Raw genomic sequence first — 115,343 nt, 5'->3', positions numbered from 1 at the left:
TTGCAAAACCAGCAGACTACGAAAAATAAGTACTAGATTCACCCCAAAGTTAAGACAGCCGCATCCTATGACTTGAAAAATAAAGTTTTAGACTGCGGCTGCTTTATTGAGCTAACAATCTCCGTTAGCTTAATTCCGAAATCCCTCGGGCAGACCGAGGGACGATAGCCCCAATGTTTGAATATGGTGTTATCTGATGGATACGCCATCTAGGAAACACTAACATTTCTTTTACTTAATTTCTTAAAAACCGAGTATTCCTTATTGGACTTAATAAAACTTAATATCTTTTCGGCACATTCTATTGGGTTCATCTCTTCCGTATTTACTTCGAGGTCATATTCATCAAAGCAATATATTTTGCTAAACTGTGAAGCTACTAGTCCAATCTGTCTATCCCCTCTTGTTTGCTCTCTTTTTATGAGTTCTTCTTCCGAGCATATTACACCTATAAATAACGTAGGCTGATCGAAAAATTGATCAAGAAACTCATTAAACCTCTTGTCATTGTCGATTATGGTATCTGCTATTACATTAAAACCTAATTCTAATAATAATTTAATTGTCGAATGGTACACTGAGAATATGGAATCATCAAGTATTTGTGAGACAACTTGATGATCTATTTCTTTTGGAGGATCATCTGGAAATTTATTGTTAATAAAATCATAGTAATTATTAAAAAAATCATCAATTGATAAATGATAAAAAAGGATCTCTTTCTGATTTATGAGTTCAGTCGATATGGAGGTCTTTCCAGAACTTGAAGTTCCATTTAGAAAAACTAATATCCCTTGCTTCAATTTAATCATCCCTTCAAAAAATAATTATTTCGTATTTTTCAGATAACGTTATTTTCACAAAGTTCATTAAATTATCCAACTCAGAAAATACGAGAAACGATTGAACTATCCTGTCAGTTAGTTCAATAAAAAGAACGCTCCCGCGCCTTCGCTTGGGCTACGTCCTCCTCATTATATTCCATTTCCAATCACCTATTAAAGAACGTACGCGGGTAGCATGTAGTGCTTAAACAGGGGACTTATCTTAACCTAAGCACTAAGAAAATACTATATTTTCTACGATCAATATTTATTAGAGATAAATTTAGAATATAGAGTGATTACTCTACTTAAATTCCCCAACATCGGACAAATCCGTTCATAAGCTTAATCATCATAAGCAAAATAACTTCAGTGTGGAGCTAGATGTGCTGCTGCATTATTTGGAAATTTAATAGGCGTTTTGGGTGTAAACTATCCCCCCTTAATTTAATCAAGCGGAAATATGTGGATATTAAAAACAAAAAAGCCTAGACATGAATCATCTAAGCCGCAGTGTGTACGTAGTGTACACATGATTATTATGAGAATGCTCTTTCAATTGCTGTAATCATTTCTTGTTCATCTAGTTTAGAATAGCGGCGCGTTACATTTACATCTTTATGCCCAGCCATTTCAGCCACAACTGCAATATCATTCCCTGATTTAACAAGGGTACGCACAAAGGTATGTCTGAGTGCATGGGGATGTGTTCCATACTTACTTAGCATATGCTGTACTGTTCGAACTGAAATACGTTTACGTTCATTACTGATAAACAAGGCTTCGTTTTCATCCGTCCTTGAGTCAAGGTATTTACTGATATGATATCGCACGTCAACAGCTAGCGGTAGAGAACGCGACTCGCCACCTTTACTTTCGCGTACAATCAATTTCCCTCCACGTTCTGACAAAGTTACATCACTACGGTTGAGTGAGCATAGTTCAGATACACGTAATCCACATTGCATCAAAACATACATGATAGCAATATCTCGTAAAATCCCGTCCTTTTCAACTTCACGAAGTATACGTTTACGTTCTAAGTCGCTTAGTGACTTTGGGGCTGTTTGTGTTTGTCTTTGAGGTCGAGTACGCTTAATCCGATCAACAATATCAGGTCGAGAGATGAAACGAGCATACACACTCAAACAAGCAAACACTTTATCTACTGTTGATGCGCTCTTTCCATCCTGTTCTAAATACTTTATGTAGGCTTGCACATCATATCTCGTTAAGTCATTCACTTCTCCTCCATTGGGTTCAATCCAGCTTACAAAAGCATTCATTATTCTCATATATGTACGGACAGTATTCTCACTCTTACCAAGCGCTTCTTGTTCTTTTAGGAATGACAGTACTTCTACGCAACATTTTTCCATACTTAGCTCCTCCATATCAATTACTTCTACGACACATTATAACCCGATTATTGCGTGGAAGTCAACTTCTACGACATATTCGTTTATACAAGTTTATCATTTTACGCAGCGTACAACCCTATGTACAACTTAGAAAATATCGAACTCGTGTGATTTATAGATGTACATCCAGTCAATGTTCACGCTGTGTCAACCATTATAGGGGTATTGCCAACTCTGAGCGCACTATAGAAAAAGACCTGTATCGACACCCTTATCGAAGCTCAATCGTCAAAATTGATAATATAATGATAAAACACTTACTCCATATGGCTTTTTGAGTCATTGTGGTTCAAAATTGTACCATAATATATTTACATCGTTACCGTATCGAAAAAATAGCTAAAATGCAGATAAATAAAGGGATTTATGAAGAATTGCTTTGCATCGTGACTTCAATCGTAGGTATCGAGAAATAATGTGCAAAAAAGCTTGATGCATCAAGGGAAATTTCGATTTTTATAAATAAAGTTGTGTAAAATACAAATTCGAAATATCCTTTATTTATCTATGTTTTTGAAAACAGCAAAAACGAATCGTGAATCGTAACACGAATAGCGGAGTGGAAGTGTTATTTTCATGTTCTTTCACTCTATCAAGCTGGTTCTATATAATAGAAGAAACTCAACTTAACCTCACGCACAGTCATTTCATCCAACGTCTTCTGTTCACCAGTTGAAGGGATAGTGTGTTCCTGATCAATAAACTCCAGACGGTCAATTGATTCAGGTAGAGAGAGCATTTCGAATACTTGCTATTTGCCAAAAGCGACGACGTCGTCGCATTTCCAAACTGTTCAAAAGCTTTTATTATTCTTTGGGCGTTCTGGGAGTAAAATCAACAGTCTTTAGCCACTTCTCCCACTCACCATGCACCAAATCATTCTCTTTCACATGTTTCAATCGCTTTCTAATTCCGTCAAAGTTAGTACTCAAGTGCCTTGAGCATTAGATTAAAAATAACCACTATATAATAAATAAAAAAGACCGCCTAAGCGATCTTGGTCAAATTAATCTTTTATAAGAAATTACTAATTAATTCTATACTTTGGGCTGTTGTTTCTTTCTTATCTCATATTGCCCCAAAAATTTGAGACCATCTTTTGTTGTTTGTATTCTTTCGTATTGTACTCCAGCAACCTTAACTTTTTCCATTAAACCAAATTGCATAAGTTTAGGTGCAACATGATAAAATATAAAGATTTCGAAATCTTTTGAAAGAGTTGCACTATTTGTTACACCTATAGAAAGAGTATCAGATTCAACTGTAAAAAAATTAAGAAGACTTATTTCGCTTTCATCCTCATCAAACTCTTTCGGTAATTTAATACTCATGTTTTCTAAAACAGACTCCATATCTTCATATTGCATACCATTTATAAATGTGTTTTGAATCACATTAAGATTTAATTTTTCGCACTCTCTTGCTAGCCTAGCATTTTCTTTTATTAATTCTGCATTCTCCAAGAGTATTTTTTCCATACTCTGAAGATTATCAGATTTAATCCATCCCACTAAACTCTTATCGAATTCATACTCCTTTAATGACTCCATAACTGTTAGCTTTATATCCTTAGTATCTTCATAAAACTTGGATATGTTTCCAAGCACTTCTCTCTTGAATTCTTGATAATGTGAGTAATGTTCCCTTTCTAAATAATCAGGGTTTTTTCTGGCCTTGTCCATTAATTTTTCCTCTGTAATAACAACAGCAAATCTTCTCTTCCCTTGTTCTCCTGCGTAGTCATATTCCCAATGCGTATAACTTTTCCCACTTTCGGGATCTAAGCTGCCATAACGCCCACCTAAAATCAACATATATACATCTGATTCATCAATCCACCGCTTGATTGTCTCTTTTTGGCTCTGATCTCCTGACTTAAACAACTCCATCCCCGCAGGAATATGTCCTGCATTTAAAACTGCTGTTACTGCTGCCTGTCGTTCTTCAATCATATCTATGTAAGTAGACGAAATAAATACTTGAAGTTTCTTCTTCATAAACAAACGACTCCCTCATGTATAATATTCCCTATTATACACCAGAAGCCGTCATATCCGAAAAATATTCTTCTTTATCTGACAGTAAAATCAGACTTTTATATATTAATTTATTTAAGCTTTAGCTAGCTCATTTCTTACTGTGTTTTGTTTAATTCCCCTTAAAAATGAATAGCTGGAGCATATGCTTTTCTCATAATGTGAAAACCCTTGATACCATTGCGTTTAACACTGCGTTAAACTATTGGACACTGCGTCCAACTTTGGGGTGACACCTCATGTCACCAAGTGACACCATTGTTGGGATATCCCAAAACGGGAATGCTGAAAACTAAATCGTGGTTAACCTTTGAACGTCCTAAGCTTAACTTAGTAGCCTGATACTGAAATTGTTAAAGTATTCAGTTAGGACAACAATAAGGTTCCCCAAAATTACCCTAGAAGCTTCCTCAAGCTAAATCCACATTCTACTATGATTCTTGTCTTCTCTATATAGGATTATTACACCTATACAAATCACTGTAATTAATCCTGCTACTATCATATGTAATGGATCAACAATGTAATTCTGTATCTTATTCATTGCACTATATCCATATACGGGAACATTACCGTCAATCAAATAAACGCTACTCTTCACGCGATAGCCAGTTAATTTAAGAATCATTGCAGCAATTGTAAATATGCCAGCTATATACCCAATTGCATGTAAAATATTTATTACACCTTTCTCTAATTGCCTATCCAAGTTTGTGACCTCCTTTAGTTTTAAAACTGACCAATAGAAATATATAGATTGATACATACTTGTATAGGAATAATATACCATGTATCAGTATGCTTATTCCAATTCACATAGTTGTGATTGTTGTATCTTGAGAATTACTCCGGGCAAAATTTTGTCCAATGTTGATTTCAGTTGCAGATTAACCTTTGCCAAAATTTTTGCGGCCTTTCTGTATCGGTATAGCATCATTACATCGTGGAAAACAATCCACAATGTTCGTTCGTTTTCACCAATTGACTCAGCCACATCTTTCATTGACCGCTGGCCCAATGGTCCAGCGCTTTGATCGCCATTATTCCAGATGGACATTTTGACCATCTGCTTCTCTATATCAAGATACAATCCAATGTAAAGTCTATATTGAGAATGCGACAGATTGCGAACGTTTAGACGTTGGGACATTTGGATACAAAAAAATCCAGTCACCGTCAATATAGGGGCAACTGGACAGTCTCTGAGGTCGTCTACGTAAAGGTTAATTTTATTTGCCATTATACACCTCATTCAATAAATATTTTAATCGAAACCTTGCACTTCAATTGCAACCAATCTGTCATAGTCATCTCTAAATCTGATAATCAATGTTCCAATATCATGTTCAATTGAATCCAACTTTTCCTTCGTAATAATTTCTCTTGTGATCAGTCTATCTAATGGGCCATCTTTTTTTATAAACAATTCTATAGCATCAAGACGGAATTCAGCTTTCACTATAATATAATTACTTAGATTACTATTCGACTGAATATACTTAAGTTTTTTTAAATGGAAATTGTTTATTTGTCCAACAAGACAGTCAAATTTGCGTTTCGCTTTCTTTTTAAGAAGAAGCACATAAAGAACAGATCCCCCACATATTAAAAAAAGATATATAAAGGCTGCCCAGAGTGAGCCACTTCCAAGGACAATTCCAATTGACGGAACGATCAAAAAGACAAACACTAGTCCTTCATTCGCACTTATATTTACAGGCCCTCCACCAAATCGACCAATCATAGCCCTCTCACCCTTCAGAAAATCTTCGTGATAAACACATTTTTTATCGAATATTTTTAACTTTAATCGACTGTTGTACACCATCAACATTTAGTCTATCTCCGCTTTGTGAGGCATAAATAATTACATTTGGTCTATAAGCATAGTGGTATAAATAGTTATACTCATCTTGCTGCCAAATTTGGCCGTTTGTTAATTCAAACTTAGTATCTCCTGACCAACCCTCAAAAATATTATTTATTTGACACTCTATTACGTCATTTACTCTTTTAACAGCTATTCGATCATTCATGCCTTCAACTTCAAGATAATATACATTGTTTTCCTCTACTACTCTTGCTTTGGGACGATATGCATATTTGTATCTGTATGCATAACTCGACTGAATCCAATAGTGATTAGCCCCAATTTAAATAGTGTTTCCCCGTTCCATCCATAAAATGCACCATTAATATAACTATCTACAATAACATTAATCGTAATCGCCTCCTTTTTAAGATAGCCATTTTATATGAAATTCGCTCTTGTTAGAGTGTTTTCCAATCGTCATAATATGCATCCATTGTAATTGGCATTACGAACTTATCTCCCTGAGTCTTTGATCTAATTTGTTCCTCTCTATTAACTAATAAAGATAGCAAAATAATTGCCTCACGAGAGTATTTCATCAATTCCAATGTCGCGGATTTAAAATCTATAAGATGTACTGACTGGGCAAGGGTATCTTTGAAACTGTCGGTTCTGTGAATAAACGGATCGTGGATTTTAAGGTAGCGATGTTCCAAAGCATTTCTTATTCCAGATAAAACCTCGATAGATGGGTCTAGATATTTATGTTTAACCTGCTTTTTTGCAATATCTTTACACAACCAATAAAACCCAATTCCCGGAAAATTATAAGTATCCTGGTCAGTTATTCGCTTTTTTAAATCAATCTTAAAATCATATCCCTGCCGTCCAAATTTTTTATTCTGCCAAATTGATTTATAAGATACATCTTGTTCTTTTATCCCTATATCAAAGTAATCATTAATAAAATAAGCTATTCTATCAAATATTGAGTATAGACTCCTATATCCAAATTTTATTTTCTCAATTCCAATACCATAAATAGGATAATCCAATGTGTTATATATAAAAACTTCTTTATCTGAAAAATGCGGGGTATTATCATTAATTCCTTCATAAATCATAAATCTTGCAGATACATATTCTTGTTTTAACTGATTAAACAATCCATGATATTTAGGGCCTATATTTATGTCTGTTACAATATCGGGGAGATGGAGGCAGTCACATGCAACCATTGATACATTGAAATAATCGTTTAATGTATTCAAAAATAAATTATTATCTAGACACCATTTTCTATAATCTTGTTCTTGCTCAGTTGTGCCTAGTGAAAATTCATCAAAAATATTCTGGCTTACCCAATCTCTTATGCGCTCAACTTCAATATTGAAGGATCTTCGTGCATGATCATCTAAATCGGGACTATCCAGAGCCTTGAGTAGTAACTGCTGTGCTTCATTAAGGAGAACTTGTTTATGTCCATCATCATACTCATTTCGAGCATATGTTATTAACTTTAACCCCATATTTCCTATAGCCATTGGAAAACCTTGTGAAACTCCGAACTTTAGTTGATCAATTGATTTAATCAAACGTCCACTGCGATGTAATTCATTGGCATAGTTTGTAGTGGTCATTAACAAATAGCCAGAATAATAATACTCATCTTCCCTTGTTGCAGAATCCCGATGTTTCTTATCATTTTTATACTTATTAAAAAGCTCTAAAGATATCCGAAATAAATACAAACTTAACTCAAACTCTTCTTCATTGTTTTTCTCATCTGAATATTCCAGTAGTCCATTATAAATTAGATCAATTTTGTTTCCTTGAGATGTTGCTCCATGATAAGCAAATATAGCCTTCTCAAGGTCATTATATTCAGATAAATTTACATGTCCAAGACATTCTTCTACTATCGTTTCTAGTGTTTGGATATCTTGATCATCAAACGCTTTATCTGCTCTAATAGCAATGCTAAGCACATTTGGATTCATTTACGAACATCCCTCCTCTTATACCATTTCTAATAAAACATCATTTTACAGCTATTTTCTCAAATCTTTTTCAGTATAATATTTAAAACCGCCACCATTTTCTAACTTCACAGTGTACCAGTAATCACGATACTCATATATCATTCCTTTTCCATCCGGTGTAATAACAACTTCCCCCACCACATATCTGTTCACTATTTAACCTCCTTCGATTTTAGATCAAATGAAATAGTTATTTCAATTGATCTCATACCTTAAAAAGAGCTTACTAAAAAAATCAAGTACCATTTTATCTACACTGTTTTCATTTATAAATTCAAATCCTCCGAATCTGAAAACTTCATACCCCAAAAGTCTAAGATCTCTATCAGCTTTCATCATCTCAGCATATTTCTTAGGGTTTGGTTTATTATCCTCAGAAGAATAGTGTTGTTTACCATCAATCTCGATTACGATTCGAACGTTATTTGGTAATAGCAATAAAAAGTCCATTCGTTGTCTCACTAAGCGTGTTTCATCCGGTACTATTTTAGTAACATAGGGGTCATAATGAAGATATACCTGAGGTATCAAAGCAGGTAAACTATTACCCATTCTTTCTCTAAAGTGCTTGAAATAAAATTTAAAAAAGTTTCTTTCTGGCCCTTTATCTAATGACCTAATTAAACGCTTGTACATCGCTCGTTCAACATTTATTCCTTCCTCCTCAGATTGCTTATCTCCCCACCAAGTTACTAATTCTCTCCACAATAATCCTTCCAAAATTGGCAGATCATATACTAGACAAAACTCTTGATTTTTAACTATAGCTATCTCATTGTTAATCGAATCGCTTATAACAATTTCAGGTTTAGGGCCATCTGCAGCGAATATAAGATTTTTAAATTCTCCTTTAACACCTTTAGTAGTTTTTATAATGGTGTATAATGGATAACCTGATATCTGTGAGGTCACTTGCATTTTGTATCCATCTTTAACTAAATGATAATTCAATTTTTCAATAAATTGAGGATCAACCTCGCTTCTGACACGCGGATGGACAATTTGTTCTGTGAAACGAATGAATTTTTCATCTTTAATATTATAAATCTCAAGAACATCTTCAAATAATTCTTGAAATGACCAATCATCATTTGCTATCATGTGCTGAGTTATGTCCCCAGTTGCATTAAAAAACCTCGAATCTGTTGAAGGCATGGAATCTAAATCCCATGTTCTCTTCAGAAAGTCAATTAAATTCATATCACCTTCAATGTACCCTAGCGACAATATTTCTTTCACAATGTTTTTTCTTGTTATCTGTGTGATATTAAATATTCCCCTTGGAGAGATCGTATTTAGCATTCTATTTAAATCAACAGAATTATAATCTTTTGCCACTCTCTTGGCTAAATCAATTAGAAATAATTGATCTTTACCTCTTAGTCTACGTTCTACATATTTAGACTTCCCCGCAAAGGCTTCGCTTTCTTCACCATCGTCTAAGCCGTAACTAGAACAGATGTCTGGTATATCGTATGATTTCACCTCAGATGCTAGAAAAGATGCTATATGTTGAACTAACTCTATATGATTCATTTTTCACCTCGAAATCTGAATAATGATGAAATAAATCTTTAATAATAGGAACAATATACCATATATCAGCACACGTTCGAGTATAAATTTTTTGATTCCTTACACTTTACAATGATATACTCCTTAGAGGCTCTCACGTTCGTTCTAAAGTTGTTATTCACGTTATTAATATAGAACTCAAAATTCCAGTAACTCTCACCTGTGTTGTCTTAACGTTCTCTATTGAGCTTATCTCATTCACTATGCCCTCCTGCTGATATTCGTAATCTTTTAAGGTCATTTCGCAATTCACAGTTGTAGTTCTTTTCTCCATAATAAACTTTCCAAAGCCATTCTTACGAAGAATGCTGTAGCATACAATCATTTTGCCCTTATACAAATATTTTCTTTTTAAAAGATTTTTATGGATCAACTCAAATATCCGTTTGAGCAGACCTCACAGGAATAGGATGCACAGTCACATGCTTGTCCCCCTTCAAAAGGTCACAAATGCGATCACAAAATTCAGTCATTTATAAGATTTTAATAGAATGAATCAGTACAGATCAGTAAATTGAAAATTGCTATGAAAGCTTGTCCCGCTTGACTTTACGGCTTAAACAGCGAAAAATTTTATTACCCCAAATTCGGTACATCTTAGACGCACCACACATGATGTAGCCACGGGAGTTAGAAATCGTTAACAGCGTTGTTTTAGGCAGTCTGACCTCGACTCCGATAAATGTATGCTCACCCACTTGAATGGCTTCCATGTGTATCATGGTTATTACATGCACCTCCTCTTTATTCATCCGGGATATTTTATGCGGCATTTGCGGGTAAGTGTGGACACTCGTGGATACGTTCAAAATATTAGGAGGGGAATGTATGTACAGCAAAATAGACGATATCAAAAAGACCAGACGAATTTTTTCTCATCTAGTCTCGGTGATCATCGTTAACGGTCTGGGTTACGCTTTATTCAAACTTTTTTAAGTACTGTGGCGGCACAAGGTCGGCAAGCCAAACACCGTGGTTGGCTTTATAAAACTTCACTTGATTAGCCAATGCCTTTTCTGTATCTACTTCAAGGATCACCAGTTCCCCACGTCTTTTACCTGCCAGAATTGCAAACTCAAGGGCTTCAGACAGATGTACATACTTTCTGCCCATTGGCTTAATTCCTTCATTGAAAATATTATGGATTACCTTTGTGTTTGTACCGTGATAGAGAATGGTTGGTGGAGTAGCTTCCTTATAATCTAACCTGTCTGTACTGTGACCATAATTAGCTCTTATGTACCCATTAACCATCTCATATCTTTGTTTTGGACAATGGCTTACTACTTGCTTGATATCCGACTTGCTTATATCAGACCATCTATTCTCTGATCTTATTCCTTGAATCAGTTCTTGAATGTCACAATAACCCTCATGGTCTAGCTCAAGACCAAACTGTTCTGGTGTATGCCTAAGAATCTTACTCATAAATTTACTAAGGCTCTCTTCTTGTTTTGACGTTAACATGATATGCTCCTTCTAAAATCGTCTCTTAATTCTAGGGTGGATAAAAATTTTCCTCTTTAATCAGATAGATTGCAATGAAAAAAGCTTACTCTCATTTTATTATCAATGGAGCAAGCTCGGTTCGTATTCCTGAAGCTACTTTATGATTCAAATGTCATCTTGTCAGGAAATATACCACCTTCTTTAACGAAGCAACGTGCCATCCGCTGTGCAGCCCTATCAAAATAAAATTTGTTTGAATGATTCGAATCTGGTAAAGGTTCAATTTCAGAGAACAGCTTAGTATCCTTGTTTAATTGAATTTTCCCCATAGTGTGTTCGTTTGGACCATATTTATAAATAACTACTGTATCATCTTCATGTTCTTTAAAAAGTAAAACAAATGCTCCCATTATAAAATCTCCTCTATTCTATTTCCCATGGACGACCCGACCTTACCGCAGCGTTATGAGCAGTCTCATAGTCTGTTTTAAATATACCCTCAAATCTAGATTCAAACAATTCATGGTTAAGCAAATCCATATCTTTTTCTGTTTGTATCCCTTTTTGTAATCTATCCCATGCTTGAGCTATTTCGTAATCAGAATGAAATCTGCCATAACCACTTGATTTTATGTGTTCTTTTATGAAAACGTGTTCTTTGATTCTTTGAATCCTACTTTCCTTCATTCCAGAATTCTCAGCTATTGCTCTTACATCACTATCTGAAGCTCTGATTTGATCATACATCTCATCTGCTTCAGCTTCTCTACGAAAATATTCATCAATTGAAAGATCGTTTCTCCCACCTGTTTGTACTTCTGTTTTAGATTCAGATTCTATTGAATTCCGTAAGCTGGAACTCGTATTATTCTTCGGAATCTCATACTGAATAGATGGTTTCAAACCAATTTTAGGCTTAATAACTGAGCTGACTCCTCCAAACAATCCTGCTGTACCAATCATATTAGCCCAATGTTCCTTTGACCACGCATTGGTAGGATTAAATGCGCCCTGAATCATACCCGTTATTCCAAATGTACTGAAATTGAGCATGTCATTCCACGAATCGTTTTGTTTAGCTGCTCGTTCCATGTACCCTTGATACATTCCTTTTGGAATACCATACGACATATAATCTAAGAAGCTCCAAACCGAATCAAACTTTTTCTCATAACGTACTGAATTAGCATCTACAAAATCCTGACCTAGTTCAGTTAAGCTATCTACCGATTTCTGGAATGCATTTCGTGTATCTGGAGCAGGAACAGCACATGAATTCGGTGGAGGTGGTAAACAACTTGCATCAATGTTACCTGTTTCCATCAGATCTGCTAATCTGAATTTATCTGCATGGTGACGTAACTCCCTAGCAATAGAATCCATCAGGGTAACAAAGTCAAGAGGTCTGGAAGGAATAGTAAAAGTGCTCTTTAGTCAGTCCTTCCCACAATTGTCCCATAGATGAAATTTGTTTTACTAAATTGCTATTCACTTGAGTTGCCGTTTGCTGTGCTAACTCAAACTGCTTGGAGATAGTCATAAGTTGCTCAGGCGTCACTTTAATAGTTGTCATAGGTTAGTTACCTCTAGTCATGAATTCGTTATGACATAGTAACACTATTCCGATTTATGGAAAATGAACTTAATTCCTAATTGTTATATGAAGGATTAACCTTTCTACCTACGTCTAAAGACTTAAAACGTGCCATGATCTTCAACCATATCTTGCAACCCAGGGATAAGCGTAAGGAGTTTTTTGTAGTTTCTTAGTTGCTGAGTTGTTATATTTAACTCATGTGCAATATCAGCCTGTGTTTTTTGCTGACCAAAATTATTTTGCTCAGCACTTTCATATGTATGCTGATTATTCCCTTCTAGATTGGCGCTCCCATCCCTCACTCCAGATTCTTTCCAACTCAACACAAATCAAAAAGGCTAGACGGAATATCCATCTAGCCACCTACAACACTTCATTATCTGAGTTGAATTTAAATAGATAATTCCAGCCCGCCAAGCCGTCTAATTATATCAAAACTATTACACAGTTTATTGTATACAAGATTAATCTATAACTTTTTTCTTCTTTTAATTACGAAAAAAATGCCACCAATAATTGCTAACCCTGCAATAGAAAATAGTGACACTTTTTCTGTGCTGATTTTGCTTGTAATGAGCTGCGAAGTAGTCGAGTTTAGATTAGATGGACTCCCCCCAGAGATCAGTTCATCTGAATCATTTTTTTCAGAAGCTTCTTGCCGAGCCTTCTCATTGGCAGATAGAAACTCTACAAACTCCTGTAAATTGTATACTTTCAATGGCTTAAATTCCATGTATACGCTCTCTCTAAGAGGAACCACAACTTCCTTCCCATCTATATCAGAAATTAGAGCAACCGTAGCCAGTCGATCATCATATATCAGTTTGCTGCTTTCATCGTAGCCAATCAATTTCTTTGCTTCTTCGAATTGACTCGGAAACTCAAGATCACTATAAGCTGATCGTATTCTTTTCCCATCTTCTGAAAAAACAATACCATTATTTTGTTGTCCACTTTTTATGGAAAATAAGTACCTTTTAGATTTTAAAATGTCATTAGCTCTATCTGTATTCCCTGATCTAACAGCTTTAGAATTAACAGTGTAAACCTTAAAACCTTCATCAAGAGTTAAATTTTCCGCTTCTTTAGTAGTTGTTATTTTAAATCCTGTATTCTTTCTAATATCATCTTTGAAATTCCCCAAATCCTTTTCAATAGATTGCTCAACTTCTTTCGGAACCTCATTTGCCGCTAAGACGGTTATAGGAAACAATAAGATACAAGAAAACGCAATACCAATTATTTTTTTATACATTTTATCAGTCCTCCTTAGTCTCGTTTTAATTAACATAAATTTCGTTTATAGTGCTGTACCAACTAAAATCTCTATTATTAACAAATCCATCATAGTAATCTATTTTATCCATCTTCTCACCAACGGCAGGGTCTTTGTAATATACTTTTTGAAATCCTAAATTTGTATTATCGGAATATCCATTTATTAGATACATATGTCCAAGATCAGAGTCGTCCTTCCACACGATATGTGCTAATTGCGGTTGATTTCTTTTTATTTGAGAGATAATAGTTCCAAAGGGTATCGGCTCTTTATCAATTGTAGAGTTCAACCCCCCATATGCTAACGCGCTTTTTACTTCCTTATCCGTGCCTCCCTTATTTACGAGGCTACCTTTAATATATTTTACGATTTGAGATTGAGTTTTATTTCCACCTAAATGTTCTATAGCCATCTGTGAAGTAGCAGCCCAGCACCAATTAGATTTCTCTTGTTTATGCGAAGGCACAGGAAGAGATTTGTAATCTATGTAACTAGGTGTGATTTTGTCTGAATTGATCTCTTGGGCTGATGTTAATGGAGCGATAGCACTAAGTGCTAATACCCCCATAAGCACAAATGCTGTCATTTTTATTTTTTTCATGTAATGACACTTTCTTTTTTCTTATTTGGAATACAATATAATAATAATACAGAAAATACAATAATATAACATTTCATTCAACATTATTGCAAAAATAGTAAGTCGGCACTATATTAATCATTTTCCTGTAAGTGTTAAAATATCAACAATTTTAATAAAACAGTATCCTGCTACTTCCTTAATTACGCACAACGTTGAAGGTATCCCATCCTTTGACGTAAACCGTCGTCCCTTTTCATAATGCACCTCCTTCTTCAAACCCTCGTCTTGGTTAATAATGGATTAGTTCACAAAAAAAAGTTTTAACAAATCATAAAGAAGACCTACTTTAGTTGTAGGTCTTGGAATAGAACATTATTTTATAATAGAATTTTTGAGGTTCCCCTGCGTTGGCCTATTGGGTTCCGTAATTAAACCTATTTCAGGGGTGCAGTTTTAACGAATTTTCAAATCAATTCGTATTTAAGCTCCTCCATGTGTTGCAAAGACTTGAAATCCTCCATCATGACTATCCAGATAAATAGGTACAGCTAAGGTGAACAAAAAGCTACTAACAACGATCAACATTACCACTTTTTTCAACATTGTTTAACCACACCTTTTCAATGAGATTGTAAAACTCTGTTTTGGTTTCAGATACCGCATGGGCTTTGAAACGCACAAACAACCCCATACAATTTATAAAATATGTCTCATTATTTAGTATATGCGCTTTTACCATTGCACAAAACAAATGATTAAAGCCATCATTGTGCATCCCATGATCTAAATAATAATAAGCCAATTCATATCCACAAAGTGCAGAGTATTCCGGTATTACTTGCTGGGTATACATATCATCTGATGATGGTCGCTGAGATAAAGACGCAATCTCTGTTTCAAATCGTTTAAGTATATCGTTTAAATCAAGCTCATAACGGTTAGCCGCCGTCATTATGTTAAGTAGTTGAGTTACCCTATCTTCTTGAATCGTATCTGATGAGTCATCAATAAAGTTTAGATATTCATGAAGCACACTCACATCACCAGATAAAAGCCTATATGCAAGTATGTTAGCTTGTGACCAATGTTTAAACAAGCCAATCCAGTGCTGGGTATCCTCATCGGTCTCTCTAACCCAATCTAAATTGGAGTAGGCATATGTATAGTGTAATGCCTGCTCATAATTACCCTGCTCTTCACATGCATTAGCACAGAGCAAGTCTGCATAAGCAATGTACACAAACAAGGGACGACTTAGCTTGTCGCTAGATTCGATCTGTTCTCGGCTGTTCTGTTGATGGTTCAGTGTACATTGTATTTCGGCTTTAGCTCTCATTTTCCTCGCCATCTCATCAACCTTATCCCATTTACGCAATGATCTGTACACGTTAGCCAAATCCTTCAATGCGTCAAGCTGGTCTATTTCATCTAGTCTTTCGACAAAAGCTTCAAATACGGCTGCCGCCCCAACATTTTGATTTTGATCGTCATTAATCTGAATTTTAAAAATACGATATTGGCAGATTGCCAGGCGTTCAGAATGTTGATATCTCTCCGCTTCAGCTACCCCCTCATAAAGTATCAATGCCGCTTCTAGTCGTCCCTGCGACAACAATTCTTCCGCTATTTCAAATAGCTTGGGTGAATAGAGTAGATTGTCCATGATGGCTCCCACTACTCGACGGATCGCATCCAACTTGTCCAACTCCGCACAGCGATACAAAAACGGCTCGATTCGCCTCATATTTGGAGGATGATCAATGATGTAATTTTCTATAAACAATTCATAAAAGTGACCCTCTGGTAAGCCCATAGCTTCAGTAATACGATCGAGCTGGTTAATAGACATAGATTTATTACCTGTTACAATGCTACTTATTATTCCCCTATTCATCCCTGTAATTTGTCCAAATTCCGATAGGTTTAAGCCTTCTTGTTTAAGATATTGTTCCAATTCTGCTCTAATCGTGGGTGTAATTTTCATCGATAAACCACCCTTTCAATGTAGACTCACAATACGATGCATAGTAAAAATTATTATGTAGTTGTGAAACAAGTAGTAAAATGCTCTAACGATCTTGATTGTACCATCTTTTGGTATAAAATCATATACCTTTCATATAGTACTCAAGATACCTTTTGGGATAGTTACGTATGATTTCATGATTAAGGATATCGTCTTTATGTTGATGTATAGTTTATTTAAAAAATTAGAACACAACTCATCCAATACAAAGTACCAGATTAATAGTCAGGTTCGCATTCCCTTGTGTTTTAATCTATGAATTGAGCCTTGATTGGATGTATGGCATACAAGCAACCTTAATGATATTAGGGACGGTATCGAGTCAAAAAATAACTTGAGTGTGAAAGTGAATGTGTTAGGGGCAATTTTGGAAATTAAATAGACGTTTATGATGTAAAATACCCCCCGTCCTTTTTATTGTACCTGCTAGTATTTGATCAGCAGACATAACAAAGAAACCTAGACATAATCATCTAGGCTCCATACACATGAACAATTTATCCTACTTGTTTCTGTTGCTCATATTCCTTAACCCTGCGATAGAACGTGTTAGGCTTCATTTCTACGCGCTTCATTGCTTCGACTGCTGTTATTCCACCTTGCTTCCATTCCTCATATGCTGTAATAAACTCATCACTTATTGCCTTTTTAGGCCGACCAAATACCACACCATTATTTTTGGCTGCTGCTATATCTTCAGATTGTCTACCGTTTATCTTCTCACGTTCACGTTCTGCCATGTAGCTGAGTAATTCAAGCACGATACTAGATATAACCTTTTCCAAACCATTTTGATATTGTCTAGTGTCAAGGATAGGCATACAAGGATAACAATGTGTGCACCTATCTCATACGTTATATCTTGCCATTCACGTTTGATTTCTTTAGCATTCCGTCCAAGTCTGTCAAGTTCCTTAATGAACAGAATGTCTCCGTGTCTAAGTACGCTCTTTAATGTTTGATATTGTGGTCTGTCAAAATTCTTGCCACTTTGCTTATCAATGAAGTAATCACGTTCCATAATACCTAAGTCCTTCATCGATTCTAATTGTCTAGCTTCATTCTGATCTTTACTCGATACTCTTATGTAACCATAGCGTCTAATCTCACTCATATGGATCATCCTCTACTATGTCATTAATTGTATTTAGCAAAGTATGTCAAAATGTATACTATATGACAAAGTGTTGGAAAAAGACTTGGCTAAATTGAGCATAATAAAAAGGGCAACCGAAGTCGCCCTAGATATTCCATTATACAACTTAACTTTTCAAATACTTTAGTACACAAATCTATTTACTGTCTTCTTCCTTGATGTAAATAGCGTCATATTGAATGATTGCTTTAGTTTCATCAGTAGTCTTTGAAACGTCGTAGACTACTTCATCTTGACTGAACTTATCTTCATCATGGAGAGATTGCGGTTTTTTTATAAATAACCCATCTTTAGTATAAATTTTATCAGGATGATTAAGTTCTTCTAATACACTGTCAGGGACTATTGCTTTTGTAACGCCCTTCATTTCTTCAGAAGTATCGTCACTAGCAAAAACATTATTACCAATAACTACAGCAAACGTAACAGTAAGGGCAGCCAACCCCAAAAATTTCAATTTAGCCTTCACTTCTTCCCTAACCCTTCATTAATTAATTTGCATATCCATTCTCAGAAATTTTAATCGGGTAACCAGACCCATCATTTCCGGAATGATTTCCAATTAGCAAATAAACTGGATTGAACTCAAAAGATGCATCGTCGCCTGTTATACCTAAGTTAGTGTGCGAAAATTTGATCGTGGTGACTATTGATAATAGTGTAAAAAAATTAACTCGATTTTCCTAACTGTGAAAACGCCATCTTATAAGCCACAAACGTAATAATTGCGTAGATAAAACCATATAGAAGCCAAGCATCTATATTAACTGCAATGGTTTCTAAATTGGTGGCAATAAATATAAGAGGCAGTAGCAAGGCTAGTATTAATCCTAAGTAGATGTTTCCTTTGAAATAGGCGAAACATACTCCGATCAAGATTGCCAGAATGGGGCAAAATATAAAAGTAGGGAAGAGGGGATTAAGTTTTGGAAATAACCAGTAAATCATAATAATCACTCCTTAAAGTTAATTAGTCAGAAAAAAACGAATCATTTCCTTGTTTGATTTAAATGCTAGAGGAATGACATGTAATTCTTTGCCTGTCAATAAGTCATATTCTCTTATTTCCCTTATTCTATCAACAGGAGAATTTTTGACATAATCATATAGGACAAAAACAGATCCTGCAAAATACTGTACTCCAGATATTACTCCTTTCTCATTTTGTATTTTTTCGGAGACGGAATTGCTTTGTTTTAATCTCAACTTTTTAGGCTTTTTGTTGAGGTCATTGAAAATAGTATAATTTAAGTCTTCAGAGAGAATATATAATTTATCGTTGTAAATTTGGCTGTCATAAAACAAAAATGAAGTATCTGACAAAGATGTTTCATTTTCCAACTTACCATTTTTAGGGTCAATTATCTGCATTATAGGATGAAATTGTGTATCAGATGTATTGCCATCAAGAAATACAATAAGCTTGCCTTTAAATATTTGTAGTGATGCTCCATTTTGGCCTACCGGAAAGTATTCTTTTAAACCATGTAAACGATTTTCTATAGTGAATTGTTTGATCTTCTTTGATGTTTTTAAATCAATGACATAAATACCTACAGAATTATCATTATTGTTCACATATAAAGTGTATGCCATATTATTGTATTCAACGGTTGATAATAAATATCCATTCAAAAGAATATTTCTATATTTCAAATTTTTTTTATCGAAATAAACCAATTCATTGGTGTACTGTGTGGGAGAATAACTCGGATTAATACCCACGTTCATGGAGAAAAATAGATGATTGTCGCTTTCTTTCAAAAATGAAGTTCCGATATTCCTATCTTTTCCATATTTATTAGGTCCAAAAAATGGTTGAAGAATTCCATTTTGATTAAGTATGTAATGTCTATTTTTTCGTTCAGACATTAAATAATAGTCATTCTTTACTTTGGCAAAATAATAAAGTGACTGGGCATTAACTAAGTTTTTTTTGTCTAAAATCTCGCCTTTATTACTGTATTTCACAATTTCTGCACCGTCATCCATTGCATTTGAATAAACAACAGTAAATGTCTCGGATTTTGTTATATTTTTCAATGAATGATGTGTTGTAGTAAACCAAAACGTTGAAACTGCCAATCCAAGTAAAAATAAAGTTGCAAAAATAATTCTTATTCTTTTTTTAAAGAGCATAATGTCCCCCCTTAGTGAAATCACTCACAGGAAAAAATATATATTCCTGTGAGTGATTAGGTTTGTTAGTTACTATAGTAAATTGAAGTATTACCGGATTTAGCTATTTCCATTGGGGTAACAATAGGATCAATTGTTATATAATCAACATCAATCCCCTGAGTTTTCCAAGCCTTCCACACCAATTGTGAACAATAAAATTTAGCTTCTGTCCATGGATTAACAAAATTCCAGTTATAGGGTTTTCCAATTTGATTAGCTGCATATTGTGCAGCTGCCCTATATTGGGAACCCGAAGCCCCTTTAACGCTCATTCCATAAACATTTGAGCGACCTCTCCAATCATTTGTGTGATATTGAACTCCATCAGCTGGGAACGATTCTACTGTTTTACCACTTAGTAAGGAAACAATAGCAGCATGTCCTGGATATCCGAAATCAATACCCCACGAACTTGCGTTATAGGCAACCAAAATATCACCGACTGTTCCTAAACTTGATGCTGCTAGCCTAGGATTCTCCGAGCTATCAGTGAGCGATTGGCTAGTTTTTTGGTCATTCAATGCCTTCTCTTCCAATTCCCCGCTTTTTAGGATCTGAAGATCATTTTCATTATGTTTACGGAGTAACTCAATATCATTATCACTCATTCCAGCATCTTTCATTTTCTGATAAGAATTGTCATTAATACTGAAAGAAGGCGATATTTCATCGGCGGCATAAATGTTTGCACTGGGAAGAAGAAGGATACTTAGAGCAAGACTAGCGGAAAAAGCCAAACTAAGAACATTTTTCATGATTATACCTCCAAATGGGATTTAATTGATATAAGAGAGTACTTGTTCAAAGTTTGTCTACATGTTTATCCATACTTCATTTTTTGTCCCTCCATATAACAAAGTCTCGTATGTCTATTTTTTGGAGGATGATGTATGTTAAATTTAGTTAGTTAGCTCCATAAGTCAAATAGAAATACGAGCTTACGCAATCACCTTCTAAGTAAGAAGTAGCAATTGCGAATATATTGTTTATGTCCGGCAGGATAACCGTCCAATAACAATCAATTTTTTTAAACAGAGATTTATGTAAAAAAGTATGTACCAGTAAATATAGATTTGGGCGATCTATACATGTGCTATAATCTCTAATTTTGATTAAAAATGTATATTCTAAGCTACTGGATAAAAATTCCTATCCAATATATTCAAATTATATACATAGATTCAATAAAAGTAAAATTGATCAACATTTTTTAAGCTATTTGTAATCATAGTTTGAAAGTAATATTTTGATGTTCTCAGTAAAGTGGATAGGAAGTTGACGCTGTGTCAACCATATGAGGGTATCACCAATTTTGGAGGCACTGTAGAGATAGTCTGTAACTACACCCGTATCGAAGCTCAATCGTAAAAATTGATCTTATGTGCATAAAACACTTATTTCATATGGTTTTTTGAGTCATTGTGGTTCAAAATTGTGCCAGAATATATTTAAATTGTTGCCGTATCGAAAAATAGCTAAAACATAGATAAATAAAGGGATTTGTGAAGAATTGCTTTACATCGTGGTTTCAATCGTAGGTATCGAGGAATAATGTGTAAAAAAGCTTGATGCATCAAGTGAATTTTAAGTTATTATAAATTAAATTGTGCGAAATCAAAAATTAGAAAATCCTTTATTTATCTACATTTTAAACACAGCAAACACGTATCGTAAATCGTAACAAGAATCGCGGAGTGGGAGTGTTATAATAGTCATTCCGATATTATCAATAAGAAAATCGATTCAAACACTCTATCATACTTACTCAACTCATATGTAATAGCTGAAGCCTAAGACAAATTGTCTCAGCGTTGAATCATACCGCAGCTCACGCACAGTCATTTCATCCACTGTTTTCTGTTCACCAGTTGAGGGGATGGTGTGTTCCTGATCAATAAACTCTAAGCGGTCTACAGATTCAGGCAAAGATAGCATTTCAAATATTTTACTGTTTGCCAAAAGCGACGACGTCGTCGCATTTCCGAATTGTTCAAATGCTTTAATCATTCTTTGTGCTGTTCTGGGAGTAAAATCGACTGTCTTTAGCCACTTCTCCCACTCACCATGAACTAAGTCATTCTCTTTCACATGCTTCAATTGTCGTGCCCAATCTCAAATAGCGACTGTCCAGCTATTTGTTTCTCGTGAATTGCGATTAAGCCTCCTATTTTAAATGTAATCATTATGTTAACCACGCTTCCACTTTAATAATACAAAAAGCCTTCCCAATAAAGGAAGGCTTAATATCTTTGGACACATTGTAGTTATTGAGCAGGAACATGCAGATTATTAATCGCCCATAAGTTAAAAAGGAAAAAGACGATAAAAATTGCTAAAACGACTCCGATAATGATAAAAATAGTTTTCTTTTTCATAGGCTTTAGTTGAATACCCAACTATCAAGCTGACCCTTGACATTTCCATATATTTTTTTTATTCCAAACTTTGCTATTGTTATAGAGTTTGATTATACTTTAGCCACTATTAGAATTGCGTGTTTCTAGCGAGGAGGGATCAAATTCCAATGAATTTAGCCGTCAAGTTGATGCAAAAATTCAAAGACCGCGATACTCAGAATAAGCTGAAAGGCTATCGGGACAAAGCGGAGCTCATTAGGAAACGGAATTTGGAAGCATGGGACGATCAGCGGCTGAAAGCGGAATCTCTCCGGCTGAAAAAGGAAGCAGAATCGGGTACGCCTTTGGACGAACTGCTTGTCGATGCCTATGCGCTAGTCTGCGAGGCAGCGAAGCGAAAGCTCGGATTACAGCCTTACGATGTTCAGATTATGGCTGCCATCGCTCTGCACGAGAGATTTGTGATCGAGCAACATACCGGCGAAGGAAAAACGCTCTCTGCTGTTATGCCTGCTTATCTAAATGCGCTGACCGGCGAAGGCGTTCATGTGCTCACTTTTAACGATTATTTGGCAAATCGGGATGCGGAGTGGATGGGTCCGATCTATCGTTTCCTCGGGTTAACGGTAAAATCGGTTCAAGCGGGCATGAGCTTGTCCGAGAAACGAGAAGCGTACGCCGCGGATATAACCTATGTGACGGCCAAAGAAGCGGGATTCGATTATTTGCGCGACACGATCACACTAAGCGAAGCCGATACCGTGCATCGTCCTTTCCACTACGTCATCGTCGACGAAGCGGATTCACTGCTTCTCGACGAAGCTCGGGTGCCGCTAGTCATCGCTGGCGAGCCGGATTCTTCCGGCAACGACGTAATTCGTTTCGCAGATGTGACTAGGCAGCTCGAGCAAGATAAGTATTACGACTTCGACGAGTTCAAGCGGAACGTTTATTTGAATGAGGCGGGCGCTGCGAAAGCGGAGGCGCTGCTGGGGTGCGGCAATTTGTACGAAAGCCATAATAGTCATTTGTTGTCGTCGTTAAATTGCGCGTTGTATGCGGAAACGTTATTGAAAAAAGACGTCGATTACATCGTCCGGGACGGGAAAATCGAGCTGATCGACGAATATACCGGCCGCGTGGCGGAGAATAGGCATTTGCCAGAAGGACTGCAAGCCGCGCTTGCAGCCAAAGAAGGGCTGCACTCGAAAGTCGGCGGGAAAATTCTCGGGACGATCACCCTTCAACACTTCATTAGCCTGTATCCAAAAATTTGCGGAATGACGGCTACCGCGTACGCTTCCGCCATGGAATTCAAAGAGATTTATGCACTGCAGGTCGTGCAAATTCCGCCGAACCGGCCAAACATACGGATCGACCATCCGCACCGAATTTATACACATAAAGAAGCCAAGCTTAAGGCGCTTGTACAAGAAATCTCGTCCGTACATGCGACGGGACGCCCAATTCTCATTGGTACGTCAAGCGTGGAGGAGTCGGACATGCTGGCAAAGGCGCTAGCGGTTGCCGACGTACCTTGCCATATCCTGAATGCGAAAAACGACGCAGAAGAAGCCGAGGTCATTGCCAAAGCGGGAGAAATCGGCGCCGTGACGGTGTCTACGAATATGGCGGGACGCGGCGTCGACATTCGGCTCGGCGGTGGCAACCCTACGCAAGCAGAAGTTGTCGCCAAGCTGGGAGGGTTATACGTGATTGGTACGCATGTAAACGAAAGCGTGCGGATCGACGACCAACTGCGCGGGCGTTCTGGCCGCCAAGGCGACCCTGGAGCTTCCGTATTTTTCGTAAGCTTGGAGGACGAGTTGTTACTTCGGTTCGGCATCCATAAAGCGATTCGCGCCCACAGGCAGGATGAGGCTCTCGAAGACCCGGCGCTACACAGCAAAATCGCGCATATTCAACGTGTTATTATGGGCCAAAACTTCGATATCCAGCAGGAACTGAACTGTTATTCGGATATGGTGGAGGATCAGAGGCGAATTCTATACGAGGAGCGGCTCGCAATTTTAAAAGGCAAGAAGCTGATGAGTCCTTTGGAGCAACGCGTACGGCTTTTTTATATCGACAAGTTCTGGGCCGACCATCTAGCATACGTTTCTTACCTTCGTGAAGGCATCCACTTGGAAAGCCTTGTCAGCGGCAATCCGATCGACGAATTTCATGCACAAATCACCCAAGCATACGAACAAATTCCAGCTAAAGTAAATAGCGAGTCGGCGAATATGCTTGTAAGGCTCGGAGGTTCGAATGATCCGGCGGAGTGGGAAGAGTTCGGTCTGAAGAGCCCTACTTCCACTCGGACTTATATAATCAACGATCAATACATCCAGAATATGCGCAGCTCATGGACCGCTATGACTGTATTTGCTTTTGGGATTCGCAAGATTTTGAGGCCTATATTCAAACTGTCAAAGTTTTGATGCAGCGTAGCTTTTTCGAGGATGAGCATTGACTCCGTGTTGACTTCGGACGTCCGCTTGGATTCCTCAATTTTATAATCGGTATAAACATACCTACCAATCACGGCCGCCAAAGCTATGGCGGCTTTTTTGCACTCATTTTGAGGAGGGATTTATATGCCAATGGCAACAAGCGTATCCGCTATAGCGCAGCCATTCTATAGAATGTAACCGCCATCGGATGTTGGGCTAATAGTCAAGCCTGATTTTGAGATTGATCCGTTATTCTTCTCTTTTTCTCAGCAATAAGTAAACCTAGCAGTACATATCCTCTGTACACTAATCCAATTAAAAGCACTCCGCCAGCAATAGAAAGGAGGATAACTAAAATGTTAAGTATAAATAGAAATAACTCCAAAAAGACACCTCCAAAGTAAATTAGTCTTTTTTATCTTATAGTAAAAGTCGTGTCGAAGTATCATAAAGCTTGTCATAAAACAAAATAAGAAAGCAGTTGAATGAAAGAACTAAGTTATTCAAAAAGGCTAATGGTCAGAGTAAAAGACTATATATACGCAACTTTTTTTCGTTTTTCTGGTATATATGATAAAAAAATGAAACTGGGTGTTTATTCAATGAGACGAATTTTTGTTTCTCTACTTGTATCTTCCTGCCTTCTTATTTCTGGCCTGCTTCTAGCGCCTCTGAGTTATGCGGAGAATTCAAATTCCAATCTTCCCGTTGTAGTAGAGGATGCGGCTGTGTTCTATCTGGTTCCGCACCAACTGACTGCCGAATTAAACAAATCTTCTTTATCGCTGGATTCCGTCTCCATAAAGACCGCTCCCCTGCTGAAGAAAAATAATCACTTGTATTTCCCGTTCAAATGGCTGGAAACAGCTCACTTGGCAACCACCAAGTGGGATGCAAAGACAGGCAGCACGTGGGCGGAGTTTGACACTGAGAACTCGGTACCTTTTTCCTCATTTCGGTTGATGCCTAACCAAGCAAAGATTTTCAGATACGAAGACGGAACCATGACAGCGCTGGATGAGCCAATCCCTAAAACGTTTATGAAAAACGATCAATTGTATATTCCAGCGTCACTTCTGCCTAAGATGGGAATAAATTATACATGGAGTAATGGAGTCATGCACTGGGTCTGGAACGACAAAGTAGTTAAAGCGCTTCATCCAACGTATACAACGGATAAGGAAAAAATCACTTTTAGTGCATTAGTACAAAAAGAGTTCGGGCATGCTTATCTTATGGTAAATACAGGGCACGGTGGCATGACAAGTTCCATTGGAGGTAGCATTAGCACGTTTAAGAGAAAAGAAAAAAGCATTGGAAAGCCGATTATAATAAATGGGCAAACATTTCGGCGGATTGAATATTCAGTTGAGCTTCGTCCCGGTCCAAATCCGTTGGAAATTACCACTAATGATAAAGGATCTGTTAAGATTATGGTGCATCGCAAAGTATTAAACCCGTCCTCCGTCCCTATTAGATACAACCATCCCGAGAACGAGCATGACATCCGCTTCACCAAGCCGACACAGGGGTACCTCCGTGTACAGGCTGGAGACCCAATAGCAATTGCTGGAGTCGTGACAGCTACGTATCTGGAAAGCAATGAAGTTTCTTTTGGAGTGGCAGCATTTCAGAACGGTGATTTTGTTGAAGTTGAAAAAAAGACCGTTATCCCCCTCAAACAGGATAAATTCTTTAGCGGTTCTGTCGTTATTCAAAAACCTGGCACTTATCTGGTCAATATTCTAAGTCCAGATGTATTTGTGGGAGGTAGTTCACCGTACGGCTCTGTCAAATGGGCTGAGATAGCAGTCGAAGTGTTGCCTAAAACCAAGAAAAACCCATAATTCTTCTCTTCCAGATCTAATACCAGCTAAATGGTAACAATAATCTTCAAACTTTGTTTTTCATTCATGTAACATTCCTCTCAATGAACAGATTTCAACTAACGTTTCCCGTTAGCTTAACAAAGACTTTTTTTAATACTAGGCTTTTCCTATACTAATTTGAATGGCTTCATAGTACAAGAATTCTACTTTTCCAAAAACATTATTGGAGGCTCACAAATGAGTAAATTTGAAAAAAATCTAATTAAGTATTTGTCTTACGGTTTTATTGTAGGAATATACTATTCCTTTATTAAAGGGCCAACAACAACGAGTACTCCGATCAACGGTATGTTTGAATTTTATACGGTACCCACTTCTACTTTTATTTTTAGAACATTATCAACCTCGTTTCTACTAAGCCTCTTTGCTGGAGTAGTGTATACAATTACTTTTTTGTGTATAAGAGGAAATAAGTAGATTCTTTGAATAACTCCAAAGCAAAAGAAGCTGTCCAAATCGCAACGGCTCCTTTTCTTAAGTAACGGTTCGAAGCAAATATTACGTCATTGGTAGCGCCACTTTAGCTTGCTCCAACAAAGGAGATAGTTATGAGAAAATATGGAATAGCAATCTTTATAGTAATGATATTCGCAAGCGTTTGGATGCTTAGTAGTTACGCTAAAAGTGATACTCAAAATAAAGTATTCGATTATCTTGTAAAAATTCAAGGATACAAACCATCTGAAATTTATTCAGTTAAAACTCAAATAGGTAAAGCTCCCTTAGTTAGTACACAAGTTATTTTTAAGGACGAAACCAATGCAAGGTATTTTAAAAGAGCAAGATAAAATTATTCAGCGTAGCTAAGCCCCCATTAAAGGAGTAGATGATGGGGCGTATAATTATTCTTTGAAGGATTATAACGGAAATGCAATGCACAGTCACATGCTTGTCCTCCTCCAAGAGGTCACAAAATTCAGTCATTTATAAGATTTCAATAGAATGAATCAGTAAAGATCAGTAAATTGAAAACTGCTATGAAAGCTTGTCCTGCTTGACTTTAAGGCTTAAATAAAGAAAATTTTATATCCCCTGAAATAGCCGCATCTTAGACGCACCACACATGATGTAACCACGGGAGTTAGAGATCGTTAACAGCGTTGTTTTAGGCAGTTTGACCTCGACTCCGATAAATGTATGCTCACCCACTTGAATAGGTTCCATGTGTATCATGGTGATTTCATGCACCTCCTCTTTGTTTATGCTATAAGCCTCCAATATTTTTGCAAGTCCCAGCCCACAATGAAAATAACCGAAAATACTTCTTATCAAATCCATGATAAAAAATTTTCCGATTCTTAAATCCCTCCTCTCTAATAGTTGTCCGATGAAAATAAAGATTTAGACTGGATTTGTTGGTCCTAAGCTGATTCTGAATTGCTAAATCGTCAGACTTGGAATAATAAGTTTTAGACTGACCCAAATATAAAACCAGCGGCAGTCAAGGACCTGAAAATAAAGTCCTAGACTGCCGCTGGTTTATTGAACTAACGTTCTCTGTTAGCGTAACAAGTGGTGCTAAATTATTTCATGCGATATATCTACAACCGTTTCGGTGCTGCCGATCGGCTTACCGTCAGTAAGAAACACCGAGGCGATAAATTCTCCCTGAATCGCTAGGCTTCCAATCGCCTTAAATCGTTCTACCTCTATTGGTTTTGCCGAAATAATCGGCTGGATCAACGTCTTCCATCAGTCCCCATTCGACCATATCTGGCGTACGGGTCAGCACTTTCCGATGCGACTGTCGAGAATCCTCTCTATCGCTGGATATTCCTCGAATCTTCGTTCAATGAAATGTTGAATAACCACCCCGTAAAGGGGCGGTTTTCTTATGCTTGCATGAATGCTTCTAACGGCTCCAGAGTCGCGAACGTCTTCTTTGCATCCTTCTTCCGTTGCTCATCATAGAGTTTGGTCAACTCTTCGAATGATTTAGCTTTAATCTTCGTATAACTCGATTTGGTGTATCTGATTATGTACGTCTTTACCCCTTCCTCTTCACTCCACTCGTAAACGACATCATATTTGTCCCTCAAATTCTTTAAATGAAGTGACCGGCGCAACACTGCAAAGTGTTCTTTAATGGCTTCATCACATTCCTCCATAATCTTCTCGTATGTGCAGCCAACTCGCATCAGAATCTCCAATGCCCGTTCATCGCCGTATCTCGCGAGAAATTCCTTCAACGAAACCAGCGCATATAGCATTATTTGTTCCTTGTCATTCGGATTCCTGTATTCATAACAGCCTACAACCAAATTGCGGTCGGTCATTTCCTCCTTACTGAATTGCATATTAAACAAATACTCGAGTGTCTTTTGCTTCATAACGGTTTCCAACATCTGTTCTTTATCAATCCTGATGCCCGTTGTCACCCACGGAAACGGTAGTTGGCCGTTACTTTCACGCGGTATGCTACCCCTAAGATTCAAAATCGGCATACCCGTAGCCATTGCGTACGACCTGTTATATCCGTCGCCCGCGAATATTTCCTGTTCTTCTTGCATGTGTCCTGCCCCTCCTTTTAGTACCAAGTTCCATTCGGCGCGTAGTGCCACCAGTTGTCTGCGAAGTGAATCTCCACTCGATTCCAGCGAATTACGATCCAAATTACCCTCCGCATTTTCCAGTAATTTCTTGGTTAAGCTATAGTTCTCCGTTCGTATTATGAGCTGTGACCTACGCTTACGGGCTTTGCCACTTCACTTCCGCTCTTCCAATCCCGCTCTGTCCATTGTCAGACAACACTTTTATTTCCATCTCTCCAGGCACTTCATGAATCACCGTTACAATCGGTTCAGACGAACCGAGAATAAGATCCTATAGTAGACTATTGCATATCCATAAACTACCACTTTTTTTGTGTTGGTCTCCTATTAGTTCATCACCGCTGCTTTTCATTAACCCTCGAAGATACTTCTGGGATAAATTGTATCAAATGAGAACCATAAGTCCATCTGATGGTTGCGTTATCCTGCCCGTTGGCTAATGCCGGCTGCCAGTCTACAACTTTATTTTTCACGGTCTAATGCTTTGTTTTTCAGTCTAACACTTTATTTTCACAGAACAATAGTCTCATTAGACTATTTTGTTCTTCCCATAATTTTAAGAATGTATCATACTTCATAACATTCACGCACCTTCCGTATACTTTACCCATATCGCTAAGTTAGTAGCCTGATTGGAGACTCTCCTGTTTAAACCCACCTCTTAATTCTTAGGTGCATGCAAATTATCTTCTTTTTCAGATAAATTACTATGAAAAAAGCTTGCTCCCATTTTATTGTTAAAGGAGCAAGCTTATAGATATTCATTAATCGTTGTGAATTATATTGATTTAGGATTTTTATAGCACCAGTTTGGATCATAGGGCAGAGATCTGAACTTCTGCATATCTTCCCAACTGTAGACCCAATCGTAATCAGGAATCCAAAAATAGTCAGTAGGATTTAGCTTGAGATATTCATATATAAATCGAAAAATCAGCTCTTCAACACCATAAACATCTTCAATACATCCTACTTGATACAAGGACAAGCTTGAATCTAATCCACTAATATCCTCATCATGCTCATAATTAATTTCGTAATTATAAATTCCATCAATATAGAATATAAACTGCTGGTTATTTTCAGCACCTAGTGGGTTATAAGATATATTTAGAGTTGTTGAAAAAAACTGTTCGTTCTTATATTTTTTATCATTGTCAAAATATAATCCAGCATCTGCATGAAAGGCAGCTACGATTGCATCTCCTAGTAATTTCTCAGGTGTATATTTTTCTCGTTCTATTAAAATAAAAGCCGAACTCCCCATCACTTAACCACCTTTCTTAATTCCTCCAAGGAATTTACAACAGTTACTCCTAGCTTCTTGATATTATCTAATTTTTCTATATTACTTTGAGATAGATTGCCCAAAGGCTTATCAATATAAAGTATAACTTTCTTCTGTTCTGGATTAAAATAAAGCTTATCAGTAGTAATTGTCATTTTCTCAAGTTGTCCTTCTTTAACTGCTTTGATCGAAGCCTTTACCTCAATTAATTCATTTTTTGTAACCACATCTAAATCACCTGCAAATTGACCATCTTTCTTTAATATTTTTTGCCCAAAACCAGTGACTTCACGTTCTTCTTTTAAAAAGCCAGCTACTTTTGCTTCAGTTGCCTTTCCTACATCTGAGCTATTCATAAAGTTTTCAATATCACGGTTAATATTTTTGGGATGTTGATCAACCCATGTCAGTTCATTGCCAGCAGGGTTTGTATATTTCGTCTTATTTCCTTCCTTAATTATGCTACCCCTATTGTAATTGTGGGTTCCCTCGACGACATGCGGTGCCTTTTCTGCCTTAGCTCCCGAAGAAGGAGTGGATTTTGATGAGCCTCCACCTTCTCCTTTCGCCATCTGCCACAATTCTGCTGAGCTTTCCCCTGCTCCTTTTGCACTTTTAACCGCAGTTGTAGCTCCATGCGCCGCCAAAGCTGCCGATCCAATTAATCCGGGTACCCCAATGATACTCCCTACACCTGTAGATGAAACAGCAACGGATAATCCTTCTCCACCTATTCCAGCTACTACCTCACCTGCCCCTTGCAATGTTGTAGCTACATTTCCGAGAATTTCTCCTACTTTAGCTGCCATGGGATGATCATAATTCCGTTCTTTATCAGGCCATATCCCCACTGTCAAATTCCCCTGAATAGCTCCTTTTGCTCCCTGTGCAGTATCCCAAAGGATTTCTCCTTGAAGTTTGCTAGCTTCCATTTGAGCCTCAGCCTTAGTGATCTCAGCTTGTCCAATCTGTTCAAAAATTTTATGTAACCAACCTTCACCTGTGGATGCTTTTTTAACAGGGGCTCCGAGCCACGGCACATCCAGTACGATTTTTTCCCCGTCCACCTTTGCAAAGTTTTTTGAAATAAAAATAAGTTCTTGTGCTACTGTCGATAGTCGTTCAATCGTCACACTCATGGATTGTCGAGAAACCTGAAACTCCTGAAAAAATCTCTCTTGGGTAGCCCCAGACCAGCCTTGTTGGACAAAATCAATTCGTCCACTCAAAAAATTCAGCATACGTTCCATTTCATGCTTTCTGTGTAAGAACTGATCAGCCACTTCCATCAATTTGTCAGGTGGAACTAATATTCTCCCCATTCTACCACGCCCACTTTAATTTTGATGGAAATAATCTTATCAGAAGGGGTGATTTAGGGAAATCCATCTGCTATCCTGTTATTTCCTTTTAATCCATGTGACATTTGAACTGAAATAAACAGATTTATTATGTCTAAAGTAGTGTATAACGCTGTTAGATGATGCCTAAGTCAGTTTTAGCTGTTCTATCCATATGATAGTGATCAAGTATTGATTATATCATTATTACTTTTTTTGATTTATAATAATATAATTGACATAATATCAATAAACATCCTTACTATATAATTCTAGGACGCTATATTTAAAGGCTTTTCCTATATAACTTTGAATGGCTTCATAGTACAAATTTCACCTTTTCCATAAACATTATTGGAGGCTAGTAAATGAGTAAATTTGAAAAAAATCTAATTAAGTATTTGTCTTACGGTTTTTGTGTAGGAATTTATTATTCCTTTATTAAAGGGCCAACAACAATGAGTTCTTCAATCAACGGTATGTTTGAATTTTATACAGTACCCACTTCTACTTTTATTTTCAGAACTTTATCAATCTCGTTTATACTAAGCCTCATTGCTGGAGTGGTGTATACAATCGTTTTTTTATGTATAAAAGGAAATAAGTAGATTTCCCAGAAAAATCCCAAAACAAAAGAAGCCAACCCATCGCAATAGCTCCTTTTCTTTATCGACCCTTTATTTAATTGACTAACTATGCAAAAAAGCTTGCTCCCATTTTATTGTTAAAGGAGCAAGCTTATAAAATATTAATCATACTCAATGAACACATTGCCGTTTCCATTGACGGCTTTCTGTAACAATATAATTATATCGTTCTTAAGATCAGGAAGTACAGGTAATATATTAGTCAAACTTTTCGCTTCTTCCTCGGTCAAATATTTAATATCAAATGAATCAAACAATTGTAGGGTCTCTCTAATATTTTCCACTTCCCATGGACTTTCCTCATACCAGCCTTCGTGAGCATAATATTCACTTAGTATATTACTTTGTGCAGATTCTAGTTGAACCAAACAATCCAATAATGTATCAAAGTATCCATTCCATATCTTCAATACATAGCTTTTATCTGAATTTGTATAAATCAATCTTATTTCTGGTTCTCCTTCAAATCCAGCATAGTAGGTATCATTTATTTTATCTGTCTTCATACTCTTACTCCTTCTAATGGCTGTGATTTTGAACTTGAGAGCATTTTATTCTCAGACTGCCACGTGGTGACCCGTTGGTCCGTAATTCGAGCCATTCTCTCAATGCTTAATAGGAGGTGCCTTCACTGGCTACTAACATAAAACTGGAATGGTGGGATCAGCTTACTCTTCCTCTTCGTTAACCGCTTTAATCAGATCTCCGTAGACTTCCTTCGTGTGAGCAGATGCATGTTCTTTAAAATGTGTAAACAACCTCATACATCTAATTGCTTGTATTTTGTTATTAACTTCAGCGGACCTTTCCAAACAGCTGAGCAAAAATGTAAAACCGTCTGAAAACTTCCCTTTACGCAAAAGATAGATTGCTAATTCCCTCGAGAAATCAGTATATCGCTCCGTTATGAAGCGTTGAGTATACAACCCTTCCACTTTTTCCCGCTCCAGAAAGGAGATAATTTCTCCTTCAAATTGTATTAAAATATCATCTACATCAAAATGATATCGATTTGCCGCTTCAAGCATATTATCAAGCGCGGGAAGAACTTCCTCTTTTCTTGAAGAAATATAATTTACATAATTAAGAAGAACGCCCTTATCACCAGAAAGAAGCTTATTTGCATACGTATTTACTACTGCCCAGTCTTCATATTGCCTCTTCCACTTCAAAGCAGTTTCATCTGTAGCATTCACCCAACTCAAATCGGCGTAAGCATAAGTATGCTGAAGTGCTTGCTCATAGTCTTTCCTTCCTTCACAAGCTTCTGCCCGAAGCAAATGCGAGAATGCCCAATACGCAAACAAAGGAAATTTGGGTTTCTTCGAATTGTCTTTATTCATATGATGCCGTTTTTGTTCCAAATTGTATTGAATCTTAGCCTTATCTCCAAGTGCTTTAGCGAATAATTCTAATTTGTCCCATTTTCGTAACGAGCGGTATGTATTCGCCAATTCTTTTAATGCCTCTAACTGATCTGTCTCATCTAACCGTTCAATGTAAGACTCAAATTGAATGGCTGCATCATAGTCTTTCTCTTGATCGTCTCCAATACGAATCGTAAACAATCGATACTGGCAAACGGCTAATCGTTCTGAATACTGATACTTTTCCCCTTCTGCTACATTTTCATAAAGGAACGCCGCTGCTTCAGTATAACCTTTTTTAAAAGAATCCTCGGCTACTTCAAAAAGTGAAGGAAGATAAACAGGATTATCTAGCAACATACCTACAACTCTTCGCAAGCAATCAAGTCGCCCTAACTCCACGCAGCGGTACAAAAAAGGGCTGATTCTTCGCCAGTTGAGCGGTTCTTCCTCAATACATTCTTCAATATAACGTTCATAAAAATAATCTGGTGGTAAATTCATTCCCATAGTGATGCGATCTAGCTGGTGAACTGAAATTGATCGGTTGCCCGTCACAATGCCACTAACTGTCCCTACATTCAAATCAATCATGTGACCAAACTCGGTCATGGTTAAGCTTTTCCGTATCAGATAGGTTTGAACTTCTGCTCTAATCGTAGGTGTGATCTCCATAGATAAACCACCCTTTCAACATAAACTCGACATATAATACATAATTAAACCATGTAATGAGAAACAGTTAGTAAAAATTACTTTATCCCATCATTGTCTTTTGGAACAAAGTCATATACCCTTCGTTGTTTACAACAGCACACATTACATTTTTGCACTTTTTACATATATTCCTCAAAAGAGGATTTCCTCATTTTGCTTATATACAGCAAAACACGCAATAAAAAGGCTAGACGGATCATTCCATCTAACCTGTTCCATTATCCATTTGGTTTTATACTCTATACCTTATTAAGTACTTTAAATATCATGCATCTTTTTCCTGTTAAGAATAATTACATTTCGCCATGGTGACTCGGTTGATAGCCATGTTCTTGATCATGAAAAAGTAAAGGGACAGTAACTATTGCTATTAACATAAAGCTGGTTGCTAAAAAGGTCAGAATTATTTTACGCTTCATCTTGATCCACCTCATTAATCAAGTTTCTGTAGGCTGTCTTCGTCTCAAATGATGAATGCTCCTGATAAGATTCAAAAAGCCTCATACATTTAATTATATATGATTTATTATTGATTAATGTAGATTTTTCCAAACAATTTAATAAAAATTTAAAACCATCAGAAAATCTTCCTTTAGTCAAAAAGTAGACTGATAATTCCTTAGAAAAATGTATAAAACGCTCTGTTATGAATCTTTGAGTATAAAAGCCTTCGATTTTTTGTTGTTCTAAATAAGATGAAATGTCCTCCTTGAATTGCTCTAAAATATCATCTACATCAAATTGGTATCGATTAGCTGCCTCGATGATATTATCAAGTGCGGGAAGAACCTCATCTTTCCTTGAAGAAATATAAGCTACATACTCGGGAAGTACGCTCTCTTCGCCTGAAAGAAGCTTATTTACATAAGTATTTACTACCGCCCAATCCTCATATTTATTTTTCCATTTCAATGTTTCTTCATCTGTATCCAAAACCCAGCTTAAATCAGCATATTTTTTGATATGATGAAGTCCCATTTCATAGTCTTTCCTCTCGTCATATGCTTGTGCACGAAGTAAATGCGAAAAAGCCCAATAAGCAAACAGAGGAAAGCTTGGTTTCTTTACATTTTCTCTTTTGGAAGGATGCCGTTGTTGCTCCATGTTATATTGAATTTTTGCCTTGTCTCCCAAAGCTTTAGCGAATAATTCTACTTTGTCCCATTTTCGTAACGAACGGTATGTATTCGCCAGATCTTTTAATGCATCTAACTGTTCTATCTCATCTAGTCGATCAACGTATATTTCAAATTGAACGGCTGCTTCATAGTTTTTCTCTTGATTATCTCCTTGCCTTGTATGGAACAAACGGTACTGACACATAGCCAGACGTTCTGAATATTGCTTTTTCTCACTTAGAGCCACATTCTCATATAGAATAGTTGCCGCTTCGTAAAGCCCTTCTCTAAAAAGTTCTTCGGCAAGCTCAAATAAAGATTCTGAATAGCCTAACTTATCCATCAATAAATTAACCACATCATGAATGCAGTCCAATTTATTTAATTTCGCACAATTATGTATAAAAGGACTCATTCGACGCCAATTCGGATTAGCCTCTGTTAAATACTCAGACACATACCGTTCGTAGTAATAGCCAACGGGAAGCCCCATTGCTTTTGTAATTCGATCTAACTGATCGACTGAAAGTGTGCGGTTCCCATTAATAATACTGCTCATGGTGCCCGGATTCATTTCTGCTTTTCTAGCTAAATCACTTAGGATTAAATCATGATCTTTCATATGTTTTGTTATCTCTGTGAGTATCGTGGTTGTTGTGTTGTACAAAGTAACCACCCCTTGTCAGGAACTTAGTAGGATATCAACTCATTAAAAAAGGACTATTGCAATCCAATGATTGTATAGCCTTTCCGCAATTCATTGTACCATCTTTTGGCACAATATCATATACCTTTCAGAACCTTACTTAAGATACCTTTGAAGGGTTTGTAAAGAAAATTAAGCTCTATAAATCCTGAGACATACGAATCATATCTCTACACTGTATGCCATTCTCATAAATTTCTTCTAGATAGTTATGTCTGATAAAGAAATCTAGATCTACACCTACAATTCTAAACCCGCATTTTTGGTAGAGGGCTAACTGCCCAATGCTAGAGTTTCCTGTGCCCATTTCCATCGTTTTATAACCTTGTGCCCTAGCTGTTTCAATGGCATGTGTCACTAATAGTCTGCCTATTCCTTTACCATGCATATCTTCTGATACTGCTATATTCACTAACTCAACTGTTTCAGGTCTTGTAGGTAAAAGAACATAGACTCCAACAATATGATTGTCAATTTCTGCTACATAACACTGCCCTCTTTTCAAATATTCCTCAACAAGTTGGCGCGAAGGATCAGCTAGTAGCAAGAGATCTATTGGATATTTTTCATTTGAATTAAGTAGTCTAATATTCATATATTCTCTCCTGAATGTATTATGGCCCCCGGGTTTCCCCCCTTATCGTAAGCTTTATTCCAGAAATCCGGGGGTGATGGCGATGAGATGAAGCCTTAACTCAGGTTGACCTCAATTCATACAAACCATTATGCAGTGAAAGACGGGCAGAGTATGGACCTTCAAACAAGACACTGGTATTAAATACGGCCGGAAGCCTATCATCAGGAAACCAAGGCCGTTGCTTGTCTATGACTATAAATGATCCTTCTACATTCCCTAGCGGCGCGAACTTTTGTCCAGCCCCTCCCCATGGATCAAGTTGGAACGTTTCGGTGATTATCCTAGATACTTCAGGGACATCATCGACAGGAAGACCGATCTCGCTTATATGAAGTAGAGAGTTGGGCCCGAAAGCTTCAGTGACTGCATTGTCGAGTGTATGGTGAGCGATGAACTCGACAAGGTTATGATCCGGATCATAGAAGTAAAGCGCTGTTGCATTCCAGTTTTCGAAAAAAAACTCATCTTCTTGGGGTCTTGAAATCAATGAAATTCCACGGTCGATTACCCACTGTTTTGCTTCTATGAATTTATTCGTTGGGATCGTAACCGCAATATGATAAAACTCATTTTCCATATGGGAGGATTCCTGAAAAGCAAGAACCGATTCCCCTACTTGAAACGACAGCCGCGAAGAGCTTTCCTCCACAACCTGCAAATCCAAGAGAGAGCCGTAAAAAGCTTTTATCGCTTCGAAACTATGGGTGGCTAAGAGCACTTCTTTTAATTTCAATGCATTGGTCCTCCCCACAAATAATTTTGAAACCCATTGTCCGTCTAATCCATATCAGCATTTTATCTCAGACTATATGAGGTCATTACAATGTTTGTTTATTATCCTTTAAGTCGCTTAAAAATTTGGCGTTCACATCTAACGCCGCAAATTGAAGTAGTATATCCTGTTCATCTAGAGCTTTACTTTTTGCTATTTCGAGATAAAGCTCGGGCTGGTCCCGAAACGCTCTTGCCCTCCCAATCGAGTATGCCTTCTGGAGATATTCATGAGCTAATACAGGCTTGCTCTGATGAAGAAGTGTTTCCGCCATCTGAATATAAGGTTCAGCATGTATAATGCGGTACCCTGTACCTTCCAAATCTAAAATCTCCTCATTTAAAAGCTCTACTGATCGCTGAGTATGCCCGTTATAATTGAGAATTTGAACGTATTGATGCAAGGTTACACCTGTGATGCCCCATTTATGCTTAGGCTCGGGTATTAGATCCCAAGCCTTCTGTGCTTTTTCCACAGCCAAGTTGCTATCTAATGGGAGTGTATGAGCTGCATCCTCTCCAAGCTCCCAAATCTCTTCTTCCAATTGAGCCTCCAGATCGTGGTACATTCGAATATTCATCTATTCCTCCCAATTGGATAATATAAGTTCAACACATAGAGATGTCTACTCCTCATTGCGTTTAGCGAAAGCGCTTGATTAAGGATATCACTCCCCAGATGAGCAACGCCAAGATCCCGCTAACGATTACGAATGTCATTAAGATCGAAGTCCATACGATATGCAATCAACATCACCCCATGCATCATTTTATGGTCATCTTGTAGAGTACTCTTCTAATGTCTCTCCATATTTTAACGCACGTTGGCTTCCGCTGCATTCGAATTGAATATTTTTATTTTTATAATCATAGATAAGAATGCTAGCAGTGCAAACATCAGTCCGCTCCAGATGAGCTGGTGTATTCCCAAGTGAGAGATAAACCACCCGCCCGTAGCAGCCCCCATCGTAATACCTAGATTAGAAAATGAGACAAACAGGCTATTACCAAACTCTGGGGCTTCTTTCGCTTCCGTGGTTAACCATGTTTGACTAATAATAAGCCCCCCAGAATGCACGGCCCCCCAAATGAGCACAACCACAATCATCGGTAGGAAAGAAGCACCCAGAGCATAGGTGAATACGTAAATGACCATATATAGCAATGGGAACATAATTACGGTCTTAGTCAGATTTTTATGTAATAATCCCCCGAATAAAAAATTTCCAAAAATCATGACGATTCCAAAGACCATCAACATCATGCTGATCCATGACCCGTTCATCAGAGTTACTTCTCCAAGATATTCGGCAAAATAGCTATACACCGAAAACATAGCTGCAAAGATAAAAATAACAGTCACAATGTTGAACCACAATTGAGGTTTACGTAATATACCAAGCTGTTTGCCATAAGACATCTTTTCCTGAACGGGCAGGGAAGGAAGCCATACGAGTATTCCCACAAATGCAATCATGCTTACGACAGCTCCAAATAAGAAAGCAGCTTCTAACGATATCTTTTCAGCAAGATAGGAAGTTAAAGGCACGCCAAACGCAAATCCTACCGTAATTCCAGCGAAAACCTTGGTGACGGCTTTACTACTCTTTTCACGGGGGACAAGATGAGCTGCAGTCACGAGGGCGACCGAAAAAAAGACAGGATGAAAAATAGCGGGAAGAACACGAAAAATGAGCATGACCTCAAAATGAGTGGTATAGGCATAGACAATATTGGAAATGACAAAACTGAATACAGCGATTAATAGAATGATTTTACGATTCATACCGGAAACGAGTAAGGTCAAAAATGGACCTGAAATGGCAACAACTAAAGAAAAAATACTGACGAGCCAACCCGCCTGGGCAGCTGATACATTGAATTTTTGGGTTACTTGAGGGAGAACGCCTATAATTCCCATTTCCGTTGTAATAATGCCGAATACGCCTAAAGCCAGAATGATAATAAGTAACGGGTTAACCTTTTTCATTTTAAATATAAGCCTCCTAATTAATTATATATATAGATTTGTAGATATATTACGTGAAAAAAAACCTCCTTTCTATTTATAGTTCCTTTTGAACGTACTCGGCAAATTCCCGGATTATTTTTTCATTCCGACGATAGTACGTCCACTTCCCAATACGCTCAGACTCTAACAAACCGGATTTTTGCATCGTTAATAAATAACTTGAAATCACAGACTGCGCAAGTCCCGCTTTAGCCTGAATATCTCCCACACATACACCAATTTGAAAATTAAGCCCTTGCTTCAGATAAGCCTGTTCATCAAAAAACTCTTCTGGTTTTTTTAACCACAGCATAATTAGACGACGAGTTTCGTTTGACAATGCTTTATAAATCAATGACGGTTCCATATAAAACATTATATCTATTTTATTAGATTTGTAAATATAAACTCTAATGATTACGTAGAAAAATAAATAATAAAGGCTGCTTCCCCACGGGAAATCCGTTGGGAAACAGCCTGTTCAAGTACATATTCAACTACACTGACTTACTCTTATTGGAGCGATACATCAAGTACAGGAAATACGGTGCACCGATCAGTGCGATCAGTAATCCGGAAGGAATTTCAGTCGGCGCAAGCACTGTCCGTCCAATCGTATCAGCCAGCACCAGCATTACCGCTCCCAAGATGCTAGACAGAACGATAGAGCGACGTACATGGTGCCCAATCAACGTACGCACGATATGCGGAGCAATCAGCCCGATGAAGCCAACTGTACCTACACAGGCTACCGCTCCGCCCGCCAGCAGCACCCCCACTGCCATCGCCAGCAACCGGGTGCGGCGCACCGGAAGTCCCAGTCCCATAGCGCTGCTGTCGTCAAACACCAAAAGATCGAAGCGGCGAGCTAGCCACCAGGCTATTGGCAACAACACGAGCAGAAAAGCCAAAATCGTCGCCACCTGCCCCCAGTTTCGAGCGTAGGTACTACCCGTCAGCCAAATATAGCCTGTGCTGCCCCAAAGCGAACCTTGGATAATCAGTATCTGAATGCCAGCTGCTCCGATCGCTGATACAGCAATCCCAAGTAGGATGACCACAGACGGGTTTAGGTGCTTGTTCCATGATAAAAAGAAGATCACCGCCGCCGACACCGTCGCTCCGGCAATCGCCGCGATAGGCAGCATATAAACAGGCAGCCCAGGCCAAACGATAATCACTGCAAGCGCGCCAAAGCCAGCCCCTGAAGAAACACCAATGATCGAGGCATCCGCTAAGGGATTACGAACGGCTAATTGGATCAAGACACCGCTGACCGCAAGCGCGATACCAGCCCCGGCTGCCACCAGCGTGCGCGGAATTCTAAACTGCAGCAGGGCCGAATTTGCGTTCTCACCGCCAAATAGGCCAGATAGCAAATCGCCAACCGGAATTCGCATCCCTCCAAACATCAGGCTGAATACGGTCAACAGCACGGCACCGCACCCAAGCAACGTGACCAGCCTGCCATAGGGTAATTTCCGAGAGCGCACACCTATGTTCATTGAAGATTGTCCATTAATACCAGAAGGCAGCTTCATCTTCCACAGAATCAACCAAATTAGCCAAGGAGCCCCAATCAAGGCCATCATTGCTCCGGTCGGCAGATCCATGCTTGATTGGTGGACCATCTTCGCCAGCACGTCAGCGCCTGTCAACAGTAATGCTCCCCACAGAAAGGAACCAGGCAGCACCCAGCGATGCATTTTTAGGCCGCTTAAGCGCACCAAATGTGGAGCTACCAAACCCACAAAACCAATAGGTCCAATGACGCTAACTGTAATGGTCGACAGCAGGACAGCTAATACAATACCCACCGCCCGGGTCAAACTAACCTTTTGTCCAAGTGACGTGGATGTGGACTCATCCAGATCCAGGACATCAAATTGTCTTGACAGCAGAAAGGCAATGACCGAGAGTCCTACGACCCAGGGCCAGGCGTAAGTCGTCCCGCTCCAGTCGTTTTGCACAAGCGAGCCAGAACCCCAGAGAAACAGTCCCTGCGTTTCAAATGAATAAAAGATATGCAAAGCTCCGGTAAACGAACCGAGAACCATGGATACAATCAAGCCGGCAAGCGCCAACCGAATCGGACTTCCCGCTCGTCCCCCGCCCATGAAGTAAGCGAGTACCGCTGCCAGCAGGCCGCCGACAGCGGCAAATAGAAACGGCGCCTGATGCAGCAGTCCGGGAAACATCACCGCGCCAAGGACAACCACAAAGTAGGCACCAGCGTTAATTCCTAGTGTATCAGAAGCCGCCAGCGGATTTTTGGTGATGGCCTGAAGCAAAGCACCAGCGATGGCAAGCGCACCACCAGCCAGGATTCCGATGACCGTACGCGGCATCCGGAGATCCCACACCATGTTATGTTCAAGCGTATCCTGACGCTGGGTCAACGCCTCAATTACCGTGTGAAGCGGGATCGAAGCCTCTCCATAACACAAGCTTACAAAAAAAAGCACGATGAGGACGATCAATCCGCCCCCAAAGATGCTTCCTACACGCCAAGTCTTCGATAAACCCGTTGTGTCTGTTCGGGTCATTTCGTCAGGGCTCCGACTACCTGATCAACCAGTACTTTGGATGAGATTGGGCCGCCGAACGTCCATGTTGTGCCGTCCAGTGGGTAGGTCCGTTTTTCTTTGACAAAGTTTAGTCCGTTCCATACCGAGTTGTTCTTCATCGCGGCTCCAAATACATCGTCCGTCTTTTGCGTAATATAGATAAAATTGCTGTCCTGCACAGCTGGAAGAGCTTCAATGCCAACGGTGCTAAACCCATATTTCTCGGTCTTGTCCGACTTCCAGTCGTTCACCATGCCAATTTTCGCGAGCGTTCCCACTACAACCGAATTTTCCTTGAACATTCGCAGACTGGCAGCATTTTGAGCTGTGAAGGCCTGTGTCAGCGCATAGTGAAAGTCTGCTTTGCCCGCTTTCTCTAATGTAGCCTTTGCCTCTACGTAGTGCTGGTCAAGTTCGCTTAGGACCTTATCAGCCTGTTCCGTTTTTCCAGTAGCCACAGCGACTTGCTTGAAAATCTCGACCATACGGTCGTAATCATAGCCGTTCCCCTTGTAAGGATCGAATTCTATCGTTGGTGCAATCCCCTTAAGTTGTGCATAGATCGCTGCATTGTTATCGGCGTTAGTGATAATAAGATCCGGCTTAAGCGCCGCAATCGCTTCTAGATTCGGTTCGCCCCGTGTGCCGATATCAGTTACGGTATCAGCCAGCTTCGCCTCCGGTGTTACCCACAGCTTGTAGTTTTCATTGTCCGCATTACCGACAGGCTGTACGCCAAGTGCAATGAGGTCCTCGGTAAACGTCCATTCGAGTACAACTACACGTTCCGCTGGCTTGTCCAGCTTGACTTCCCCATGGTCATCCTTAACCGTAACCGGACCAGCCGTTGTGGATGTCTGCTCAGACCCTGCAGTACCTTCCGTCTTCGAGCTATCCCCAGCCGCACCGCAGCCCGCCAATACAATAGTAAAAACTACAAATAATAATAGGCTATTCAACATCTTTTTCATTTCTCTCAATCACCCCTGTATGTATATTGCATTGGAAAATGATAATCATTATCAGTAAAAGATTATAGGGCTTAGTGACTTTTGTCAATACAGATAAATCTAAAATTGAATCGCAAACAGGTTCCGTATATGATAGCTTTATCATTGTTTAAGGGAGGCTTCATTTACGTGGCGGTATTAATCAACGAGCAAATTAAAGCTGACGAAGTGGTACTCACTGGACTCGCAGGGGAGAAGCTCGGCGTTGTATCCAAGTCAGAAGCCTTGGCTATGGCCCGATCCAAAGGGGTGGACCTGGTCTGCACCTCATTGATGAGCAGTCCACCACCCTGTAGCTTGGTCGCGAAGGGTAAAGGAAAAGCGCTGGCGCAAAAAGAAGCCGCAGCAAGCAAAAATGTCGGCCGAGCCGCAAAAAACAGCGGCAAAGAAAAGATCAAGGAGCTTCGCTTCACTGCTCATATTGAGGAACATGATTACGACACGAAGCTGCGTCAGGCAGACAAACATCTGCGTTCCGGCAAACCGGTGCAGCTGGTCGTTAAAGCGTCTGGTGCAAAAGAAGCGCCTGTCGCCAAAGCGGTACTAGAGCGGCTACTAATCGATTTGAAGGAAGCCGGAGTGAAGGATACTGGAATCCAGACGGGCGGCAAGGGCTCACAAGTGAAATTAAACCCTCGCTGAATGGCGAATCAGTAAATTGGACCAGTCACTTAGACCGTAGGAAACAGAGGGCCCATTCGGCCCTCTCAGATTGTCGAGAAACCCCGTCATTTTGAGACGTGGGTTTCTTTTTTACATCATAATGCTTTGGTCTCTGGAGAAGCAGGGGGGGTTACCCCTGTTTCTCCAGGCGATCTAGGTGGATCGCCATCTTCTTCATGTTCTGCACGGCTGCCGTCATAAGGGCTTGTTCCCTGACGTTTGGAAGACCGCGCAAACGGCAATAGCGAAACCCATGGAGCTCTTTGGCATCCGCGAAGCTTCGCTCAATCGTCTCTTTTCGTTTGCGGTACAGCTTTTTACCAGATGGGCTCAGCCGGTTGCTCCGTACCCACTCTTTGCTGTCTTCCCAGACATGCCGAGTCACCACTTTGCGGTGGTTTCGAGACTGGGTACACTGACTTAGCAGTGGGCAATGCTGGCACTGAGCTGGGTCAGAGGCATACTGCCGGTATCCCTTACGGTCCGTCGTTCGGTAGGGCAGTTCCTGTTGGGCTGGGCATCTATACGCATTGCGTTTGGCATCGTATTCAAACTTCCATTTCGGAAACAGTCCTTGTCTGGGATGGAATCTTCGGTGAGCAATCACGGCAAAAATCTTTCGGTTCTGCAAACCTCGGCAAATCGGCGTTGTTAAATAACCTGAATCTAGTGCAACAGCTTCTACTTGAAAACCAAAACGTTCTCTTTGGCGATCCAAACGGGACAAATAGGGGACAGAATCATGTACATTCCCTGGTGTCACATGCACGTCCGTAATCAGATTGTACTTCATATCCACCGTGCGGTGGTCCAGATAGAAGAAGCCTTCGGGCTTGCCATCACGGATCATATAGCCGCTGTCCGGGTCTGTTTTGCTCACTTTAATTTCTTTTTCTTCGTTCACTTCCTCTCGGGATTTTAAGGCTTTTTTCCGTGGTTTCTCCGGTCATCCTTCACCGCTTCGTTCAGCTCGTCCATATAGTCTTTAGTATTCTGCAACACTTGTTCTTTGGTGTACTGGTGCCTGTTAGCATTGGCTTTGACGTGTGTGGAATCGGTGACGAGAACACGCCCACCCACCATTCGGTGAGAGATCGCCTGCAGCACAATTTCATCGAAGATATCTTGAAAGATCGTGGTGTCTTTAAAGCGAGTGCGACGATTCCAGCTAATCGTCGTATGGTCCGGAACTTTATCCGTTAAGCCCAACCCCAGAAACCAACGATAAGCTAGGTTCGTCTGAATTTCTCGCTCGAGTTGCCGTTCTGAGCGAATGCCATAGAAATAACCGAGAAAGATCATTTTAAACAATACGGTAGGATCAATGGCAGGACGCCCGTTGTCTGCACAATACAGTGGTCGAACTTTATCATCGATAAACGAAAAATCGATATACTTATCTACTTTGCGGAGCAAGTGATCTTGAGGAACCAGATCTTCGATGGAAACAAATTCGTAGGATTGTTGTTTTTCGCGGTTGGAGCGTAGCATATCAACACCATCCGTTCTACAATAGTTACCTATATTATACAACATTAACGCGGTGTCGTCTTAAACAAAATTAACATAAAATAGGCTGGCGAGACTTTCTCGACAGCCTGAGAGGGCCGATTCGGCCCTCTGTTATAAATTCCTTGGTTACAGGGTATGATTCAGGCTCTTTCTTGTCATAGCTACTTTGCACCAAGGGAGCATACCAAAAACGCTTCTCATCCATCAACCTCGATACATACCCGCTTGCTTATTTCAGGATGACGCCGTTCGTTCCCGTTTGCGGTATGACAAACGACCAATCGGCATCCTTGTACAAATGGTTGACGACCTTTCGTTTTAGCGTGAGCTGTTTCGGCATTTGATTTAGCCCATCAACGAAATATCCGGCATCCTCCTGCAGCTCGATTACACCTGAACGATCTGTTGTGTAGCCTCCGCCAAAAAACATCGAATACTCCTTATTATTTTCGTCAACGGCAACCCAAATGTCTTGCGTGAAGTTAGGACTACTGAAGATACCGCCTATCGGAATGGTCGCATACATTTTGCCCGAATTAGAACTGTTGGAACGAAGTTTGAGCCCCTTGAACAGATAAGCATCACCCGAGTCTTCGAATTTAACGGGATGCACAGCTGAAGTTTGAGCCGGGTCGAGCACGACCGACGCCTCGCTTCTCTCTCGAATTATATAGCCGTCCAATACGAATCGAATTTGCTGCTTATCATAGGCAAAATCATTAAACTGGTAGAACCAGTGCGTCTTGCCACTCCAACGGTCCAATCCAGATCGACGTCCGAATTCAGGGTCTCTGTTATCCCCAAGCCATTTCCCGTGTGCATCTTCCAGATGATACTTAAGCTCGTGGAACCCGCTTTGTCCGTTCAGCGCTCGGTCTGCGGCTTCTGGGGTCAACTCTGTAGTATATTCCAATGATCCGCCGCTCGGCGTCCGGGTAGCTCCCTGCATGTGAATACGTAAGCCGCTTGGCGTCTCATACGTTTTATCAATCGGAGTCAGCAACGTTTGCGCTTTGGCTTTGGTTAGATCTGCCTCCACATCCAGTCTCCAATCTCCTTTTACCGTTTTAATAGGAGCTTCCACATTAAGTTTGTCCGCATACAGCCTCAATTCACGGATATGTGCACTAAGCTGCAGCTTGTCGGTCAGTACCGGCCGCATAAAGTCGAACTCAATCCTACTAATATTCTCGTTGCCCCCTGTGCTTACTTCAAAAGGAACAGCGCCAACATCACCTCTCTGGTTATCAAAGAGGCTGAAATCGACATCTTGAATACTAAAATCCCCGGTTACAGCATTTCCTTCAACATCGAAAACTTCGATTCCGATAATCATTCTAGTCGAATCGGCGATAAGTTCGTTGACTTTCAGAGTGTAACCCTGATCTTTAGCACTGGCACCCGAAATCTGTACCAGTCCTGCTTCACGGACCTTCTTCATGCCATTATCCACATAGCTGTCTTTCGCAAACAGCGACCTCACCATATCTGCAAGAGTCGGCTGCGTATACAGCAGTGTGCTAACCACAAATACAACGACGGCGACCACCAAACTCCATACTTTAAACTGTGAAGTGCGTCTGGCAGCGCGGTAATGTTTCACCTGGGCGACGATGGACGTGTCATCGTACGCGGCTGCGTTCTGTTGCCGATTCCTGTATTCAGTCGGTCCCGTCAAGATCTGTGCCTCCGTTTCCGCTGGTTGCTCGCTCGGAGAGTATCTGGATACATCATGATCGCTCGCGTCGGCTCTGTCAGCTGGTTCGATCTCGATTCCTTCCAGCGCCAGCATCACCTGGTCGGTAAACTCATTAGATAGCCTTTCGTGAAACAACAAAATTTCCCAGTTTCTGTCTTCTATCGTCGATTTGCCGTCCTCTGTTTCAAGATTGGCTTTTTTCGTTGTTGTACGATCCCAGACTCTCATAACGTTGCCCCTCCTTGGCTTCTACGGTTTTGCGCAGACTGATTTTAGCACGGTGGACGGCGTTGTTAACCTGCCGAACCGACATGCCAGTAATACCAGCGATCTCCTTGTGACTCAGTTGGTTGGTGTAGCGCAGAATCAACACAAGTCGATAATGCTCGGGCAGCGTCTCTAACAAGCAATCCAATTCGAAACGCAGTTCCTTTTGCAGCAACTTCGATTCAGGTGTTTCACGTTCATATGTATCTTCCTGTGTCAGAGACTTTGGATCTTTTCGGCGTCCACGGTCCTTCTGCAAATTGACAGCAATTGTATACATCCAACCGGCAAAACTCTGCGTCGGGTTATGCGCTCCCAGTTTACGATAGGCTTTAAGTAGTGTCTCCTGAGTCAGATCCTGAGCATCCGCTTCGGAAGACCCCATCTTGCGGAACAATCCGTAAAGCTTATTCTGATAGCGCCGGACAATGCCCGCGTACGCTTGTTTATTGCCTTTTAGTACAGCTTCAATAATTGAATGATCGTCTGTCAGCTCCACGCGTTCCCCTCCTTTTAGGTCTGGCTTTTGTTTGTCTTGCTTCTAAGACTCCTAATCTGCATTTTTTCTCTCACTCGATCCATATAAAAAAGACCTTGAGTTTTTGTTGCCCTCGAGGTCTGAACATATGACTCATTCCTCTATGCCTAGTTCAGCTATGAGAAGATCAGCCTGTCCCGTTTTCATCTGTTTCTTTCTGGGCTAGTCCCATCCAAGTGCTATAGCGTAGGGCACAAGTATTGGGTTTACGAAGATTGATTCGAGAAAAGAAAATTATTGACCATAATTTTTCTAGTTCCCTTAAAAAATAACTTCTTCAGATCATCGCTTTACTCATAAAATATATGCATTAAACTTGCCGCTATTTTCCACAGCTCTCCAGCAACAATTTTCAGCTATGGATTCACCCTAATAAAACAGAGGAGGATACTAATGAACATGAATGGACCTGTCAACATTTCTCAAAGTGAGAGACTTCAGACTTGCCACGATATAGCTGCGAGGTTAAATGAAGTATATAGAGACAAAATTCTGGCTATAGGGGTCTATGGATCTGTTGCCAAAGGTACTGACGGCCCTTTCTCGGACATTGAAATGTTTTGTGTACTAAGTGAATCAAACGGCCCCGTAGAATTTAGCCATGAATGGTCAGCGGGACCCTGAAAAGCGGAGGTGAACGTCTGTAGTTCAGACGTTCTTCTTAAAATTGCCTCTACTGTTGAGGGCGAATGGCCGTTGACACATGGCCCCTTCTTTTCCCCACTTCGTCTGTATGATCCTGAAGACTTTTTTTCTATATTAAAGGAAGCTGCCGAATCCCCCACAAAGGAAGATTTCAGGCATGCCATCAACGAAGTGCTTGTAGGTGAAATGTACGAGTTTATAGGAAAGCTTAGGAATGTCCGTGTAAATGGTCCTCATACCTACTTGCCATACTTGGTAATGCAGTTTGCCCAATATGGGGCTATGTTAGTTGGGTTACACAATCAGAAGCTCTTCTCAACGGGTTCAATGGTTCTACCGGAGGCCCTGGAACTGCCGAGTCGTCCAGAAGGACTTGATCATGTAGTTAAGTTGGTTATGTCCGGAGATTTAGCTGAACCAGCGAAGATCATTTCAGCCTGTGAAGATTTCTGGAGTGGTCTTGTGAATTGGGCAGTCGAACATGACTACCTTATTCGATCACAACGGATCCCCTTTTGATCGAAAATAAAATTCGCTTTAATTTCACTTACTATAATATACCATGTTAATATATCATGTTTTTTATATGCCCAGTCCCCCTTTCGTTAAGGGGGAATTTTACTTTTCTTCTGGATGAATAGTACTTCTCCGTTATGTTTTTCCACTGTAATATATTTAAAATTTAAACTACTTGATTTCACCCACTACCTCCTTTATTCTCTGTATATGTAACTCTGTCTTTGCTTATCTATATCCGATGCTCACATACTTTCCTCATTCGTATACACATGCAAAAAATGTACAATTCCAGTGTACTCCATTAAAATTTTACACATAAAGCTTTATATAGATTTTATTTTTGTTAATATCCAACAACAGGGCCTTAGGCACTATGATAGATTACATTTTAATGATATATTGATAGGTACCATAAAAGACTAATTACCCATGGCTTGGGCTGGAGGATGTATGAAAAAGGAATCAAATCAAGACGAAACCAGTTATTTATTTAATGTAGATGTATTAGTTAAAGGCCGTTCGAATGTAGAGGCCCTTCAGTTCCTGCTTAATCTCTTGAGCCAAAACGAACACATTGCGGATAGCCGGATTCAATCCGGTATCGAACTTGGCAATTTAATTGAAGCTGCACTGTACCTAAAAAAACAGTCAGCCGTGAATAGCCCATCTGATGCAGCCGCTACGCTCGCGGAAAAATTTTCTAAAAAGAAATCAGCCGCAATTACGAACAAGCCGCCAGTCGTTCAAGAGATCAAACAATCCCACGTACAGCCAAAGCCTGCAACACAACAAGACCTTAGTACGTATGAATGGATCAAACGCTATATACATGATAATACGCTTGTACGGTTAATCGTAAACCGCTATGGTGGACAACGCAGCATTCCTTGCCGCATCCTCAATCTGGACCATGATAATAGCCTGCTGAGTGTGTATCATGTAGATGAGAAACAAGTGTACTCCTTTAAAATGAATGAGATCGATGAAATCACATCGTAAATGTAAATACTTCACCAAAAAACGAAGCATGAAAAAAGAGAACGGTCAGGAAAAACATGATGTCTTTCTTGTCCATTCTCTTTTTTTGTATTATCCGAAAAGAACTTTAATCCTCTTTCTTCAGACCCATGGCAGCCCATGCCAGCAATATCCATCCTGCTATAAAACACACGCCTCCTAGAGGGGTGATAGCTCCCAGCACACGGATTCCGGTCAGACTTAGCACATACAAGCTACCAGAAAACAAAATGATACCCGTCAATAACAGACGAGCTGCCCATCTTAGACGGTTGGAAGGTCCCCACTGTCCAGCAGCCAACGCAATGATCAGCAAACCGACAGCGTGAATCATATGATATTTCACACCTGTTTCATATACGGCCAAAGCATCCGCGTCGATCCGGGCTTTCACAATATGTGCCCCGAACGCTCCAATGGCTACCGCCAACATCATCATTATAGATCCCGTAAATATCCATTTTCGTTGCATGTTTGTGTACTCCTTTTCATCTCATCCTTTTAGCCGAATGTTCTTCTTATTTTATCGAAACCGTATGAAGTTTACCAGCCAGCGTGTGTGAACAGACCGCATACAGAATTGGATGATTAGACCCTGTCTTTTGAAGGGTAATGTGTAGGGTGGCTTGCTTTTTTGTTTATTTTGTGGAAAATTAGTACCTGTTCGGACTATGTTCAAGGAGTGGAAAAAATGAGTAACCAAGATCCTAATTTGCAAAAGCCTGCTGCGTCTGAGGAGCACCCTGTTTTTTCAGAATCTCCTGTGTTCCAGCCTCCGGTCAAGCTCAAACATTCCGGTCCCGGAATTGCTTCTTTTATTATGTCGCTTGTCAGTCTGATCGGATATATTATTCTGGCTATTATGGTTATTAATCTACTGGCTCATTTCGGCCAATACCAGACGATGAACCCGGAAATCGCTCTGCAGCAAACCGGAACGGTATTGCTTCCTTTTATTTTTTTAGGCAGCCTGTTGCTGAATTGTAGCGGACTTGTCGTTGGTATCATTGGAATTGCGTTAAAAAATCGTAAGAAAACCTTTGCTATTACAGGCTTAATCATTAATGCACTTATTATTGTAGGCTTTATTGCACTTCTTGCCATCGGTCTTTCCGTTCCGAATAGCACAGCGGATATCTATCCTTCCTCCGTGCAATCTTTATAATTTTTCTGCATCACACAGAGAGGATTCAATGTATGAACAAAATTAAAATTTTTGCCGACAGTACCAGTGATATTCCTACTCACTGGCGGCAACAGTACGAGATTAGCATTGTACCTTTGTATACGGTATTTGGTGATGAAGCATTGCAGGACGGGGTGAACATTCACCCGGAACAATTATTTCAACGTGTAAGTCGCGAGGGACATTTACCACGTACCGCCGCACCTTCTCCGTCGGATTTTATTCAAGCCTTTGCTCCTTACATAGAACAAGGGGACGACATTTTATATATCAGTCTGTCTTCCGAGCTATCATCAACGTACCAGAATGCGCTACTCGCTGCCTCTGAATTTCCGGAAGGCCGCGTTACGGTTTTTGATTCCTTGAATTTGTCGTGTGGCTTTGGCCTGCTTGTGATAAAAGCTGCTCGTGCGGCAACCAACGGCAATACGATAGAGCAGATTGTAGACATGTTGACGAAAACCAGGCCGCTAATAGATACGGAATTTGTCATTGATACACTTGAATACCTGTATAAAGGCGGAAGATGCTCAGGCATGCAAAATCTGATCGGCAGTCTTCTCAAAATTCGTCCGGTGATCAAAGTAATTGACGGAAAAATGACGCCAGCCTACAAAGTCCGCGGCAAACGTGAAAAAGCACTGGATCAGATGCTGCAAAACGCTCTGAATCAACGAGATCAGATGGATAACGATATCATTATTGTCGTGCACGCTTTGGCCGAGGAAGATGCGCTGATGCTGCAAGCTCGCTTGAAAGAAGAAACGAACGCACATGAGGTACTGCTAACTACAGCAGGCTGTGTTATTTCCAGTCATTGTGGTCCACAGACTATCGGTATTATGTATGCCAAAAAGGCATAGTTTATCCAATATCAGACCCGTTGCCGCATAGGTAGCGGGTTTTTTGGTATTTTTCCAGCAATTTAGCAATGAATAACTTTCCTCTTTTTGATAGTATTATTCGTCGAGTAACGAACTATGAATCTACAATCTATCATAAAAAAGAAGGTTATTTGGTATGAGTTCCAAACGATCACGTTGGTTAGCCAAGCTTACCCTATCAGCAACGGCAGCCATCACAATATTCACAACATTCTCTTCATACTTAGCTGCTCCAGCAGCAGCATCCGGCGCTACGTTCCAAGATACTGCACACAGCTATGCCTATCAGTCTATTATTTCCCTGCACGCTAAAGGAATTTTGAACGGTACACGACCTGGTTACTTCTCTCCTAAAAAGGCTGTTACCAGAGCCGAATGGGTTACCGCACTGGACCGTACACTCGGTCTGGAGCCTGTACAAGCACCCGTTCCCTCCTACCGAGATGTTGCCAAAAAGACGTGGTACTATGGATGGATTGAAGCGGCTTCGCAGCTCAATATCGTTCAGGGGGGAACGTCTGCCACATTCCAACCTAATAGTCCTATAACCCGTCAAGAAGCGGCTTTGATGATCGCACGTCTCATCCGCTCTTCGGGCGGATCAGGAGATGCTACTTCCTCCTTTACAGATACTGGCGAAATTGCAGATTGGGCTCTTGATGCGGTAATCACCGTAAATCGTTACGGCTTTATGAAAGGTGAAAGTAACTATTTTCGTCCTGCATCCTCTCTGACTCGTGAAGAAACAGCGGTCTTACTGGAGCGACTGCTAACGTATTCAACAAAACATGCTAACCAAACTGCTTCCACCGCTTCTTCCATCCGAATTGGCTGGCAATATGATCAAACCATTCAGCAGTTTGAAAATACGGTGCTCCAATCCAACATCAACACCCTGTCACCACGTTGGTTTTTTCTGAATGAAACAGGTATTATCAGCGATTATACCAATTTATCGCTGCTCACCTGGGCCAAACAGCATCATAAAAATATCTGGGCGATGGTAGGCAACCGTTCCAACCTGGCACTGACGCACCAAATTTTGTCCAGTGAGGTTCTACGAAATACAACCATAAGTCAGCTTGCTAATGCTGTATCTGTATACGGTTTGAACGGACTTGTCATTGATTTTGAAAATGTAGATGGTCAGGATCGTGCCCATTTAACATTGTTCGTCCAACAATTAAAAGCTAAGTTGAAGAGTCAGAATACGGTACTGGCGATTTGTGTATCTCCTGATTACGGAACGGACTGGACTGCCGCCTTTGATTATAAACAGCTTGGCGCTGCGGCAGATTATCTGATCCTGATGGGATATGACGAGCATTGGGGAGGTAGCTCGATCCCCGGCTCTGTGTCCTCACTGCCATGGCTTCGTGAAAGCGTGCGGCGTTTTGTACAAACCACCTATCCGGAGAAAGCGATCTTGGCGTTGCCATTATTTACACGGAACTGGACGCTTAACGCTAGCGGGCAATCAATCGCTTCCTCTGATATTTCACTAGATCAGCAAAACCAGCTCATATCCCGTTCCGTCTCCCAACCAATCTGGAATGAGGATATTCAGCAGTATACCGTGTCTTACAAAGACACGCAGCTTCATAAGCTGTGGCTCGAGGAAGGACGATCCTTCACTCGTAAGTATCGCTTGGGACAGGATGCTGGGTTTGCTGGCTTCGCCTACTGGTATGCGGGCGGAGCCAGCTCTGATCTGTGGTCCAGTGTAAAAAACGCTGACCGATTTATACAGCGTGGTTTATAAAATACAAAGCCTTCAACCTCACATGAAAAGTGAAGTTGAAGGCTTTTGGCATACATACTTAGCACCAGCCTATGACCGATATGCAACTTTCCCGTTTACAACTGTCATTCGTACCTTAACATCAAGTAAAGCTTGCGGGCTTTCCGATACATCACGGTCAATGACTGTAAAGTCAGCGGCTTTCCCTTCAGCTATCGTCCCTCTTTCATCAGCCTCACCAGCTGCTACTGCGCTTCCCGTGGTAAACAAACGAATGGCTTCATGTACATCCAGCTTTTCAGCGGGAAGATAGCCCTCATGCATTTCTTCCGGCTTGGCGCGAGTCACTGCCGCATGAATACCAAGAAAAGGGTTTAACGGCTCAATCGGCGCGTCACTACCTCCAGCACATGGAATGCCTGCTTCCAGTAGCTTTTTCCAGGCATATAAATATTCAGTCCGTTCTTTCCCCACCCGATCCAGTACCCAAGGGAAGTCACTTGCGACAAAACGGGGCTGGATGTCCGCGATCAGCGGCAGCTTCGCCATTCTCTTGACCAAATCACCCCTAAGCACCTGTCCGTGGATCAGACGATCTGGCAAACCGCTTTCCTCCGTGAGCGCATGGGCCTCCATCGCTGTCAAAATCATGTGCGCCGCCCCATCTCCTATGGCATGCACAGCCACGGGATAGCCTGCGGCTCTGACAGCAGCCACCATCTGATTCAGCTCCGGCTGCGGTTGAATCGCCATTCCGCAGGTATGCGGAGCATCACTATAGGGTTCAGACAATAATGCCGTTCTTCCACCAATAGCGCCATCGGCAAACATTTTTATCGCACCGATTTTAAACCACTCATTTCCGGTACCTGCACGCAGCCCTTGCACTTTCGCTTCTTCCAAAAATGGATGATAGATGAGCTGGTGTGTGCGAAAAGGAAGGCCTTCTTCTCTCAGCTCCCTGTAAATTCGCTGCATCGTCTCCACGCTGCCCAAAAAACGTAAATCCTCTGTGTGCGCAGCAGTCAGACCAAGCCGTAGCGCATCCAGGCAAGCCCGCCGAATCGTGTCCTTCTTAACCGAATAATCCGGTTCTGGCTGCACGCTAGTAAAGGCAAAGGAGGCTTCCTCATAAACCAATCCGTTCAACCGTCCATCTGCGTCTCGTCCATAGGCTCCCGAAGCCGGGTCAGGGGTGTCCTCGTTAATACCCGCACGTCGAAATGCCTCTGAATTGGCCAAAAACGTATGAAAGCACGTACGAGTGAGATATACCGGATGCTGATCTGTAATGGCATCCAGCTCGGATATATCCGGAATTTCAACAGGAATAAAAGCATTTTCGTTCCAGTTAAGTCCTAAAATCCACTCTCCCGGCGGTGTTACAGCGACCCGTTTGCGTAGCATAGCCAGCATCTCGCCCTTGGAGGTAGCTGATGTTAAATCGAGCATAGATAACTTCATACCATGCATAGATAAATGCATATGTGAATCGGTTAAGCCTGGCAGTACATAGGCATCTTCCCAATCCACGGTTTCATATTCCTTACCGGACAACTGCAATTCAAGCTCCCGAGCATATCCGACGGCCTGTATCCGACCCTGCTGTACAACGATGGAGTCTCCTTTGGAAGCCCACTCCCCATACAACCGGCCGTGCTTGAACAAAACGAATGTCAACGCCACTCATCTCCTTTTTTCAACTATACGCATACCCACTTCATATTACGCCTGTGTTGCCACTTCCAAGCGTAGTGTATTTATATCTATCTGCTGCACCTGCTCGGCAAATTGGTCATGAGCTGCACAGACAGCCATTTTATAATCCTGATCCAGCTCATACTGCTTAAAATGATAATACTCGGTGGTAAAGCCCTCTGTCGTGAAGCCTATGAATGGTTGTGCCTTTAGCTCAAATGAAAAAGACTTCAACGGTAGGGTTAGTCCCTGCCCCTCGGCCTTCACAAAGCTTTCCTTAAGCGTCCATAGATCGTAAAAATAGGATAAGCGGCTGTCTGCATCCTGACGCATTAACGCATCATACTCTGTGTCCGAAAAGCACACCCTACCTACCTCAAAATCAATAGGACGGAGCTGCTCAATGTCGATTCCAAGCGGGTGATCATCAATAGCGCATACCACCCATTTTCCCGAGTGAGAAACATTAAAATGGAATGCAGGTGCATTTATTAAGGAAGGCTTACCGAATGCATTGTATGTAAATTGAAGACTGGCATTCGATACCTTCAATTGCCGACAGGCCAACCATCTTAGCAGTAAATCGGCATATAAGCCCCTCAAAGCATCTTCCCGATGTAAAAAACGATCTAACTTGTGCTGCTTTTCTAGTGAAACCCGAGGTACCAGTAATTCGTAATGCTCCTCAGCTTCCGGCTTGCTCGTATCAATCGCGTATATTTTCATAGTCGCCTCCTATATACCTAATGAATATCAGCCAGTTTGTAACACTCACCGTTCGATGGAAGTCTGTTAGATATGGATGGCGTGTGCCGTGTACATGGTCAATATACTACTCTAGCACTTTCAATTCAATATGGATACAATTGGGATAAGTAGCTCTATTAAAACTACTTTATAGAGTCCATTAATGAAAGCGCTTTAAAATAAAGCATACAGAGGAGGACGAAACAATGAAATATGATTTTGCCCGCTTGCTGTGTATTATGCTCTCTATTTTGCTGACGTTGAGCATTTTTCAGATGTTTTCACCTAAGATCGCTTCAGCCGCTTCAGCGAATGTCGTGAATGGCATTCAGTTTAAAGATACAGATGGAAACGTAGTCCATGCCCATGGGGGTGGTATGATTAAAGTAGACGGTTACTATTATTGGTTTGGTGAAAATCGTAATCCCAACGGCACGTTCAAGGCGGTATCCGCCTACCGTTCCTCTGATTTAAAAAACTGGGAGTTTCGTAAAAACGTACTGACCAGCAGCTCCGCCGTAGAGCTGAATGTTTCGAATATTGAACGTCCGAAAGTGATTTATAATGAAAAAACACGCAAATACGTATTATGGATGCACAAGGAGAATGGGGTTAATTACAACGAGGCCCGAGTGGCTGTCGCCTCCTCCGATACGGTGGACGGCGATTACACATATCAGGGTAGCTTCCGTCCTCTGGATTACGATTCGCGCGATATGACCGTATACAACGATAACGGTACAGCTTACCTTATTTCGGCTACCCGGGTAAACGCGGATCTGAACATTTATCGTCTGACACCGGATTTTCTGCAAGTTGAGTCGCTAGTGACTACACTTTGGCCAGGACAATATCGTGAAGCTCCAGCGATGTTCAAAAAAGGAGACGTCTACTTCCTGATTACATCTGGGGCGACCGGCTGGAATCCCAATCAGGCCAAGTATGCTACCGCATCCAGCATTGAAGGAACCTGGAGTAATACAATAAACTTTGGGGACGGTACGACTTATGATTCACAGTCGGCTTACGTGATTCCTGTTGAAGGGGCCCAGACAACTTCATACCTGTATTTGGGCGACCGATGGGCGGGTGCGTGGAGCGGTCCTGTGCAGGATTCTCAATATGTATGGTTGCCACTACGTTTTCCAACAGCGACTTCATTAGCCATGGATTGGCACGACAGTATTAATATTGACACCGCCAGTGGTGTGGTCGAGGGGATAACAACGCCCCCCATTGCCATTGATCCGGATGCCTATTATCAGCTAGTGAATCGCAAGAGCAATAAGCCACTAAGCATTATTGGCAATGCAACGACGGACGGCGCAGACCTGGAACAGCGTGCAGATGTGGGAACAGCAAGCCAACAATGGCAACTCAAGGATGCAGGCAGCGGATATTATAAAATTGTGAACCGCAACAGCGGAAAGCTAATTGGTGTTGAAAGCGGTACTACAACGGATGGTACAGTTATTGAGCAGTGGAGCGACGGAGGCTGGTCCAGTCAGCACTGGCAATTAGTATCCGTAACCGGTGGTTATTACAAGCTGAAAAATCGGGCAACTGGCAAGCTGATCGATATTTCTGAAGGCGCCACCGCCGATGGAGCCAAAGCCATTCAATGGGGCGATAATGGTGGGACAAATCAGCATTTCCGTGTAGTTAAAGTAGAATAGCCCAAGTTATTTTCAAAAGGAGCCGTATTCCGAGCAGATCATGGTGACTGCTAACGGAAATAACGGCTCCTTTTTACGTAAAACGATGAAATTGATAATCTTTAGTACGTTATAGTTCCCACGGATAATCTGTTGTCAGAAAACTAGCCAGCTGCTTGCTTTCTTCCCTCCGCTGACGCCGTATGGCTGCGCGTGATGGAGCCGTCTGGTGCAATTGTAACTGCTCTTCTGTTTCTGGAATCACCTGCGGCACGGTCACTTTACGGTTGTTCTCGTCCAATGCCACAAAGGTCAGGAAGGCGGTGGCTGCGATTTTTCGGTCGCCAGTCATTAGTCCTTCACGAATTACCTTTACGAACACCTCCATCGAGCTACGGCCTGTCCAGGTTACGAACGCTTCTAGCGTGACAGAATCACTCGGATGGATAGGTAGCAAAAAATCCACCGAATCCGTAGAGGCTGTAACTGTGTTCGTACGACACAGCTTAGCAGCTGCAATAGATGCGATATCGTCGATATACGACATCAATCGGCCGCCGAAGAGCGTGTTATGATTGTTGATATCGTTGGGAAATACTCGGGATGTCTTAAAGCAGTAGGTTTCTCGGATGTACTTGCTTTCCATGGGTTCTTTCCTCTCTTTTCCTCGTTGCTCTCTTTTATATCTCAGGATTTTGCAAAATCCTGATGTGGAAGCCTGTTTTAGACTATGCTAATCATCCCACTAATCCGCATAATAAATCAATACATAAAAATCGGCATCCTCATCCGAATCATTGCGGTAGGTATGTATGTCAGATACTTGAAATTGCACGGCATCCCCTGCACTCAGCTTGAGCTGTTGCCCCTGCATCTCAAAGTACATTTCCCCACGGATCATGAGAATCGTTTCCTCTCCCAGATGCTTCTCTGCCTGGTGTGTAAAGCCTGGCTTCAGACTTACCGTGAACACCTCAAACTTCTTTTCCGCGTGATACGGGAATACAGGGTAAACAAAATAGTTACCGTCCTCATCAATAACCGGATGCAGGTCTTCCCTTCGAATCTTCGTGATTTGCGGCGGGTCTTCTTTAAGAAAGGTGGAGAAGGATACGTGCAAACCGTTCGCGATTTTCCAAAGGGTTGTTACCGTAGGATTGGATTTCCCCTTCTCAATCTGAGCCAGCATCCCTTTGCTGACCCCTGTCAGTTCAGCCACCTTATCCAAACTTAATCCTCTAGTCTTCCTGATTTGAGCCAAATTAGAGCCAATAATATACTGCATTGAATCCACGGACGATGCCTCCTTGTATCCAAAAGTCTATATAAGAAGAATACACAAAAGACTGTGTGTTCGCTATATATAGAAGCCGATCAAGGTATATACAAGGCTTAAACGGGAAGTAGGCATGCTATAATTTACTGTAATATGGTCAGGTTCCTCGTTAACTTCAACATGCCAATAAAAACATTTGACATTGAATATAAATGTCCTTAAACTTCACTTATTAAAACGTTTTTGAAAACTATTGTAATATCCTGAAGGAGGGTTGCTATCCTACAACTTTTCCGTCCCTGAACACCCAACAGGTGAGAAAACCAACGTTGACTATCTAGGAGGGACTAAATTTGAATCCGCAAACCCGCAAGTCCCGTTACATGTACACGATGCAGCTGGCGACAATTTTTATTGGCTTTATTGTATTTGGCATCTCGGAAAATATTAAAGGCCCTGCTATTCCACGCATTCAATTCGACTTCAATCTGGATGAACAGCAGCTCGGAACATTGTTGTCTCTAAACGCACTTGGTTATTTGATTGCCTGCTCGTTCACCGCCGTTCTTGTCCGTAAGTGGGGAATCAAGGCGGTCAGCATCATTTCCTTTGCTTCCATGATCATCTCGGGAGTGTTCATCTATCTGTCGCACACGTATCCTTTCTTCGCCTCGTCCTACTTCTTGATGTATATTGGGAACGGCATGCTGGAGATTGCGCTCGCCATTTTGGGGGCGAGGATTTTTGTGAAAAATACCGGCACGATGATGAATTTGTCCCACTTTTTCTATGGGCTCAGCTCAACAGTCGCCCCTTTGCTGGCGACGGGAGTCATGTCACTGACGGTATTTGGACATACGCTGGACTGGCGGGGGATGTATCTGGCTATGTTGTCGCTCTGCCTGCTGCCGATTGTGGCCGCGCTGCTCAGTACCTTCCCGGGAGACGATCTGCAGCATGAAGAACGGACCTCACTCAAGACCCTAACCCGCGATCCGGCACTCTGGATGATGGTAATGATCCTGTCGTTTGGGGTAGTCTCTGAGCTCGCAGTTGGGGGCTGGCTAGTCAACTTCTTAGAGAAAGCGTATTCATGGAGTACGGTGAAGGCGTCCAGTATGCTCTCAGCGTTCTTTCTTACCTTCTCGTTGGGGCGCCTGTTGCTTGGTCCGCTCACTGACCGGATGGGGTTTGTGCTTTCGACGATTCTATTCTCCGCCTTCTCAGCGATATGTACGTTCGCAGCAATCGCGGGTGGGGAGAGACTGGCGTTTCTCTTTGCCGTATCGGGTGCAGGCATTGCAATGATCTATCCGACCGTGATGGCGTTCATAGCACGGAGATATCCGAAGGACAGTGATACAGCTATTACGTTCGTCGTCACGCTGATGGGTATAGGTAGTGTCATTGGCAACTATGTGATCGGCTGGGTAATCGAAGGGGTCAAGATAGTCTACGGCGCAACTACTGAGCTTGGCATGTTGCGCGGGCTCCAGGCGGGATATGGAGTTATCGGTCTATGCGCAGCCATCTGCGCGGTCTCGGGAATTATTCTCTACAGATATCTGAAAAAACGGCAGGAGCTTATATAAGTCACCATCTTAGGGTTGTCCCATAAGTCATGAACTGACTGGGACGCCCTTTTTTTACGAACTCCCCATTCAGTCAAAACAGTCCTTGTATGAACACATCCGATTTGAACACCGCTTTTGGATGCTGGCTGCTGCCAAATCGTCTGCAACCGGAACACGAGCGAAGCTTTTTGGTAAATACATAGCCTTCCTTGGGTCATCAATAGTAAATCAAACAGCTTTTTAAGGGCAATTCTCCTGTATTCTACTCTATTAGGCTGTAATTTTTCTGAATAGAAGAGTGTAGCCGAGAGCGGACAATAATACTGTGTGTTCGCTATAGGTGATATTCAATATAACATACAATTGTGTAATATATTGATACTTTACGACTTCCGTTATATACTATTAAAAAATTTATACACTGGGGGTAAGATTAAAATGTCCATAGCTTCGGAGTTGAGCGGAACGAAGCATGATTCACTCAGCTTTTTACAAGGGGTTAAAGATTGCATTCCTACATTGCTTGGTTATGTATGCATTGGGTTCGCGGCAGGGATTGTGGGCGCTTCGTCAGGGGTTAGCACCATGGAAATTGCCCTGATGTCGGCGCTTGTATACGCAGGAGCCTCCCAGTTTATTATGTGCTCAATGCTGGCTGTAGCCAGTCCTCCATCCGTCATTATTTTAACGACATTCATTGTGAATGCCCGCCATCTGCTGCTAAGTGCATCGCTGGCTCCTTACTTTTCTAAATATTCACTATGGAAAAACATAGGTATCGGCGTTCTTTTGACGGATGAATCCTTTGGGGTAGCGTCTGATAAATTGGCTAAAGGCGGACAGGTCAGTGACCGTTGGATGAACGGGCTTAATATTACAGCTTATCTCGCCTGGATTGCATCCTGTGTGGCAGGAGGGATTCTCGGAAACTGGATTTCCCGACCGGAGGCTTTTGGTCTGGATTTTGCCTTGCCTGCGATGTTTCTTGCCCTACTCATTTCCCAGCTCCAAAGTGTCCATACCTCCAAACTCAAGCATCGTCTGCTGCTTGTGCTATGTATGGCTGTTCTGATGTACCTTTTGTCCTGGTGGGTGCCGTCACATATTGCTGTCATTGTAGCGACCATGATCACCGCAACGATTGGAGTGTTAACCGACAAATGAACATTAATCCCCATGTCCTGTATATCATTATCGGTGCCATGATTGTCACGGCGATCCCAAGGATCATTCCCTTTGTCGTGCTGCAAAGGCTGGCGCTACCCAAGCCAGTGCTACAATGGCTTTCCTATATTCCTATTTGTATTTTCACTGCACTCGTGATGGAAAATCTGCTCGTCCGAACCGAGACCTCCGTCACTTTTAATGGGCAAGTGCTTATGGCTGTCTTTCCAACGCTAGTGACCGCCTTGTGGAGCAAAAACCTGCTGGCTACCGTCGTTGTCGGTATTGTGAGTATGGCTGTAGTTCGACTTTTATGGTGAAAATAAAAGTTACCCTCCTACAATAGGAGGGCGTCTGTCCTTTCTTAGGTTCCACCTGTCGTCCTTACTAACGAGGGCGACAAATCTCCTTCCTCAAAACCATGCGCTCGTTGTGAAAGATACGAGGAGGCTTGCAGCCTGAACATTTCTGCATACACTCCGTCTATATCCATTAAGTGTTCATGGCTACCTGCTTCTACAATTCTGCCCTCCTCCATTAAAATAATGGTATCCGCCATACGTGCGGAAGACAATCTGTGTGAAATAAACACTCCTATTTTCTCATGAATAAGCTGATCAAACTTTTGAAAAACCTCTTTTTCCGCGTGTGGATCCAAAAAAGAGCTCGGTTCATCCAAGACATATATATCGGCATTTCTCATAAAAGCCCTGGCTATTGCAATACGCTGCCACTGTCCTCCAGATAGCTGCTGTCCATCTTCAAACCATTTCCCAAGCAAGGTATTCATTTTATCAGGCATGCCGACTATCAAATCTGTAATTCCCGCCTTATCTATAGCTGTCCAAATAGCCTCATCATTTTCTCTGGAAGCCACATTCCCAAAGCCTATATTATCTCTAACAGCCATCTCATAATGTACAAAATCCTGAAAAACAACGCCTATTTTTTCTCTAAAACTGTCTTTATCCAATTCATGTATAGAGTGTCCATTAATTAAGATTTCTCCTTCAAAATCGGAATACAGATGAGTTAGTAACTTCACAATCGTTGATTTACCCGATCCATTTCTCCCTACAATGGCCAGCTTCTCTCCTTGATGAAGCTTGAAGCTAACATTAGAAATGGCATTCTCCTCCGTGTTCGGATATCTAAACGATACATTCCGAAATTCAATACTGTGAATAGCGGACAAAGGCAATTGCTGAACTGATTTTTGTATTTTTGCCTCTTCTGGCATATCCAAAAAGTCAAATAGCTGCTTGATATACAAATTATTTTGACACAAGCTTAAAATCCCTTGTACAATGCTCTGCGATGTTGACTGGGTTAACGTGATACCCTGAATTAAGCTCACCAAGTTCCCCACTAAAATTTGACCAACATAAGTGGCTTGTATGGCCATGAAAATAATAAATGCACACGCACCCTGATTTACAATCTGAAATACAAGAGAAGTATAGGATCTACGAACCGCTAGCACTTTATCCTCGCGATAAAACCCTTCGAGTATCGTTTTGTATCTTTTTCGCAGATAGTCTCCCAATTGAAATATTTTCACTTCTTTAAAACTATTATCTCTTGTCACTAAAAACGACAAATACCAGGATTCACGTTGTCTTCCTGCTCTTTGAAAGTGAACATTAAATTCTCTTTGCCCGATACGTAAAAAAGAATAGAATGATAAGCATGGAATGAGAAAAATGAATAAGAACGCCCACCATCTCCATGCGATGAGAATAGCACCCGTCGAGAATAAGGTTACAACACTGCTAATAATGGCAAGAATTTGAGTAAATATTTCAAACGGCCTAAAATCTGCCTCTCCCTGAGCACGTTGGAGCATATTTTGCACATCTGCATCCTCAAACGACTGCAAAGACATCTTTTGTGCTTTTTCAATAATTCTGATATTTACCTGGTTCGATAGCCGGCTTTGAAACATTTTACGAAAAAAGCTTTCGCCAATATTGATCAGATCGTACAGCAAATTGACACCGATCAAGACGCCAAAAGCTATAAAAACAGGTTGAAAGCTTCCCCCTGACGCTCCGGCCACGACACTGTTGATTAATTCTCTCGTAGTTAAAAGGATCACAGCAGGAATTGCGCCCTTCAATAAATTCGTAATGAGTATAGCAATCAAAAAGGAAGGATGTGTGTCCCAAAGCAGCCTGAATATACGAGGCCAAAATAAAAAGGTACGAAATATATTTTTATAGGACAAAGAGATCAGGTCATTGGTTTGTCCATCAGACTGTGACATAGCTTACCCCTTTCCTATGCAACAGGTTAGCTACTGTATGCTTAGCTAAAGCCATACATTTTATTTCTCGCTCCCTATTTACACCAAGCAGACGATTCAAATGCATATGAATGATACTGCCTAAAATATCATCAGGATGATTGGTAAGTTCGTGATTATTTTTAGCCAGAATTATCGCTTGAGCATACTTCTGAATCATAGTCTGTCTTTTTTCTACAAGTGCCAAGAAAGCAACCTGTGTGGCCGTATCTGCTTGTCCAATCCATTCATAATTCGATTCTACAGCGGTAATCAATGTTTTTTTGACATCCCTGAACCCCTTCATATGAGGCTTGCAATCAATTCTCTCTTCTAGCCATTTCACTTGTTCCTGAATCGTTAAGCCAAAACCACTCAGGTAATGAATAATGTTAATCACAGCCGCAATCTCTATGTCCAGATTGAAAGCATTAGAGCGAATTCCCTTCATATAGGCGATGACCCATTGACTATCCACGTCAAAAACCTGTTCTGCCAGCTCCATAAGTGCCTGTCCTCCATACCTTTCGTACTCAGGAAGATACGTATCCAGGATCATATTCGTTATTAGCCCCTCTTCACGCAACTCGGCTGCCCACTGATTTAATTGTGCCAAACCAGCTGTCCATAGCTTATCGGGCTCTCCTTGAAAACGTAAACGGATATGATGTTCAGGATCAACGTATCGCAAAAAGTAAAATTTTTGACTCCAATCCTTAAACCCCGGCTGTTTTAAGAGATGCCCTAGGCTTAAGCCTACCAGGTCAGTCTCTCTTTCCTTGACTCCGTACAATTTAAGGTATAGCCACTCCCCTCCTGGAAATATGCCTCTATGAATGCTGGAAGGAGTATGAGCAATGAAGTTTTGAGAATCAATATGGTTTTGTGAACTAGGGATACTCGGTTTCACCTTTACTTTTTTCTTCTTTAGTGGAAACACAAATTCTCCCATATATCTTCCTGTTGTCCCCTGTACTGGGGTATAGAAGGGATTACCCAAACACTCGGTAAGAAGAAGTTCCTGTCCTTCACGTGTCTTGCTCACCTCATGTAGCAATTCTTTGATATGGAAGAGGTTGCATAGGTCTAATAAAAGGCGATTATCCCCCATCGTTAGGTAAACATAACGCGGTACATTCCATTGTTGTCTCCACACATGGAAAAGTTCTTCTCCTTCTTTGGACTCGCATGATTCTGAAATATTCAATGAAGCTTTGCTCAGTTTCCACTGCGCAGCACTAATAATGATCTTTTTATAAACTAGTCTTGGCAAAAAAGGGGACTGCTCTAATGGCCCCCAGTCAAAATAAGACCATGTACCAATCTCTTTATTGGTAATATCCGTTAGAAATCTGAAAATATGTGGTGAAAGCTTGTAATTCAGCATATGTGTTTGCAAGGGGATTATTTCCTTACCCAAACGTCTGGACTTGACATAAAAACGATCATGAGTAGCACCCACCACTAAATCATCAATACAGAGTGTATGGTCCTCATCTTTAGAAGAGGTGGTTCCCGACACAATCTCATATGCCATTAAATTTTTGCTTAATGAGATATTTGATATTTTCCCCTGTTCCGGCATAAAAACCATCTCTGACAATAACGCATCGGGATGAAAGCATCGGTGATGATCATATATTTCAGAGAATTTTTGTACAAACTCCTCACTCAACATATCCAGAAAACGTCCAAAGGTTTTACCCGCTCTATTCGAGCCAGCACTGGCTCCAAGTAAAAGCGAATAGTCTCCAGCATCAACTTTTTCAGGAGAATCAGCAAATATACTGTAATAGATCTCCATTGATTCTGGGGAAGTGTCGTAGTTATCGGAAATCATCAGTTGCTCTAATTGTTCATCTGTAAGGGCGAGTTCTATTTCATGTTTAGAAATGGCATCCGAAACCCATTGAAAGAGAACAGCGTTGCGTTTAAATGCCTCCATGCCCATTGATTTTTTTTCATTTGAACGATACATTTCCGGTATACCCAGACCCCAATCCTCATCAAACAGTTCATGAATAGGAACCTCCTGATACACACCGTACTTTTCCAAGAAACGATTCAAATATTCAGCCAATTCGTCCGTTTTGGGGGATGCATACAATTTGCACATGACTTCAGCCCCTAATGAAACCTCATCAAGCACATGTTTCGGCAGCGTTACTTCTTTATCCAATTTAACATCAACTTGTACAGGTATTTTTACAGAAATGATATCCAGCATTTTGTCACATAATTTCCGGTAGACCTTCTCTCCTTCTCCAATCGTGCATTGATTATATTGAAGTAATAAAGCATCGATTTCGTGTAAAATGTGAATCCAAGGATCGGAAATGTCCAGTTTTTTAATTTTTTCGAATATGTAATGAAAGGGTGAATGATCCATTAACGGAGGTCTAAGCTCGCTTAAAATAAACTCTTGCTCTACTAGTTGCTGCAAATAATCAGCTATGATTTCCAAAGTAGCGTCAGGGAATGCCTTTAATAGTATTTCTTTGAGTTCCATCACCCGAATGGGATGTTCCGCAGCTTCAAACGTCATTCGAACAACGTCAGTAAGCCGAATGGAATTAAAAATTTCTGCCGAATCATCAGCTTCTGCTGCTCCATGCTTAGGTCGGAATGGTAATTTGGCTCGATTCCCTTTGATCATAACCGTTTTGTTTAGGAAGACCTTAAGTTGATTAAATATGGCTGGATCAGCTTCTATTTTTTGAATCAGTTTATATATCCATTCCATGTCGGGTCTGGCTCTCTTCAGATGCTTAGGATAGCTACCAATATCCAGATCGGTAGTCTTCCCGCAAATCCCCTGCCCCACTCCTGAAAATAACCCAAATGGAGTCGTTCGGGTAGTCATCCGAATAAAATAACGATAAAAGCTGTTCAGCGTCTTCTCATACTTTTGTAGCTCTCCTTTATCATCCAAAGCATGACCATCATTCAAGTAATGTAGAAACTGCATTAGGGACGGAGAGGCTAATGATATGGCTTCTTGAACAACAGCTTCTTGGGATATCAACTTTAATCGACGAGTTATTTCCTCCAAAGTAAGCTGGCTGTCCACATCTTGATCCGAAAACACCTGAAAATATCGGTCTAGCGGTAGTAATGGAGCTCTGATTAGAAAAAAATCACATGCACTAAACCATCTTTCATCCCGATCTCTCACTTCATTATGTAGTTTATGCGCATCAGTGTAATGCAGTTGTCTCTTCACAACTGACCACCTCCAAGTTTTTAGGAAATATACTCAACTTGTAACCGATCCCATGACATGTTACCAGAATTTTTGGATGACTTGGATCATCTTCTATTTTCTCTCTCAATTTTCGGATGTGCACATACACCGTATTAGACGTAGTAAAAGCATCCACTCCCCAGACTCTGTCTATAATGTGATCAATTGTAGAAGCACACTCTTTTGCAGTAAGAAGATACATTAATAATCGAAATTCCATCATAGTCAGCATATGCTCATGCCCTTGCTTCCAAATAACCTTTCCAGCAGGATCAAAAATGACATTAGGTGATAAACTAATAGCCTGCTGTTCTCTTTCCATTTCGTATTCAGTTGATGCCATTGAAAACAGTTGTTTGAGGAGATCCAATTGCCGTTGGTCATCACTATGATAGGAAAGAAAGATAAATGGAACTGTAAATTTTTCTTTAATGCTGTGCCAGTAAGACAAGTCCTCTAGCGTTACATGATCCTGATTCAAAGCTACACCGATACACTGCTCATCAATCTCCGGTAGAGCCTGGTAAAGCGAATCATAAAACATGATTTGAATGTTTTCTGGAGTGCTTAAAGTCTCAAAAAAATGCTTAATCTTCCTAAAAGATGATATAACCATAAATTTTTGTTTCATCTAATCCCCCCAAAACCAATGCTTCAGATAAGCAATAAGGTAGCACCCTTAAGAAATCAGAAACAATTCACTCCATCTCCCTGAATATTTAGGATGTTCTTTCCCAATTCCATAGTCCAGCAAACTTAATGCAATCCCTGTTGCTCCTTGCAGTATTCCTACATTATGAACATGAGTTGTCCCCTCCAAATCCTGGTATCCAAATGGGAGTTCTTCATCGTATAAATTTACTAACTTTAAAGCTATCTGATCGGCAAAGCGTAACGCAGCTATATTATCGGTTAAGCTATAGAATCTATGGGCCATATGAAGCAAACCGGCCAACCCGTGACAGAAAGTAGGGGATAGCGCGTTTAGTAGCTCATCATCTAAGCAAAATATGGATTTCATAGCTTTTTCCGCTATCTTTTTCCATTCTTCATTACTGCACTCAATTCCTGCTCTGAATAATGTCCAAGCTATTCCAAAGGTTCCATGACACCAGCCTTCAATTTCTCTCATCCCTACTTTTTTCTCTCTCTTGTTCATTGAAGATGCCTGAGAGTTTACAGGCCAATACCCGCCATATTGATCCTCCTGAAGTTGAATAAGCAAAAAATCGGCTATATGTTTTATAGCCTCATGTAGTCCTTCAACTTTGATTTTTTTTTGTAGGGCAGTGACAAGCAGTGCAAGTATTCCGGTGATACCATGCGCCAAACCTAGATGGATTGAAGCCGAATCTTCCCTTGACGACAAATGTATATATTCAGGTATAAAGTGCGTAATGGTGTCTAATAATTGACGTGACAGATCACACATCGTCTTGTCTTCAGCAGCCTCCAGAGTGTATCTGCCCACCCCGAGCAGCCCATTGATGATATCCATTTGCCTACTGAACTCTGTAATTGTGCCAATTACAGGTAAATCCCCCCACTTTACTTCAATATACTTATTAAGCTGAGAGATTAGTTTGTTATAATTAGCTCTGTTATTGGAAGCTAATAATATGCCATAAGCTACTCCTGTTGTTCCATAGTAAAGAGAAATACGAGGCAATAATAATAGAGAGTTAGCATCTAAGTACCGTAACTGACTATGCACATGCTCTGCCCAATTTTGATCTGGCTCCAGGTAACCCCATTCGGACAACAGCGCAAACACACCCGGAATTCCATCGGCAAGCGAGCCAGGATTCCAAGGGGGATTTCCACGTGAAGGTGAAAGGTTGTTTGTATGATTAACTATCTTTTCTGTATATGATAGGTCTATTAGCTTTTGTGCTATATACTTACTGATTTCAACTGATCTCCCCTTCAAATCTTCAACCATAAATCCTTCCCTCATTTTCATAACTGGAAAAGACACGGTTATAGAAACCGTGCCTTTTTTCCATGTATTTTCGTTATTAACACGTTTTGCAGAAACTAAGACTAACTTGACAATTCAAAGTACCTGTTGCACATGAAGGAGTACAGATAATACCACTGGCTGGTTGAACCCCTTTTGAAGCAACCTCATTTTTAGCTACTTGCAAGTCCAGATCAAATTGATTTTTCATCTTGTTACCTCCTTTTATTTTTTACAATTTTATTATAAGTTATATAATCTTAACTAGACTTTATATAATTCTTACATTTGTCTTAATTTCAACGAGTACATTTAAGATAAACCCTCATTATTTTTTAGTATTTTTAAGGACAACGCACTAGATTTTAGTGACAATATAATGAAGAAAAAAATAATGGAGGCTTTCATATGAAAATGGATAGTTTTGTTATACAACAATCCGACCAAGTTCGTGCAAGAGATATGAGTAAAAAAATTGCTTTACGTCTATGCGAGCCCGAATCCGTCTATGCAACAGTCCATGCGGAACACAATGTTTCGCCAGAAACAAAGTACCACCCATGGGGAGAAACTTCACTTTCGCATGGTTATCCTGGTAACATTCATTTACTATCGCAATGGCGTGCTACAGACCCTTCGTATGATTGGAATAGAGCCATACATTCAAACATGGCTCAGATTCAATCCTCACTTGCTAAAAATGGTCTTCACGATCTCTCTCTTTACAGTGGCTGGGCAGGCATCGCTTCGTCCGTAAGAGAGGCTTCTAATCATGGAAAATACTACAGTAATTTCTTACAGCAAATACATCAATGGATGATGCCTCTAACAGAGCAATGGCTTCAGTCGAACACAGAACAATTAAGCCTTCACGAAGGTATGCCCATGCAAGCCTTTGACACCATTTCGGGAGCTTCAGGGATTGGAAGATATATTTTGATGAACTCAACCGATCCTATTTGTACTCCTCTTGTAGAACCAATTCTTCAATTTCTTACTGATCTTACACATCCCATACATATTCACAATCATTATGTCCCAGGGTGGTACTCCCCGCAAAAGTTCCAATTTTTAGACCGGGATAAACATAACTATCCTCTGGGCAATTTCAATTGTGGAATGGCACATGGCATTCCTGGACCGTTAGCTTTGTTGTCCGTGGCTTACAGTGCTGGAATTGAAGTAAAGGGTCAACAGCAAGCGATTGAAACCATTACGGAATGGTTGCTTAAGTATAAATATGAAGATGAATATGGTAGATACTGGCCTCATATTGTTCCATTCGAAGCTGAAACAGGCTCTCTATGGTTTGATTTGGAACGAGCAAGAGAAGCATGGTGTTACGGTACACCCGGTATCGCCTGTTCCCTATTTCTTGCCGGAAAGGCTCTCCATAATGAGGAACTGCAAAAATTGGCTGTGAAAGCTTGTGTCGGTGCAATCTCCTATGAGATAGCTAAGCGGGAAATGGACTCTTCTGCACTCTGTCACGGTCTTGCCGGATTACTTACCATCTCTTGGCGAATGTGGTGTCATAGTAAAGAGCCTGCTTTTCTCCCGCTTATTCAACAGTTAACGAATTGTCTGCTTGATCGCTTTCAAATGGATAGCCCACTTGGATATCTGGACCCCGAGCCAAGGGCAGATGGCTCTCTAGTATGGCTGACAAAAGCGGGCATGCTTGAAGGCGTTGCTGGGATTGCAGCTGCTTTATTAAGTGTTTCTGAGAACAAAGAGATCGGTTGGGATTACATCCTCATGCTATCCTAACTACAACCAGTCCCTATTCACAAACATCTTTCTTCCACCATACAGATAGGCTAAAAACGTAAAAATGACAATCAAGCCGAGGCTGTAAGGCTCAACTCTGGGCGCATAAGTCGCTGTTTGCGGCATCATAATATAATAAGGAATCGTAAAAGGAAACCACGCACCTATGGAAGAGTGAAAGCCTGTTATGACAATATTAGGAACCACACAACAAATAGACATTCCCAGAGAAGCTCCAAAATTCCGAATTTTTATCGAGAGCATAAGCTGTAGTGCTGCCAGGGGAAAAATCCCGATCCACCCTCCCAAGCCGGTAGAAAGAACGACAGACCAAGGGATTTCTCCTGGAGCACCTGCTATATTTCCACTTACAAAATAGCCTACTATAAATATAAGCTGATCAAGACCCAGTATGAGAATGAGCAATATATATTTTGCATAATAAATTTGCTGACGAGGATACGGGCTGCTTAATAAAATCTTCCATCCCCCATCCCGATGCTCATACGCACACAAAAGAGAAGCGATAATCCCACAATAGAGCGGATAAAAAAACATAGAGTGAAATTGCGCTGAATACGTATATAAAGTTAACCAGCTGGGCGAAAAAAACTGTTTCAAATCGTTCAGCTCGAGGACTCCCATTAAAGAATTTATGACCGCATCCAATATAATGAGAATCCATACCATGATCCATTGAAGCTTTATCGTCTCTACGCGTAAAATAGAGCCCATGTATCTTCTCCTCTCTATTTGAATTCATGCTTGGTAAACTGTAATGTACCAAGTCCCGTAAAGATGACTCCCGCACTTAAAGCAACGATTACCCAAATCATGTGTTCCTTCATTAGAGGACTTGATAGGGCAGGGTACGACCAAGGCAATATTTTAATCCACAGAATACTTGTGCGTGCCAAAAACAAGCTTGCAATAGAGCCGAATATACCAAACGCTAATGGGAATGCCTGATTAGTGAAAAGTGTAGACAGCCAAAGTTGAATTGCAAGTACTGGTAGGGTAGCCAAGCTTGCATTAATCGGCTGTAACAGCATGATCCGCCAAGGAATGGGTTCGTTTGTATATAACACCCAGATGAGGCTCATACCTGCTACAGTGATCAAGGCGGTACCCAATTGCAGAATCACGATCCATACGATTTTGGATAAATAGATATGGCTTCTGGGAACAGGCATGGCCATAAGCTGCTTCCATGTTTGAGTATCATGCTCTGTACCGGCCATAATGCTCGCCAAAAGTGTACCGCCAAGCAGCATCACAAACGAAAGGAACATAAACATAACGGCAAAACCAGCATAGACACCTCCTGGTCCTTGCCGAAAGTAAAGATACCATTCCACAGCAGTCATGCCTGTAAGTACACACCCCTGTATAAGAGGAATCCACCAGCATATTTTCTTCAGCTTAAGCCCCTCTGCCTTTATAACCCGGAGTATCATAAGCTTCGCTCCTTACCTGTCAGTTCCAGGAATATCTCCTCCAATGTTTTTTTCTTCTCTGTGACCCGATAAATGGGATGATTGTGCTCCACAAGCACCTTGATCATCTCCGATGATTGTTGCCGATCTACAATAGGAGTCACGACCTCATTTGGTTCAATCGATTCAGCTCCAGCAGTCCATCCGTGCTGAATCAGTGCACCAGCAGCCAGAACAGGATCTGGGGTTTCAATGAATAATTGAGGCTTGCTTTTGGCGGTGAGTTCCTTCATCGTTCCCTGGAAAATCATTTCACCCTGATTAATAATTCCTACATAGGTTGCAATCTGCTCAATTTCGCTTAATAGATGGCTCGAAACCAGTACCGTCATTCCATAAGCGCCAGGAAGGCTCATAATTAGCTCCCGGATTTCCTGAATACCAGACGGGTCCAAACCATTCGTCGGTTCATCAAGTATCAATAATTTGGGATTCGCAATAAGCGCCATAGCAATCCCCAGTCTTTGTCGCATCCCCAAGGAATATCCCTTTACCGGACGATACGCATCCTTGCTTAATCTCACTAAATCCAGCACTTCATGAATTCTTCGGGTCGGCAGTCCACGCATCGTTGTAACGATTTCCAAATTTCGATATGCGGATAAATGGGCATAATAGGCAGGTGATTCAACCAAGGAACCCACATCCTTCAATATTTCCATGCGCTGGTCCTTCAGCTTTTTCCCAAAAATCTCAATCTCTCCGGAGGTGGATTTAATCAGCCCAAGTAGCATACGAATCGTGGTTGTTTTACCCGCCCCATTAGGTCCTAAAAATCCATATATCTGCTGTCCGGGTACCTGGAGATTTATTCGTTTTACAAATTCCCGTTTTCCAAAACGCCTAGTTAGCTGCTGTGTATGTATTACATATTCAGACATTTCCTGATCTCCTCTCGATTTCTAATGCTGAAGCTTAAGTTACATACAGTTTACTGAAGTAAAGTAAACGCCAGGTAAACAGTCCCTAAACAACAGGCAAAAAAAACCGAGCACACTGCGAAATGTGAGATTCGATGTTACAAAGTTAGTTGTTTAGCGGCAGTGAAATCTCCATCCTTGTACCCGCTTTACTGCCTGAAAGGATATGAAGCGTTCCGTTGTGCGCTTCAATAAAGCTTTTGGCAATAGGTATTCCATGCCCTTCGGAGTGAGATACCTGCATGAACTTATTGGGATTCATTCCTATTCCATCATCTTCGATAGAAATATGAAGCTTATCGTTCGCTTTGTTTACTTCCATGGAAACGTGTGTACCTGGAGGATTATGAATGATTGCGTTAATCAAAAAATTCTGCAGCGCTCTGCCTAATAGCTTGCTATCGAAGGACATAATACAAGTCGCCTCCATGGACGTAAAAGAAAATTCGTATTGCTCAGCCGAAGGATGGTTAGCGATATCTATGACTGCACTACGGAGAAACTCCACAATGTCCTCCTTCTCCAATTGGACGGGCAATGGACTTTCCTTAAGCTGCATAGAAGCATTCAAATCCTGAATCAACTGCTTCATTTCAGTCACTTTCTCACTGATACTCATACTAAAGCTTCTTCTTTCTTCATCAGACCAGTCATACTCTTGAGCAGTTAGCATGGCCGCATATCCTTCAATATAAGATAATGGTGTTTTGAGATCATGGCTGACACCTGCTACCCACTGCTGTTTTCGTTTCTCTATCTCCACTCTTTCTTCCTCATTGCTGCGCAATTGAGCCGATAAGATGTTCATTTGTTCAAAAACTTCTTTATACAATTGATACGGAGGCTTATAACTATTTTTCTGATTTTTTTTACGCTCCGGTAGTTCCAATTCAGTTAGTGGCGCTTGAAATTCCCCTGTGGCAATATTTCCAATCCATTTGATTACATACACCAAAGGCTTGCCTATATACCATCCGTAGGCAGCTATGAACACAGCACTCTGCACGATACCAAGTCCTGTCCAGAATAGATTAATATTTATATTTTGAGATGCTCCAAATATACTTTTTATAAAAATATATAAGATCGTGCAAATAACAAAACATAGGACATAGACCAGTACAAAACATAACGTTACTTTCATAAAACGGAAGGACATCTTAACCAGAGAGTTCATCCTCATTCCTCCATCTTGACTGACATCATTTTATAACCAAGCCCTCTTACATTGATTAAAAATTGCGGGTGCTTGGAATCAGGTTCTATTTTTTTCCGCAAACGGGAGATATGAATCACTACGGTCTTCTCATCACCCAAGAAGGCCTCGCTCCATATCGCCTCGTAAAGCTGCCGTACACTGAAAATACGGTTAGGATGCTTGCACAAAAATACCAGCAGCAGCCATTCACGCGCCGGACACTCGACCTGCTTGTCCTCCACATACAACACACCGGATTCCAGTTCCAATCGAAAATATCCAAAATCTAAAGTGCGCATGGCCGGTTTCATGGCCACTGTCGAAACTTTCCGATATTTCATTCGAGCCTTCATACGGGCAACAACTTCCAGCGGGTTAAACGGTTTGGTAATATAGTCGTCTCCTCCGATACCGAACCCCATTAATTTGTCTAGATCTGTATCTCTTGCCGTCAAAAAAAGAATAGGGGCATCCGTATATAGACGCATTTGACGACATATCTCAAACCCATCGCTATCAGGCAGCATGACATCAAGTACAATCACATCTATATGAGATTCCATCACGACTTGCAGCGCTTCCCGCCCCGTTGCAGCATGCTTAACTTGAAGGAACCCTTCTTTTTTTAACACCGTTGTCAGCATATCCCGCAACCCCTGCTCATCGTCTACTATAAGTACTGCAATTTCTTCCATAACCCAAGGTTCTCCCTTCTTTTTTTACATTTTTTACTTTCATTATAAAAGCAAACGGGCAGAATTTAAATCGAGTTCCATCACATATCGTTCATCCCCGTGAATATACTTAATAACCAACAAGGCCAAACTGTGCCGTGTATCCACTTGGGGGGTGCCTAATAATGTCGGAACCACGCCAGCCATATTCATTCGTCGTATCCCGCGAAGATTGGTCGCTGCATCGCAAAGGGTACCAGGACCAGCAACGTCATCAGCAGAAGGTCAAAGATGTCATTAAGCAAAATCTACCCGATCTGATAACGGAAGAAAATATTATTATGTCGGACGGTCAACAGATTATTAAAGTGCCGATTCGCAGCCTGGATGAATATCGCTTCATTTATAACTATCAAAAGCAAAAGCATGTAGGCCAAGGGGATGGAGATAGTCAGGTGGGAGATGTCATCGGGCGTGATTCTGCCTCCCAGAAGCCTGGTAAAGGTGAGAAAGCCGGCGACCAGCCGGGACACGATATTATGGAAACGGAAGTCAGCATAGAAGAGCTGGAAGATATGCTGTTCGAGGAAATGGAATTGCCGAATTTACAGCAAAAAGACAAGGATCAAATTGAGGTTGAATCTATCGTGTTCAATGATATACGTAAAAAAGGCATGCAAGCGAACATTGACAAGAAACGAACCATTCTCGAAAATCTACGCCGCAACGCCCGTGAAGGGAAACCGGGCATTCATCATATTAGTCCGGACGATCTTCGTTACAAAACATGGGAAGAGAAGACCATTCCCCAATCCAACGCGGTGATTATAGCGATGATGGACACATCGGGCTCAATGGGCGCTTTTGAAAAATATTGTGCTCGCAGCTTCTTTTTCTGGATGACCCGCTTTTTGCGCCGTCAGTATGAAAAGGTGGAAATTGTCTTTCTCGCGCATCATACCGAGGCTAAAGAGGTTACGGAGGAAGAATTTTTCACCCGCGGAGAAAGTGGCGGCACGATCTGCTCTTCCGCTTATTTGAAAGCACTGGAGATTATCGACAAACGGTATCCTCCTTCCAGCTACAATATTTATCCCTTCCATTTCTCGGATGGCGATAACCTGACCTCGGACAATGAGCGGTGCGTGAAGCTAATCGAGGAACTTATAAAGCGGAGCAATATGTTCGGCTATGGCGAAGTGAATCAATATAATCGTAGCAGCACGCTGATGTCAGCCTACAAGAATATTAAAAAGGATCAGTTTATGTACTATGTCATCAAGGAAAAAGGTGAGGTATACCAAGCCTTACGCACCTTTTTTCGCAAACGGGAAGGGGGAACGGTGGGATGAGCACCGACCAGAAGGAGCTAGAATATGCGATATCAGAAATTATGGAGATTGCAGATGGATTCGGGCTCGACTACTACCCGATGCGATATGAGATTTGTCCGGCGGATATTGTATACACGTTCGGAGCCTATGGTATGCCCACGCGCTTCAGCCACTGGAGTTTTGGAAAAACGTTTCACAAGATGAAAATGCAGTACGATTTTGGATTGAGCAAAATTTATGAGCTGGTCATTAACTCCAATCCCTGCTATGCCTTCCTGCTGGAAGGAAATTCTTTGGTGCAAAATAAACTAATTGTCGCTCATGTACTGGCACACTGTGATTTTTTCAAACACAACGCCCGCTTTTCAGCTTCTAATCGCAATATGGTGGAGAGTATGTCGGCCACAGCAGATCGAATCAACAGCTATGAAATGGAATATGGTTCAAAGACTGTTGAATCCTTCATTGACTCTGTACTGGCGATACAGGAGCATGTAGACCCACAGCTCATCAAACCAAGGCATCTGGATAAACAGCGCTATATGGAACTCAAAATCAAGGAGCAAAAAGAACCCAAAAAACACCAGCGTCCCATCGGACCTTACGATGATCTGTGGTCACTGGACACAGTAAAGCAGTATGATTCGGCCGAGACCGAGGGTATTAAGGTACGCCAGTTCCCACCGGAACCTGAAAAAGATATCGTCTGGTTTATTCAGGAATTCTCCGAGGTACTGGAGGACTGGCAGCGAGATATTATGACGATGCTGCGGGACGAAATGCTATATTTCTGGCCCCAAATGGAGACCAAAATCATGAATGAAGGCTGGGCCTCCTATTGGCATCAGCGGATTGTAAGGGAACTGGATTTGACAGGGGAGGAAACCGTTGAATTTGCGATGCTGAATGCTTCTGTCGTACAGCCTTCCAAGCAAAGCCTGAACCCGTACTATTTGGGACTGAAAATATTTGAGGATATTGAAAAACGTTGGGATAACCCAACCCGTGAGGAGCAAGAGCGACAAGGGCGCAAACCGGGCGAGGGTCGAGCTAAAATGTTCGAGGTGCGAGAGTTTGACTCAGACACCTCTTTTATACGCAATTACATGACCAAGAAGCTGACAGAGGATTTGGATCTGTACGTGTTTGAGAAACGAGGACCTGATTGGAAAATTACCGATAAATCCTGGGAAAACATACGGGATCAGCTCGTGTTTTCACGTGTGAATGGAGGCTCCCCTTATATCGTCGTCGAGGATGGAGATTACCTGCATACGGGCGAGTTGAAGCTCAAGCACCAGTACGAAGGCATTGAGCTAGATTTAAAATATATGGAGCGCACGCTTCCGTATGTATATCAGCTGTGGGGGCGCACCGTTCATTTGGAAACGATGATTGAGGGTAAGCTCGCCTTATTCTCATATGACGGTAAGAAGCATCATCGTAAATTTGTATAGTCATGCATCCATTTCATAATACCTCTAGCTGCTTCAATTAAAACTAGATATAGATCAAAATGTTTTAATTTGTCTATTTCTAGTTACAACCATCAAACTTTAATGAGTTATGAAATTGATACTCATATAAAATCAATAGCCAGCCTACATTTAAAAAGGCGCATTCCGAACATACGGATATGCGCCTTTTACTACTTTTCCTTAAATTCGACGATATAGCTTTGATTGAGCTGTTTTCCACCTTCCGAAATGTTCTGGTACATGGATAAAAACCGGGCGGATGGGCTCCATACCGTTGGGCTGTCATAAGATTGGATATCGGTCGTAACCGGAGTGGTTTTACCCGTGGACTGGTCAAATACATACAGCCCTCTCATGCCTTGCTGATCCTCATCATAAATGGAAAAAGCAAGCTTGGACCCGTCGCTGGACCAGCTTCCACGACTCATTAAAGTACCTTGCCCGATAATTCCTTTCTCTTTACCCTGTTCATCCAAAATGATCATACGGGCTGGTTCGGATGTATTCCATTTCCGCTTTTCAATGGCAATAGACTTACCGTCAGGCGACACGGCAAAGGACATGGCACCCTCTGCAATGGTCACAGCCTGAGGATGATTAAGGGTGAACCGATTCAGCACTGGATACCCTTGTTTATCACTGCCTGTATAAAATATGGCGTTACCCACTTTTTCAACATGAGACATCAATTCAGAGCGATTCGGATCTTGAAAATTCAATTCTTCAGCTTTGCCGTCCAGACCAATCAGTCGGATTTTACCATCCGGTGTGCCTGTAATGAGATGATTCTCATCGCTCCAGCTCACTTCGTTAGTCATATCCAACTTGCCAATCGATGTAACCTTACCACTGCTTAGTTCCAAAATGTAGCCCTGAATATCATATTTGCTGTTGGGGCTACCTTCAGTAAAGAAGACATGGCGCTGATCAGGTGATACCACAGCAAGTAACTGTGGAGCTTTACGACCTGGTGTTAAAATCCGCTCCTTGTCTGTCTCTACATTATGAATCCACAGCTGGGTTTTACGCTCCACAATCAGCTCTTCGTCACTCAGCCAAGACCTCGCGTAGACATCCCCCAGCCTGTCGATAGACGATACCACCAGCTCGTCCGTTACTTGCTTCTGGGCTGCATCCGTGTCAATCACAGTAAGCTGTTGGCCCGGTTTCATACCGAATGCTGGATTTGTCTCTCCTGCGCTCTTCATGCCACAACCGCTGAGCAATCCTCCGGCGATTAAGCCGGTCATAAGCAGCCCAGTGGCTTTCTGTCTGAAAATTCTTGTACGGGAATCTTCGCGATGAGAGGAACCGTTCTTTTGCCCATAGCTGTCTATGTTTTTCTTTATCATGTACAACGGCCTCCTTGTTAACGATACCCCCAGTTTAATGCCCGAACATCTCATGAATACATCGAATTGTTTCCAAGTTGTAAACAAGACACCATTTTAGCCCTGTGCTAACAATCGGCCGTTTACAGGGAGCTATCGTGAACCAAGAGGGGAAGTCTAAGCGAAAATTCATTACCACTTACATTCGTATGGCCGTTTCCATTTTCCAACCCACTATGGTCTGAAGCTGTAAGCTGCAACTCTCCCCCCATGCGCTCCGCCAGTCTGCGCGCCAGAGGAAGACCGAGTCCCGTACCGCTGTCCTGACGAGATCGATCACGACTTAAAGTAGCAAACGGCTCAAAAATCATGTCCCATTTCTCCCTAGGAATCCACGGACCGGAATTGCGTACATACACAATCACAGTGTCCTGTTCTACCCGATTCGATAACGTAATCCATCCACCGTCTTGATTATACTTTACTGCATTATCCAGCAAATTTAGTACAATATGCATCAGATGCTTAGGGTCTCCCCACACCTGGGCTGGAACGGTATCTATCGAAAAATCCAGTCTACGCGCTGCCGCTTTTCCTCGAATACGGCTCCCTGCATCTTCCAGTAGCGAATGCAATTCCACAACCTCCGTATGCAATTCAAAATCATATTTATCCAGCACAGATAGCCGCAGCGAGTCCTCGACAAGCTCGTACAACCGTTTTGTTTCCTTACTGATACTTTCTCTCGCTTCACGCACCAGTTCAGGATCATCCCCATACATATCCAGTAAATCAGCATAAGCTTGAATAGAGGTTAACGGGGTCTTTAGTTCATGACTGATATTTCCAATAAAAGATTTTTGCTGCTGCTCTAGCTCTCTCAAACGATGAACCGCTTCTTCCAGCCGAAGCTTTTCGTTTTCCAGCGCGGTAATGCTCTCCCGGATCACATGGCTCATCTGGAGCATTCCTTCATCCAGTCTTCCCAGCTCATCCTGCCGCCGCAGCAGTCTGGCTTCCGGATAATGCCCTGCCGATATCTGTTCAGAAGCGCGAGTCAGTCTTCCGATGTCCCTCGTCTGGCGGCCGACATAGCCTAAACCTAAGATAAAGCTCAATACCAGCACCGCACCCCCCGTCCATAGAAACAAGTGGGCAATGGCCCGGTAGAACTGCTGCTGCGCTTCTGTTGAGCTGTGAAGCTGTACCACTCCCAGTAAGCCGTCCGGACCTTGAAGCGGAGCCAAATAAGTGATTGCGCTTCCTTCCGTAATGTATGCAATTTTGCCTTGGATCGCATAGGAGAGCGCCTGGCTGACATCTGTTCTAAAAGCCAGCGGTAGAGAATTGCCAACCTCATGCCCTTGACCATCATATAAAATAACGCGCATATTACTGGATACGCCCAGTTCCACTGCGAGCCCAGGTGCCTGCTTCTTCATAAAGTCTTCCGGTGATTGGCGCACTCCCAACAGGTAAGACTGTTTTACACGCATTTCTACAATTTCGGCCTGACGCTTTAAGCTGCGTTCCATTTGGTCTGTCTGGTTAGCGCGAATACCAGTAAGCACGAGCCAGCTCAGCACACCGACAGTAAACAGCAGCAAAGCCGCCAGTACCAGCGGAAATTTCCAACGCAGGCTCAAGCCTGTAGGTTTGCGTTTGCGCTTCTGCTGGTCGGTGGACCGCAAGCTTCCTCGCTGATGGAGTGAATAATGTTCGTTCACGTCATTTTCTCTGCCTTATAGCCGATACCATACACGGTCTGCAATATCGCCTGATGCGGCTCAAGCTTCTTGCGCAAACGCTGGATATGAATATCCACCGTCCGCGTTCCGCCCACATAATCGAAGCTCCATACCTGCTCCAGCAGCTCGTCCCGTGTATACACCCTTCCGGCATGAGACACCAACAGCGCCAGCACATCAAACTCCTTGGGGGTCAGATCCAGCGCTATGGCTCCAAGTTCAGCCGTTCGGCTGGACGGACGTACCCGTAATGGGCCGAGTACCATTTCTGTTCCTTCCGGAGCAGGTGCTCCTTCTCGCTCCAGTCTCCGTACCAATGCTTTAATACGAGCGAGCAGCTCCCTCAGATCAAACGGTTTGCTCATAAAATCGTCCGCACCCAGCTCCAGTCCGAGTACCTTATCAACGATATCGTTTTTGGCCGTCAGCAGTAAAATACCGATGCCCTTCCGACTTTCCAAACGGCGGCACACCTCATATCCACCCAATTTGGGCATCATCACATCCAGTATGAGCACATCCGGATGGAACAAACGTACTTTTTCCAAGGCGTCCTCCCCGTCAACGGCGGTTTCCACCAAAAAGCCCTCTCGCTTTAACGCATAAGCCAGCGCATTTCGAATGCTCGCCTCATCGTCCGCTATCAGTATTTTCTTATCCATGTCCTGCCCTCCCTGCTCTCGCTTCATTTTATTTTACGCTCCTAGCGACAAAGGGCAAGCCCGCGACCTGAACTTATGTTACTCCAACTTTCCATAGCGCCATCATTAGACTTTGACTCTTTTTAATGTCAAGGAAATATGACGCAGTATAAACATCTCTTCCCTCACTGCCTTGCGCTTTGAAGTGTCTTACCTGTCCGTATATGCTAAAATACTTCCGTATCGGCTATTCGCCTACAGGAGGGCATGATCATGAAACATTCTATTTTGATCGTAGAAGACGAAGAGAAGATTGCCCGGCTTCTAGAGATCGAGCTTCAATTTGAAGGCTATCAAGTATGTAAAGAAAAAAACGGAATTGATGGGTTGGAGACGTATTGCAAAGGCAATTGGGATCTAGTATTGCTGGATATTATGATTCCCGGTCTCAATGGCATCGAGCTACTTCGGAGGATTCGTAAACATGATGCGAACGTTCCTGTCATTTTGCTGACGGCTAAAAGTTCCATTGCAGATAAGGTCGAGGGGCTCGATTTGGGAGCCAATGATTATGTTACCAAACCGTTTGTGATCGAAGAGCTGCTTGCACGTGTACGGGCCGCACTCAGAGTGGGTGCAACGAAAGACATGGCTCCACAAGTGGTAGATCAATGGCTTAGTGCCGGGGATTTACGTCTCCATGAAGGTACTCGTGAAGTTCTTCGAGGAGAGCACAACATTGAGCTTACACCGCGAGAATTTGACTTGCTCGTTCATTTACTTAAACACCAGCGACAGGTACTTAGCCGTGAACAATTACTGGAAAATGTATGGGGCATAGATTATATGGGCGATACCAATGTGGTCGATGTGTATATTCGCTACGTGCGCAATAAAATCGACCCTACGCGCCAGCTCCCTGAGCTGATCCATACTGTACGCGGAATTGGTTATGTTCTGAAGGAATCCTTATGAAGCTACAAAACAAAATCCATACGTATACCTCGTTATTATTCGGGATTTTACTTGTGGCCATTCATTTCTCAGTCTATTTCCTATTCAGCCAACTTTCGATAGACAGTCGAAAAGACCAGGTAGAGGCCGCAGCAGAGAACATGATTCGTGGGATTCAACGTGCTCCGGTATCCGTAGCCGCTGAGGATCTTCTCCGAGCCTATGTACCGCTGGATGGCATGCTTCGGCTAATGAAACCAGAAGGCGACTTTCTTCCCCCTATCACCTCTTCTTCCGAGCAATCTCTTAGCTTGATGAAGGGCGTTTTTGATGAAACACGGCAGGTTCGCATCATTACCTATGAAAGCAACCGTTACATTCTTGTATCGCTCCCCATGATTTGGACCAATGGCGAGGTTGTCAATCTCCAGGTGACCGAAAGTCTGCAACCGACGATGCAGACGCTACAGGTACTCAGAATCGTACTTGTTGCTGTCACTGGAATTGCGCTCATTCCTGTCGTGGTATCGGGAAGACTGCTCGGCAGACTGATTACACGTCCCATTACATCTATGATTAGCACGATGAAAGAAATTCAGCGCAGCGGGAAATTTAAACGTCTTCCGCTCCATTCATCATCACGCGACGAACTGGTCGAAATGGGTGAAACATTTAATGACATGATTGAACTGCTGGAGCGAAATTTCGTCAGGCAAGAACAATTTGTATCTAATGCGTCCCATGAATTGAAGACGCCGCTCACCATTATTGAAAGTTATGCCAGCCTGCTCAAACGGCGGGGGTTGCAGCATCCCAAGATTTTTGCCGAATCCGTTGAAGCGATCCATTCCGAGGCGATCCGAATGAAGGACATGGCAGAGCAGCTTCTTTTGTTGGCCAGAAACGAAGAACAGTGGAATGTCGTGCTGGAGTCTGTACGCCTGACCAGCATCGCGACAGAATTAAAGACTACATTTGAAAATGCGTTCGCCCGACAAATTCAACTGGATGTACAGGCAGACTGCAATGGCTATACCGATGAAAATAAGCTGAAGCAGCTCCTATTTATCTTTTTGGATAATGCACGCAAATACAGTGACGAGCCGATATACCTGATGATTGATACCGTGGACGGCACAACTCAACCCTGCATAAAAATCACAGATCAAGGAATTGGAATCCCGGAAGAAAAGTTATCTAAAGTATTCGACCGTTTCTATCGTGTGGATGAAGCCAGAAGCCGCGAGGAAGGTGGGGCTGGGCTAGGCTTATCATTGGCTACAGGAATTGCACAAGCTATACATGCTCAAATTGGGCTAGAAAGTGTAGAGGGAAGCGGAACAACTGCAACGATCATCCTCCCTGCCGTTCCAAAATAATAAGCCAAAGGAGGAAATAACGATGAAAGCCATCTATGTGTGGATGATTGGGGGTACGCTGGCGGCTGTATTGATCACAATTTGTCTTTTACAGTGGCCTTGGGCACGGTCGTTAGCAGCTTCTCCATTGGAAGAAAAGGCCGTCATCCAATCCATTTTGCATCAGTATCCCGGCGAGGTGCTTGAATCCCAACGCTTGGGTGATTTTTATCTGATCAGGCTGGAACACCCTAAAGGCAAGTACGACATAAAAGCCAATGCCTATAACAGTGTCATCGAATCCATTAAGCGGGCACAGGCTTATACAGATGCGAAGCAGGAGCCCCAGAACCACAAGCCCGGTACCTCACCAACCAGAGACACATCGAATCCAACTAATAAACCTGACCCAGCTTCTCTCGTCATTACGGAGAAAGAAGCAGCCAAGCTTGCTTCCCAAGCAGTTAACGGAACATCCGATGATATTGAGCTTCATCGCAACGACAAAGGCCTCTACTATCTGGTTGAGGTTGAGGTAAAAGATGGGCGTGAAGCAGTAGTACAGGTCAATGCAGTATCGGGCTCTATTGACTCTATAACGTGGGAAAAAGAAAAACAGGCGCACGACGAATCATGACGATTTGACGATCATCTCAGCTCATGTTTCTCATGGTTTTCTCATGATTCTATTATGTTCCTCTCATGTTCAAGAGATAAGCTGTATTCATGCTTATAGCACAAGGAGGAATGATGTAATGAAAAAAAATTATACATTAGGAATTATGGCAGCCACGGTTCTGCTTGGTGTTACGGTTACGGGTGTCTCAGCGAGTGCCGTATGGGCCGCTAAACCTACGGACCTTATTGGAGCGACTGCCGCTGCCAACATTGCCAAGAAAGCTGTGAGGAATAATGCACAAGTTGAAGATGTCGAACTGGAGCGCAAAAACGGAAAGGTCTACTATGAGGTGGATCTCCAACAAGGGGATAAAGATTGGGATATAGATGTTGATGCTTATACTGGGAAAACCATCCGTTCCCATTCTGAGCTTGATCATGACTCGAATGACGAGTCCATCCTTAACAAGCCAAATCACATCACCCTGACTGAAAAGCAGGCTGGGCAAATTGCGCTTAAACACGTGCCCGGGAGTACCCTTTTGTCTTCTAAATTGGATAAGGAAGATGGACAGTTCATCTACGAGGTAAAGGTACTCACCAACGAAGGAACCGTTGAACTTGAAATCCATGCATCATCTGGCACAATCGTGGATACAGACGAAGATGATGACAACGAATATTAATCACCCAGGTCAATAATCAGGGTAACTAAATACAGAGCTAATTAAAACGGAGCAGCGAACTTTCGCTGCTCCGTTTTTTTTGACCCATGTGACACAAGAAAAGAACGAAGATAGCTTCATAAAACTGCACCTATTATTTCCTTATGAATAGACTGATAACTAACAGAGGATTACCTTGTTCTTCAATTCAAAGTCAAGTGAGGTTCTTATGGCGAAATCCTATACTAAAGCACAGATTCGCAAAATCACCCGTCGTTTCGGCCTGATTCCATTAAAATCAAGCTTAGTCTCATCATTATACCGAAAAAATGCAGTGATCCAGGTGAAAACGAAAAAAGGAACTTATGCATTAAAACCTTTTAGTCGTACAAAGATGGTCCGTTCAAATACGATTCAACAGATGGAACGAGCTGCGAGCCATATAAGGCTTTTGAAAAAGAGAAAGTATACCTACATGCCCGCATGGCTCCCCATTCATTCCGGCAAGTTATGGACTCTATATCAAGGAACGCCATTTTATGTAAGCCAGTGGGTCAAAGGACGGGGACTGGAGACCGCTGAAGATTTCGAAAAACTGGGGCGGGCACTTGCCACACTTCACGCCACCTCCACCGGCTTGCATCGGATGGATAAAGTAAAGTCCCCTCCGACCATTCAACAATTGCGGATATGGAAAAACCAGGATCGTCTTTTTCAAAGAAAAATGATAAAAAACAGTCGCCATGATAAAACGTACCGCAACTGGTACAATGCTCACGGCGAAAACTGCAAACGTTTATCCAGGCGAGCATGGAAGGATTTGCAGGATGCATCCATCATAAGGCTACTTCGGATGGAACATCGGCACCCCTCCTTGATACACAGTGATATCACTACCCCAAATGTCATTATTTCGGATGATGGTCATCTCAAAATCATTGATTGGGATCGGGTTAAGATCGGCTCAGTCTATGCTGATTTGGCAAAGGCCCTTATGAATACGACTCAATTCAATCCTGAATTTGTGCAATCCTTGCTGAGGGGATACCAAAAACGCAAGCCACTAAGCCGAACTGAACGGAAGATTGTTACGGCTTTATATAAACTACCACGAGAAGCCTGGCATGCTTTCCGACACCCGCACCGTTCAAGAGATCGTGAAATCCTGGACCATTGGGATCAGTCGTGGCCTCTTCGATTACAAATCATCCATATTTTGCAGGAGTGGGCTCATGTATAAAAGAAAGTGAGGAGCAAAATGTCGATTTTATCGAACGTTGAGCAGATGTATGGAATCAAAATTCAGCGTACCCGTCAAATGAAGGACATTCACAAGATTGAGACCGCTAATACGACTTATTGCTTAAAACCCTACAAATTCCCGGAAGAAGAGATCCGTTTTATTACACGTGTCTTGTCCTACCTGGATGAGCGCGGGTTTACACGCAGCCAAAAGGTCTATCCAACAGTACAACAAACGGCTTACATGACCTATGAAGGTGTTTCGTATACATTAACCAATTGGGTTCATGGACTCAGACCAGAATTCACAAAAAGAATAGACTTCAAAAAGGGAATTGCTACTTTAGCCAAATTCCATTCCAGTGCCATGGGCTTTCCTATCACTGAAGCTCCGCCATCCAGAATCCGTTATGAAGGCTTGAGCGATGAAATAGCTGGATACAAAAAACGCCTCATCCCATACAGAGGCACAGCACATCTCGTAGCACTTTGTGAAGAAGTGTCCCATCGTCTACAGCAGCCCAAAGTTAGAGAAGCCATTGCTCGGGAGCAAAAAGCCGCCGCATTTATACACGGCGACTATAATTATCCCAATCTGATTAAAGACAAACAGCTCAAAATCCATTTGATCGACTTTGAAAATTGCTCCCTACATGTAAGGATGAAAGATCTCTCCCATCTTCTTCATCGGAATTGTCTTTGGAATGGGACAAAGATGCTGAGCGCGATAGATTACTATCAACGATATCGTCCATTGAGCACCCATGATTTGCATCTGCTTCACGCACTATTGATCTCTCCCTATCATGTGGTCCGCAATATCAGAATAGGCGGCTTCCGTTCTGCCAAACGAGTCATTCCCTCGTTCGTTCATTTGAACAAATACCGACGTGAACTCAGATCACTATTATAATCGGTCAGCTTGGAACTAAACAAAAAAACAGACCCGATGAAACGGTCTGTTTTTTTGTGTTCTGACAACAACTACAGGAAAAGCGCATGCCGCTAAAGCCAATCGACTTGCTAACTGTACCGGTACAACCAAAAATTTATTGCATTGTAAACAGCACTTCCCCCTTCTACAATGATGCTAAGACTCAATGCTCAATGGTTTCGAGAAGAGAGTCTGGGAAACTAACAACAATAGAGGTGACTGTACATGTACACCATGACAAAAGAAGAAATAAAAGCTTATTTAAACAGAATCGGCATTCCCGAAATTCAACCTCCTACCCTTCCCTATTTAGTTGAGCTGCATAAGGCTCATGTAAAACATCTTTCATGGCAAACATTGGACATTTATGCAAGGAAGCCGGCAGCCATTGGTTTTCAAGAATCCATTCAACTCATTCTACATGGGAGAAGTGGTTATTGTTTTCATCTGAATGGTGCCTTTAGTGCACTACTATATTCACTAGGGTACAAAGTTTCTCTGCATCGTGCCGGGGTACAACCTCTGGGAGCTGAACCACGCATTAATTCATTTCATCTTGGACTAACAGTGAACTTGCTAAATGAGCATCATGAAGATGAAGTATGGATTGTTGATGTCGGGCTGGGCGATATGCCATATGAGCCTCTTCCACTCCGTATGGGAACTTATGAACAGGCTCCTCTTCATTATAAAGTCATGGAATCCGGGGTTGTTACAAAAGGTTGGCGGTTAGAGCATGACTCGCTTGCTTCATTTGTTGGCGTTGATTTTGCTCCTGCGGTTGTTCAGGATTTGGAAGAATTCATGCCAAAACATCATTTCTATAGCCGCTCAGCGGAATCTCCATGGTTTAACCTATTTCTGATTCGGCAAAGGCAAGCATTAGAGGCGAATGAACTCAGAGGATGTATTTGGAAAAAACGCGGGCTAAACGGTTTGGAAAAAATAGAGCTGGATCAGAAATCGAAGTGGCTGGAAGTGTTGGCAGATGTATTTGGCGAGCCGCTCGTTAACTACAGTCGCCAGGAACGGGACGAGTTATGGAAAAGAGTACTTGCGGCTCATATGGAATGGAAAAAGTCTATGACTGAATCGTTATAGCAGTGAAGCCTCCAACGTAAGGATAGCCTTCAAGCCACATCTTACACCTTTAGCATTTCCGAGGAATGTTGCAGCATTTCCAATTCCTTCACCATGTTTTCGATCAGCTTTGTGAACGAAGCCAATTCCTCTGAGCTGGAGGCCTGTTGCCGGGCACTGGCTGTTGTTGCAGCGGTTTCGGATTGCACACTGTCAAGCATACGGGCAATATCCAGCACCTTGCGCTGAATTTGCTCCTGTGCTTGCTTCGAATTAGATGCAAGCTTTCGCACCTCCTGTGCCACAATTTGAAACCCGCGCCCTGCTTCCTGCGCATGGGCAGCCTCAATCGCCGCATTCAGTCCCAGCAGATGAGTCTGATCGGACAGTTCCCGGATCGTACCGCTCATCTGCTCAATATGCTTAATCTCGTCACTCAAATGCTGTACCAATTTCTCTGTATGTTCCTGCGAAGAAGCAGTGTTGCAGGCACTCTCCGCGATATTATCCGTATTTTCCCTAAGCTCAGCAATCATTCCGGTCAAATTTTGCGCAATTCGGGACACAACGGTCAGCACCTGCGTTTGTTCGTCGGCCAGCTCGTTAATTTGTTCCTTTTCCTTTTCCTGATAAGCTTCCAGTACAAGCTGGGAATCCAGGTTGAACATTTTGGAAAGAGCATGCACAATAGAAAACCAGTCCTCTATCCCCGAACGCTTTAAAATGTCGACTGCAATATCAAGATAAGCAATGTACGTGCCCAAATAATAATCGGAAGACAATCCGATTCGGGAATGTACCTGCCCCACAAAAAGACGGTGTTCGATAAACTGATCATCTATTTTTCCATCTGCGAGAGAAAGCCAGTATTCACGTTGTGTTTGTTTTAGTCGTTCAATATTCGACCATTTGGAAATAATCGACATGAGATGCGGAACCTTTTCTACATGCTCATAAAACCGATCTACCACCTTATTCACAATAGATTGGAATAGTCCCTGATAATGATGCAATAAAGCCAAATCATCATCAGTAATACCAATATATTGTATCTGTTTTAATCTACTCTCCGCGACATGAATCATAAGTTCCTCCAAATAATAGTTTACATAGATTTTACATTACCATATTTATCGGCAACTTTTTAGAAAATGTTAAAAAAGCAGAAGATTAATTATGATTTTTTTCATAGCAATTTCAGAAAAAAATATATAAACTCAACTGCTTAATGATACAAAAAAAGAATTCGGCAGCACCTGAAATCCCCTGTGCTTGCCGAATTCCCGCTAGGAAACACGTTCATCGGATACCTCACAACCGTATGACACCATCCAGATCAATCCATAGTTTCACCATGCTGTACTTATTTATTATTTCGTCTTACCGATTCAGGAGGCTACCTACATACCTTAACAGATCGTTAGCGCTGACTCCTGTGTAGCCATGCTCCTCAATCAGTCGTTTAATCACCTCATTCATCCGTTTGAGCTGATTAGCGTCAGGCGTTTTGGTTGAAGTCGTAATCTTCACAATATCCTTCAAATCGGCGAACAGCTTCTTCTCAATGGCTTCTCGCAGCCGATCATGATGATGATACTCAAACTTCCGTCCCTTGCGAGAATACGCAGAAATACGGATTAATATTTCTTCACGGAATGCCTTTTTCGCATTTTCCGATACCCCGATTTGCTCCTCAATAGAGCGCATGAGCCGCTCATCCGGGTCGAGTTCCTCATCTGTAAGCGGATCGCGAATTTTCGCCCAATTGCAAAAAGCTTCGATGTTATCCAAATAGTTGTCGAACAGCGTCTTGGCTGATTCCTCGAAAGAGTACACAAAGGCCTTCTGCACTTCTTTTTTCGCCAATTCGTCATACTCCTTACGAGCCACGGAAATGAAATTCAGATAGCGCTCCCGTTCTTCCTTTGTGATGGAGGCATGTTGATCCAGACCATCCTTGATTGCTCGTAAAATGTCCAGGGCATTGATGGATTCCACATTTTGCTTAATCAATGCACTAGAAATGCGATTAATGACGTACCGCGGGTCTACCCCGGACATACCTTCCTCCAGAAACTCACTTTGCATTTCTTTCAGATCGGCTTCCTTGTATCCTTCGACCTCTTCACCGTCATACATGCGCATCTTTTTGACCAGATCCATCCCCTGTTTCTTCGTCTCCTTCAAGCGGGTAAGCACGGAGAAAATGGCAGCCGTACGCAGCGCATGAGGCGCAATGTGGATATGTCTCATATCACTTTGTTTAATGAGCTTGGCGTAAATCTTTTCTTCTTCAGACACCTTCAGGTTATAAGGAATCGGCATTACAATCATCCTTGATTGCAATGCCTCGTTCTTTTTGTTTGCAATGAAACTTTTATACTCGGATTCATTGGTGTGAGCCACGATCATCTCATCTGCACTGATGAGCGCAAACCGCCCGGCCTTGAAATTCCCCTCTTGGGTCAGAGAAAGCAAATTCCACAAAAACTTCTCATCGCATTTCAGCATTTCCTGAAACTCCATCAGTCCACGATTTGCTTTGTTCAACTCTCCGTCAAACCGATACGCACGCGGGTCGGATTCCGAACCATACTCCGTAATCGTGGAAAAGTCGATGCTGCCCGTCAAATCAGCTATATCCTGTGACTTCGGATCAGAAGGGCTGAACGTACCAATACCAATCCGGTTTTCTTCCGATATAAACACCCGCTCCACGCGGACCTTTTCAATATCGCCATCAAATTCTGTGCGCAATCTCATCTGGCAGGATGGGCAGAGATTACCTTCAATCCGTACACCCAGCTCCTTTTCAAAATCGGGACGCAGCTCATGGGGAATCAGATGAAGCGGGTCCTCATGCATCGGGCAGCCTTCAATCGCGTATACGGCTCCCTGATCCGTTCTCGAAAATTTCTCCAGGCCACGCTTTAGCAACGTGACCAGTGTCGATTTCCCCCCACTGACGGGTCCCATCAAAAGAAGGATACGCTTGCGCACATCGAGTCGCCTGGCTGAGGAATGGAAATATTCCTCCACCAACTTTTCCAGCGCTCGATCCAGTCCAAAGATCTCCTGCTCAAAAAATTTATATCGCTTATGTCCCCCAACCTCTTCTACACCAAAAGATTCAATCATCTTGTAAACCCGTGCATGAGCTGTCATCGCCGGCGTCGGGTCTTTCTTGAGTATCTCAATATACTCTCTAAAAGTGCCGCTCCAGGCCAGACGGTTGTTTTCCGCCCGGTACTCCGCAACGCGTTCAAAAATATTCATGCTCGGTTCCTCCCATGACTGCGTAATGACTATCCTCCACTCCGGATGATTATGGCTACACTCGTCACGCCTTTCAGGATATGATGCAATCCCCTTAAAAAAAGTGTAATACATACCTATGCAGATTGATTTCAGAATTGACCTATTTTTTGTGACAGGTCTCTCTGCTTTATCGAAAAAACCAAGGGATACACTGTGCTAAAATATACAACAACGACGCGGACCTGACGCATTATGGTACAATATAAGCTCGGAATAATGGGATAAAGGAGCGGGAGAAGTCATGGCGGTTCGGCATGAGACGGAGCTGTACGCTCCGGTGAAAGCCTTTTTTGAGAGCTTGGGATATGAAGTCAAAGGAGAGGTGCGCAACTGCGATTTGGTGGGTATCAAGCCAGGGCAACAGACACCACTGATTGTGGAGATCAAAAAGACGTTTAACCTGGCGCTTGTGCTGCAAGGCATGCAGCGTTTGAAACTAAGCAGCAATGTATATGTGGCTGTAGAACGGAATCGTGCCAAAAAAGGGGCCGTGAATCAGCGCTGGAACGAGCTGGTCGGACTGTGCCGCCAGTTAGGACTTGGCTTGCTTACCGTCACCCATTTCAAAACGAAACCGCCGCTCGTTGAAGTACTGTGTAAGCCTGCGGTACCTAGCGACAATGCCCGCAATGCAGCAGCGGTACGCCCGGGCTCGCGCAAGGAAAAGTTACTGAGGGAATTTCACGCACGCAGCGGTGACCACAATACTGGCGGCAGCACCCGACGCAAGCTGGTCACTGCCTATCGGGAAAAAGCGCTGCGCGTAGCGGCAGCCTTGCAGAGCTTGGGGGAAGCCGCTCCGGCGCAGCTCGCTCGCATAGCAGCCGTCAGCACAGCTGCTGCCGTGCTTCAGCATAACTACTACGGCTGGTTTGAGCGCGTATCCCGCGGCCGCTATCGACTGACTCCGTTTGGCGAAGCTGCCTTGGACGAGTATGCGGCAGTACTGCAAGAACATGGCATTAAAGCAGCCGCTGGAATGGACGCAGAGCTTGACGAGGACAGTGGACAGCGCCAGATTGCGGAAGCGCCAATCACTTACTCCACCGTTGCTGCGGAAACGGTGGATGACTGACATGGGGCGATGGTTTTTGCTAGCTCCGCGCAGTAAATTCACTAATCGTCTCACCGATCAGATTCATGCCCATAAGCAATTGCTCACGGCCCGGATGGCTAAAATTGAGGCGAATATGAGACGCGCCTTCACTGCCAACCGCACATAGCGCACCTGGCATAAAGGCTACACCTTTGGGTAACGCCGCCTTTAGCAGCAATGCGCTGTCCAGCCCCTCGGGCAACTGCACCCATACATACATGCCACCGGACGGAATATGATACGTCACGTCTTTCCAAAACGGGCGCTTGAGCAACTCCAAGATTAATTGAAGTCGAGTCGAATATTCCTTATTCAGCATCGCTAAGTGCTCGTGCCATTGAAAACGCGAGCTGGTCAACAATTGGAACAGCAGCCGTTGGTTCATCGTACTGGATTGCATATCAGCCAACTGCTTCAAGGCGTACATCCCTTCAATCAGCGGCGCAGGACCAGCAGCCCAACCCGTTCTCAGCGCCGGAGCAACGGTTTTATTGAACGAACCGATATAGAGCACTTGACCGCCCTGACCCGCATGATCCAGCGCAAATAGTGAGGGGTAAGTCTCTGCAAATTTTCGACTCTGACCATGCGGACTCTTGTCATGGGACTCATTTTTTTGCTTCAAATGCAATTCACCATAAGAATCATCCTCAACTACCAGTACCTCATGATGCCTGCACAGGTCCAAAATTTCCTGCCTCCTAGCCGCGCTCCACAAGGAGCCCGTAGGGTTCGTAAACGTTGGCGTGGCAAAAAAAAGCTTGGGTCGATAACGGATCATTAAAGCTTCAAGCTTATCAGGAATTACACCTTCCCCATCTGATTCTACAGGAACGACCTGCGCACCCTGCATAGATAGCACTTGTAAACATCCAGGAGATGTAGGGTTTTCGACCAATACCGGATCACGCTCATCCACCATCAGTCTTATGATCAGGTCAATGGCCTGCTGACTGCCTGTGGTGAGAAGGATTTGACCTGGTGGTACTCTTACTCCTTTACGCTGTTCCCACTCACCCGCAAGCCATGCTCGCAAAGGGAAATAGCCCTCCGGTTCACCATACTGGAGGGCATCAGGGCCGGAGCCAAACACATCATGGGCCGCTTCTTCCAGCAACTTCACCGGAAACAGCTCTTGTGCAGGTAATTCTTCAGCCAAAGATATAAAGGAGTGTCTTCTCGCATTTTCCCGGATATGACGCACTGGAGAAGCCAACATCGCAGCCGTTCGTGAAGCAAAGGAATATTGCATGAACATCCTCCTTCTCCTGAAAAATAGGTCATGATCTCCGGGCTGACGCATCAGGCATATAGCTGCTTCCTCTGACGCGCATATAAGGCATAACGTTCAATCGCCTGCGCCCGGCTGGACACGCCTAATTTTGCATAAATTTTACGTAGATAATTATCAATGGAGCGCCGGCTAACTTCGATCTCGATAGCAATTTTGTCATATGTAATTCCTTGTACAATACGTTCCATAATAAACACTTCGGTTTGTGTCAATTCGTCAAAAGGCTCGGATGCCATTAACGGCATAAAGGGCCAGTTTCCATACCGAATCCAATCCATCGGCAAGGAAGCAAATCCTTCGCGTAAACCGTTGATCAGATGGATTAACTGGCTCGGTGATGCCTGTTTGGATAACATTCCATTTGCTCCGAGCGAAATTAGCTGCTGAAACAAAGTAATATTATCCTCATCCGTCATAATAACAATATGGCTGTCCGGAGACAAGGCCCGCATTTGTGTCAAAAATGGTTCCGCCGTTCCCTCAGGCAACCTGTAGTCCATTAAAACGATTTCTGGTCGAATGGAGCAAGCCAGCTCCAAGCCTTCCGTTCCGGAGGAAGACATCCCTCTGACAAGCAAATCCTGCTGGTCTTCCAAAATAAGCTTTGTTCCCAGCATACTTGTAGGATGGATATCTATGATGACCACCTGCCATACTTTTCTCATATCTAAACCTCCTGATTTTACAAAAAAATACATAGTTAATAACGAAAATAATCCTAAAATTGGTGATTGCATATGTAGAAATTGCGCGAATGTGAACGTATAGGAAGCGAAAAACGTTTAAGGAAATTGTATCCTAGGACTTCCTTCCGATGCAATCTCTTTTTCCAATATTTTTATACGACTATTTCGCTTTTGCGAAATAAATAGGCCCATGATAGAATTGGAACTGCAAATAAAGACTGGAAATTTGACTTTACACGGGAGTTGAAAATCGTATGCAAGCTTCACCTGAACGTCCTTCTGCCGAAGCTCGGCGGAGCAATTCAAGAAAGGGGTTACCCATAAAGGCTTTTCTGCTATTTTGGTTCATTCTTATTATACTAGGTGCTCTCGCAACCTATCTGTATAGCAATCACTTGAAGCAGCAAATGCTAAACGAGATGCAAACCCATACAGACCAACAGATTCAAGCACTCAAATCTGACTATGAAAAGCAACTGACTGCTCTTTCCAAGGAAGTTAGCGGATTGCAAGGCAAAGTCCAGTCCTTCAATGAACTACTGACCTTCACGAAGGATAATGCAAACAATAAGACCGATAACAGTAATAAACTGTACACCCAATTAAACGAAGTCAAGCAGCAGCTCAATACACTTCAGAAAAAAATGGACTTGCTAAAATGAATGTAGACGCAAAACAAGTGAATCGGTTCTTTATGTTGGCCCTTGCTCCTTTTATCGGTTTGTTAGGGTGTATTTTGTTAGTGCATCCCTCATTGAGCTTTCCTGGGTCTACTTCTTCAAGTCTGCAAAAAGCTGAAGTCACTCTACAAACGCAATCAGTAGGCAAGCAGCTTGATGAAGCCAAGCAAACGGCAACGTACACCTTATCTACAATTCGCCGGACTTCTGAGCTCTACAAGCAAACGACCCAAACGATGAATCAGCTTGTCGTGACTGCCTCTACGCAGTCCAAGCGGCCCGCGGTCATCTATGATCGACGCATCACCGCCAAACTGGGAGTTCCCTATGAGCGGGTAGATAGCAACCGGATTACCATTGAATTGTTTAAGGTAAACCCGGGAATTTATCATGGCTACGCTATGAAGGTCAAACTTAAAGATCCTACTGCTATGAAAATGTCTTTGGGAAGTGACAAATTGGGTGGCTCCGAAACCACCATGCGTGCAGTCTTGAGACACGGAGCTATTGCAGGCATCAATGCAGGCGGCTTTGCGGATGGAGACGGCAAACGCTATCCATTAAGCACTACTGTCTTGAATGGCCACTACCTTACTGGCTTTCAGTCCAGTTTTAAGGATTTATCCTTCGTCGGATTGAGTAACGATGGCAAGCTTATCGGTGGCAAATTTTACAGTCAAGGTGCACTTGACAGCTTAAAGCCTACCTTTGGGGCTACCTTCGTTCCCGTCCTGCTGCAAAGGGGACAAAAAATGCCTATTCCTGACAAATGGAAAGTCTCCCCCAAGCGGGCCCCACGTACGGTCATTGGCAACTATAAAGATGATCAGTTGCTCATTATTGTCGTAGACGGCTACAATGAAAGCGGGGGTTCGGGCGCGACGCTCGAAGAACTGCAAGGAAAAATGTACAATCTAGGTGTTCAAGATGCCTATAATTTGGACGGAGGCGGTTCCTCGTCGCTTATACTTAACGGTCGAGTCGTAAACAAACCGTCAGATGGTAATTTGCGTCCAGTCCCTACTCATTTTTTGTTCTATAAATAGTTATGTGTAGTCTGCTACCAAATTAAATATGCTTGCCGACGTACGTCTCTATCCGAAAAAAAGCATCACGAACGAATGTCGTGATGCTTTTGCCTCATTTAGGAGGAATACTGTGTCATTTCTGTCAGGCATTGAGCACAAATATAACGGTCTTTGAAATCGTTCACTTGTTCTACTGACCCGCAGAATACACATTTTGGACGGTAACGCTCCAAAATAATGTGGTCACCCTGAACCAAAATTTCGACAGGATCTCCCTCATTCATTTGATATCTTTTACGCAGTGACTTAGGCAAAACTATTCTCCCCAGCTGATCAACTTTACGTACCACACCGGCAGGTTTCATCGTGATCGTACACCTCTCCTATTGAGTAATAACTTACAATTTCTTACCATGCGAAAAACTAGGTACAAAGACACTATTCTTTATGTAGTATTCGCTGTCTTTTTGTCGAATCCTGCTGATCACAGGAAATTTTATTACATTTTTTCATAAAATCATGAACCATATCAAAGTATGGTACAGAATGTCTATAATATTTTTATCGACCGGAAAGCCAATTATTATTAGCCCTAGTTGAGAAATTTCGCAAATTTTTGACCATACAAGCTTGATTTAAGCTCCACTGTCATATACTTTTGAGCAATAAAAGTGAAACTTTTATTAGCAACTAAGGTCCTGGTTCTTTATTCGCATTTATACTTGTTCACCTGATGCTCTTTATGATAAATCCAGAAAATCCATTTGTCTCAGCGCTTCATATACGATAATTGCAGCGGAATTCGACAAGTTTAGAGATCTTACTTTATCAGACATAGGCATCTTGATACATGTATCTGGATTAGCAGCTAACAATTCAGGAGGCAAGCCTTTCGTTTCCTTACCAAATACCAAAAAATCTCCATCCTGAAATGCAATATCACTATACCGCTGATTTGCTTTGGTCGTCGCATAAAAAAAGCGACCTTCCTGATATTTCTCCTGCACTTCAGCAAAAGACTCGTGATATTCAATGTGGACAGCGTACCAATAATCAAGTCCGGCGCGTTTTAAGGTGGCATCGTCGGTACGGAAGCCGAGTGGCTTCACCAAATGCAGATGAGTTCCGGTTGCAGCACACGTTCTGGCAATATTACCTGTGTTGGCCGGGATTTCCGGCTCGACAAGCACAATATGTAATGGCATCTCGTTTCGTTCCCTTCATCATTAAATTCATCAGACAAATAACCTACAGTTTAACCAAAGTGTATACATTGAAAACATACACATTCTTCTATTTTAACAAAATCAGACAGATATGAACATCAAACGACAAAAATTTCAACCCACACCACTAAAAGCCTTCCCCTATACACATTCAGGGAAGGCTCTACATTTACTTTTTCGATTTCAAATATCGTGTATCGAAATATATGTCGACGTAATCAACTGTTACGTTGCTTGAATCCGTCCATAAACTCGGCTAATGCTTGACAGTTCTCCAATGGAACAGCATTGTAGATCGAGGCGCGAAGCCCTCCTACGCTGCGATGTCCCTTCAGTCCGATGAACCCGGCCTGTTCGGATTCCTTAATAAATTGTTTTTCCAGATCCCCATTCGCAAGGCGGAAGGTTACATTCATAATAGAGCGATCAGCGCTGTCCACACAACCACGATAGAAGCCTTCGCTACTGTCAATACGGTCGTATAGCAAAGCAGCCTTCTGCTGGTTCACACGCTCAATACCTTCCAAACCGCCTTCTTCCTGAATCCATTTCAGCACTTCATTCACCATGTATATGGCAAAAGATGGGGGGGTATTGTAGAGAGAGTTATTTTTTTCATATGTGCTATAACGCAACATGGTAGGAATATTGTCCGGTGAGGAAGTCAGCAACTCTTCACGGGCAATCACGACCGTCACACCAGAAGGTCCCAGATTTTTTTGTGCGCCAGCATAAATCAATCCAAATTGAGTAACATCAAAAGGCTTGCAAAAAATATCACTGGACATGTCCACAATCAATGGTACGGAACCCGTATCCGGAAATTGCTTAAATTGTGTACCTTCAATCGTTTCGTTGGACGTCATATGCACATAAGCAGTATTCTCAGGCAAGTCCAAGGAATCCACATTCGGAAGACGCATGTACTTCTCATCAGCGGAGGATGCAGCAATATGAGCCTTGCCCAGTAGCTTGGCTTCTTTATATGCCTTGTCCGACCAGCTACCTGTCATTACATAGCTCCCAGTCTGTCCTTCGCGCAAGAAATTTAAAGGTAGCATTGCAAACTGCGTACTTGCGCCCCCTTGTAGGAATAACACCTTGTAGCCCTGTGGATTGCCCAGCAGAGATAACAGACGTTCCTGCGCCTCATTATGAACAGATTCATACACAGCTCCACGGTGTGACATTTCCATGATCGACATCCCTGTTCCCTGGAAATCTACGAATTCAGCTTGTACACGTTCCAGTACTTTGAGCGGCAATGCCGCTGGTCCTGCATTAAAATTGTAGGCTCTCTTACTCAACAAATTCCCATCCCTTCTCTACTCTGGTGTGGATATTATCGCTATGATAGCAGTATTCATAAATGCGTTCAAGACTTGTATAAAAATGTTTTCAATTTCATTTATGATGTGACAAAGTTGTGAATGTTAACATATTTAACATCTTTATTCTGTGATTTTCACTTTAATATTAAAAGGTCCCCGGCATAAGACCGGAGACCTTTTTTGAATAACAAGTGTTACCCGTAAGCTAATGTTTTTTATTCAAAGCAGCTATGCTATCGACTTATTAGCAGTCAAAATACAGGCTGTATTCGTGTGGATGAACACGGATGTTCACCGATTTAGCTTCAGAACGTTTGAGCTCTACATAGTTATCAATAAAGTCCTTCGTAAATACGCCGCCTTCAGTCAAGAATTCGTAGTCAGCTTCCAGAGCGTCCAGAGCCTCATCCAATGAACCAGGTACGCTACGGATTTTACCTTTTTCAGCATCAGACAGCTCGTAGATGTTGCTGTCAAGTGGACCATATCCCAATTCGATTGGGTTCAGTTTGCGCTTGATGCCATCCAGACCCGCCATCAGCATTGCTGAGAAGGCAAGGTAAGGGTTAGCCGTGGAGTCCGGTGTACGGAACTCGATCCGACAGCCTTTAGGAGTAACAGCTGCTACTGGAATACGTACAGCCGCAGAACGGTTACCTTTGGAAAATACCAGGTTAACTGGTGCTTCGTAGCCAGGAACGAGACGTTTGAACGAGTTGGTGCTTGGGTTGGTCAAAGCGATCAACGCAGGTGCGTGGTACAGAATACCGCCAATGTAATGAAGAGCCATTTCGCTCAGATTAGCATAACCACCTTTTTCGTAGAACAAAGGAGTGTCCCCATCGAAAATAGATTGGTGAACGTGCATACCGCTTCCGTTATCCCCAAAAATCGGTTTCGGCATGAATGTTGCCACTTTACCATATTGACGAGCTGTGTTGTGTACAATGTATTTATAAACGAGCAGGTTATCTGCTGTTTTCTTGAGTGTGTCAAAACGGAAGTTGATTTCCGCTTGGCCTGCCGTAGCTACCTCATGGTGATGGCGCTCAATTCTCAGACCTGCTTCTTCAAGCAAACGGCACATTTCACTACGGATATCTTGTTGGGTGTCTACTGGCGCTACAGGTACATATCCGCCCTTCACTCCCACTTTAAAGCCCAGGTTGCCGCCTTCTTCCTTACGGTTCGTGTTCCAAGCTGCTTCCTCGGAATCTACGAAGAAGGAGGAGCTATTCATGCCGCTTTCGTAGCGTACATCATCAAAGATGAAAAACTCGGACTCAGGTGCAAAAAATGCTGCTGTGCCGACTCCTGCGGATTGCAGAAATTCCTCAGCTTTTTTTGCAATGCCGCGAGGATCGCGGTCGTATTTTTCGCCATCTGGCGTAGCAATGTCACACAGAATATTCAGTGTAGGATGCTGAGTGAAAGGGTCAATAAAAACCGCTTCTGCATCGGGCAGCATAACCATGTCGGATTCCTCGATGCCACGATAGCCGGGAATGGAAGAACCGTCGAAAGCAACACCGTTAACAAATGTTTCTGCATCTACTTCGGAAGCTGGCAATGAAATATGGTGAGCACGACCAGACAAATCTACAAAACGAAAATCTACCCACTCAATATTATTTTCCTGAATTGTTTTCAATACGTTTTCAACGGACATGTCTTCTTCCTCCCAATTTTTCCGAACATTAAGTCTTATACAACCCTGAAATGTTCATGATCGAATGTTTTTTTCTGTCGTCATTATAAATCTCAAACATGACACGGGTCAATAGCTATGTAAGGTATTTTTTAAACTAATGTTAGATATGCTTACGCCCTTGATAACATTTGGATAGCACAAAAAGCCCGAAACATCGGGCTTTTAGGCAATTTAAATCTCATTACTGCGTTGCAGCAAAACTTTTATGCATTAATGTTAAACATTGGTTTTAGGCAATGGTACTAGGCGTGTGAAATGTTTTCCCCACAGCAGGAGCCAATATTTCCAAATCTTTTAGTAAATCTGAAAATTGATCCGGGAACAGGGATTGCACACCATCACCCGTCATCGAGTTGTCGGGATCTGTATGCATTTCAATAATTAGTCCGTCCGCTCCGGCAGCAACCGAAGCCTTCGTCATAGGAACAACCAATTCACGTCTACCCGTGCCATGGCTAGGATCAGAAATAACTGGCAAATGACTCAATTGTTGCAACACAGGGATCGCAGACAAATCGAGTGTATTTCTGGTGTAGGTTTCAAATGTGCGGATACCGCGCTCACACAGCATAACATTCGGATTGCCACCTGCCAGGATGTACTCGGCAGCATTCAAAAACTCGTCATAAGTCGAGCTAAAACCGCGTTTGAGCAACACTGGCTTGCCGCAAGTTCCCAACTTGCGCAGCAGATCAAAGTTTTGCATATTACGTGTACCTACTTGCAGGATATCGGCATATTCCGCACAAATGTCTACGTATTCAGGTGTCATGACCTCTGTGATGGTCAGGAGGTCGTGCTTTTGGCCGGCCTCAGCCATCATGATCAGTCCTTCTACACCAGTTCCCTGGAAGCTGTAAGGCCCTGTACGCGGCTTAAAGGCACCTCCACGGAGAACTTGCGCACCTGCTGCTTTGACCAATCCGGCAATCTCATCTATCTGTGCAGCAGACTCAACGGCACATGGTCCACCCATAATGACAAGCTCGCCCCCACCGATATTTACACCTTTAATGGAGATAACCGTATTTTCCGGATGAAAATCACGGCTGGCCAATTTGTAGGACTTCGATATTTTAACCACATTTTCTACGCCTTTCATTTGACGCAGATGTTCAGCCAGCTTGGGCTCTACGCTACCGATCAGTCCGATGATCGTGCGATCCGATCCCCTTGATACATGAGCCTGCAATCCTTCTTTCTCAATAACTTCAACAATAGCTTGAACTTGCTCTTCAGGTGTTTGAACACCAGCGATAACGATCATTTCTTTCTTCCTCTCTATGAAACATATTTTATTAACCAGTAATAGATTGATATTATGACACTTAGACGCTTGTTCGCTTTTAAGCTTTTATTCGTTAAAGCAACTATACCTGTTTTAGCTATACTCGTCAAGGTTTAATTATCCCGAATTATTCAATATTCAAACTTAGTGAAGCTACCGGATAATATCTATAAATTTAAACGATTGAAAAGCCGCTATCCGGATGGTTGTATCCGAATAACGGCTGTAATCAATTGCATACTATTTCATCGTTTTTGACTTCTCTCGTACAGGAGGCAGCAGTTTTTTCATATCTATGGTTCGCTGAATCTCCCACGTATCCGGGTTAGCCGCATCATACTGCTCCAAATACGTAATAACCTCTTTGGTAATCAGTGTCGGCGTTGAAGCCCCAGAAGTCACAGCCACTTTGGCTACGCCCTCAAGCCACTCTCTCTTCAGCTCGGTTACATCAGAAATACGATAAGCTGTTGTACCAGCAATTTCCTCCGACACCTGAGCCAATCGGTTTGAATTGTTACTGCGTGGATCACCGACAACGATCACCAGGTCCGCCTGTCCAGCTTGCTCAGCTACCGCTTCCTGACGTACCTGCGTCGCCAAACAGATTTCATTGTGTATCTCAGCACCCGGGAACTTCTCCAGCAGCTTCTTCATAATGTGCTTGATGTCCCATTGGCTCATGGTCGTCTGATTCGTGATAAGGATTTTGCCAGCTGGCAACGTAAGACTGTCGATCTCTTCTTCCTTTTCAATCAGATGAACATGGTCAGGAGCAATACCGATAGCTCCCTCCGGCTCTGGATGATTCTTTTTGCCAATATAAACAATCTGGTAGCCTTCGGCAGACTTCTCCCGAATCAGATCATGCGTTTTTGTGACGTCAGGGCAAGTCGCGTCTACCGTAGTCAGCCCCTTGTCTCGTGCCAGCTTGCGTACCTCTGGTGATACGCCATGAGCAGTAAAGATAACAGTGCCGCTCTCTACCTGGCTTAAAATCTCCATACGGTTCGGGCCGTCCAGTGTAATAATCCCTTCGTCTTCAAAGGAATTCGTGACATGACTGTTATGCACGATCATGCCCAATATATAAATAGGCCGGGGTAAGTCCAGATTTCTGGCTGCCTGACGAGCCAATACCATGGCATCGACTACGCCGTAGCAGTAACCCCGGGGCGAAATTCTGAGTACTTCCAAAATGAGCCCCCGCTTTCTTCGACACAGTATACAGCTCCGATAACTCGGTAGCTGTGGGCATCCAAGCCTTTACCGGCCAATTCTATGATGTAGTTGCCTTCCTATTATAGCCTATTCCAAAGGCGCGGAAAAGCTGACCGGAAGCCAGATGACAAATGTCGTTCCTTCTCCTTGACGCGTAACCACTTCCACAGACCCGTGATGTTCATCAATAATCCACTTGGCAATAGACAGCCCCAATCCAATTCCCTCTGTCACCCCGCGCGACTCATCTGCCCGGTAAAAGCGGTCAAAAATAAAGGGAACCTCACTCTTGTCCATTCCAATGCCCGTATCACTGATCCGTAGCCCTACCTGTCCTTGATAAACAATGGCATCAAATCGGACCGTGCCTTCAGGTGTGTATTTGAATGCATTATCAATGAAAATGAATAGCATTTGCTGTAAATAATCCTTGCTCCCATCCATATAAATACCATTCAGCAACGAAAAATCTCCCACATTCCATTCGGCCGTTCGCTCTAAAAACTGAGCACGACGGGCAACCTCACTTACAAGGGGTTCCAGCGCAACGGGAGTCTTATCGAACGTTTTCCCTGTGTCTGCTCTCGCAAGTGACAACATATCACTCACCAAACGACTCATCCGTTTGCCTTCATCTGCCATGTCATTTAATGCCTCCATAGAAAGCTCACGAATCATCTCTTCATCCATATTCGGTCGCTCTCCTGGTTCGGTAGTCCACATTTTGAGCAAAAAATCAACGTTGCCACGGATCGTCGTTAGCGGCGTACGAAGCTCATGGGAAGCATCAGCCACAAAGCGGCGCTGTGCACCGTACGCATCTTCCAACTCCTTGTAAAACACCTCTGTACGCCCCAGCATGTTGTTAACTGTCCCGATTAATTGTCCAATTTCATCTGGTGGTCCGTCATATTCAATCCGAACACTCAAATCATTACTGGATTGAATCTGATTTGCCCCCTCAATTACCTTGACCAGCGGCTTCATAGACTTGCGGGCCAGAAAGAGACCTGAAGTCGCAGCAGCAAGTAATGCAAACAACGAACCATATACAAGCACATTTTGCAACCTGTTCATGAGTCGATCCTGAGAGCCCGTGAATTGTCCTACCTGTAGCAACCCGACTACCAAGCCCAACTCCTCGGACTTAATGGGCTGTTGGTAAATCATAAAGGTATCCCCATTTACGTTCACACGCCGGATTCCCTCATTTTGAACTGCTCCTGTCGCTGTAGATGGAACAGGGAAGGTGATATTGAGGTCTTTCATGTTTTGGGTGGTTTTGGTAACACCTGATGTATAATTGTAAATTTGTACATATAGCTGTGAATCATCAATTCCACGTTCTTGCACTAAACCCAAATCCAGATTGGGGACTTCAAATAACCCCCCTTTAATTGTAAGCAGTAGCTGCTTGTTAATCCGTGGCGCCTGAGTCGTAAGCTGACTTTTTACTTCATTGTATGTGTAATAATAAACCAGTCCGTAAATAGCCAGACCAAAAATGACAAGCACTATAGCCAAGATGCTCGAATACCAAGCTGTCAGCCGCCACCGAATAGACATATTACACATCACCTCTTAAAATGTAGCCAGCTCCCCGAATTGTACGAATGAGACGTTTACCGCCATCCTGCTCCGTTTTTTGTCGTAGCATGGCAATATATACTTCGAGCACATTCGATTCTCCGCTATAGTCATAGCCCCAAATTTTGTCCATAATCAGATCACGCGACAGAACACGCTTCGGGTTTTGCATGAACAAATGGAGCAGTTCAAATTCTTTGGCCGTCAGTTCCAAGCGTTTGCCGCCACGAACCACTTCACGGGATTCGTTATCCAGTTGTAAATCCTCGAAGGTAAGTCTATTTCCGTTATTGCCCTGTTGTTCGGTTTTACGCCGCAAAAGCGCTCGCACTCGTGCCAGCAACTCCTCCAGAGCAAACGGCTTGACGAGATAATCATCGGCCCCTAGATCCAAGCCTTTAACCCGATTCTCAACCTCATCCTTGGCTGTAAGCATTAGGACAGGTACCGTGCTCCCCCCCTCCCGCATGCGACGGCATACCTCAAAACCATCGACTTGCGGCATCATTACATCCAGCACGACTACATCAGGCTCAGCTGTCAGCATTTTATTTAATCCCTCTGCTCCATTGGCGGCTGTCAGCACTTCATAGCCTTCAAATGCCAGTCCTCTGCGCAGCATGGAAACAATTTTTTCATCGTCATCAATGATCAAAATAGTAGAACGCATACACGATCGAACTCCTTTATCTCTTCTTTTCCCTCTATTGTAGCAGGAGTACACGCGCGTAGCATCTTGCTACTTCATACAGCAAGAAACGGAAGGGATCTTCCTTCCGTTTCTTGCGTGCACATGTTCATTTTTGTAAAGTTATCATCTTATTGCTGGAGCGTCGAGCTAAAGTCATTTTTATTGCCTATTTTCAGTTGAACATCTTTTTTCTGCCCAGCTCGTTCGATGTTAAGCGTCAGTGCTGTACCCACTTTTTGTTTTTGAATGAACTGGATCAGCTCTTGTGACGTGCTATAAGGCGTGCCATTGGCTCCGATAATCACATCGTAAGGACGCAGATCAGCCTGATAAGCTGGTGATTTGTATATAATATCTCGTACAACCGAGCCTTCGGTCAGGGTTGTTCCCAGTTCTTTGGCTACTTCAGGACTCAAATTTAACAGACTTGCACCAATGAAAGGTACAGGTTCTTTAGGGATAGGCTGGTTATTTTTCAGCTTATCGACGACTTCCAAAATCGTATTGGACGGAATCGCAAACCCGATTCCCTGTGCGTCTGCACTAACAGCTACGTTCATACCGATAACTTGCCCTTGCAGATTTAACAGCGGTCCACCAGAGTTACCAGGGTTAATGGACGCATCCGTCTGAATGAGATGCTTGTATTGCGTCGGTTTTCCAGTTGATTCACTATTAATGGTGATCGTACGTTCTTTCGCACTTAGCACCCCGGCTGTTACCGAATGCTCAAAGCCTTCAGGGTTGCCAATTGCGACCATCCACTCGCCGACTTTAGCGTTATCCGAGTCACCCAAAGTTACTGTCGGAAAGTTATTTTTGCCTTCAATTTTAAGTACCGCCAAATCAAGATCAGCATTTTTGCCCAAGACTTTGGCTTCGTAAGGCTTATTAGTTCCCTCTACTGTAACCTGAACCACACTCGCGCCTTCAACAACATGGTTGTTGGTTAGGACGTAACCCGATTTATCAAAAATAAAACCGGAACCAATACCAAGCGGAGTCAGCTGTCCGCTGTTGCTACCTTCATTTTCATTACTGTTACCGCTGCTGCCACTGTCACCATACTGATTACCGAAAAAGTATTGATACAGCGGGTCATTGTAATAAGGGCTGCTTTGTCTGCCGCTGCTGCCACTGGTTTGTTTGGCAAGCGTTTCGATTTTGACGACTGCCGGTCCAGCCTTAGCCACAACAGATTGAACATCAGCGGTACCTGAAGGCATCACAGCCGGAACTGCGCTTGGAGTCGAACTGGTTGTTCCCGAATTAGTCGTTTCTCCGCTTTCAGCTGCCGCCGAAGTCAACGCCGTCTCGGGTGTGAACATATTTGTTCGGTCAGCTGTATACATCAATACCGTAATGACCAGCATCCCGGCCAAAAAAGATAAGAAAATTGTTTTCACCTGCGACTTGGGCTTATTCGGTTTGAATTGCCAGTTGCCGCCATTCCGACCCGAACCATCCTGTTGCTCAGGCATAGCACGATGGTATGAGGGAGGAAGGGGTCTTACTGCCTGCGGTGGCGTGATCTCAACATCTTTTTCCACCGACTGCCCTTCCTTACGTTGTCCGTCCGATTGAACTGAAGAAAAAGGGCCGTAAGAATAATAATATGAGGAACCGTTCAAATCGTTTTGCCGAGTTACGTTATCGGTATCAACCTGATCGTTGTCGTTCCGGCGTCCGGAGTTATTATTTTTAAATTCGTCCATTGTATATCTCCTCCCAAACCCTATGCTTCAAGGTGGTGTTGTTTAACTGACTTTATTTTGCACTTTAAACCTTAATTCCACCTTAAAAACAATTAAAAAGGAGATAAAACCTTAGACCTATTTGTACCTAACCACTTTTACTCAAAACGAAATGCCCCGGATATAATCCGGAGCATTATCGATTGTATATGCTTTTTTATTTCGTGTTAAAGTTTTCGTCGAACTTTTCATTCGGTGTTTGAGCATTGTTTTGAATTTTGTTGCGACTAGAGTTTTGAACTTTTTGTGCTACTGCACCTGTACCGCCTTGATCTGTTGCAAATTCTTCATCATACTTCTCATTTGGTGTCTGGAAGTTGTCTTGAATTTTATTTTGTTCAGACTGCTTTACCTTTTGTGAAACAACACCTACCGTATTGTCTTGTGCAAATTCCGCTTTGAACTGATTTCCTGTGCTTGCATTGAAGCCTTTGTTCGTGAAAGAACTTCCGCCTTGAATTGGCATAATTCTCAACCTCCCAGTATGTTTTGTGGGATAAACTCATCCCGCAACATAGTATGTGATGTTGGAAAAAACAATATTCAAGGATTATATGGAAGCATCCAGTGTCGCGGTCGGAATGGTTTTATGCGTTTCTATCGCCTTTTGGAGCGATTTCACCATCTTTTCCGTACATTTTCCGTTCCCTTTTTTTATAATTTGAACATCCACATCTTTCTTGCCCCATTCAGAATACACCTGCCGGGTTGTTTTAAAATACAAATCAATTTTATTGCCCTTAATCGCAGAACCTGTATCTGCTACAATCCCGTATCCATAACCAGGAATGTACAATATGCTTCCCAAAGGAAACGTTTTGGGATCAGCCGCAATCGTAGACAGTGTGTTCTTGTCACGACGCACTTTTACACCGGAATACGTAATACCGTAACCAGGATGACTTGGCCGTTTGCCAGTCGATTCATAGCCTGCTGTATATCCTGTTGCTGTGACCGTCATGGTCGTAATAACCTGCTCTTCGCGTGGAGCTAAAACAGGTGTGGACTGCCATTTCTTATGCTGGACCGGTTCTTTGTGACCGTAAACTTCATTGCCGGGCAATACCAGACAGGTTGCGATTAACACGGTTCCCAAAATCCGTTTCCATACCAACATGGATCTCATAAAAAACCTCCCCTTGAGGCAAAGGCTTTCCAGAAATCCATTGGTTTATACGAACAGATTATTATTTTTGAACATCCTGACCTGGATAAAATCTGCTCAGCTTCACTTTATCTTCAAAAATATGCAGGAGTGTCCGCACTATGGGGGTGTGCTCATCGTCTGTATGCAATATAATGGAAGCAGGAGAAATCGAAATAAGGGTGCTCACGATTCGATCCTCGACCTCCATTTCCAGTTCAATGCCTGGCATCTCGACAATGATGTCATCTGCATCGGGAGTCGGTATCGGCACCATGGCACTATCCAGAATCGTAAAATTATGTCCGCCTTGGTGAAGTACGTGTACGAGCGGAACTTTGCTTTCCTGAAAAAAAACAAAATATTTAAGCAACCCCATAAATTCTTCGTATTGCCGATCTGCCCAGAATTCTTCCATGGCATAGTCGACGATTTCTTCAAGCTCTTTTTTATACGCATGGAGCCTAAATTGAATCAGTCCTTCCAAATTGATCACACGAAGCTCCTTAAAATCCTTCTCCAGGAGAGTGGTCAGCTTACCATGACGCTTCAAACGACCTCTCGGGCCATCATCGTTTAACAGTGAACGAATCATACTGCGAATTTGCTCTGTATCCTCTTTCTCCAGCAGCGAACAGGCTTTGGTGAGAATGAGATTAAGCAGCCCCCACTCCTTGACCTCGATAATATAATCCGCTATTGCCGAAGACATGATGCTGTATACACAGGGGAGAAAGCTTTCAAACGCCGAATTGCTTTCTGTGCCCTTGCAGGTCCATGCCACTTTGTTGTCCAGCTGTCTGAAAGTGAATCGAAATCCGCGCCGTGACATATGTAGCCCCTTTGTTCTACTTTTGACCACTTCGTAAAACCGGTCGGTTTCCTGATCTCCGTTTGTATTGGTCCACACTGTAAACAGTTCCATTGGCTCACTCCTTTCGATCACTGCTTTCAGTATATGGCGGCCTCTGAAGGGTTATACGAAGTGAACGACTGGAAACAGAAAGACATAGTCAAAAGAGGATGATCAGGTTTCAAAAAGCCGGTTGGCGTGTTATAAACAATTACTGTGGTATAGGAAAAAAACGAAAGACGTTTGAATATTTAGGGTGGGGTATGTTAAGGTTAAATTAATATGAATTTTTCACAAGAGGGAGGAGATAAGATGTCAACGATGCTGAACATGCTGCGTACATTCATGATCGTCATATTGAGCCTCGTTCAGATTTTGTCCCTTCCTGTGACGTTTCATGCGGAAGACACTACTCAATCCCTTCAGTTTACTGCGGGATCTTCTCTCCTGTCTCATGCTGATGTTTCCTCGTTAGAAACCGATTCTCACGGTCTGGAGCACCATCCCAAACCAGCTATACGCAAATCCTCCCCTTTACTTCATCTGGTGATCGCTGCGGCCAAATCACTTCCCTTTGTCATTTTGATAGCGTTTGTGCTGCTATTGAGCATCCCTAAACTACGTCTGCCTTTTATTCCTGTCATTTGCAAACTAAAGAAGCAATTGTACTTGTTCCCCATCAAATTTACCTCTAGTTATGTGGCTTAACCTCCCTTAAGCATGCACATCACCACATTTGCATGTCTATTTGTTAACCGTTCCCAATAAGTGTAATACGTTAAGTATATTTATCAGGTTTTCTATGTTAATTTATAAAATTTAATACAAAAAGAAAGTTTTCATGTCACTCCCAAAGCATGTGATTTATTTCCCATACCATTCATTTAAATAACGTATCGTACAGGAGGCTTTACAAATGGATATTCGAGAGTCTATTTTGCCAGGAATCGGGATTAAGTATCGAATAGATGCAGAGAGTGGCGACCGAATTGTCATTATTATTCATGATGATGGCAGGCGTGAGTTGTATCACTTTGATTACGAGGATTTGGAACAAAGTATTTCTATGACAACCCTGAATGATCAGGAAGCACGATTGGTAGCCTCCATCATCGGGGGTATGACATATAAGCCGAAACAGCTTGAAAGTGTAGAAATGACGTTTGACGATTTTATTATCGAATGGTACAGAGTGGAATCTCACTATGCAAGTGTTGGCAAATCCATCGGTGAGCTGGATATTAGACAAAATTCGGGAGCCACTGTTATTGCCATTGTGGAGAAAAAGGGAATGAAATATGTAAATCCTGGTCCTGAAGTGATTATTAACGATGATGCCACTGTAGTTGTTGTTGGGGAACGCGATCAGCAAAAACGCTTTAAACAAATCCTTATGAACGGAAGCGGGTGATTGGATGGATCATCTGGTATTTGAGGTTGGATTGGCTATTGCTCTCATCGCTGCAGCCGGACTTATTTCCTCCAAACTGCGCTTCTCGGTCATCCCTTTTTATATCCTGATCGGAATGGCAGTTGGACCGCATGCGATGGAGCTATGGCATTTTGATTTTCGCTTTATCGAAAGCGCCCCTTTTATTGATTTTATGGGAAGAATCGGAGTGCTGTTTCTTCTCTTCTACTTGGGTCTGGAGTTTTCAGTAGGTCGGTTAATTAAATCAGGCCGCTCCATTGCCGTGGGTGGCACCATTTATATTGGCATCAATTTCACACTGGGGCTGGCTCTTGGCTTCCTGAGCGGCTTTCCTGTAGCAGAAACACTGGTTATCGCCGGAATTACAACCATATCATCCAGTGCTATTGCTGCGAAGGTGCTGGTAGATCTCAAGCGGACTGCCAATGCTGAAACTGAAATGATTTTGGGCATTATTATGTTCGAGGATGTTTTCCTCGCCGTATACATCTCCATCCTCTCCGGATTGGTTCTTAGCGATTCATCCTCGCTCGGGGGTGTACTGCTATCAGCGCTAATCGCGCTTGGCTTTATGCTTGCAGTCATTATTATCGGTCGTAAGGCCGTCCCTCTGTTAAATCGGATTCTCCGTATTCGCTCCAATGAGGTATTCGGACTTGTTGTTTTCGGCTCCCTGTTTCTGGTGGCTGGTTTTTCGGAAACGATTCATGTGGCGGAAGCTATCGGCGCCCTGTTAGTCGGTCTCGTACTGGCCGAAACGGAACATGCCAAACGGATCGAGCATTTAATTGTTCCTTTCCGCGATTTCTTTGGCGCTCTGTTCTTTTTCAGCTTTGGGCTATCCATTGATCCACTGTCCCTAGGAGGAAACGCGATATGGCTTGCGCTGGCAGCAGTCGTTCTCACGTTATTTGGGAACATTTGGGCAGGAATGTTGGCTGGGCGTACGGCCTCCTTATCTCCCAAAGCGTCAGCAAATATCGGCCTGACCATTGTGGCACGGGGTGAATTTTCGATTATCATGGCCAACTTGGGTAAAGAAGGTGGTTTACTTGATATTGTTCAACCTTTTGCAGCCATCTATGTACTCATACTGGCCATTCTTGGACCACTTCTCACAAAGCAGTCAAAACCTATTTTTAATATGTTAAACAAAATATTCAAGTTCAAGGACCCCCGCCTACGAAAAGAAGAAAGTAACTCGGCGTAACTGTAAAGCTGGATACGACAATCCATAGGAGGGAAGGCTATGCCGCACGCTATTAAACATGCCGAAACTCTATGAGGCGGCTTGTGAAGCCCGCTTCAGAAGATGCGAGCAGGTTCCCTGTCTTTTATACGGTGATTGGCGGAATTACGGCATCCGTCGGTCTGGAATTGTTTTTGCATCCGCATGATATGATCGCTGGAGGCGTCACGGGGATCTCCAGACTCATGTCGCTTTATACACAAGAGCATTTTGGGTTATTGCTATTCGTTTTGAACTTGCCACTCATGCTGCTGTATTCATTATCCACTCACAAACCCATGCTGCTCCGTGCACTACCCGGCTTGTTCGCCTTTTCAGGCTCAGCCATCATTCTTTCGCCTTTTCCGGCAGTGAGCGGCCATGCGGTCGTATGTGCTTTGGGCGGCGGAATCTGTATCGGTCTTGGCGCAGGGCTGGCAGCTCGTCACGGTGGTCTGCTTGATTCACTAGGACTTAACGAACCAGGCGATGGCCGTCCATCCACATTGTTGCTAACACACCGCAAGATTCCGTTAATACAGATTGTTATGCTATGTAACGGTCTGCTGCTCATTACAGCTGGCTTTGTGCTAGGCTGGGAGCCAGCTCTATATTCAGCCTTATCCTGCCTCGCCGCCTACGAAACGACCCGGCTGATGTTTACCGGTCTGACGCGTATGGTTTGTGTTGTCAGCAAGAAGCAGCCAACCGTCGAGGATGCTATATATCGCAGGTTGCGTATACACAGCACGCCTGTTGAAGGCTCTGCCCAGATAGAGGGCAAGATCAAAAGCGAATCTGAGGATAAAAAAGAACAAATGGTCATCGTTTACAGCGTTCATCTGTTGGATTTGCAGCGCTTTAAGGCAGTCATCCAAATGGCAGACCCGCAAGCTGAGATCATGTATATGAAACGATGGAAAGCATAGCAAAGTAACACATCAAAAAAACGCTTATCTGCACTAATCTATGTATAACGATTAGTACAGATAGGCGTTTTGTAATGAACACTATATTAACGGATATTAATTCTGCATGATAAAATCATGTTCAATACTGCTGGCACTGTCAAAAGTACGAATAATATCATAACGGGTATTACGCTGTGCCGGAATGTGACCCGTCTCGCGGATCAACTGTAAAATGGATTCAATGTTAACCTTATACGTTGCGCCTGCAGCGGAAACTACGTTTTCCTCAATCATGGTGCTACCAAAATCATCGCAACCGTAGTACAACGATTTTTTACCGATTTCAGGTCCCATAGTTACCCATGAGGATTGAATATGCTTGATGTTATCCAATACAAGACGACTGATCGCAACGGTCTTCAGATATTCCTCCGGCGTCTGACGTTCCTTCTTCAGGTTGGTATTGTCTGGCTGGAAGGTCCAAGGAATAAAGGCCAAAAATCCTTCAGAATTATATTTGTTTTCAATGCATTCGTCCTGAGCATCACGAACACGCAACAAATGCAGCGCACGCTCCTCCATCAACTCGCCAAAGCCAATAACCATCGTAGCAGTCGTGTTCATCCCAACCTTATGAGCCGTTTGCATGACATCCATCCAATCACGCCAAGAGCCTTTGAGACGGCTAATTTTGCGGCGTGTGCGGTCATCCAAAATTTCTCCACCTCCGCCCGGAAGCGAATCCAATCCAGCTTCATGAATGGCGCGGATTGTTTCTTCCATAGAAAGACCAGATTTCTCCTTCATTTTGTGAATTTCAGCTGGCGAGAAGGAGTGCATCGTAATATCGGGAAAACGCTCCTTGATACCTTTCAGCAAATCGGTATAATAACTGAACGGCAGATTCGGGTTCACACCGCCTTGCATTAGAATTTCGGTGCCACCTACTTCCTGCGTTTCCTTGATCTTCTGAAAGATCACCTCATCCGGCAAAACATAACCTTCATCAGAACCTGGTCTACGATAAAAAGCGCAGAAGCGACAGTATACGTCACACACGTTTGTATAGTTAATATTTCGTCCGATAACGAAGGTTTTAACGGGATCGGGATGCATGCGATTCATGACTTTATTCGCCGCATGACCGATTTTTTCTACCTCGTCTGATTCGAACAAAGCAACGGTATCCTCTAAATTCAGGCGTTCGCCGCGTAGGGCTTTATCTAAAATATGGTCGATTACACTCATGGTGTATCCTCCTTCGCTGTCACAGGGCGACGAAATGAACGACAGGACTTATGAACGAGAATGCTTTCACAAACCTGCGTTCGAACCCTGCCGTAATGTATGTTCATGACTAGCCTTGTATGTTGTCTGTGCTATTTAGCATAGTAAAACCTAATGATAATACTAACATATCTTTAGGTAAGGAACCATACTTATTCCCGCTTCTTTCTGCTTTTCACCTAGGAAAACAGGCAACTGCCAAGCTTATCTCAACGTTGCATATAGCCAAAAAATAAGAAAACAGAACTGAAAAGTGTCTTTTTTCACACTGTCGTTCATGTTATTTTATAGAAAACAGCAAGCCTCCTGAAATACTGGAAACTTGCTGTTTAGTACTGTACATATTTGCTCTCAGCGTGAAAACGACAAAGATGCTGCGGATGTGCTAACGCTCTAGCGCAGCGCCTCATCCAGATCACTGATCAGGTCGTCAATATCCTCCAAACCT

The 115,343-nt window shown here is 42.4% G+C and carries 104 protein-coding genes and 5 pseudogenes (1 of these 109 cut by a window edge); 31 read left to right on the top strand and 78 right to left on the bottom strand.

The window, feature by feature from the left end:
• Positions 1-209 precede the first annotated feature (209 nt).
• The 24 genes and pseudogenes from MKY16_RS08200 to MKY16_RS08085 all read right to left on the bottom strand — a co-directional run bounded on the left by MKY16_RS08200 (position 210) and on the right by MKY16_RS08085 (position 22,070).
• The gene (locus MKY16_RS08200; RefSeq protein WP_190299521.1) at positions 210-803 is read right to left on the bottom strand and encodes a chloramphenicol phosphotransferase CPT family protein; all 594 of its coding nucleotides are present in this window, start codon (positions 801-803) and stop codon (positions 210-212) included.
• Positions 804-1,363: 560 nt separating this feature from the next.
• Positions 1,364-2,218, bottom strand: a complete 855-nt coding sequence (locus MKY16_RS08195; protein ID WP_340954979.1) for a tyrosine-type recombinase/integrase — start codon at positions 2,216-2,218, stop codon at positions 1,364-1,366.
• Positions 2,219-3,282: 1,064 nt separating this feature from the next.
• Positions 3,283-4,242 carry a DUF4062 domain-containing protein gene (locus MKY16_RS08190; protein WP_103048159.1) on the bottom strand — a complete coding sequence of 320 codons (960 nt, stop codon included), beginning with the start codon at positions 4,240-4,242 and terminating at the stop codon, positions 3,283-3,285.
• A 454-nt stretch (positions 4,243-4,696) separates the two neighbouring features.
• On the bottom strand, positions 4,697-4,990 hold the full coding sequence (locus MKY16_RS08185; RefSeq protein ID WP_340954977.1) for a hypothetical protein: 294 nt from the start codon (positions 4,988-4,990) through the stop codon (positions 4,697-4,699).
• 93 nt (positions 4,991-5,083) lie between these two features.
• Positions 5,084-5,521, bottom strand: coding sequence for a hypothetical protein (locus MKY16_RS08180; protein WP_103048161.1), 438 nt, complete (start codon positions 5,519-5,521; stop codon positions 5,084-5,086).
• A gap of 24 nt (positions 5,522-5,545) precedes the next feature.
• Positions 5,546-6,025 carry a hypothetical protein gene (locus tag MKY16_RS08175; RefSeq protein WP_258298192.1) on the bottom strand — a complete coding sequence of 160 codons (480 nt, stop codon included), beginning with the start codon at positions 6,023-6,025 and terminating at the stop codon, positions 5,546-5,548.
• Positions 6,026-6,068: 43 nt separating this feature from the next.
• Complete coding sequence (locus tag MKY16_RS08170; protein WP_044644785.1) at positions 6,069-6,317, bottom strand: hypothetical protein; 249 nt, start codon at positions 6,315-6,317, stop codon at positions 6,069-6,071.
• A gap of 235 nt (positions 6,318-6,552) precedes the next feature.
• Complete coding sequence (locus tag MKY16_RS08165; protein WP_340954970.1) at positions 6,553-8,094, bottom strand: LA2681 family HEPN domain-containing protein; 1,542 nt, start codon at positions 8,092-8,094, stop codon at positions 6,553-6,555.
• Between the two features lie 51 nt (positions 8,095-8,145).
• Positions 8,146-8,289: a hypothetical protein gene (locus tag MKY16_RS08160; RefSeq protein ID WP_180984575.1), complete on the bottom strand. Its 144-nt coding sequence runs from the start codon at positions 8,287-8,289 to the stop codon at positions 8,146-8,148.
• A gap of 42 nt (positions 8,290-8,331) precedes the next feature.
• Positions 8,332-9,672: an AbiJ-related protein gene (locus MKY16_RS08155; protein ID WP_340954968.1), complete on the bottom strand. Its 1,341-nt coding sequence runs from the start codon at positions 9,670-9,672 to the stop codon at positions 8,332-8,334.
• A gap of 641 nt (positions 9,673-10,313) precedes the next feature.
• Positions 10,314-10,433: pseudogene (locus MKY16_RS08150) on the bottom strand (DUF1805 domain-containing protein); the annotation flags it as partial.
• A 196-nt stretch (positions 10,434-10,629) separates the two neighbouring features.
• Positions 10,630-11,178, bottom strand: coding sequence for an RNA 2'-phosphotransferase (locus MKY16_RS08145; RefSeq protein ID WP_340954967.1), 549 nt, complete (start codon positions 11,176-11,178; stop codon positions 10,630-10,632).
• Positions 11,179-11,318: 140 nt separating this feature from the next.
• Positions 11,319-11,570, bottom strand: coding sequence for a hypothetical protein (locus tag MKY16_RS08140; RefSeq protein WP_029516580.1), 252 nt, complete (start codon positions 11,568-11,570; stop codon positions 11,319-11,321).
• A gap of 13 nt (positions 11,571-11,583) precedes the next feature.
• A pseudogene (locus MKY16_RS08135) lies at positions 11,584-12,733 on the bottom strand (WXG100 family type VII secretion target).
• A 122-nt stretch (positions 12,734-12,855) separates the two neighbouring features.
• Complete coding sequence (locus tag MKY16_RS08130) at positions 12,856-13,059, bottom strand: hypothetical protein (protein WP_165145182.1); 204 nt, start codon at positions 13,057-13,059, stop codon at positions 12,856-12,858.
• A 167-nt stretch (positions 13,060-13,226) separates the two neighbouring features.
• Positions 13,227-14,012, bottom strand: a complete 786-nt coding sequence (locus MKY16_RS08125) for an LPXTG cell wall anchor domain-containing protein (protein WP_340954965.1) — start codon at positions 14,010-14,012, stop codon at positions 13,227-13,229.
• Positions 14,013-14,037: 25 nt separating this feature from the next.
• Entirely contained in the window at positions 14,038-14,637 is a 600-nt protein-coding gene (locus MKY16_RS08120) for a C39 family peptidase (RefSeq protein ID WP_029516577.1), read from the bottom strand.
• 550 nt (positions 14,638-15,187) lie between these two features.
• Entirely contained in the window at positions 15,188-16,603 is a 1,416-nt protein-coding gene (locus MKY16_RS08115; RefSeq protein WP_209949841.1) for a tetratricopeptide repeat protein, read from the bottom strand.
• A gap of 539 nt (positions 16,604-17,142) precedes the next feature.
• Positions 17,143-17,759: pseudogene (locus tag MKY16_RS08110) on the bottom strand (recombinase family protein).
• Positions 17,760-17,937: 178 nt separating this feature from the next.
• Positions 17,938-18,270 carry a hypothetical protein gene (locus MKY16_RS08105; protein ID WP_209949842.1) on the bottom strand — a complete coding sequence of 111 codons (333 nt, stop codon included), beginning with the start codon at positions 18,268-18,270 and terminating at the stop codon, positions 17,938-17,940.
• A 200-nt stretch (positions 18,271-18,470) separates the two neighbouring features.
• A complete protein-coding gene (locus MKY16_RS08100) occupies positions 18,471-18,749 on the bottom strand; it encodes a hypothetical protein (RefSeq protein ID WP_029516574.1) in 279 nt (92 codons plus the stop codon).
• Between the two features lie 18 nt (positions 18,750-18,767).
• Positions 18,768-19,940 (bottom strand): YncE family protein, encoded by a 1,173-nt coding sequence (locus MKY16_RS08095; RefSeq protein ID WP_340931807.1) that lies wholly within the window; start codon positions 19,938-19,940, stop codon positions 18,768-18,770.
• A gap of 65 nt (positions 19,941-20,005) precedes the next feature.
• Positions 20,006-20,737: a YiiX/YebB-like N1pC/P60 family cysteine hydrolase gene (locus tag MKY16_RS08090; RefSeq protein WP_340954963.1), complete on the bottom strand. Its 732-nt coding sequence runs from the start codon at positions 20,735-20,737 to the stop codon at positions 20,006-20,008.
• Positions 20,738-21,752: 1,015 nt separating this feature from the next.
• Positions 21,753-22,070 (bottom strand): DUF3102 domain-containing protein, encoded by a 318-nt coding sequence (locus MKY16_RS08085; protein ID WP_230584987.1) that lies wholly within the window; start codon positions 22,068-22,070, stop codon positions 21,753-21,755.
• Positions 22,071-22,506: 436 nt separating this feature from the next.
• On the opposite strand from MKY16_RS08085, the gene MKY16_RS08080 reads away from it, so the two are divergent.
• The 3 genes from MKY16_RS08080 (at position 22,507) to MKY16_RS08070 (ending at position 27,472) form a co-directional block, all read left to right on the top strand.
• The gene (locus tag MKY16_RS08080) at positions 22,507-24,783 is read left to right on the top strand and encodes a preprotein translocase subunit SecA (protein ID WP_340954961.1); all 2,277 of its coding nucleotides are present in this window, start codon (positions 22,507-22,509) and stop codon (positions 24,781-24,783) included.
• A gap of 614 nt (positions 24,784-25,397) precedes the next feature.
• Complete coding sequence (locus tag MKY16_RS08075; protein ID WP_340954959.1) at positions 25,398-26,642, top strand: hypothetical protein; 1,245 nt, start codon at positions 25,398-25,400, stop codon at positions 26,640-26,642.
• A gap of 590 nt (positions 26,643-27,232) precedes the next feature.
• Positions 27,233-27,472 (top strand): DUF3139 domain-containing protein, encoded by a 240-nt coding sequence (locus MKY16_RS08070; RefSeq protein WP_230584966.1) that lies wholly within the window; start codon positions 27,233-27,235, stop codon positions 27,470-27,472.
• A 265-nt stretch (positions 27,473-27,737) separates the two neighbouring features.
• Here MKY16_RS08070 and MKY16_RS08065 read toward each other — a convergent pair.
• From MKY16_RS08065 to MKY16_RS08045, 5 genes and pseudogenes are all read right to left on the bottom strand, one after another.
• Positions 27,738-27,857 (bottom strand): annotated as a pseudogene (locus MKY16_RS08065) (DUF1805 domain-containing protein); the annotation flags it as partial.
• 345 nt (positions 27,858-28,202) lie between these two features.
• Positions 28,203-28,367: a hypothetical protein gene (locus MKY16_RS08060; RefSeq protein ID WP_155271686.1), complete on the bottom strand. Its 165-nt coding sequence runs from the start codon at positions 28,365-28,367 to the stop codon at positions 28,203-28,205.
• A 149-nt stretch (positions 28,368-28,516) separates the two neighbouring features.
• Positions 28,517-29,296 carry a hypothetical protein gene (locus tag MKY16_RS08055; RefSeq protein ID WP_230584964.1) on the bottom strand — a complete coding sequence of 260 codons (780 nt, stop codon included), beginning with the start codon at positions 29,294-29,296 and terminating at the stop codon, positions 28,517-28,519.
• 718 nt (positions 29,297-30,014) lie between these two features.
• Positions 30,015-30,503 carry a hypothetical protein gene (locus MKY16_RS08050; RefSeq protein WP_029516567.1) on the bottom strand — a complete coding sequence of 163 codons (489 nt, stop codon included), beginning with the start codon at positions 30,501-30,503 and terminating at the stop codon, positions 30,015-30,017.
• Complete coding sequence (locus MKY16_RS08045; RefSeq protein WP_029516566.1) at positions 30,503-31,846, bottom strand: WXG100 family type VII secretion target; 1,344 nt, start codon at positions 31,844-31,846, stop codon at positions 30,503-30,505. The genes MKY16_RS08050 and MKY16_RS08045 overlap by 1 nt, the downstream gene beginning before the upstream one ends.
• A 386-nt stretch (positions 31,847-32,232) precedes the next feature.
• Between MKY16_RS08045 and MKY16_RS08040 the strand changes: the two genes are divergently transcribed.
• A complete protein-coding gene (locus MKY16_RS08040; RefSeq protein WP_039269860.1) occupies positions 32,233-32,472 on the top strand; it encodes a hypothetical protein in 240 nt (79 codons plus the stop codon).
• Between the two features lie 140 nt (positions 32,473-32,612).
• On the opposite strand, the gene MKY16_RS08035 is transcribed toward MKY16_RS08040, so the two are convergent.
• The 10 genes from MKY16_RS08035 to MKY16_RS07990 form a co-directional block, all read right to left on the bottom strand.
• A complete protein-coding gene (locus MKY16_RS08035) occupies positions 32,613-33,017 on the bottom strand; it encodes a hypothetical protein (RefSeq protein WP_039269858.1) in 405 nt (134 codons plus the stop codon).
• A 162-nt stretch (positions 33,018-33,179) separates the two neighbouring features.
• Positions 33,180-34,553: a helix-turn-helix transcriptional regulator gene (locus MKY16_RS08030; protein ID WP_340954956.1), complete on the bottom strand. Its 1,374-nt coding sequence runs from the start codon at positions 34,551-34,553 to the stop codon at positions 33,180-33,182.
• A 450-nt stretch (positions 34,554-35,003) separates the two neighbouring features.
• Complete coding sequence (locus MKY16_RS08025) at positions 35,004-36,335, bottom strand: helix-turn-helix transcriptional regulator (RefSeq protein ID WP_340957559.1); 1,332 nt, start codon at positions 36,333-36,335, stop codon at positions 35,004-35,006.
• Positions 36,336-36,558: 223 nt separating this feature from the next.
• On the bottom strand, positions 36,559-37,014 hold the full coding sequence (locus tag MKY16_RS08020; protein ID WP_029516562.1) for a GNAT family N-acetyltransferase: 456 nt from the start codon (positions 37,012-37,014) through the stop codon (positions 36,559-36,561).
• A gap of 100 nt (positions 37,015-37,114) precedes the next feature.
• Positions 37,115-37,789: a VOC family protein gene (locus MKY16_RS08015; RefSeq protein WP_318626800.1), complete on the bottom strand. Its 675-nt coding sequence runs from the start codon at positions 37,787-37,789 to the stop codon at positions 37,115-37,117.
• A gap of 85 nt (positions 37,790-37,874) precedes the next feature.
• Positions 37,875-38,408 carry a hypothetical protein gene (locus tag MKY16_RS08010; RefSeq protein WP_318626801.1) on the bottom strand — a complete coding sequence of 178 codons (534 nt, stop codon included), beginning with the start codon at positions 38,406-38,408 and terminating at the stop codon, positions 37,875-37,877.
• Between the two features lie 233 nt (positions 38,409-38,641).
• Positions 38,642-39,817, bottom strand: coding sequence for an MFS transporter (locus tag MKY16_RS08005; RefSeq protein WP_340954954.1), 1,176 nt, complete (start codon positions 39,815-39,817; stop codon positions 38,642-38,644).
• 76 nt (positions 39,818-39,893) lie between these two features.
• On the bottom strand, positions 39,894-40,205 hold the full coding sequence (locus MKY16_RS08000) for an ArsR/SmtB family transcription factor (RefSeq protein ID WP_274484644.1): 312 nt from the start codon (positions 40,203-40,205) through the stop codon (positions 39,894-39,896).
• 130 nt (positions 40,206-40,335) lie between these two features.
• Positions 40,336-42,384: an iron ABC transporter permease gene (locus MKY16_RS07995; RefSeq protein ID WP_307349105.1), complete on the bottom strand. Its 2,049-nt coding sequence runs from the start codon at positions 42,382-42,384 to the stop codon at positions 40,336-40,338.
• Complete coding sequence (locus MKY16_RS07990) at positions 42,381-43,376, bottom strand: ABC transporter substrate-binding protein (protein ID WP_165145161.1); 996 nt, start codon at positions 43,374-43,376, stop codon at positions 42,381-42,383. The genes MKY16_RS07995 and MKY16_RS07990 overlap by 4 nt, the downstream gene beginning before the upstream one ends.
• Before the next feature lie 168 nt (positions 43,377-43,544).
• Here MKY16_RS07990 and infC point away from each other — a divergent pair, with 168 nt between their 5' ends.
• Positions 43,545-44,057 (top strand): translation initiation factor IF-3, encoded by a 513-nt coding sequence (infC, locus tag MKY16_RS07985; RefSeq protein ID WP_029516555.1) that lies wholly within the window; start codon positions 43,545-43,547, stop codon positions 44,055-44,057.
• A 151-nt stretch (positions 44,058-44,208) separates the two neighbouring features.
• Here the strand turns inward: infC and MKY16_RS07980 are convergent.
• The 3 genes from MKY16_RS07980 to MKY16_RS07970 form a co-directional block, all read right to left on the bottom strand.
• Positions 44,209-45,569, bottom strand: a protein-coding gene (locus tag MKY16_RS07980) for an IS1182 family transposase (protein ID WP_241113430.1) whose coding sequence is annotated in 2 segments (ribosomal slippage) — positions 44,209-45,002 and positions 45,002-45,569 — 1,362 coding nt in all. Because the reading frame shifts where the segments join, the coding sequence is not laid out codon by codon here.
• A 250-nt stretch (positions 45,570-45,819) separates the two neighbouring features.
• Entirely contained in the window at positions 45,820-47,517 is a 1,698-nt protein-coding gene (locus tag MKY16_RS07975) for a DUF4179 domain-containing protein (RefSeq protein ID WP_029516554.1), read from the bottom strand.
• Positions 47,474-48,055, bottom strand: a complete 582-nt coding sequence (locus MKY16_RS07970; RefSeq protein ID WP_238794812.1) for an RNA polymerase sigma factor — start codon at positions 48,053-48,055, stop codon at positions 47,474-47,476. The genes MKY16_RS07975 and MKY16_RS07970 overlap by 44 nt, the downstream gene beginning before the upstream one ends.
• A 432-nt stretch (positions 48,056-48,487) precedes the next feature.
• Here MKY16_RS07970 and MKY16_RS07965 point away from each other — a divergent pair.
• A pseudogene (locus tag MKY16_RS07965) lies at positions 48,488-49,258 on the top strand (ANT(4')-I family aminoglycoside nucleotidyltransferase).
• Positions 49,259-49,708: 450 nt separating this feature from the next.
• Positions 49,709-50,257, top strand: a complete 549-nt coding sequence (locus MKY16_RS07960) for a hypothetical protein (RefSeq protein WP_029516552.1) — start codon at positions 49,709-49,711, stop codon at positions 50,255-50,257.
• Positions 50,258-50,363: 106 nt separating this feature from the next.
• Here the strand turns inward: MKY16_RS07960 and MKY16_RS07955 are convergent, their stop codons facing one another.
• The gene (locus MKY16_RS07955; RefSeq protein ID WP_029516551.1) at positions 50,364-50,747 is read right to left on the bottom strand and encodes a DUF423 domain-containing protein; all 384 of its coding nucleotides are present in this window, start codon (positions 50,745-50,747) and stop codon (positions 50,364-50,366) included.
• Between the two features lie 219 nt (positions 50,748-50,966).
• On the opposite strand from MKY16_RS07955, the gene MKY16_RS07950 reads away from it, so the two are divergent.
• The 3 genes from MKY16_RS07950 to MKY16_RS07940 all read left to right on the top strand — a co-directional run bounded on the left by MKY16_RS07950 (position 50,967) and on the right by MKY16_RS07940 (position 54,107).
• Positions 50,967-51,440 carry a hypothetical protein gene (locus tag MKY16_RS07950; RefSeq protein WP_069012792.1) on the top strand — a complete coding sequence of 158 codons (474 nt, stop codon included), beginning with the start codon at positions 50,967-50,969 and terminating at the stop codon, positions 51,438-51,440.
• Positions 51,441-51,472: 32 nt separating this feature from the next.
• Entirely contained in the window at positions 51,473-52,324 is an 852-nt protein-coding gene (locus MKY16_RS07945) for a DegV family protein (RefSeq protein WP_340954950.1), read from the top strand.
• A gap of 157 nt (positions 52,325-52,481) precedes the next feature.
• Entirely contained in the window at positions 52,482-54,107 is a 1,626-nt protein-coding gene (locus MKY16_RS07940) for an S-layer homology domain-containing protein (protein WP_340954948.1), read from the top strand.
• A gap of 69 nt (positions 54,108-54,176) precedes the next feature.
• Here the strand turns inward: MKY16_RS07940 and MKY16_RS07935 are convergent, their stop codons facing one another.
• On the bottom strand, positions 54,177-55,766 hold the full coding sequence (locus MKY16_RS07935; RefSeq protein ID WP_340954946.1) for an amidohydrolase: 1,590 nt from the start codon (positions 55,764-55,766) through the stop codon (positions 54,177-54,179).
• Between the two features lie 45 nt (positions 55,767-55,811).
• Entirely contained in the window at positions 55,812-56,510 is a 699-nt protein-coding gene (locus MKY16_RS07930) for a 4'-phosphopantetheinyl transferase family protein (RefSeq protein ID WP_165145146.1), read from the bottom strand.
• 227 nt (positions 56,511-56,737) lie between these two features.
• Here MKY16_RS07930 and MKY16_RS07925 point away from each other — a divergent pair, with 227 nt between their 5' ends.
• Positions 56,738-58,207 carry an RICIN domain-containing protein gene (locus MKY16_RS07925; protein ID WP_340931786.1) on the top strand — a complete coding sequence of 490 codons (1,470 nt, stop codon included), beginning with the start codon at positions 56,738-56,740 and terminating at the stop codon, positions 58,205-58,207.
• Positions 58,208-58,316: 109 nt separating this feature from the next.
• On the opposite strand, the gene MKY16_RS07920 is transcribed toward MKY16_RS07925, so the two are convergent.
• Together MKY16_RS07920 and MKY16_RS07915 are read right to left on the bottom strand one after the other, a co-directional pair.
• Complete coding sequence (locus MKY16_RS07920) at positions 58,317-58,832, bottom strand: acyl-CoA thioesterase (RefSeq protein WP_013309488.1); 516 nt, start codon at positions 58,830-58,832, stop codon at positions 58,317-58,319.
• 99 nt (positions 58,833-58,931) lie between these two features.
• Positions 58,932-59,480, bottom strand: coding sequence for a helix-turn-helix domain-containing protein (locus MKY16_RS07915; RefSeq protein ID WP_029516544.1), 549 nt, complete (start codon positions 59,478-59,480; stop codon positions 58,932-58,934).
• A gap of 335 nt (positions 59,481-59,815) precedes the next feature.
• Here MKY16_RS07915 and MKY16_RS07910 point away from each other — a divergent pair, with 335 nt between their 5' ends.
• From MKY16_RS07910 to MKY16_RS07900, 3 genes are all read left to right on the top strand, one after another.
• Positions 59,816-61,054, top strand: a complete 1,239-nt coding sequence (locus tag MKY16_RS07910; protein ID WP_029516543.1) for an MFS transporter — start codon at positions 59,816-59,818, stop codon at positions 61,052-61,054.
• A gap of 420 nt (positions 61,055-61,474) precedes the next feature.
• Positions 61,475-62,200: an AzlC family ABC transporter permease gene (locus MKY16_RS07905; protein WP_165145137.1), complete on the top strand. Its 726-nt coding sequence runs from the start codon at positions 61,475-61,477 to the stop codon at positions 62,198-62,200.
• Complete coding sequence (locus tag MKY16_RS07900; protein WP_165145134.1) at positions 62,197-62,520, top strand: AzlD domain-containing protein; 324 nt, start codon at positions 62,197-62,199, stop codon at positions 62,518-62,520. The genes MKY16_RS07905 and MKY16_RS07900 overlap by 4 nt, the downstream gene beginning before the upstream one ends.
• Positions 62,521-62,564: 44 nt before the next feature.
• On the opposite strand, the gene MKY16_RS07895 is transcribed toward MKY16_RS07900, so the two are convergent.
• The 5 genes from MKY16_RS07895 to MKY16_RS07875 all read right to left on the bottom strand — a co-directional run bounded on the left by MKY16_RS07895 (position 62,565) and on the right by MKY16_RS07875 (position 69,899).
• Entirely contained in the window at positions 62,565-64,190 is a 1,626-nt protein-coding gene (locus MKY16_RS07895) for an ABC transporter ATP-binding protein (protein WP_340954944.1), read from the bottom strand.
• A 262-nt stretch (positions 64,191-64,452) separates the two neighbouring features.
• On the bottom strand, positions 64,453-67,554 hold the full coding sequence (locus tag MKY16_RS07890) for a lantibiotic dehydratase (protein WP_340957558.1): 3,102 nt from the start codon (positions 67,552-67,554) through the stop codon (positions 64,453-64,455).
• A gap of 127 nt (positions 67,555-67,681) precedes the next feature.
• Positions 67,682-68,359: a winged helix-turn-helix domain-containing protein gene (locus MKY16_RS07885; protein ID WP_340954942.1), complete on the bottom strand. Its 678-nt coding sequence runs from the start codon at positions 68,357-68,359 to the stop codon at positions 67,682-67,684.
• 48 nt (positions 68,360-68,407) lie between these two features.
• A complete protein-coding gene (locus tag MKY16_RS07880) occupies positions 68,408-69,670 on the bottom strand; it encodes a lanthionine synthetase C family protein (protein ID WP_340954940.1) in 1,263 nt (420 codons plus the stop codon).
• A gap of 76 nt (positions 69,671-69,746) precedes the next feature.
• Positions 69,747-69,899, bottom strand: coding sequence for an FDLD family class I lanthipeptide (locus tag MKY16_RS07875; RefSeq protein WP_039269802.1), 153 nt, complete (start codon positions 69,897-69,899; stop codon positions 69,747-69,749).
• Positions 69,900-70,096: 197 nt separating this feature from the next.
• Between MKY16_RS07875 and MKY16_RS07870 the strand changes: the two genes are divergently transcribed.
• A complete protein-coding gene (locus tag MKY16_RS07870) occupies positions 70,097-71,458 on the top strand; it encodes a lanthionine synthetase C family protein (protein ID WP_340954938.1) in 1,362 nt (453 codons plus the stop codon).
• Here the strand turns inward: MKY16_RS07870 and MKY16_RS07865 are convergent, their stop codons facing one another.
• The 5 genes from MKY16_RS07865 to MKY16_RS07845 form a co-directional block, all read right to left on the bottom strand.
• Positions 71,459-72,193: an ABC transporter permease gene (locus MKY16_RS07865; RefSeq protein ID WP_340954936.1), complete on the bottom strand. Its 735-nt coding sequence runs from the start codon at positions 72,191-72,193 to the stop codon at positions 71,459-71,461.
• Positions 72,194-72,207: 14 nt separating this feature from the next.
• Complete coding sequence (locus MKY16_RS07860) at positions 72,208-72,915, bottom strand: ABC transporter permease (protein WP_134903595.1); 708 nt, start codon at positions 72,913-72,915, stop codon at positions 72,208-72,210.
• The gene (locus tag MKY16_RS07855; RefSeq protein ID WP_340954934.1) at positions 72,912-73,835 is read right to left on the bottom strand and encodes an ABC transporter ATP-binding protein; all 924 of its coding nucleotides are present in this window, start codon (positions 73,833-73,835) and stop codon (positions 72,912-72,914) included. Before MKY16_RS07855 ends, MKY16_RS07860 begins: the two co-directional genes overlap by 4 nt.
• 145 nt (positions 73,836-73,980) lie before the next feature.
• Positions 73,981-75,051, bottom strand: a complete 1,071-nt coding sequence (locus MKY16_RS07850) for a sensor histidine kinase (RefSeq protein ID WP_340954932.1) — start codon at positions 75,049-75,051, stop codon at positions 73,981-73,983.
• Between the two features lie 2 nt (positions 75,052-75,053).
• Positions 75,054-75,767, bottom strand: a complete 714-nt coding sequence (locus tag MKY16_RS07845; protein ID WP_340954930.1) for a response regulator transcription factor — start codon at positions 75,765-75,767, stop codon at positions 75,054-75,056.
• 164 nt (positions 75,768-75,931) lie between these two features.
• On the opposite strand from MKY16_RS07845, the gene yhbH reads away from it, so the two are divergent.
• Together yhbH and MKY16_RS07835 are read left to right on the top strand one after the other, a co-directional pair.
• A complete protein-coding gene (gene yhbH, locus MKY16_RS07840) occupies positions 75,932-77,098 on the top strand; it encodes a sporulation protein YhbH (RefSeq protein WP_340954929.1) in 1,167 nt (388 codons plus the stop codon).
• Complete coding sequence (locus MKY16_RS07835; protein ID WP_340954928.1) at positions 77,095-78,537, top strand: SpoVR family protein; 1,443 nt, start codon at positions 77,095-77,097, stop codon at positions 78,535-78,537. The genes yhbH and MKY16_RS07835 overlap by 4 nt, the downstream gene beginning before the upstream one ends.
• Before the next feature lie 191 nt (positions 78,538-78,728).
• On the opposite strand, the gene MKY16_RS07830 is transcribed toward MKY16_RS07835, so the two are convergent.
• The 3 genes from MKY16_RS07830 to MKY16_RS07820 form a co-directional block, all read right to left on the bottom strand.
• Positions 78,729-79,910 (bottom strand): WD40 repeat domain-containing protein, encoded by a 1,182-nt coding sequence (locus MKY16_RS07830; protein ID WP_340954926.1) that lies wholly within the window; start codon positions 79,908-79,910, stop codon positions 78,729-78,731.
• A gap of 122 nt (positions 79,911-80,032) precedes the next feature.
• Complete coding sequence (locus MKY16_RS07825) at positions 80,033-81,616, bottom strand: sensor histidine kinase (protein ID WP_340954924.1); 1,584 nt, start codon at positions 81,614-81,616, stop codon at positions 80,033-80,035.
• A complete protein-coding gene (locus tag MKY16_RS07820; RefSeq protein ID WP_025723943.1) occupies positions 81,613-82,299 on the bottom strand; it encodes a response regulator transcription factor in 687 nt (228 codons plus the stop codon). The genes MKY16_RS07825 and MKY16_RS07820 overlap by 4 nt, the downstream gene beginning before the upstream one ends.
• 252 nt (positions 82,300-82,551) lie before the next feature.
• Here MKY16_RS07820 and MKY16_RS07815 point away from each other — a divergent pair, with 252 nt between their 5' ends.
• From MKY16_RS07815 to MKY16_RS07785, 7 genes are all read left to right on the top strand, one after another.
• Positions 82,552-83,253 carry a response regulator transcription factor gene (locus MKY16_RS07815; protein WP_340954923.1) on the top strand — a complete coding sequence of 234 codons (702 nt, stop codon included), beginning with the start codon at positions 82,552-82,554 and terminating at the stop codon, positions 83,251-83,253.
• On the top strand, positions 83,250-84,611 hold the full coding sequence (locus MKY16_RS07810; protein WP_340954921.1) for a sensor histidine kinase: 1,362 nt from the start codon (positions 83,250-83,252) through the stop codon (positions 84,609-84,611). The genes MKY16_RS07815 and MKY16_RS07810 overlap by 4 nt, the downstream gene beginning before the upstream one ends.
• Positions 84,612-84,633: 22 nt before the next feature.
• Positions 84,634-85,227, top strand: a complete 594-nt coding sequence (locus MKY16_RS07805) for a PepSY domain-containing protein (RefSeq protein ID WP_340954919.1) — start codon at positions 84,634-84,636, stop codon at positions 85,225-85,227.
• A gap of 118 nt (positions 85,228-85,345) precedes the next feature.
• Complete coding sequence (locus MKY16_RS07800; RefSeq protein WP_340954918.1) at positions 85,346-85,894, top strand: PepSY domain-containing protein; 549 nt, start codon at positions 85,346-85,348, stop codon at positions 85,892-85,894.
• Between the two features lie 208 nt (positions 85,895-86,102).
• On the top strand, positions 86,103-87,113 hold the full coding sequence (locus tag MKY16_RS07795; RefSeq protein WP_340954916.1) for an aminoglycoside phosphotransferase family protein: 1,011 nt from the start codon (positions 86,103-86,105) through the stop codon (positions 87,111-87,113).
• A gap of 18 nt (positions 87,114-87,131) precedes the next feature.
• Entirely contained in the window at positions 87,132-88,028 is an 897-nt protein-coding gene (locus MKY16_RS07790) for an aminoglycoside phosphotransferase family protein (protein ID WP_340954914.1), read from the top strand.
• A 246-nt stretch (positions 88,029-88,274) separates the two neighbouring features.
• Entirely contained in the window at positions 88,275-89,150 is an 876-nt protein-coding gene (locus MKY16_RS07785) for an arylamine N-acetyltransferase family protein (protein WP_340954912.1), read from the top strand.
• Between the two features lie 41 nt (positions 89,151-89,191).
• Here MKY16_RS07785 and MKY16_RS07780 read toward each other — a convergent pair whose 3' ends face one another.
• Complete coding sequence (locus tag MKY16_RS07780; protein WP_340884852.1) at positions 89,192-90,214, bottom strand: globin-coupled sensor protein; 1,023 nt, start codon at positions 90,212-90,214, stop codon at positions 89,192-89,194.
• A 295-nt stretch (positions 90,215-90,509) separates the two neighbouring features.
• A complete protein-coding gene (locus MKY16_RS07775) occupies positions 90,510-92,405 on the bottom strand; it encodes a PrkA family serine protein kinase (protein ID WP_340954911.1) in 1,896 nt (631 codons plus the stop codon).
• Between the two features lie 283 nt (positions 92,406-92,688).
• Between MKY16_RS07775 and MKY16_RS07770 the strand changes: the two genes are divergently transcribed.
• Positions 92,689-93,522: a DUF2161 domain-containing phosphodiesterase gene (locus MKY16_RS07770; RefSeq protein ID WP_340954910.1), complete on the top strand. Its 834-nt coding sequence runs from the start codon at positions 92,689-92,691 to the stop codon at positions 93,520-93,522.
• A gap of 19 nt (positions 93,523-93,541) precedes the next feature.
• Here the strand turns inward: MKY16_RS07770 and MKY16_RS07765 are convergent, their stop codons facing one another.
• Together MKY16_RS07765 and MKY16_RS07760 are read right to left on the bottom strand one after the other, a co-directional pair.
• A complete protein-coding gene (locus MKY16_RS07765; protein ID WP_340954908.1) occupies positions 93,542-94,795 on the bottom strand; it encodes an aminotransferase-like domain-containing protein in 1,254 nt (417 codons plus the stop codon).
• A 50-nt stretch (positions 94,796-94,845) separates the two neighbouring features.
• Positions 94,846-95,502 (bottom strand): response regulator transcription factor, encoded by a 657-nt coding sequence (locus MKY16_RS07760; RefSeq protein ID WP_029516517.1) that lies wholly within the window; start codon positions 95,500-95,502, stop codon positions 94,846-94,848.
• Positions 95,503-95,777: 275 nt separating this feature from the next.
• Between MKY16_RS07760 and MKY16_RS07755 the strand changes: the two genes are divergently transcribed.
• Both MKY16_RS07755 and MKY16_RS07750 read left to right on the top strand, forming a co-directional pair.
• Entirely contained in the window at positions 95,778-96,185 is a 408-nt protein-coding gene (locus MKY16_RS07755; RefSeq protein ID WP_029516516.1) for a hypothetical protein, read from the top strand.
• Positions 96,182-97,249: a phosphodiester glycosidase family protein gene (locus tag MKY16_RS07750; protein WP_029516515.1), complete on the top strand. Its 1,068-nt coding sequence runs from the start codon at positions 96,182-96,184 to the stop codon at positions 97,247-97,249. The genes MKY16_RS07755 and MKY16_RS07750 overlap by 4 nt, the downstream gene beginning before the upstream one ends.
• Before the next feature lie 98 nt (positions 97,250-97,347).
• On the opposite strand, the gene MKY16_RS07745 is transcribed toward MKY16_RS07750, so the two are convergent.
• The 12 genes from MKY16_RS07745 to MKY16_RS07690 form a co-directional block, all read right to left on the bottom strand.
• Positions 97,348-97,596, bottom strand: a complete 249-nt coding sequence (locus MKY16_RS07745) for an AbrB/MazE/SpoVT family DNA-binding domain-containing protein (protein WP_013309439.1) — start codon at positions 97,594-97,596, stop codon at positions 97,348-97,350.
• 375 nt (positions 97,597-97,971) lie between these two features.
• The gene (trmL, locus tag MKY16_RS07740; protein WP_029516514.1) at positions 97,972-98,436 is read right to left on the bottom strand and encodes a tRNA (uridine(34)/cytosine(34)/5-carboxymethylaminomethyluridine(34)-2'-O)-methyltransferase TrmL; all 465 of its coding nucleotides are present in this window, start codon (positions 98,434-98,436) and stop codon (positions 97,972-97,974) included.
• Positions 98,437-98,675: 239 nt separating this feature from the next.
• A complete protein-coding gene (gene serC / locus MKY16_RS07735) occupies positions 98,676-99,767 on the bottom strand; it encodes a 3-phosphoserine/phosphohydroxythreonine transaminase (protein WP_029516513.1) in 1,092 nt (363 codons plus the stop codon).
• A 265-nt stretch (positions 99,768-100,032) separates the two neighbouring features.
• Positions 100,033-101,457, bottom strand: a complete 1,425-nt coding sequence (gene glnA / locus MKY16_RS07730; protein WP_029516512.1) for a type I glutamate--ammonia ligase — start codon at positions 101,455-101,457, stop codon at positions 100,033-100,035.
• A gap of 271 nt (positions 101,458-101,728) precedes the next feature.
• Complete coding sequence (aroF, locus tag MKY16_RS07725; protein ID WP_340954906.1) at positions 101,729-102,766, bottom strand: 3-deoxy-7-phosphoheptulonate synthase; 1,038 nt, start codon at positions 102,764-102,766, stop codon at positions 101,729-101,731.
• Between the two features lie 261 nt (positions 102,767-103,027).
• Positions 103,028-103,984, bottom strand: a complete 957-nt coding sequence (locus MKY16_RS07720; RefSeq protein ID WP_340931752.1) for a 4-hydroxy-3-methylbut-2-enyl diphosphate reductase — start codon at positions 103,982-103,984, stop codon at positions 103,028-103,030.
• 111 nt (positions 103,985-104,095) lie between these two features.
• The gene (locus tag MKY16_RS07715; protein WP_029516510.1) at positions 104,096-105,574 is read right to left on the bottom strand and encodes a sensor histidine kinase; all 1,479 of its coding nucleotides are present in this window, start codon (positions 105,572-105,574) and stop codon (positions 104,096-104,098) included.
• A gap of 1 nt (position 105,575) precedes the next feature.
• Entirely contained in the window at positions 105,576-106,265 is a 690-nt protein-coding gene (locus tag MKY16_RS07710) for a response regulator transcription factor (protein WP_029516509.1), read from the bottom strand.
• Between the two features lie 149 nt (positions 106,266-106,414).
• Complete coding sequence (locus tag MKY16_RS07705) at positions 106,415-108,001, bottom strand: S1C family serine protease (RefSeq protein WP_340954904.1); 1,587 nt, start codon at positions 107,999-108,001, stop codon at positions 106,415-106,417.
• Positions 108,002-108,197: 196 nt separating this feature from the next.
• On the bottom strand, positions 108,198-108,506 hold the full coding sequence (locus MKY16_RS07700) for a hypothetical protein (protein ID WP_340931750.1): 309 nt from the start codon (positions 108,504-108,506) through the stop codon (positions 108,198-108,200).
• An 84-nt stretch (positions 108,507-108,590) separates the two neighbouring features.
• Complete coding sequence (locus tag MKY16_RS07695) at positions 108,591-109,166, bottom strand: 3D domain-containing protein (protein ID WP_013309429.1); 576 nt, start codon at positions 109,164-109,166, stop codon at positions 108,591-108,593.
• 61 nt (positions 109,167-109,227) lie between these two features.
• The gene (locus tag MKY16_RS07690) at positions 109,228-110,109 is read right to left on the bottom strand and encodes a putative sporulation protein YtxC (protein WP_069012824.1); all 882 of its coding nucleotides are present in this window, start codon (positions 110,107-110,109) and stop codon (positions 109,228-109,230) included.
• Between the two features lie 240 nt (positions 110,110-110,349).
• Between MKY16_RS07690 and MKY16_RS07685 the strand changes: the two genes are divergently transcribed.
• The 4 genes from MKY16_RS07685 (at position 110,350) to MKY16_RS07670 (ending at position 113,626) form a co-directional block, all read left to right on the top strand.
• Complete coding sequence (locus MKY16_RS07685) at positions 110,350-110,745, top strand: hypothetical protein (protein WP_069012825.1); 396 nt, start codon at positions 110,350-110,352, stop codon at positions 110,743-110,745.
• A gap of 208 nt (positions 110,746-110,953) precedes the next feature.
• A complete protein-coding gene (locus MKY16_RS07680; protein ID WP_039269782.1) occupies positions 110,954-111,448 on the top strand; it encodes a cation:proton antiporter regulatory subunit in 495 nt (164 codons plus the stop codon).
• Between the two features lie 4 nt (positions 111,449-111,452).
• On the top strand, positions 111,453-112,679 hold the full coding sequence (locus MKY16_RS07675; protein ID WP_023987794.1) for a cation:proton antiporter: 1,227 nt from the start codon (positions 111,453-111,455) through the stop codon (positions 112,677-112,679).
• Between the two features lie 83 nt (positions 112,680-112,762).
• A complete protein-coding gene (locus MKY16_RS07670; RefSeq protein WP_340954902.1) occupies positions 112,763-113,626 on the top strand; it encodes a YitT family protein in 864 nt (287 codons plus the stop codon).
• A gap of 96 nt (positions 113,627-113,722) precedes the next feature.
• On the opposite strand, the gene mqnC is transcribed toward MKY16_RS07670, so the two are convergent.
• Both mqnC and MKY16_RS07660 read right to left on the bottom strand, forming a co-directional pair.
• Complete coding sequence (mqnC, locus tag MKY16_RS07665) at positions 113,723-114,856, bottom strand: cyclic dehypoxanthinyl futalosine synthase (protein WP_029516502.1); 1,134 nt, start codon at positions 114,854-114,856, stop codon at positions 113,723-113,725.
• A gap of 432 nt (positions 114,857-115,288) precedes the next feature.
• Positions 115,289-115,343 carry the final stretch of an aminotransferase class I/II-fold pyridoxal phosphate-dependent enzyme gene (locus MKY16_RS07660; RefSeq protein ID WP_340954901.1) on the bottom strand. Its footprint extends 1,124 nt past the window's final position, so only the last 55 of its 1,179 coding nucleotides appear in the window; the start codon falls outside the window, past its right edge; it ends in the stop codon at positions 115,289-115,291.

The sequence above is a fragment of the Paenibacillus sp. FSL L8-0641 genome, from assembly GCF_038006265.1.
GTDB classification, from domain to species: domain Bacteria; phylum Bacillota; class Bacilli; order Paenibacillales; family Paenibacillaceae; genus Paenibacillus; species Paenibacillus polymyxa_D.
This window is presented reverse-complemented; position numbering and strand designations above follow the sequence as displayed.

What these genes read in the sequence shown, in the direction of transcription:
- MKY16_RS08195 (WP_340954979.1), bottom strand. Translation starts at nt 2,218, where the DNA reads ATGGAGGAGCTAAGTATGGAAAAATGTTGCGTAGAAGTACTGTCATTC.
- MKY16_RS08190 (WP_103048159.1), bottom strand. Translation starts at nt 4,242, where the DNA reads ATGAAGAAGAAACTTCAAGTATTTATTTCGTCTACTTACATAGATATG.
- MKY16_RS08180 (WP_103048161.1), bottom strand. Translation starts at nt 5,521, where the DNA reads ATGGCAAATAAAATTAACCTTTACGTAGACGACCTCAGAGACTGTCCA.
- MKY16_RS08175 (WP_258298192.1), bottom strand. Translation starts at nt 6,025, where the DNA reads ATGATTGGTCGATTTGGTGGAGGGCCTGTAAATATAAGTGCGAATGAA.
- MKY16_RS08170 (WP_044644785.1), bottom strand. Translation starts at nt 6,317, where the DNA reads ATGAATGATCGAATAGCTGTTAAAAGAGTAAATGACGTAATAGAGTGT.
- MKY16_RS08165 (WP_340954970.1), bottom strand. Translation starts at nt 8,094, where the DNA reads ATGAATCCAAATGTGCTTAGCATTGCTATTAGAGCAGATAAAGCGTTT.
- MKY16_RS08155 (WP_340954968.1), bottom strand. Translation starts at nt 9,672, where the DNA reads ATGAATCATATAGAGTTAGTTCAACATATAGCATCTTTTCTAGCATCT.
- MKY16_RS08145 (WP_340954967.1), bottom strand. Translation starts at nt 11,178, where the DNA reads ATGTTAACGTCAAAACAAGAAGAGAGCCTTAGTAAATTTATGAGTAAG.
- MKY16_RS08140 (WP_029516580.1), bottom strand. Translation starts at nt 11,570, where the DNA reads ATGGGAGCATTTGTTTTACTTTTTAAAGAACATGAAGATGATACAGTA.
- MKY16_RS08125 (WP_340954965.1), bottom strand. Translation starts at nt 14,012, where the DNA reads ATGTATAAAAAAATAATTGGTATTGCGTTTTCTTGTATCTTATTGTTT.
- MKY16_RS08120 (WP_029516577.1), bottom strand. Translation starts at nt 14,637, where the DNA reads ATGAAAAAAATAAAAATGACAGCATTTGTGCTTATGGGGGTATTAGCA.
- MKY16_RS08115 (WP_209949841.1), bottom strand. Translation starts at nt 16,603, where the DNA reads ATGAAAATTACACCCACGATTAGAGCAGAATTGGAACAATATCTTAAA.
- MKY16_RS08100 (WP_029516574.1), bottom strand. Translation starts at nt 18,749, where the DNA reads ATGATTTACTGGTTATTTCCAAAACTTAATCCCCTCTTCCCTACTTTT.
- MKY16_RS08095 (WP_340931807.1), bottom strand. Translation starts at nt 19,940, where the DNA reads ATGCTCTTTAAAAAAAGAATAAGAATTATTTTTGCAACTTTATTTTTA.
- MKY16_RS08090 (WP_340954963.1), bottom strand. Translation starts at nt 20,737, where the DNA reads ATGAAAAATGTTCTTAGTTTGGCTTTTTCCGCTAGTCTTGCTCTAAGT.
- MKY16_RS08080 (WP_340954961.1), top strand. Translation starts at nt 22,507, where the DNA reads ATGAATTTAGCCGTCAAGTTGATGCAAAAATTCAAAGACCGCGATACT.
- MKY16_RS08075 (WP_340954959.1), top strand. Translation starts at nt 25,398, where the DNA reads ATGAGACGAATTTTTGTTTCTCTACTTGTATCTTCCTGCCTTCTTATT.
- MKY16_RS08070 (WP_230584966.1), top strand. Translation starts at nt 27,233, where the DNA reads ATGAGAAAATATGGAATAGCAATCTTTATAGTAATGATATTCGCAAGC.
- MKY16_RS08050 (WP_029516567.1), bottom strand. Translation starts at nt 30,503, where the DNA reads ATGGGGAGTTCGGCTTTTATTTTAATAGAACGAGAAAAATATACACCT.
- MKY16_RS08045 (WP_029516566.1), bottom strand. Translation starts at nt 31,846, where the DNA reads ATGGGGAGAATATTAGTTCCACCTGACAAATTGATGGAAGTGGCTGAT.
- MKY16_RS08040 (WP_039269860.1), top strand. Translation starts at nt 32,233, where the DNA reads ATGAGTAAATTTGAAAAAAATCTAATTAAGTATTTGTCTTACGGTTTT.
- MKY16_RS08035 (WP_039269858.1), bottom strand. Translation starts at nt 33,017, where the DNA reads ATGAAGACAGATAAAATAAATGATACCTACTATGCTGGATTTGAAGGA.
- MKY16_RS08030 (WP_340954956.1), bottom strand. Translation starts at nt 34,553, where the DNA reads ATGGAGATCACACCTACGATTAGAGCAGAAGTTCAAACCTATCTGATA.
- MKY16_RS08025 (WP_340957559.1), bottom strand. Translation starts at nt 36,335, where the DNA reads ATGAAAGATCATGATTTAATCCTAAGTGATTTAGCTAGAAAAGCAGAA.
- MKY16_RS08020 (WP_029516562.1), bottom strand. Translation starts at nt 37,014, where the DNA reads ATGAATATTAGACTACTTAATTCAAATGAAAAATATCCAATAGATCTC.
- MKY16_RS08010 (WP_318626801.1), bottom strand. Translation starts at nt 38,408, where the DNA reads ATGAATATTCGAATGTACCACGATCTGGAGGCTCAATTGGAAGAAGAG.
- MKY16_RS08005 (WP_340954954.1), bottom strand. Translation starts at nt 39,817, where the DNA reads ATGAAAAAGGTTAACCCGTTACTTATTATCATTCTGGCTTTAGGCGTA.
- MKY16_RS08000 (WP_274484644.1), bottom strand. Translation starts at nt 40,205, where the DNA reads ATGGAACCGTCATTGATTTATAAAGCATTGTCAAACGAAACTCGTCGT.
- MKY16_RS07995 (WP_307349105.1), bottom strand. Translation starts at nt 42,384, where the DNA reads ATGACCCGAACAGACACAACGGGTTTATCGAAGACTTGGCGTGTAGGA.
- MKY16_RS07990 (WP_165145161.1), bottom strand. Translation starts at nt 43,376, where the DNA reads ATGAAAAAGATGTTGAATAGCCTATTATTATTTGTAGTTTTTACTATT.
- MKY16_RS07975 (WP_029516554.1), bottom strand. Translation starts at nt 47,517, where the DNA reads ATGAGAGTCTGGGATCGTACAACAACGAAAAAAGCCAATCTTGAAACA.
- MKY16_RS07960 (WP_029516552.1), top strand. Translation starts at nt 49,709, where the DNA reads ATGAAAAAGGAATCAAATCAAGACGAAACCAGTTATTTATTTAATGTA.
- MKY16_RS07955 (WP_029516551.1), bottom strand. Translation starts at nt 50,747, where the DNA reads ATGCAACGAAAATGGATATTTACGGGATCTATAATGATGATGTTGGCG.
- MKY16_RS07950 (WP_069012792.1), top strand. Translation starts at nt 50,967, where the DNA reads ATGAGTAACCAAGATCCTAATTTGCAAAAGCCTGCTGCGTCTGAGGAG.
- MKY16_RS07945 (WP_340954950.1), top strand. Translation starts at nt 51,473, where the DNA reads ATGAACAAAATTAAAATTTTTGCCGACAGTACCAGTGATATTCCTACT.
- MKY16_RS07940 (WP_340954948.1), top strand. Translation starts at nt 52,482, where the DNA reads ATGAGTTCCAAACGATCACGTTGGTTAGCCAAGCTTACCCTATCAGCA.
- MKY16_RS07930 (WP_165145146.1), bottom strand. Translation starts at nt 56,510, where the DNA reads ATGAAAATATACGCGATTGATACGAGCAAGCCGGAAGCTGAGGAGCAT.
- MKY16_RS07925 (WP_340931786.1), top strand. Translation starts at nt 56,738, where the DNA reads ATGAAATATGATTTTGCCCGCTTGCTGTGTATTATGCTCTCTATTTTG.
- MKY16_RS07920 (WP_013309488.1), bottom strand. Translation starts at nt 58,832, where the DNA reads ATGGAAAGCAAGTACATCCGAGAAACCTACTGCTTTAAGACATCCCGA.
- MKY16_RS07905 (WP_165145137.1), top strand. Translation starts at nt 61,475, where the DNA reads ATGTCCATAGCTTCGGAGTTGAGCGGAACGAAGCATGATTCACTCAGC.
- MKY16_RS07900 (WP_165145134.1), top strand. Translation starts at nt 62,197, where the DNA reads ATGAACATTAATCCCCATGTCCTGTATATCATTATCGGTGCCATGATT.
- MKY16_RS07885 (WP_340954942.1), bottom strand. Translation starts at nt 68,359, where the DNA reads ATGAAACAAAAATTTATGGTTATATCATCTTTTAGGAAGATTAAGCAT.
- MKY16_RS07880 (WP_340954940.1), bottom strand. Translation starts at nt 69,670, where the DNA reads ATGGTTGAAGATTTGAAGGGGAGATCAGTTGAAATCAGTAAGTATATA.
- MKY16_RS07875 (WP_039269802.1), bottom strand. Translation starts at nt 69,899, where the DNA reads ATGAAAAATCAATTTGATCTGGACTTGCAAGTAGCTAAAAATGAGGTT.
- MKY16_RS07870 (WP_340954938.1), top strand. Translation starts at nt 70,097, where the DNA reads ATGAAAATGGATAGTTTTGTTATACAACAATCCGACCAAGTTCGTGCA.
- MKY16_RS07865 (WP_340954936.1), bottom strand. Translation starts at nt 72,193, where the DNA reads ATGGGCTCTATTTTACGCGTAGAGACGATAAAGCTTCAATGGATCATG.
- MKY16_RS07860 (WP_134903595.1), bottom strand. Translation starts at nt 72,915, where the DNA reads ATGATACTCCGGGTTATAAAGGCAGAGGGGCTTAAGCTGAAGAAAATA.
- MKY16_RS07855 (WP_340954934.1), bottom strand. Translation starts at nt 73,835, where the DNA reads ATGTCTGAATATGTAATACATACACAGCAGCTAACTAGGCGTTTTGGA.
- MKY16_RS07850 (WP_340954932.1), bottom strand. Translation starts at nt 75,051, where the DNA reads ATGAACTCTCTGGTTAAGATGTCCTTCCGTTTTATGAAAGTAACGTTA.
- MKY16_RS07845 (WP_340954930.1), bottom strand. Translation starts at nt 75,767, where the DNA reads ATGGAAGAAATTGCAGTACTTATAGTAGACGATGAGCAGGGGTTGCGG.
- yhbH (WP_340954929.1), top strand. Translation starts at nt 75,932, where the DNA reads ATGTCGGAACCACGCCAGCCATATTCATTCGTCGTATCCCGCGAAGAT.
- MKY16_RS07835 (WP_340954928.1), top strand. Translation starts at nt 77,095, where the DNA reads ATGAGCACCGACCAGAAGGAGCTAGAATATGCGATATCAGAAATTATG.
- MKY16_RS07830 (WP_340954926.1), bottom strand. Translation starts at nt 79,910, where the DNA reads ATGATAAAGAAAAACATAGACAGCTATGGGCAAAAGAACGGTTCCTCT.
- MKY16_RS07820 (WP_025723943.1), bottom strand. Translation starts at nt 82,299, where the DNA reads ATGGATAAGAAAATACTGATAGCGGACGATGAGGCGAGCATTCGAAAT.
- MKY16_RS07815 (WP_340954923.1), top strand. Translation starts at nt 82,552, where the DNA reads ATGAAACATTCTATTTTGATCGTAGAAGACGAAGAGAAGATTGCCCGG.
- MKY16_RS07810 (WP_340954921.1), top strand. Translation starts at nt 83,250, where the DNA reads ATGAAGCTACAAAACAAAATCCATACGTATACCTCGTTATTATTCGGG.
- MKY16_RS07805 (WP_340954919.1), top strand. Translation starts at nt 84,634, where the DNA reads ATGAAAGCCATCTATGTGTGGATGATTGGGGGTACGCTGGCGGCTGTA.
- MKY16_RS07800 (WP_340954918.1), top strand. Translation starts at nt 85,346, where the DNA reads ATGAAAAAAAATTATACATTAGGAATTATGGCAGCCACGGTTCTGCTT.
- MKY16_RS07795 (WP_340954916.1), top strand. Translation starts at nt 86,103, where the DNA reads ATGGCGAAATCCTATACTAAAGCACAGATTCGCAAAATCACCCGTCGT.
- MKY16_RS07790 (WP_340954914.1), top strand. Translation starts at nt 87,132, where the DNA reads ATGTCGATTTTATCGAACGTTGAGCAGATGTATGGAATCAAAATTCAG.
- MKY16_RS07785 (WP_340954912.1), top strand. Translation starts at nt 88,275, where the DNA reads ATGTACACCATGACAAAAGAAGAAATAAAAGCTTATTTAAACAGAATC.
- MKY16_RS07780 (WP_340884852.1), bottom strand. Translation starts at nt 90,214, where the DNA reads ATGATTCATGTCGCGGAGAGTAGATTAAAACAGATACAATATATTGGT.
- MKY16_RS07775 (WP_340954911.1), bottom strand. Translation starts at nt 92,405, where the DNA reads ATGAATATTTTTGAACGCGTTGCGGAGTACCGGGCGGAAAACAACCGT.
- MKY16_RS07770 (WP_340954910.1), top strand. Translation starts at nt 92,689, where the DNA reads ATGGCGGTTCGGCATGAGACGGAGCTGTACGCTCCGGTGAAAGCCTTT.
- MKY16_RS07765 (WP_340954908.1), bottom strand. Translation starts at nt 94,795, where the DNA reads ATGCAATATTCCTTTGCTTCACGAACGGCTGCGATGTTGGCTTCTCCA.
- MKY16_RS07760 (WP_029516517.1), bottom strand. Translation starts at nt 95,502, where the DNA reads ATGAGAAAAGTATGGCAGGTGGTCATCATAGATATCCATCCTACAAGT.
- MKY16_RS07755 (WP_029516516.1), top strand. Translation starts at nt 95,778, where the DNA reads ATGCAAGCTTCACCTGAACGTCCTTCTGCCGAAGCTCGGCGGAGCAAT.
- MKY16_RS07750 (WP_029516515.1), top strand. Translation starts at nt 96,182, where the DNA reads ATGAATGTAGACGCAAAACAAGTGAATCGGTTCTTTATGTTGGCCCTT.
- MKY16_RS07745 (WP_013309439.1), bottom strand. Translation starts at nt 97,596, where the DNA reads ATGAAACCTGCCGGTGTGGTACGTAAAGTTGATCAGCTGGGGAGAATA.
- trmL (WP_029516514.1), bottom strand. Translation starts at nt 98,436, where the DNA reads ATGCCATTACATATTGTGCTTGTCGAGCCGGAAATCCCGGCCAACACA.
- glnA (WP_029516512.1), bottom strand. Translation starts at nt 101,457, where the DNA reads ATGTCCGTTGAAAACGTATTGAAAACAATTCAGGAAAATAATATTGAG.
- aroF (WP_340954906.1), bottom strand. Translation starts at nt 102,766, where the DNA reads ATGATCGTTATCGCTGGTGTTCAAACACCTGAAGAGCAAGTTCAAGCT.
- MKY16_RS07715 (WP_029516510.1), bottom strand. Translation starts at nt 105,574, where the DNA reads ATGTCTATTCGGTGGCGGCTGACAGCTTGGTATTCGAGCATCTTGGCT.
- MKY16_RS07710 (WP_029516509.1), bottom strand. Translation starts at nt 106,265, where the DNA reads ATGCGTTCTACTATTTTGATCATTGATGACGATGAAAAAATTGTTTCC.
- MKY16_RS07705 (WP_340954904.1), bottom strand. Translation starts at nt 108,001, where the DNA reads ATGGACGAATTTAAAAATAATAACTCCGGACGCCGGAACGACAACGAT.
- MKY16_RS07700 (WP_340931750.1), bottom strand. Translation starts at nt 108,506, where the DNA reads ATGCCAATTCAAGGCGGAAGTTCTTTCACGAACAAAGGCTTCAATGCA.
- MKY16_RS07695 (WP_013309429.1), bottom strand. Translation starts at nt 109,166, where the DNA reads ATGAGATCCATGTTGGTATGGAAACGGATTTTGGGAACCGTGTTAATC.
- MKY16_RS07690 (WP_069012824.1), bottom strand. Translation starts at nt 110,109, where the DNA reads ATGGAACTGTTTACAGTGTGGACCAATACAAACGGAGATCAGGAAACC.
- MKY16_RS07685 (WP_069012825.1), top strand. Translation starts at nt 110,350, where the DNA reads ATGTCAACGATGCTGAACATGCTGCGTACATTCATGATCGTCATATTG.
- MKY16_RS07680 (WP_039269782.1), top strand. Translation starts at nt 110,954, where the DNA reads ATGGATATTCGAGAGTCTATTTTGCCAGGAATCGGGATTAAGTATCGA.
- MKY16_RS07675 (WP_023987794.1), top strand. Translation starts at nt 111,453, where the DNA reads ATGGATCATCTGGTATTTGAGGTTGGATTGGCTATTGCTCTCATCGCT.
- mqnC (WP_029516502.1), bottom strand. Translation starts at nt 114,856, where the DNA reads ATGAGTGTAATCGACCATATTTTAGATAAAGCCCTACGCGGCGAACGC.